At 36.1% G+C, this 115,343-nt stretch carries 105 protein-coding genes and 1 pseudogene (1 of these 106 running past the window's edge); 52 read left to right on the top strand and 54 right to left on the bottom strand.

Going from position 1 to position 115,343, the window contains the following annotated elements:
- Window positions 1–33: the 3' portion of a pyridoxal phosphate-dependent decarboxylase family protein gene (locus tag D778_RS05810; RefSeq protein WP_007648635.1), read on the top strand. 1,404 nt of this gene lie to the left of the window's left edge; only the last 33 of its 1,437 coding nucleotides appear in the window; its start codon lies beyond the left edge, outside the window; its stop codon occupies window positions 31–33.
- Window positions 34–116: 83 nt separating this feature from the next.
- Here the strand turns inward: D778_RS05810 and D778_RS05805 are convergent, their stop codons facing one another.
- From D778_RS05805 to D778_RS05780, 6 genes are all read right to left on the bottom strand, one after another.
- Window positions 117–3,380 carry a cytochrome c biogenesis protein gene (locus D778_RS05805; RefSeq protein WP_007648634.1) on the bottom strand — a complete coding sequence of 1,088 codons (3,264 nt, stop codon included), beginning with the start codon at window positions 3,378–3,380 and terminating at the stop codon, window positions 117–119.
- 162 nt (window positions 3,381–3,542) lie between these two features.
- Window positions 3,543–4,823, bottom strand: coding sequence for a c-type cytochrome (locus D778_RS05800; protein ID WP_007648633.1), 1,281 nt, complete (start codon window positions 4,821–4,823; stop codon window positions 3,543–3,545).
- Window positions 4,824–4,846: 23 nt separating this feature from the next.
- A complete protein-coding gene (locus D778_RS05795) occupies window positions 4,847–5,218 on the bottom strand; it encodes a plastocyanin/azurin family copper-binding protein (protein ID WP_040491599.1) in 372 nt (123 codons plus the stop codon).
- Between the two features lie 7 nt (window positions 5,219–5,225).
- Complete coding sequence (locus tag D778_RS05790; RefSeq protein WP_007648631.1) at window positions 5,226–5,696, bottom strand: DUF4142 domain-containing protein; 471 nt, start codon at window positions 5,694–5,696, stop codon at window positions 5,226–5,228.
- Between the two features lie 135 nt (window positions 5,697–5,831).
- The gene (folE, locus tag D778_RS05785) at window positions 5,832–6,470 is read right to left on the bottom strand and encodes a GTP cyclohydrolase I FolE (RefSeq protein WP_007648630.1); all 639 of its coding nucleotides are present in this window, start codon (window positions 6,468–6,470) and stop codon (window positions 5,832–5,834) included.
- Between the two features lie 10 nt (window positions 6,471–6,480).
- Window positions 6,481–7,146, bottom strand: a complete 666-nt coding sequence (locus D778_RS05780; protein ID WP_007648628.1) for an FAD-binding oxidoreductase — start codon at window positions 7,144–7,146, stop codon at window positions 6,481–6,483.
- A 140-nt stretch (window positions 7,147–7,286) separates the two neighbouring features.
- Here D778_RS05780 and D778_RS05775 point away from each other — a divergent pair, with 140 nt between their 5' ends.
- From D778_RS05775 to D778_RS05720, 12 genes are all read left to right on the top strand, one after another.
- Window positions 7,287–7,958, top strand: coding sequence for an RNA polymerase sigma factor (locus D778_RS05775; RefSeq protein WP_007648627.1), 672 nt, complete (start codon window positions 7,287–7,289; stop codon window positions 7,956–7,958).
- A gap of 310 nt (window positions 7,959–8,268) precedes the next feature.
- The gene (locus D778_RS05770; RefSeq protein ID WP_007648624.1) at window positions 8,269–9,912 is read left to right on the top strand and encodes a tetratricopeptide repeat protein; all 1,644 of its coding nucleotides are present in this window, start codon (window positions 8,269–8,271) and stop codon (window positions 9,910–9,912) included.
- Between the two features lie 105 nt (window positions 9,913–10,017).
- Window positions 10,018–12,351, top strand: a complete 2,334-nt coding sequence (locus D778_RS05765; protein ID WP_007648623.1) for a T9SS type A sorting domain-containing protein — start codon at window positions 10,018–10,020, stop codon at window positions 12,349–12,351.
- Window positions 12,352–12,479: 128 nt separating this feature from the next.
- Entirely contained in the window at window positions 12,480–12,863 is a 384-nt protein-coding gene (locus tag D778_RS05760; RefSeq protein ID WP_007648622.1) for a hypothetical protein, read from the top strand.
- A gap of 91 nt (window positions 12,864–12,954) precedes the next feature.
- Window positions 12,955–13,353, top strand: a complete 399-nt coding sequence (locus D778_RS05755; RefSeq protein ID WP_007648621.1) for an OB-fold protein — start codon at window positions 12,955–12,957, stop codon at window positions 13,351–13,353.
- Window positions 13,332–14,174: a DUF5777 family beta-barrel protein gene (locus D778_RS05750; protein WP_007648620.1), complete on the top strand. Its 843-nt coding sequence runs from the start codon at window positions 13,332–13,334 to the stop codon at window positions 14,172–14,174. The genes D778_RS05755 and D778_RS05750 overlap by 22 nt, the downstream gene beginning before the upstream one ends.
- 6 nt (window positions 14,175–14,180) lie before the next feature.
- Window positions 14,181–14,537 carry a hypothetical protein gene (locus tag D778_RS05745; protein WP_007648619.1) on the top strand — a complete coding sequence of 119 codons (357 nt, stop codon included), beginning with the start codon at window positions 14,181–14,183 and terminating at the stop codon, window positions 14,535–14,537.
- 4 nt (window positions 14,538–14,541) lie between these two features.
- A complete protein-coding gene (locus tag D778_RS05740; protein ID WP_040491635.1) occupies window positions 14,542–15,087 on the top strand; it encodes a YceI family protein in 546 nt (181 codons plus the stop codon).
- Entirely contained in the window at window positions 15,084–15,602 is a 519-nt protein-coding gene (locus D778_RS05735) for an ankyrin repeat domain-containing protein (protein WP_007648617.1), read from the top strand. The genes D778_RS05740 and D778_RS05735 overlap by 4 nt, the downstream gene beginning before the upstream one ends.
- 102 nt (window positions 15,603–15,704) lie before the next feature.
- Complete coding sequence (locus D778_RS05730) at window positions 15,705–16,391, top strand: T9SS type A sorting domain-containing protein (protein WP_162138291.1); 687 nt, start codon at window positions 15,705–15,707, stop codon at window positions 16,389–16,391.
- 201 nt (window positions 16,392–16,592) lie between these two features.
- Window positions 16,593–17,027 carry a DinB family protein gene (locus D778_RS05725; protein WP_051052638.1) on the top strand — a complete coding sequence of 145 codons (435 nt, stop codon included), beginning with the start codon at window positions 16,593–16,595 and terminating at the stop codon, window positions 17,025–17,027.
- Window positions 17,028–17,044: 17 nt separating this feature from the next.
- Complete coding sequence (locus D778_RS05720) at window positions 17,045–17,386, top strand: cupin domain-containing protein (RefSeq protein ID WP_040491592.1); 342 nt, start codon at window positions 17,045–17,047, stop codon at window positions 17,384–17,386.
- 624 nt (window positions 17,387–18,010) lie between these two features.
- On the opposite strand, the gene D778_RS05715 is transcribed toward D778_RS05720, so the two are convergent.
- The 4 genes from D778_RS05715 to D778_RS05700 all read right to left on the bottom strand — a co-directional run bounded on the left by D778_RS05715 (window position 18,011) and on the right by D778_RS05700 (window position 24,269).
- Window positions 18,011–18,991, bottom strand: coding sequence for an SDR family oxidoreductase (locus D778_RS05715; RefSeq protein ID WP_007648614.1), 981 nt, complete (start codon window positions 18,989–18,991; stop codon window positions 18,011–18,013).
- Between the two features lie 372 nt (window positions 18,992–19,363).
- The gene (locus D778_RS05710; RefSeq protein WP_007648612.1) at window positions 19,364–20,653 is read right to left on the bottom strand and encodes a nucleotide sugar dehydrogenase; all 1,290 of its coding nucleotides are present in this window, start codon (window positions 20,651–20,653) and stop codon (window positions 19,364–19,366) included.
- A 343-nt stretch (window positions 20,654–20,996) separates the two neighbouring features.
- On the bottom strand, window positions 20,997–23,471 hold the full coding sequence (locus tag D778_RS05705; RefSeq protein WP_007648610.1) for a polysaccharide biosynthesis tyrosine autokinase: 2,475 nt from the start codon (window positions 23,469–23,471) through the stop codon (window positions 20,997–20,999).
- 3 nt (window positions 23,472–23,474) lie between these two features.
- Window positions 23,475–24,269 carry a polysaccharide biosynthesis/export family protein gene (locus tag D778_RS05700; RefSeq protein WP_040491590.1) on the bottom strand — a complete coding sequence of 265 codons (795 nt, stop codon included), beginning with the start codon at window positions 24,267–24,269 and terminating at the stop codon, window positions 23,475–23,477.
- 105 nt (window positions 24,270–24,374) lie between these two features.
- On the opposite strand from D778_RS05700, the gene D778_RS05695 reads away from it, so the two are divergent.
- The 5 genes from D778_RS05695 to secA all read left to right on the top strand — a co-directional run bounded on the left by D778_RS05695 (window position 24,375) and on the right by secA (window position 32,118).
- Window positions 24,375–26,237: an ABC-F family ATP-binding cassette domain-containing protein gene (locus D778_RS05695; protein WP_007648608.1), complete on the top strand. Its 1,863-nt coding sequence runs from the start codon at window positions 24,375–24,377 to the stop codon at window positions 26,235–26,237.
- A 240-nt stretch (window positions 26,238–26,477) separates the two neighbouring features.
- A complete protein-coding gene (locus tag D778_RS05690; RefSeq protein WP_007648607.1) occupies window positions 26,478–27,242 on the top strand; it encodes an O-methyltransferase in 765 nt (254 codons plus the stop codon).
- A 402-nt stretch (window positions 27,243–27,644) separates the two neighbouring features.
- Entirely contained in the window at window positions 27,645–28,217 is a 573-nt protein-coding gene (locus D778_RS05685) for a cob(I)yrinic acid a,c-diamide adenosyltransferase (protein WP_007648606.1), read from the top strand.
- Window positions 28,218–28,376: 159 nt separating this feature from the next.
- Window positions 28,377–28,598 carry a DUF2795 domain-containing protein gene (locus D778_RS05680; RefSeq protein WP_007648604.1) on the top strand — a complete coding sequence of 74 codons (222 nt, stop codon included), beginning with the start codon at window positions 28,377–28,379 and terminating at the stop codon, window positions 28,596–28,598.
- Between the two features lie 163 nt (window positions 28,599–28,761).
- Window positions 28,762–32,118, top strand: a complete 3,357-nt coding sequence (secA, locus tag D778_RS05675) for a preprotein translocase subunit SecA (RefSeq protein ID WP_007648599.1) — start codon at window positions 28,762–28,764, stop codon at window positions 32,116–32,118.
- Between the two features lie 134 nt (window positions 32,119–32,252).
- On the opposite strand, the gene D778_RS05670 is transcribed toward secA, so the two are convergent.
- From D778_RS05670 to D778_RS05660, 3 genes are read right to left on the bottom strand one after another with little or no spacing between them, the layout of a single operon-like run.
- Window positions 32,253–33,725, bottom strand: coding sequence for a YggN family protein (locus tag D778_RS05670; protein ID WP_007648597.1), 1,473 nt, complete (start codon window positions 33,723–33,725; stop codon window positions 32,253–32,255).
- Window positions 33,726–33,738: 13 nt separating this feature from the next.
- Window positions 33,739–34,332 (bottom strand): hypothetical protein, encoded by a 594-nt coding sequence (locus tag D778_RS05665; RefSeq protein WP_007648595.1) that lies wholly within the window; start codon window positions 34,330–34,332, stop codon window positions 33,739–33,741.
- A complete protein-coding gene (locus tag D778_RS05660; RefSeq protein WP_007648593.1) occupies window positions 34,316–34,867 on the bottom strand; it encodes an RNA polymerase sigma factor in 552 nt (183 codons plus the stop codon). The genes D778_RS05665 and D778_RS05660 overlap by 17 nt, the downstream gene beginning before the upstream one ends.
- A 176-nt stretch (window positions 34,868–35,043) precedes the next feature.
- Here D778_RS05660 and D778_RS05655 point away from each other — a divergent pair, with 176 nt between their 5' ends.
- On the top strand, window positions 35,044–35,598 hold the full coding sequence (locus tag D778_RS05655; RefSeq protein WP_007648583.1) for a DUF2911 domain-containing protein: 555 nt from the start codon (window positions 35,044–35,046) through the stop codon (window positions 35,596–35,598).
- 317 nt (window positions 35,599–35,915) lie between these two features.
- Window positions 35,916–36,992 carry a methylmalonyl Co-A mutase-associated GTPase MeaB gene (gene meaB, locus D778_RS05650; protein WP_007648581.1) on the top strand — a complete coding sequence of 359 codons (1,077 nt, stop codon included), beginning with the start codon at window positions 35,916–35,918 and terminating at the stop codon, window positions 36,990–36,992.
- Window positions 36,993–37,127: 135 nt separating this feature from the next.
- On the opposite strand, the gene D778_RS05645 is transcribed toward meaB, so the two are convergent.
- Complete coding sequence (locus D778_RS05645) at window positions 37,128–38,072, bottom strand: NAD-dependent epimerase/dehydratase family protein (protein ID WP_040491632.1); 945 nt, start codon at window positions 38,070–38,072, stop codon at window positions 37,128–37,130.
- A 157-nt stretch (window positions 38,073–38,229) separates the two neighbouring features.
- Here D778_RS05645 and D778_RS05640 point away from each other — a divergent pair, with 157 nt between their 5' ends.
- From D778_RS05640 to D778_RS05630, 3 genes are read left to right on the top strand one after another with little or no spacing between them, the layout of a single operon-like run.
- Window positions 38,230–38,943 (top strand): glycosyltransferase family 2 protein, encoded by a 714-nt coding sequence (locus D778_RS05640; RefSeq protein ID WP_007648577.1) that lies wholly within the window; start codon window positions 38,230–38,232, stop codon window positions 38,941–38,943.
- Entirely contained in the window at window positions 38,943–39,563 is a 621-nt protein-coding gene (locus tag D778_RS05635) for a lipid-A-disaccharide synthase N-terminal domain-containing protein (RefSeq protein WP_007648571.1), read from the top strand. Before D778_RS05640 ends, D778_RS05635 begins: the two co-directional genes overlap by 1 nt.
- Entirely contained in the window at window positions 39,560–41,197 is a 1,638-nt protein-coding gene (locus D778_RS05630; RefSeq protein WP_007648570.1) for a glycosyltransferase family 39 protein, read from the top strand. The genes D778_RS05635 and D778_RS05630 overlap by 4 nt, the downstream gene beginning before the upstream one ends.
- Window position 41,198: 1 nt before the next feature.
- Here the strand turns inward: D778_RS05630 and D778_RS05625 are convergent, their stop codons facing one another.
- The 3 genes from D778_RS05625 to D778_RS05615 all read right to left on the bottom strand — a co-directional run bounded on the left by D778_RS05625 (window position 41,199) and on the right by D778_RS05615 (window position 43,482).
- Window positions 41,199–41,771, bottom strand: a complete 573-nt coding sequence (locus tag D778_RS05625; protein WP_007648566.1) for a phosphatase PAP2 family protein — start codon at window positions 41,769–41,771, stop codon at window positions 41,199–41,201.
- 84 nt (window positions 41,772–41,855) lie between these two features.
- Window positions 41,856–42,083, bottom strand: coding sequence for a hypothetical protein (locus D778_RS05620; RefSeq protein WP_007648565.1), 228 nt, complete (start codon window positions 42,081–42,083; stop codon window positions 41,856–41,858).
- Between the two features lie 22 nt (window positions 42,084–42,105).
- Complete coding sequence (locus tag D778_RS05615; RefSeq protein WP_007648562.1) at window positions 42,106–43,482, bottom strand: MATE family efflux transporter; 1,377 nt, start codon at window positions 43,480–43,482, stop codon at window positions 42,106–42,108.
- Window positions 43,483–43,602: 120 nt separating this feature from the next.
- Between D778_RS05615 and D778_RS05610 the strand changes: the two genes are divergently transcribed.
- On the top strand, window positions 43,603–44,538 hold the full coding sequence (locus tag D778_RS05610; protein WP_162138289.1) for a TolB-like translocation protein: 936 nt from the start codon (window positions 43,603–43,605) through the stop codon (window positions 44,536–44,538).
- Window positions 44,539–44,552: 14 nt separating this feature from the next.
- Here the strand turns inward: D778_RS05610 and D778_RS05605 are convergent, their stop codons facing one another.
- The 13 genes from D778_RS05605 to bshC form a co-directional block, all read right to left on the bottom strand.
- The gene (locus tag D778_RS05605) at window positions 44,553–45,320 is read right to left on the bottom strand and encodes a toxin-antitoxin system YwqK family antitoxin (RefSeq protein ID WP_007648556.1); all 768 of its coding nucleotides are present in this window, start codon (window positions 45,318–45,320) and stop codon (window positions 44,553–44,555) included.
- Between the two features lie 10 nt (window positions 45,321–45,330).
- Window positions 45,331–46,272: an NAD(P)H-dependent flavin oxidoreductase gene (locus D778_RS05600; protein WP_040491588.1), complete on the bottom strand. Its 942-nt coding sequence runs from the start codon at window positions 46,270–46,272 to the stop codon at window positions 45,331–45,333.
- Between the two features lie 72 nt (window positions 46,273–46,344).
- Window positions 46,345–47,946 carry a S8 family serine peptidase gene (locus D778_RS05595; protein ID WP_007648554.1) on the bottom strand — a complete coding sequence of 534 codons (1,602 nt, stop codon included), beginning with the start codon at window positions 47,944–47,946 and terminating at the stop codon, window positions 46,345–46,347.
- A gap of 24 nt (window positions 47,947–47,970) precedes the next feature.
- Window positions 47,971–49,164, bottom strand: a complete 1,194-nt coding sequence (mnmA, locus tag D778_RS05590; protein WP_007648553.1) for a tRNA 2-thiouridine(34) synthase MnmA — start codon at window positions 49,162–49,164, stop codon at window positions 47,971–47,973.
- Between the two features lie 381 nt (window positions 49,165–49,545).
- Window positions 49,546–50,250 (bottom strand): toxin-antitoxin system YwqK family antitoxin, encoded by a 705-nt coding sequence (locus D778_RS05585; protein WP_007648552.1) that lies wholly within the window; start codon window positions 50,248–50,250, stop codon window positions 49,546–49,548.
- A gap of 94 nt (window positions 50,251–50,344) precedes the next feature.
- Window positions 50,345–52,249, bottom strand: coding sequence for a membrane protein insertase YidC (yidC, locus tag D778_RS05580; RefSeq protein ID WP_007648551.1), 1,905 nt, complete (start codon window positions 52,247–52,249; stop codon window positions 50,345–50,347).
- Between the two features lie 93 nt (window positions 52,250–52,342).
- Window positions 52,343–53,983 (bottom strand): CTP synthase, encoded by a 1,641-nt coding sequence (locus D778_RS05575; protein WP_007648550.1) that lies wholly within the window; start codon window positions 53,981–53,983, stop codon window positions 52,343–52,345.
- Window positions 53,984–54,208: 225 nt separating this feature from the next.
- Window positions 54,209–54,439, bottom strand: coding sequence for a DUF3820 family protein (locus D778_RS05570; RefSeq protein WP_007648549.1), 231 nt, complete (start codon window positions 54,437–54,439; stop codon window positions 54,209–54,211).
- 9 nt (window positions 54,440–54,448) lie between these two features.
- Window positions 54,449–54,997 (bottom strand): DUF922 domain-containing protein, encoded by a 549-nt coding sequence (locus D778_RS05565; protein ID WP_007648548.1) that lies wholly within the window; start codon window positions 54,995–54,997, stop codon window positions 54,449–54,451.
- Window positions 54,998–55,047: 50 nt separating this feature from the next.
- A complete protein-coding gene (locus D778_RS05560; RefSeq protein WP_007648547.1) occupies window positions 55,048–56,964 on the bottom strand; it encodes a LysM peptidoglycan-binding domain-containing protein in 1,917 nt (638 codons plus the stop codon).
- A 164-nt stretch (window positions 56,965–57,128) separates the two neighbouring features.
- Window positions 57,129–58,664 (bottom strand): glutamine-hydrolyzing GMP synthase, encoded by a 1,536-nt coding sequence (guaA, locus tag D778_RS05555; protein ID WP_007648546.1) that lies wholly within the window; start codon window positions 58,662–58,664, stop codon window positions 57,129–57,131.
- Between the two features lie 149 nt (window positions 58,665–58,813).
- Window positions 58,814–60,184: a pyridoxal phosphate-dependent decarboxylase family protein gene (locus D778_RS05550; RefSeq protein WP_007648545.1), complete on the bottom strand. Its 1,371-nt coding sequence runs from the start codon at window positions 60,182–60,184 to the stop codon at window positions 58,814–58,816.
- Between the two features lie 4 nt (window positions 60,185–60,188).
- Complete coding sequence (gene bshC, locus D778_RS05545; protein WP_007648544.1) at window positions 60,189–61,793, bottom strand: bacillithiol biosynthesis cysteine-adding enzyme BshC; 1,605 nt, start codon at window positions 61,791–61,793, stop codon at window positions 60,189–60,191.
- Between the two features lie 211 nt (window positions 61,794–62,004).
- Here bshC and D778_RS05540 point away from each other — a divergent pair, with 211 nt between their 5' ends.
- Together D778_RS05540 and D778_RS05535 are read left to right on the top strand one after the other, a co-directional pair.
- The gene (locus D778_RS05540) at window positions 62,005–62,541 is read left to right on the top strand and encodes a DUF2975 domain-containing protein (protein WP_007648542.1); all 537 of its coding nucleotides are present in this window, start codon (window positions 62,005–62,007) and stop codon (window positions 62,539–62,541) included.
- A 3-nt stretch (window positions 62,542–62,544) separates the two neighbouring features.
- A complete protein-coding gene (locus D778_RS05535) occupies window positions 62,545–62,745 on the top strand; it encodes a helix-turn-helix domain-containing protein (protein ID WP_007648541.1) in 201 nt (66 codons plus the stop codon).
- Window positions 62,746–62,850: 105 nt separating this feature from the next.
- Here the strand turns inward: D778_RS05535 and rimO are convergent, their stop codons facing one another.
- Window positions 62,851–64,161 (bottom strand): 30S ribosomal protein S12 methylthiotransferase RimO, encoded by a 1,311-nt coding sequence (gene rimO, locus D778_RS05530; RefSeq protein WP_007648540.1) that lies wholly within the window; start codon window positions 64,159–64,161, stop codon window positions 62,851–62,853.
- 170 nt (window positions 64,162–64,331) lie between these two features.
- Between rimO and D778_RS05525 the strand changes: the two genes are divergently transcribed.
- On the top strand, window positions 64,332–65,315 hold the full coding sequence (locus D778_RS05525) for a fibronectin type III domain-containing protein (RefSeq protein ID WP_007648539.1): 984 nt from the start codon (window positions 64,332–64,334) through the stop codon (window positions 65,313–65,315).
- Window positions 65,316–65,335: 20 nt separating this feature from the next.
- Here D778_RS05525 and ftsY read toward each other — a convergent pair whose 3' ends face one another.
- From ftsY to D778_RS05490, 8 genes are all read right to left on the bottom strand, one after another.
- Window positions 65,336–66,310, bottom strand: a complete 975-nt coding sequence (gene ftsY / locus D778_RS05520; protein ID WP_007648538.1) for a signal recognition particle-docking protein FtsY — start codon at window positions 66,308–66,310, stop codon at window positions 65,336–65,338.
- 148 nt (window positions 66,311–66,458) lie between these two features.
- Window positions 66,459–66,611 carry a DUF4295 domain-containing protein gene (locus D778_RS14295; protein ID WP_007648531.1) on the bottom strand — a complete coding sequence of 51 codons (153 nt, stop codon included), beginning with the start codon at window positions 66,609–66,611 and terminating at the stop codon, window positions 66,459–66,461.
- Between the two features lie 76 nt (window positions 66,612–66,687).
- Complete coding sequence (gene rpmG / locus D778_RS05515) at window positions 66,688–66,870, bottom strand: 50S ribosomal protein L33 (protein WP_007648529.1); 183 nt, start codon at window positions 66,868–66,870, stop codon at window positions 66,688–66,690.
- 24 nt (window positions 66,871–66,894) lie between these two features.
- Window positions 66,895–67,131, bottom strand: a complete 237-nt coding sequence (gene rpmB / locus D778_RS05510; protein ID WP_040491586.1) for a 50S ribosomal protein L28 — start codon at window positions 67,129–67,131, stop codon at window positions 66,895–66,897.
- Between the two features lie 114 nt (window positions 67,132–67,245).
- On the bottom strand, window positions 67,246–68,493 hold the full coding sequence (locus D778_RS05505) for a competence/damage-inducible protein A (RefSeq protein ID WP_007648524.1): 1,248 nt from the start codon (window positions 68,491–68,493) through the stop codon (window positions 67,246–67,248).
- Window positions 68,493–68,834: a hypothetical protein gene (locus D778_RS05500; protein WP_007648522.1), complete on the bottom strand. Its 342-nt coding sequence runs from the start codon at window positions 68,832–68,834 to the stop codon at window positions 68,493–68,495. The genes D778_RS05505 and D778_RS05500 overlap by 1 nt, the downstream gene beginning before the upstream one ends.
- Window position 68,835: 1 nt before the next feature.
- Window positions 68,836–69,447 carry a fumarylacetoacetate hydrolase family protein gene (locus D778_RS05495; RefSeq protein ID WP_007648520.1) on the bottom strand — a complete coding sequence of 204 codons (612 nt, stop codon included), beginning with the start codon at window positions 69,445–69,447 and terminating at the stop codon, window positions 68,836–68,838.
- A gap of 92 nt (window positions 69,448–69,539) precedes the next feature.
- Window positions 69,540–70,310 (bottom strand): 3'-5' exonuclease, encoded by a 771-nt coding sequence (locus tag D778_RS05490; RefSeq protein ID WP_007648518.1) that lies wholly within the window; start codon window positions 70,308–70,310, stop codon window positions 69,540–69,542.
- 212 nt (window positions 70,311–70,522) lie between these two features.
- Here D778_RS05490 and D778_RS05485 point away from each other — a divergent pair, with 212 nt between their 5' ends.
- Window positions 70,523–71,329: an alpha/beta hydrolase gene (locus D778_RS05485; protein WP_007648516.1), complete on the top strand. Its 807-nt coding sequence runs from the start codon at window positions 70,523–70,525 to the stop codon at window positions 71,327–71,329.
- 122 nt (window positions 71,330–71,451) lie between these two features.
- Here D778_RS05485 and D778_RS05480 read toward each other — a convergent pair whose 3' ends face one another.
- The 3 genes from D778_RS05480 to recR form a co-directional block, all read right to left on the bottom strand.
- Window positions 71,452–72,765, bottom strand: coding sequence for a dihydrolipoamide acetyltransferase family protein (locus tag D778_RS05480; RefSeq protein WP_040491585.1), 1,314 nt, complete (start codon window positions 72,763–72,765; stop codon window positions 71,452–71,454).
- A gap of 80 nt (window positions 72,766–72,845) precedes the next feature.
- The gene (locus D778_RS05475) at window positions 72,846–73,952 is read right to left on the bottom strand and encodes a glycosyltransferase family 2 protein (RefSeq protein ID WP_040491584.1); all 1,107 of its coding nucleotides are present in this window, start codon (window positions 73,950–73,952) and stop codon (window positions 72,846–72,848) included.
- Between the two features lie 10 nt (window positions 73,953–73,962).
- Window positions 73,963–74,580, bottom strand: a complete 618-nt coding sequence (recR, locus tag D778_RS05470) for a recombination mediator RecR (RefSeq protein WP_007648511.1) — start codon at window positions 74,578–74,580, stop codon at window positions 73,963–73,965.
- 134 nt (window positions 74,581–74,714) lie between these two features.
- Here recR and D778_RS05465 point away from each other — a divergent pair, with 134 nt between their 5' ends.
- The gene (locus D778_RS05465; protein ID WP_007648509.1) at window positions 74,715–76,157 is read left to right on the top strand and encodes a sodium:solute symporter; all 1,443 of its coding nucleotides are present in this window, start codon (window positions 74,715–74,717) and stop codon (window positions 76,155–76,157) included.
- On the opposite strand, the gene D778_RS05460 is transcribed toward D778_RS05465, so the two are convergent.
- Both D778_RS05460 and D778_RS05455 read right to left on the bottom strand, forming a co-directional pair.
- On the bottom strand, window positions 76,128–76,490 hold the full coding sequence (locus tag D778_RS05460) for a CoA-binding protein (protein WP_007648508.1): 363 nt from the start codon (window positions 76,488–76,490) through the stop codon (window positions 76,128–76,130). The two genes, D778_RS05465 and D778_RS05460, sit on opposite strands and share 30 nt — an antisense overlap.
- 532 nt (window positions 76,491–77,022) lie before the next feature.
- Entirely contained in the window at window positions 77,023–78,033 is a 1,011-nt protein-coding gene (locus D778_RS05455) for a 3-oxoacyl-ACP synthase III family protein (RefSeq protein ID WP_007648507.1), read from the bottom strand.
- 172 nt (window positions 78,034–78,205) lie between these two features.
- Between D778_RS05455 and D778_RS05450 the strand changes: the two genes are divergently transcribed.
- On the top strand, window positions 78,206–80,638 hold the full coding sequence (locus tag D778_RS05450) for a S9 family peptidase (protein ID WP_007648506.1): 2,433 nt from the start codon (window positions 78,206–78,208) through the stop codon (window positions 80,636–80,638).
- 153 nt (window positions 80,639–80,791) lie between these two features.
- Here D778_RS05450 and D778_RS05445 read toward each other — a convergent pair whose 3' ends face one another.
- Window positions 80,792–82,360 carry a GMC oxidoreductase gene (locus D778_RS05445; protein WP_007648504.1) on the bottom strand — a complete coding sequence of 523 codons (1,569 nt, stop codon included), beginning with the start codon at window positions 82,358–82,360 and terminating at the stop codon, window positions 80,792–80,794.
- A 268-nt stretch (window positions 82,361–82,628) separates the two neighbouring features.
- Here D778_RS05445 and htpG point away from each other — a divergent pair, with 268 nt between their 5' ends.
- Window positions 82,629–84,536 (top strand): molecular chaperone HtpG, encoded by a 1,908-nt coding sequence (gene htpG, locus D778_RS05440; protein ID WP_007648502.1) that lies wholly within the window; start codon window positions 82,629–82,631, stop codon window positions 84,534–84,536.
- A gap of 82 nt (window positions 84,537–84,618) precedes the next feature.
- On the opposite strand, the gene D778_RS05435 is transcribed toward htpG, so the two are convergent.
- The gene (locus D778_RS05435) at window positions 84,619–85,386 is read right to left on the bottom strand and encodes a hypothetical protein (protein WP_040491583.1); all 768 of its coding nucleotides are present in this window, start codon (window positions 85,384–85,386) and stop codon (window positions 84,619–84,621) included.
- A gap of 326 nt (window positions 85,387–85,712) precedes the next feature.
- Here D778_RS05435 and D778_RS05430 point away from each other — a divergent pair, with 326 nt between their 5' ends.
- The 4 genes from D778_RS05430 (at window position 85,713) to D778_RS05415 (ending at window position 90,303) form a co-directional block, all read left to right on the top strand.
- Window positions 85,713–86,954, top strand: coding sequence for a DEAD/DEAH box helicase (locus D778_RS05430; protein WP_007648498.1), 1,242 nt, complete (start codon window positions 85,713–85,715; stop codon window positions 86,952–86,954).
- Window positions 86,955–87,084: 130 nt separating this feature from the next.
- Window positions 87,085–88,059 (top strand): peptidase associated/transthyretin-like domain-containing protein, encoded by a 975-nt coding sequence (locus tag D778_RS05425; protein WP_007648496.1) that lies wholly within the window; start codon window positions 87,085–87,087, stop codon window positions 88,057–88,059.
- Complete coding sequence (locus D778_RS05420) at window positions 88,052–88,405, top strand: DoxX family protein (protein ID WP_040491579.1); 354 nt, start codon at window positions 88,052–88,054, stop codon at window positions 88,403–88,405. The genes D778_RS05425 and D778_RS05420 overlap by 8 nt, the downstream gene beginning before the upstream one ends.
- 62 nt (window positions 88,406–88,467) lie before the next feature.
- Window positions 88,468–90,303 carry a Xaa-Pro dipeptidyl-peptidase gene (locus D778_RS05415; RefSeq protein WP_007648487.1) on the top strand — a complete coding sequence of 612 codons (1,836 nt, stop codon included), beginning with the start codon at window positions 88,468–88,470 and terminating at the stop codon, window positions 90,301–90,303.
- On the opposite strand, the pseudogene D778_RS05410 reads toward D778_RS05415, so the two are convergent.
- A pseudogene (locus D778_RS05410) lies at window positions 90,300–91,034 on the bottom strand (uracil-DNA glycosylase family protein). The gene D778_RS05415 and the pseudogene D778_RS05410 sit on opposite strands and share 4 nt — an antisense overlap.
- Before the next feature lie 91 nt (window positions 91,035–91,125).
- Between D778_RS05410 and D778_RS14290 the strand changes: the two are divergent.
- Window positions 91,126–91,263, top strand: coding sequence for a 30S ribosomal protein THX (locus tag D778_RS14290; protein ID WP_007648484.1), 138 nt, complete (start codon window positions 91,126–91,128; stop codon window positions 91,261–91,263).
- Here D778_RS14290 and D778_RS05405 read toward each other — a convergent pair.
- From D778_RS05405 to D778_RS05385, 5 genes are all read right to left on the bottom strand, one after another.
- Window positions 91,253–91,591 (bottom strand): hypothetical protein, encoded by a 339-nt coding sequence (locus D778_RS05405; protein WP_007648483.1) that lies wholly within the window; start codon window positions 91,589–91,591, stop codon window positions 91,253–91,255. The two genes, D778_RS14290 and D778_RS05405, sit on opposite strands and share 11 nt — an antisense overlap.
- Window positions 91,548–92,306 carry a peroxide stress protein YaaA gene (gene yaaA, locus D778_RS05400; RefSeq protein WP_007648482.1) on the bottom strand — a complete coding sequence of 253 codons (759 nt, stop codon included), beginning with the start codon at window positions 92,304–92,306 and terminating at the stop codon, window positions 91,548–91,550. The genes D778_RS05405 and yaaA overlap by 44 nt, the downstream gene beginning before the upstream one ends.
- 529 nt (window positions 92,307–92,835) lie before the next feature.
- Window positions 92,836–93,705, bottom strand: a complete 870-nt coding sequence (locus D778_RS05395; RefSeq protein ID WP_155949893.1) for a hypothetical protein — start codon at window positions 93,703–93,705, stop codon at window positions 92,836–92,838.
- Between the two features lie 141 nt (window positions 93,706–93,846).
- A complete protein-coding gene (locus tag D778_RS05390; RefSeq protein WP_007648480.1) occupies window positions 93,847–94,881 on the bottom strand; it encodes an RluA family pseudouridine synthase in 1,035 nt (344 codons plus the stop codon).
- 1 nt (window position 94,882) lies between these two features.
- Window positions 94,883–95,446, bottom strand: coding sequence for a PASTA domain-containing protein (locus D778_RS05385; RefSeq protein ID WP_007648478.1), 564 nt, complete (start codon window positions 95,444–95,446; stop codon window positions 94,883–94,885).
- A 104-nt stretch (window positions 95,447–95,550) separates the two neighbouring features.
- Here D778_RS05385 and D778_RS05380 point away from each other — a divergent pair, with 104 nt between their 5' ends.
- Together D778_RS05380 and coaD are read left to right on the top strand one after the other, a co-directional pair.
- Complete coding sequence (locus tag D778_RS05380) at window positions 95,551–96,525, top strand: D-alanine--D-alanine ligase (RefSeq protein ID WP_007648476.1); 975 nt, start codon at window positions 95,551–95,553, stop codon at window positions 96,523–96,525.
- A gap of 142 nt (window positions 96,526–96,667) precedes the next feature.
- Window positions 96,668–97,126: a pantetheine-phosphate adenylyltransferase gene (gene coaD / locus D778_RS05375; RefSeq protein ID WP_007648474.1), complete on the top strand. Its 459-nt coding sequence runs from the start codon at window positions 96,668–96,670 to the stop codon at window positions 97,124–97,126.
- Between the two features lie 110 nt (window positions 97,127–97,236).
- Here the strand turns inward: coaD and D778_RS05370 are convergent, their stop codons facing one another.
- Window positions 97,237–98,859, bottom strand: coding sequence for a SulP family inorganic anion transporter (locus tag D778_RS05370; RefSeq protein ID WP_007648472.1), 1,623 nt, complete (start codon window positions 98,857–98,859; stop codon window positions 97,237–97,239).
- 102 nt (window positions 98,860–98,961) lie between these two features.
- Here D778_RS05370 and D778_RS05365 point away from each other — a divergent pair, with 102 nt between their 5' ends.
- From D778_RS05365 to D778_RS05345, 5 genes are all read left to right on the top strand, one after another.
- A complete protein-coding gene (locus D778_RS05365) occupies window positions 98,962–100,698 on the top strand; it encodes a M14 family metallopeptidase (protein WP_007648470.1) in 1,737 nt (578 codons plus the stop codon).
- Between the two features lie 61 nt (window positions 100,699–100,759).
- Window positions 100,760–102,289, top strand: coding sequence for a bifunctional GNAT family N-acetyltransferase/carbon-nitrogen hydrolase family protein (locus D778_RS05360; RefSeq protein ID WP_007648467.1), 1,530 nt, complete (start codon window positions 100,760–100,762; stop codon window positions 102,287–102,289).
- A gap of 72 nt (window positions 102,290–102,361) precedes the next feature.
- A complete protein-coding gene (locus D778_RS05355; RefSeq protein ID WP_007648464.1) occupies window positions 102,362–103,807 on the top strand; it encodes a RimK family alpha-L-glutamate ligase in 1,446 nt (481 codons plus the stop codon).
- Between the two features lies 1 nt (window position 103,808).
- Window positions 103,809–105,035, top strand: coding sequence for a glutamate-cysteine ligase family protein (locus D778_RS05350; protein ID WP_007648462.1), 1,227 nt, complete (start codon window positions 103,809–103,811; stop codon window positions 105,033–105,035).
- A 22-nt stretch (window positions 105,036–105,057) separates the two neighbouring features.
- Window positions 105,058–105,747, top strand: a complete 690-nt coding sequence (locus tag D778_RS05345) for an N-formylglutamate amidohydrolase (protein ID WP_007648460.1) — start codon at window positions 105,058–105,060, stop codon at window positions 105,745–105,747.
- Here the strand turns inward: D778_RS05345 and D778_RS05340 are convergent.
- A complete protein-coding gene (locus D778_RS05340) occupies window positions 105,728–106,408 on the bottom strand; it encodes a M15 family metallopeptidase (protein ID WP_007648456.1) in 681 nt (226 codons plus the stop codon). The genes D778_RS05345 and D778_RS05340 overlap by 20 nt on opposite strands.
- Window positions 106,409–106,438: 30 nt before the next feature.
- Here D778_RS05340 and D778_RS05335 point away from each other — a divergent pair, with 30 nt between their 5' ends.
- From D778_RS05335 to D778_RS05305, 9 genes are all read left to right on the top strand, one after another.
- Complete coding sequence (locus tag D778_RS05335; protein WP_007648454.1) at window positions 106,439–107,041, top strand: alpha-ketoglutarate-dependent dioxygenase AlkB family protein; 603 nt, start codon at window positions 106,439–106,441, stop codon at window positions 107,039–107,041.
- Between the two features lie 373 nt (window positions 107,042–107,414).
- Window positions 107,415–108,341, top strand: a complete 927-nt coding sequence (locus D778_RS05330; protein ID WP_007648452.1) for an alpha/beta hydrolase family protein — start codon at window positions 107,415–107,417, stop codon at window positions 108,339–108,341.
- A gap of 253 nt (window positions 108,342–108,594) precedes the next feature.
- Window positions 108,595–109,455 carry an SPFH domain-containing protein gene (locus D778_RS05325; RefSeq protein WP_007648451.1) on the top strand — a complete coding sequence of 287 codons (861 nt, stop codon included), beginning with the start codon at window positions 108,595–108,597 and terminating at the stop codon, window positions 109,453–109,455.
- A 10-nt stretch (window positions 109,456–109,465) separates the two neighbouring features.
- A complete protein-coding gene (locus tag D778_RS14490) occupies window positions 109,466–109,624 on the top strand; it encodes a DUF4177 domain-containing protein (RefSeq protein WP_007648450.1) in 159 nt (52 codons plus the stop codon).
- A gap of 4 nt (window positions 109,625–109,628) precedes the next feature.
- Complete coding sequence (locus tag D778_RS05320; RefSeq protein ID WP_007648449.1) at window positions 109,629–110,564, top strand: alpha/beta hydrolase family protein; 936 nt, start codon at window positions 109,629–109,631, stop codon at window positions 110,562–110,564.
- Between the two features lies 1 nt (window position 110,565).
- Window positions 110,566–110,733 carry a type II toxin-antitoxin system antitoxin gene (locus D778_RS14285; RefSeq protein ID WP_007648447.1) on the top strand — a complete coding sequence of 56 codons (168 nt, stop codon included), beginning with the start codon at window positions 110,566–110,568 and terminating at the stop codon, window positions 110,731–110,733.
- A gap of 69 nt (window positions 110,734–110,802) precedes the next feature.
- On the top strand, window positions 110,803–112,113 hold the full coding sequence (locus tag D778_RS05315; RefSeq protein WP_007648445.1) for a DUF819 family protein: 1,311 nt from the start codon (window positions 110,803–110,805) through the stop codon (window positions 112,111–112,113).
- Between the two features lie 52 nt (window positions 112,114–112,165).
- Window positions 112,166–112,861 carry a DUF4369 domain-containing protein gene (locus D778_RS05310; RefSeq protein ID WP_007648443.1) on the top strand — a complete coding sequence of 232 codons (696 nt, stop codon included), beginning with the start codon at window positions 112,166–112,168 and terminating at the stop codon, window positions 112,859–112,861.
- Window positions 112,862–112,953: 92 nt separating this feature from the next.
- Complete coding sequence (locus tag D778_RS05305; protein ID WP_007648436.1) at window positions 112,954–115,263, top strand: transglycosylase domain-containing protein; 2,310 nt, start codon at window positions 112,954–112,956, stop codon at window positions 115,261–115,263.
- Window positions 115,264–115,343: the final 80 nt, after the last annotated feature.

The raw sequence follows: 115,343 nt of genomic DNA, 5'->3' as shown, positions 1-115,343 counted from the left end.
CTTAAAAAAATAAAAACGCATCTAGATGTTTAATGTTAATATTTAGACAACTTCTTTTCTTTAGTTTATTTAAAAAAATAATTTAAAAACCAGAATTATTAATACGGTTCTATGGTTTATAATCTTATCCCAATTTTCTTACTTCTAAAATAAGCTACTACAGATACTATAAACATCGCTACAACTGTAACATATATCCAAATAGGAATTGGTATAGGTTCGCCTGCAGCATATGAATGAAGCCCTATGAGGTAATAATTAACCCCAAAATAAGTAAATATAATAGACCATATAGCCCATAAACTAGCGATATTGAATACCAATTTGCTTTTAAGTTTAGGGACTAATCTTAAGTGCAAAACAACGGCATATAGTATAACTGATATGAAAGCCCAAGTCTCTTTAGGATCCCAACTCCAGTATCGTCCCCAGCTCTCATTTGCCCACATACCACCAAGAAAAGTACCTATTGTTAAGGCAAACACGCCTATGGTCAAGGACATTTCATTGACTATGGTCAATTCCTTAATCGCACATGAAGTTTTTTTTGAGGGTTTTATACTGTATAAAATTAACGAAATGATACTTAAAATAGCCGACAACCCAAAGAATCCATAACTGGAGGTTATGATGCCTACATGCACCATGAGCCAATAGGACTTTAAAACTGGTTCCAAAGGTGTAATTTGTGGGTCTAACATGGATCCACCATGAGCAAATCCCATCATTATCATCGCTACCAAAGCTCCAGCGGCAGGTATAAAAGCATTTCGATTTTTGTAAAGAAGTAATCCCGACAATACGCCAATTCCTGAAATAAAGATGATGGCTTCATAACCATTGCTCCAAGGCGCATGACCTGAAAGATACCATCGAACGGCTAATGCTAATGCTTGAATAGTCAATGCTAATACCATTAAACCTAGTAGTATTTTAGTTGAGAAACGAATAAAATGATGATATTTTGGACTTGAAGAAAGTACTCCTAAAAAGCCAATTATAATCAAAGCCATGCCTAAAAAACTATAAACTATCATGAGCCAAAAGAAGGCGTTTAGATGGTTGTACAATATTTCCAGCTTGATTTTTAAATCTGATGGTATTATGTCTTTACCCCAAGTCTTTTGAAGCTCGCTAATCTCATTAATACTTTTATCGGCATTGGTCCAATTATTGGTTTTTAATCCTTCTTTTACGCCATTAAAATAAGGGGTTAAAAATCTATAAGCTGTTTCATCTATCTCTACAGGACTTTCTTCGGTACTATAAATCCAGCTAACCCATGTTTGTGATGGATCATTCTTTACAGGTATCATGTTAGTGTAATACCCAAAAGCAATATTGCTAAAAATATTAAACCGTTCAGTTAACTCTATAACAGCCTTGTCATAATTTGATTGTTCAGCTTTACGTTTACTAAAGGAATTTTTATTTTGATTTTCAAGTTTAAAAATTCCGGTATTCAAGTCTACTAAATTTGTATATGATGTGTAACCATCTGCATTAGCGCCAGTTTCTTTCATAAGTTGGTCGCCTCCCTTTTTACTAACTTTAATTAAAGGTTCGTTAGCCCAATAACCAGGGTCAATTTGCATAGAGATAAACCATTGTAAAGGTGTTATATTATTATCTCCTTTTTTATAGATGTCCTTTTTATGAATTTTTCGAAGAAGTTCCAAAGTGTATGTATCCATGGGTTTAACCCGCCCTTGAAAATCCTGAACCAAGAGTTGTCCAAACTTTTTGGCATGATCTAGATTAATGATTCTTTTGGAACCAAGCTCATTTGGTTTTGCAAACTGTGTATTAGGGCCAATTTTTTGATGTTGTAATGTCAGCGAGTCTTCAGGCTGAAATATATCGTTTTGAGCATAACTAGTAGCTCCAAGTCCAAAAAACAACATGAACAATAAAATGTAATTTTTGGTGCGCATTTTCTTTAATGAATGATTCAATTTCCAAAAATGTGTGTTCTTCCAAAACAGTGTAAAAAACATTCCTGTAAATAATAGAAAATACCCAAAATATGTCACATTTGTGCCCCATCTATCTGCATTTACCGAGAGAATAGTTCCACTTTCATCAGGGAAATAACTCGCCTGAAAAAAACGATACCCTTTATAATCTACAACATTGTTCATATAAATATGGTGTTGGTTTTCTTTATCAGAATCAATTATGGTTATTTTACTTTCATAAGACGATGGATTATTGGATCCTGGATACCTATCAAGTATAAAATCATCACAGCGTATGCTAAAATCCGTGTATAGTATTTTAGATCCAAAGCCAATGGAAACATGTAAGCCATTGATTTGTGTAGTTTCACTATAACCCGTTACCCCTTTTCCTCCTTTAATAAATAGTGTATCTTTTATATTTCCAGACTCCAGTTCTATCTGGACAACATCTAATAAATTCTTGTCCAAAGGTTCAGTTTTGTCACCTTTGTAATACACCCTTTTTCCTTTGAAAATACTATTTGGTATGATGAAATTAACACCATTAACGCTATAAAGTGCTCTGTGGTTTAGCATAGTGGATTCGTCGGCTTTTATAGTTCCGGATTGTCTAGCTAATAATAAAGAGTCAGTAACAACACCTTTTTGTTGTCCAAGCATCGACATAAATTGTCCTTCAACAGGTAATTCAATGTAGAGATTATTATTTCTTTCAGTGAGTTGAACCGATCCTTCTATAGGATTGTTAAAACTAAAAATCATCCCATTAATGGATTTAGTGCCACCTTCTGAAATGTAATTATTTACTCTACCTGTCTGCCCAATAGTAACTATGTTGAGCATTTTTTTTCCTAACTCTGTTACTTCAACAGAGTCTTTGGCTAATGGTATATAATCCAAACTTTTTAAAGTAATCACCTTATTCTCAAATAGAAAGTTTTGTTTGTAGGTTCTCTTTAAAGGCCATTTGGTGTCCTTTGAATTAAAGTAAGACATCGTATATGGGTGCTTGTTATAATTCAAAGTTTTGTCACCATCAGTAACAGATAGGTTAAAATAAGTTAAATCACTTATTATTTCATTAGTGGTTTGCCCTTCTTTTATTGGCATTTGCCCTTCAAAGCTGCTATACCTTGTGATGGCACCACCAATAAACATAAAAATGAAAGCGAGATGAAAAATAAGAATGGGCCATTTTTCTCTACTTGTTAATCGGTAAGTTTTAATATTTGTTGTAAAAATTAGTATCAACCAAAGCATCAAGATTTCAAACCAAATGGAGTTGTAAATTAATACCTTCGCTGTTGAGGTGTCAAAACTACTTTCTATAAAAGTAGCAACCATCATCGAAATACCATAGACAAGTAAAAGAATGGTCATGGTTCGTGTTGAGAATAAAATCCTTTGAACTTGTTTCATACTACTTTAAATCGTTAACTATTCTTATTTCTGTTTGTTAACTTTTGCTTGTTATTGAAAAAGCATCTCTAAGAGGTTTAATTGCCTTTTGGAATTAAACCTCTGTTGAGATGCCACTAACTATAACAATTAATTAAATACCCTTTATATCTAACCGACCCCTTAGATAGATTTTAGATATTCTGTAAGGTCAGTTTTTTCAGAATTGCTCAAGTTAAGACTGTTTTCTTCATTGTATCTTTCAACCACATCTGCTAATGTTGCAGCAGAACCATCATGGAAATATGGAGCGTGCTGCCATATCCCTTTTAAAGGTGTAACGCGCCATTGTTTGGTTGCCGATCTATTCACATAATCTTTATCCACAGCAACTGATGCACTTTGAGGATGCAATCTACCATCAATCGTATTGTCACTAAAGAGAGGGCCAGAGTGGCAACTTGCGCATTGTGCTTTTCCAGAAAACAACGCTTTACCTCTTGCAGCAGCAGCAACATCAAATGTACCAGATGGTGAAGCAGGTGGGGTTAGTGAAAACTGATACTCTTGTAAAGCTGGAAGTTTATCTGTAACTAAATCATCACCTTCTCTATAGTCTCTTACTAAATTTAGACGCGTATCTTCAAAATACCCATGTCCACGCATTTGAGTTACAGCCACATATCTGTTCCAATATGCAACTGGTCCAGCAGGTTCGTGCTCAACATCACCATCTCCAGTAAAAATTGCTTTTGGTAACCCATATAACCCATAAGCAGGTGGGATAACTACAGGATTGTCTATACCATCTATATTAAATCTTGGGTCATAAAGCCCAGGACCCCATGAAGCGTAAACGTCTTTTGTGGCTTGGTCTAAAGCTGGAGACAATGAGATTATTAAACCTGGATTTAAATCCCTATTTGCCCAACCATCCAAACGATTTCCAATACCTGGCGCAAAAGAATCATCAACTGTAGAATGACATAGAGCACAAGTAATACCCATTCTATCCAAACTTAAACTACCATCTTGATTTTGACTAACTTCTCCTTTTACACCTAAAACGGCATCTAATTGTAATAAAACTAAAGTAGTTTGTGGGTCATTTAAATCTACATCGCCATTTTGAATAGCAGTAACAACTTCTTGCGGTAAAGCTGCAGCATCTACTTTTAGTCCCACACTCAAGGCTGTTGCAGGACTTACAGCAGATTCTATTACTTGGTTCATTTGTAACACATCTGTCCAAAAGGTTTCATTTCCAAATGTGTCATACCGAAAAATGTCTTGTCCTTCTGCAACTAATTGAGGATTTAAAGGCGGCAGATTTAGAGAACCTTCACCTGGTGGCAATCCCGGTGTTGGTGTTGGTACATATCCTATGTCATCCTTATCACAACTCATTACAAATCCCATAAAAAAGAATACCATAACAAGTCTTGCTATTTGTTTTGTTTTCATACTTATTTAATTTTAGTTAATGTTTATTTAATTATTGTTATTACTCCTTTCATGACTTTGTGCAAATCACAATAGTAATTTATATCCTCTGTTATAACCCTGTACCATTTTTCGCCCTGTTTTAAGGGTTTGGAAGTCCATTTTTTATTAGTGGCTTCGGTAACATCATGAGGAACAAAATCCTTATTTATCCAAACTACCGTGTCACCTTTTTTGACATTAAGCTGTGCTGGATGATATTTCATTCGGAATATAGTTACTGTGTGTGTTGTGGCATTAGAATTACTATCAAGTAATCTATCTGGGTTTTTAAAACCAGCCATTAGAATGAAGGTGCAAACCAATACTGCTAATAGTAATAAATACTTTGAAACTGATGATTTATGAGGTTGCATTTCAATTTTAAATTTTAGCTTGAGTCATTTTAGCATGTTCTAGATGGGCCTCAAGTGCTGGCACTACAGCTTCTAATAAACCTTTTAATTCAGTATTATTGGCTTCAGGAATTAGTAAGCCGTTTACTGCATCAATTACAGCTTTGTGATAAGCCACTTCATTGTCTATATAGGTTTTGTCAAAATCATGTTCATCAACTTCCTTCAAGGTTTCTAAAGTCTCTTCAGACTGTTTTAATAAAGATTGGCTCACGGCATTATCTTTAGGATTCACACCTAATTTTTCAACCAAGGCGACAGCTTGTTGAATTACTGCGTTATGGTCTTCTATCATCCTGTTGGCAAAGTCAAGAATATCTTTGTTTTTAGAACGTTTAAGAGCCACTTGTGCATAATCAATATCAATTTGGTTGGCAACCACCGCTACTGAAGCTATTTCCGTATCGATTAATTTTGGTGCTTCCTGTCCAAATGTCATGATTGACGTTGTTAAAAGCAACAGACAAACTAACGTTAAAGTATTTCTTCTTTTTGGTTTCATAATTTCTATATTTTAATATTGTTCAACCTTTTGATGCAAAAAGAGGGGTAGGGTTACAATTTTTTTTAAAAATTAACTGCTTATTGAATTTAGAAATCTGGATTTTTCTTTTTCTTTTAAAAATTTTCCACTGAAAAAATTTGTTTTGGTATAACTTTTTTCGTCTTCAACGCCACGAGAGGCTACACAGAGATGATTGGCTTCAATGTGGATAGCTATATCGTCTGTTTCTAATAATTCCTTTAGCTTTAAGCCAATTTCAACAGTAAGTTTTTCTTGTATTTGAGGTTTACTAGCATAAAATTGAACAATGCGATTTATTTTTGACAAACCAATAACGCGGTCTTTTGGTATATAGGCTACTGCAGCTTTTCCAAAGAAAGGCACAAAGTGATGTTCGCAATATGAATAAACCTTTATGTTATCTACTAAAACCATTTCACGATAACCACTGACGTTCTCAAAAAAGGAAATACTTGGAAAATTCTCCTCATTCAACCCTTTAAAAACTTCATTGATATACATTTTTGCAACACGTTTAGGGGTTTCTTTTAGGCTCGGATCATCAAGTTTTAAACCTAAAGCTTCCATAATCTTTGCAAAATGATACTCAATAGTTTTTAATTTTTCTTGATGCTTTGATATGGTTTCCAAGTTCTTGATTTCATTGTTAGAGAAAATATTGATTTCTTGTTGTTCTTTTCCGTTCATTTTTTAGGGTTTAATAAATTGATTGAATTAATTTTTTGTTTACTCCAAGTTTTAACAAGGCCTTGTTAATACTCTCAAGAAAAGGTTTTGGTCCACATACATAAAAATATTGATGAGTAGAGTCAATGGTGTCAGAAAGAAAATCGTAATCTACCCGTCCAAAAGTATATTTGCTTAAATGATCTCTACTTAATAGATTATAGAAACTATTCCCTAAAATGGTTTCGAGTTCTTGTTTTAAGATAATATCGCGCTCCGTTCTATTGGCATAGATTAATTTATGACCTTCTATTTTATTTTTTTCATTTAAGAGTCGAAGTATTGGTATAAATGGAGTAATACCAGATCCTGCAGCTATAAAAACACCTTCACCTTTATAAGCAAAGGAATCCCAAGCATCTGTAATTAATATGGTGTCGTTTACCTTTAATTTTGATAGTGCAACAGTAATTCCATTGTGTTCTGGGTAAACTTTAATGGTAAATTGTAAGTCTTTATCGTTCTCATAAATACTCGTTATGGTAAAAGGAGCTTTTAAAAATTCCGTATCTTTATGTAATGATATTTCTAATGCTTGCCCAATTTGATAAGTAAAAGACTCTGGTCTTTCAATAGATAACTGAAAAACATTTGGGGTTAACCATGTCTTATTCAGTACAGTAGCTAAATAATTCAAAACTATAGATTATTAATTAAATATGTAATAAGTTATCGACCTTTCATGGTCTTGTTCACTTTAGATGAAAACATTAAAAAAAGGTTACAAAAAATGTAACCTTAAAAAATAATTTGCATCTAATTAGAAATAATACCGTTATGAATACCAGCACTACAACCAAAAAAGAACTTGAAGAAGCGTTAATAATTGAAAAAGTACTCAATGGTGAGACAGAGTTATTCGAAATTCTTATGCGCCGAAATAATGAACTATTGTTTAGAACAATCAGAAGCTATATAGTTTTAGAGTCTGACGTTGAAGATGTTATGCAAGATACTTATATTAAGGCTTTTGAAAAATTATACCAATTTAAAAATGATGCTATGTTTTCTACTTGGTTAATACGAATTGGAATAAACGAAGCTTTGCAAAGGAAAAGAAGGGCTTCTAAAATAAAAACCATTGCCTTGCAACAAGATGAAAATATATTACAAATTGAAGACAAAAACATTATGACCCCTGAACACAAAACTATGTACAAAGAATCTTCTTGTTTTATGGAAAAGGCAATAGACACACTTCCTGAAAAGTATAAAATAGTTTATATGCTTAAAGAGGTTGAAGGGTTGGCAATCTCTGAAATATCGAAATGTTTAGATTTAAGCAATAGCAACGTAAAAGTACGTTTGCATAGAGCTAGAACAATGCTTAAGGATTCAATTTTGAGTTTAACCGATTATACAAATATTTTTGAATTTGGTAATTCTAAATGCGATAGAATTGTCGCAAACGTTATGGAGTATATATATAAATCACAGCCTAAATTTTAAATTGTAATTAACTCTAATCCATGATAATATCTAAATTAAATACTGATTGTTTAATATAAGTATATGATTAATATTTAGTTATACTATTTTGCAGATAAAAAAGATTAATTTTAAAATTCAGGAAAGAAAATCATTGTTATAAATAAAATAAAAGAATTACTATTTGTTATCTAAACGGGAGATATCAAATAATCTTTATTATATCAAAGAATGCATATGTATATTACGTCTCATTCAAACTAATTAATCTCACATTAAAGAACATTAAATTCACAAATATTCTTCGCAAAAATTAAATTGAATTAAAAACATGAAAATATACTTATTTATTGTTTTTTATATTTCAATTTTTAATTTCACCTCTGCCCTCCATGCTCAAAATGAAATTGAATTAGATAGTGTTTTGTTTCAATCTTTAAAATTCCAAAAAGATAGAAGTTACCGCAAATCAATCAAGCTATTAACAAATTTACTTGTAGAATCAAAGGAGCAAAAATTATATAGATATCAATTTTTAGCATTAAATAACCTTGGAGTAAATTATTATTCAATGTTAGATTATGGGGAAGCGCTTAACAATTATTTAGAGGCATATAAAATATCGACAGAACATCTTAATAAAGCCGAAGAAATGACAGTTTTGAATAATTTAGCAATTCTTTACTTTGACCAAGGAGAACTTGCTAAATCCAAAGGCTACTTTTTAAAGGCGTATAAATTGGCTCAACTTAAAGGTGATGATAAAAAAATAGGGATGTACTCAATTAATTTAGCAATTGTAGCTAACATGAATAATGAATTAGATAAAGCAATTAAATATTTAAACACTGCAGATTCTAAACTTAAAAATTATCCATCAATAGCTATTTCTAGTACTATTGCTAGAATTGAAAATCTTTATAAAAGAAATCTCATAAAAGAGGCTAATTCTATGGCTTTAAACACTTTAAGTGATTTGAAAGCTGAAGGAGAAGAAAAATTCAACCTATTACTCTTAATTTCTGATATTTTAGAGTCTGAAGGTAATTTGTTAAGATCAAAGCAGTATTTAGAAAATGCACTTAAGGTTTCTATGACCCCTAAAAATAAATTGCAGGTTTTTCAAAAACTTGTAAAGTTAAATAAGCAACTCAAAGAATACGATAAGGCGTTTGCAGCTTTAGATTCAGTAATAGCAACCAGAGATACTATAAACAATTTAAAAAATAGTGCTCTATTTGAGTCGGCTAGAGTTAGATTTGAAATTGAAAATTACAAAAATGAATTAAGTCAGAATAAAAAATCGCTCCAGCTTACACAATCAAGACTACGTTATTTTATAGGCTGGTCCGTTGTAATTTTATTGCTTATAGCATGGGCGTTGAGAAACAGTATTATAAAAAGTAAACAAAGAAAAATAATTCATAACCAATTTAAAAAGGTGATAACTCTTGAATTAGAAAAAAAAGAAAATGATAAGATTATTCTTGAGAGGCAATTGCAAAACAGAAAGACCATGGCTTTGTTGGAGGAAGAAAGATTAAAGAATGAAATCGAATCTAGAAATAGAAAATTAGCTACAAAAGCCTTGCAAATAGCAAATAGAAATGAACTCATAGATAATATTATAAATGAATTGACAGAACAAAAAGAAGTCTTAAAAAGTAAGCAGGTAACAAGAAAAATTAAAGAGTTAAAAATTTTATTAAAGAGTGATAATGAGTGGAAGGATTTTATGATACATTTCGAGCAGGTAAATAATGGATTTTTAAAAAAATTAAAATTGCAGCATCCTAATCTTAATGTTAATGATGTGCGTTACCTGTGTTACTTATATATGAACTTGTCAAATAAAGAAATAGCAAGTCTCTTTAATGTTACTCAAGAGGCCATTCGAAAAAGAAAAGAACGAGTAAGTGATAAATTAAATTTGCCAAATAGTAAGGGATTATATAATTATTTATCATCTATATAATGGTTGTCACGTTTTTTAGGTTTGATGTCACGATTGTTATTTAAATTCCTTGCCTCTTCCCAATATTTTTTTTGACTATTGTATAGAATTTTAAAAACAATAGTTATGAGAAAAATTTTTACATTAGTATTATTCTGTTTCTTTTCGTTAATGTCATTTGCTCAAATCGAGTATGAAGGTTCTGACAGTTTTGGTAGAATTTTTGATCTTATTTATGATCCTGCTACTCCAAACAAAATTTATGCTATTTCAGAAATAAATCACATTGTGGTTTCAGAAGATAATGGTGAGTCATGGGATATTTTGTATACATTACCAATAGGTATAAATAGCCCTCTACCACCTGATGCATCAATCAGGTATTTAAAACTAATGCCAGATGGTTCAGGGTTAAGCTTTGCAGTATACCAAACTGCTGGTCACGATGGAGCAATAATGGTTTATGACCTATCAAGTCAAAGTATTGCAAAAAATATTCCATTGCCAAACCAGAACTTACAAGGGTTTGTATGGGATTATGATTTTTATAAACAAGATGAAGATGTTTTAATTGTTGATACAAATTATAGAGACCAGTATGGCTTAATCTATGGAATGACATTTTTCACAAATGACGGTGGCGCCAATTGGGATCCAATTTATGACACGACAAATAACAGCAATGTATTTATAAATAAAGTAGCAATTAGTCCAAATAACCCTGATAAATTATTTTTATCAAGAGGTTTTGGAGATCAAGGAATAGATGGAGGGTTATTAGTTTCTGAAGATGGAGGTCAGACATGGGAGGAAAAATTGGAAGGAGTAATCTTGGGGCCTATTGCTTTCGACCCTATAAATAATGACAATATACTATTGGGTACAGGCATGAGTTTTGGTGCCTCTCAAGAAAACCTTTATAAGTCTACAAATGGAGGTAATACTTTTTCGGTGGTAAATATGAATTGGACTGAAGGTATTTTAGATGAAATCACTTATATCAAATACAATCCTTTAAACCCGCTTGAAATTGTATTGCTAGAAGAAAATGAAATAGTAACATCAGTAGATGGGGGTAACACTTGGCAATATAATTTATATTTAAATGATAATCCCGAGAGCTATTATTATGGACAAAAAGTAAGTTTTAACCCATTTGAAGAGGATGAGATGGTTATTACGGGAAATTATGTGCCTCTAATATCTTCTGACAATGGGCAAACCGTTTCTTGGATTAAAACACCATATTTTTCTAGTACAGGAAATATGGATGTTTATAACGATGGTTCTAACATCAATCTTTACTATTCAGCCCAATTTGGATATGTTCATAGAGACGTGACTACGGGAATAGAAACGGCATATGAAATATTGCCACTTAACATGGCTACTAACAGCCTTGGCATAACTCAAATAGCTGATAAAACACAAGTTGACAGAGTGTTTACGTTTAATTCAAGTTTTATAGGTTCAAACTTATATGTTAGTAATGATAATGGAGGTACTAGATCAATGCTAATTTCTTTGTTTGCAAATAAGCTTACAGGATTGGCAGCTTATCCTAATGAAGATGATACTATTTTGGCAGCTTTTGGTGGCTTTAGTGGTGCTGAAACTCTCTTGAAAAAAATTGACTTTTCGGACATGAATAATGTTGAAGAGGTTAACATTAACTTACCGGCTTATGACTTTATCAATGATATTTTAATTTCAGACTCTGGAAAAATAGTTTTAAGTATTGGCGCAGAAATGTACTCTTCAGAAGACAATGGATCAACCTGGGAAAATAACAGCAGTGGTTTGGAAAACTTAATTCTTAACTATGATTTAATCTATGACATAGATAACAACCCACTTAATGTAGATGAATGGGCCATTGCTACAACAAAAGGAATATTTATGTCAACCGATGGAGGTGAACATTGGGAACAAAAAACAACAAGTGTTACTCATAAAATCAACTTTTCTACGGAAGTAAATGGTCATATGGCGGCTTCAACGCATACTTCAACCTCTTCTTTATCATCAGATTTTCAATTATATTATTCAATAAATAGTGGCGGGACATGGGAAACCATTACTAATCAACAGTTATTGCATACACTTGGTAAGTCATCTGCATTTATATTTGATGGAAATTCTTTAAAAGCATATATAGGAAGTTTTGATCTAGGCCTAATGACTTACACTATAGATCTTGAATCCTTAAGTATACCCGATGTTTCAAATAGCCAAAACTTAAAAGTTTTTCCTAATCCAACTAATGATATTCTAAACATCAAACTGAAAGATGGTACAATATCGAATATATCTTTATTTGATATTGGTGGAAGAGAGGTTTTAAGCGCTGATAGGTTAAATAAATTAAGTATGAAACATCTTTCGCCTGGAATGTATGTTTTACGAATAAGAACAAAAAATAAAAATGAAGTCTACATCAAGAAAATTATTCTTGAATAGCTCTAAAATAGTTAGATAGGCTTATGTCATCATTTTTCAATAACCTATTTTTTGAACCTTTTGCTCTTTTTTGTAACCTAACATTAATTTTTGCATCCAAAGGATGTAATAAATTAAAATAGATTAAAATGAAATCGAACAATTTAATAGTTGAGAAATTATTGTACTACACATTTGGTATTGTACCTATTGTAGCCGGTTTAGATAAGTTTGCAAATATTCTAACAGATTGGACACAATACCTATCATCAGGTATAGTTGATATGCTTCCTTTTGAAGCATCAACCTTTATGATTGTAGTAGGGATTATTGAAATAATTGCAGGGGTATTAGTGCTTTTGCGCCCAATTATTGGTTCTTATGTAGTAATGGCGTGGTTAATATTAATTGCTTTAACATTGATCTTTAGTGGTTCATTTTTAGACGTGGCAGTAAGAGATCTAGTAATGGCAATTGCTGCTTTTAGTTTAGCACAATTGTCGAGTTCCAGTTTAATAAAAGCAAAGAATTAAGCTTTTATTATTTCTTCCCTTATTGGTTTATAGCTGTAAAAGGCGTCTTGAAAGACGCCTTTTTAAAAAGCTATTCAACTATCAAGATATTATGAAAGCAAAAACCGTTAGAACAGTCATTTTAATTCTTTTGTTACAATTAACAGGTTTCTGTATTATTTATTACAAACAAATGCTTAAACCTCCAACCCCAATAACATATATAGAGAAAGAATATAGTATAGATGCAAAAGCAATTTACATGGAGTTTCAGAGTGATAACAAAGCTTTTGATGAGAAATATTTAAATAAAATTGTTGGTATAACAGGTATTGTTACGGCCGTAAAAGATTCTTTAATAATACTAAATAACAAGATTGTATGTATCCCCAATTTAAAATTCAGAACCTTAAAAATAAACCAACCTATAAAAATAAAAGGTAGGTACATTGGTTATGACGAACTGTTTGATAATATAAAAATAAATGAATGTATAATAGAATCCTTTTAATAATTGTATTATTTGTGTTTGGGTCCCAAATCAAGGCTCAAGTAAATCTTTTGGACAGTCTTGATATGGCACAAAATGATCGTACCACAAATACTGCTTTTAAAGGTTTGCAAATAGTGAACTTGCAATCTACAAAAATGATAAATAAGGGTGATTTTTACTTCCTTGTATCTCATAGGTTTGGTTCATTAGATGATGGTGTTAATACATTTTTTGGACTAGATAATGCCAACACTAAAATTGGAGCTATTTATGGTGTTAAAAATTGGCTTGCTTTAGGTCTTTCTAGACACACACTCAATAAGGTTTATGAAGGAACTGTAAAATACAGGATAAGTACTCAAAACCAAAAAATGCCTGTAACATTAGTTGGATATCATAGTCTTCAAATTAACAGCCAGATAGATAAAGACACCTACCCCGATCTATCATTTCAAAATCGTCTTACATACGTGTCTGAAATTTTAATATCCCGTGCTTTTTCAAAGAAATTATCTCTAGAATTGGTTGGCGCTTTTATCTATAAAAATCTATACAATCCACAAATTGAAAACCAAAAACAACTTTCTGTCGGAGCTGGTGGTCGTTTTAAGTTATCCAAGCGCCTATCCTTAAATGCAGAGTATTTATATGCAAATAGACCCTCTTTTTACAATAACCCCCTCTCATTAGGATTAGATATTGAAACTGGAGGCCATGTGTTCCAATTATTATTTACCAATTCACAAGCCATGACTGAAAGCGAATACCTTACCAACGCCACAGGTGATTGGACCAAAGGTGAAATATACTTTGGATTTAATTTATATAGAGTTTTTTAAAAAATTATGAAAAAGAAAATGTTTGTCATGATTCTAAGTAGCGTTCTCTTTGGCTGTAGCAACAATACCTATCAGGAATTGGAAGAACAGCTACAGATCGAAGAGTCCGTTACTTATAATAAACAAGTGAAAGTTATAATCCAAACTAATTGTGTAAGCTGTCACTCAATAGGAAATGTAGCAGGTTTTAGACCTTTAACAGATTATTACTTACTAAAAGATGCAATTTTAAATACCAACTTATTGGATCGTATTCAAAAACAGAATGGTGAACCAGGACTGATGCCACAAACCGGAAGAATGGCTCAAAATCAAATTGACATAATCCTTCAATGGATGGCAGATGGCTTATTGGAACAATAAAAACATGAAAACACTCATACTTACATTATTAGGGATAATTTTTATAACGCCTAATACTTTTGCCCAATATTATAAAACCAGAAATGGAAACATACAATTTGAAGCTTCTGTTATGGGTTTCGAAGAAGTGAAGGCCAAAACAAATGCTGCCTCTGCTATATTAAATAGTTCAACCGGTGAATTTGCAACCATTGTGTTTATTAATGCCTTTCAATTTAAAATCGGGTTAATGCAGGAGCATTTCAATGAAAACTATATGGAAAGCGAAAGATTTCCTAAAGCTTCATTTAAAGGAAAATTTAAAAATTTTGATGCAAACAAGGCCTTAAAAACAGATGGTCAATTGGTATTGGATGGAGAGTTAACAATCCATGGGGTAACCAAATCCATACAAATAGAATGTAAACTTGATAACAATGAATCATCCTTGATCCTTAATGGGGAGTTTATGGTGCATCCAGAAGATTTTAATATCCAAATCCCAAAACTGGTACAAAATAAAGTTGCTAAGACTGTTAAAGTATCTTTTAAATATAATTTAAAACCATGAAATTATTGATTTTAATAATGTTTCCATTTGTCGCCATGGGGCAAAGTAATCTTAACTTCGATATTTTTGAAAGTGTGAGAAAGGGTAACTTGATTCAAGTTAAACATATTTTGAATCAAAATCCTAAAATAGCAGACTCATTAAATAAGCACAATCACTCACTACTTATTATAGCTGCATATTATGAGCAACAAGAAATCTTGGAATATATGTTACCTCTTGTCTCTAACATAAATCACAAAAGTGAGAATGGTACAGCATTAGCTGCTGCTGTGGTAAAAAACAATTTCTATATAATAAATACCCTTTTAGAATACAATGCAAACGTAAATTTAACTGATGCTAAAGGAGTTAGCCCTCTTATGTATGCTATCTTATTTAAAAATACCAAAGTCATTAATTTATTATTAAAACATGGTGCAGATAAATCTGCTCTTGACAATACCGGAAAATCCACTTTTGAATATGCCGTTTCAACGGGAGACCAAAACATAATTAATCTTTTAAAAAACTAAATCATGAAAAAACAATTACTTTTATTATTGGTATTGATCCTAATTCAAAATGAATTAAGTGCTCAAGTAAAATCAACGGGAGTTGTTAACCTTCTATCAGGAATGACAGTCAGAATAGATCTGGATGATAATACTAACACAGCCACTCTTACTTTTACGGGTCCAGCAGACAGATGGTTTGCTTTACAGTTTGGCGAATTTAATAATGGGGATGGTATGCAAAATGGAGAAGATGTTGTATACTATAATGGCACATCCTTGGTTGATGCCGTACATAATGGTATTGGCGTCGCTCCTTCTTCCGATTCTAACGATTGGAATCTAATTTCAAATACAGTTTCTTCTGGTACACGTACCCTAGTCGCTACCCGACTGTTTGATACTGGAGACACTAACGATTATATATTTAATTATAGCAATAATTCCATAGATTTTGCTTTTTCAAGAAGTAGCTCAGCTAGTTTTAGCTTAGCGTATCACGGATTCTCCAATAGAGGCTATGCAATTGATAACCAATTTACAACCTTAAGTATTGAAGACTTTGAAATAAAATCCAATGTCGTTTCATTAATTCCAAATCCAGCAATATCAAGTTTTAAAATCCATACTAACTCAGAGCAAAAAATAGTGCAAGCGACAATTTATAATGCTCTTGGTCAAAAAATAAAGTCCATTAAAAAAGATCTATATAACAGCATCAATATCTCTAATTTACCTGCTGGCAATTACTATGTAGAAGTTCTAAACGATTCTAATGAAATTATATTAAAAAAAATCATCATCAATTAAAACATCTTAGTCATAAATAGGTCATCGATCCTCACCTCTGCCTTAGCTATACATCAAATTTAATCCAAAGTAAATGATGTCTTTATTTAGCTTATACGCAAACGAGGTGCTGATCCAATGTATTTTATGGCTCTAAAAACTGCTAACCTACAAATCTAAAAACAATCAAACTAAAAATTATGGATTCAGTCTTTAACATTTTTGGAAACTAATAGGCTGTTATTTCTAAAACTAGTTAACGAATTGTCTTTTAAACAATTAAACACTATTCCTGATGGATATAATAACAACATTATTTGGAATATAGGTCATATAATAACAGTTCAGCAAGCACTAATTTACAAATCATCTGGTTTAGACATATGTCTTTCCGAAGAGGTCTTTAATAATTATAAACCTGGCTCCTTTCCAAATAAAAATATTTCCAAAGAAAACATAATGGATCTTAAACTTAAATTAACATCCATAATACAACTCACTAAAGCAGATTATAACACAAAAATGTTTAGTAATTTTAAGCCTTTTAAAACCAATGTTGGGTTTAACCTGTCAACTATAGATGCAGCTTTTAAATTCAATAATTATCACGAAGCCATGCACTATGGTATAGTAAAATCTCTTGCAAAACTAGTGTGAATAATAAAATTTATAAAATGAAAACAATACAAGACAACTATACAAATTCAAAGGATTTAAAATGGAAACCAAGCAAGCTAGTAGGGTTCTCCAGCAAACAATTAAGCCTTTTAAACAACTGCAGCTTTAAACTGATAAAAATAGAACCTCATGCCATGTATCCCACACATTCACATCCCAATAAAACTGAAACTCTTTTAATAATAAGCGGTACACTGGCAATAACTATTGGAGATATTAGGTACCAAGGTATTACCCATGACTTTTTTGTGTTTCCCTCTGGGTCACGTCATAGTATAATGAATCTAACCAATAAAGAGTGTTTAGTTTACGTAACATCTATTAAAAATGAAAACTAAACTCCTAGGTAAAATTTAAAATAGATTAAAATCTAAATACAATAGTTTAAAACTAAATAGGTTTAACTCTGGATTTTGAGCTTATACAACTATCATAATGCAAACATGGTTCTCAAGTTCTGTCTAAACCAAAGTTGGATCATGACAAAATTCATGAAAAAATCAAACAGTAATCGTACTAAAAAATTGTCATGTATTTAGACTCCTCGCAAAACATAAAATCAACCAAAGGGAAGTTAATAAAAACAAACCCGACACTACCTGCAGCCTAACTTAAATTAAAGAATTTGACTAAACCTCTATTTAAAATTTTATAAAAAAGTACCTAATTATAATCATATTCCTAAACAATATAAATCATCCCAACTGTTTTGAGAAATAGTGAGCTACAACACGCTATAAACAATCCTTAAACAAGGGAGTTATGAACTACATGCTAAAGATCATTCCCAAAAAATCTTAAGAAGAAAGTTGTGTTGTTTTTGTTTGTTAATATGTAGATGAAGCCTAGTTTCATGTGATTTATAAAAAAAAGTAACAACTTGGTTTATTTAGCGCTCCATGAAACAGATTGCCACGCTTCGCTCGCAATGACGCTTTCAGAGAAGGACTAACAATGACAGCTTATTTATTAAAATAATCCCAAGTCAGTTTTAAGCCCTCCCTAACCGAATACTCAGGTTGGTAGCCCAACAACTTCTCAGCCTTAGAAATATCAGCCAAGGAATCCCGAACATCCCCTAGACGCTCCGGACCATGGATGGCATTTAGCCTTGAATCTGCTGCCTCGCTTAAGGCCTGCCACAAATAATTAACAGAAATCCGCTCACCACAAGCCACATTAAACACCTCATTACGGGCCTCTTTGGAGGCAAAAAACCCTTTGATGTTGGCTTGCACGGCATTGGCCACAAAGGTAAAGTCGCGGGTTTGCTCCCCATCCCCATTAATGGTTGGCGACACCCCATCCTTTAAGGCCTGCATAAACAAGGGAATGACGGCTGCATAAGCCCCATGGGGACTTTGCTTGGGTCCAAACACATTAAAATAGCGCAAACCTACCACATCTGTGCCATAGGTTTTACCAAACACATCGGCATAGAGTTCGTTCACGTATTTGGTAACAGCATATGGGGACAAAGGCTTGCCTATCTGAGCTTCTACTTTAGGAAGGCTTTTGCTGTCGCCATAGGTGGAACTGGAAGCAGCATAGACCATTCGTATCACGGTATCGCTTTCCTTTAGGGCGATCATCATGTTTAAAAATCCAGAGATGTTCACGGCATTGGTGGTTGCAGGATCGTTTATGGAACGTGGTACAGACCCCAAAGCGGCCTGATGCGATACATAGTCCATGCCTTTCATCGCTTGTTTACAGGTTTCCAAATCCCGAATGTCTCCTTCCATCAATTCAAAGGCAGGATGGTCCCTGAATTCCGTAAGGTTTTCACGATAGCCGTTGGAAAAATCGTCTAACACCCTTACTTTTTTGGCCTTGTGTTTTAGGAGGTATTCAACTAGGTTGCTTCCAATGAACCCAGCTCCTCCAGTTACTAAAAAGCTAAGAGTTGATAAATCTTGTTTTTGATATGGGTTATGATACATGATACTTAGTTTGTTGAAAGACTAAAAGTAAGTGTTTTAATGAAACACTAAAACTAAAATAGTTTATAGTTCATTTTATTAGTTGAAATTCAAGAACATGACTCTTCTTTTTTTGTGAGCCCCAAAAATACGGTGTCATTGCGAGGAACGACTTTAGGAGTGACGTGGTAACGCCTTGGATTGAAACACCACTTACACCTCCCGATTCACGCACCTCCCGTACGGACAGATCGCGATCTGTCCACCACCACCATCATCACCCGTACGGATAGGTCGTGACCTGTCCACCACCACCATCATCACCCGTACGTACAATTCGTGACCTGTCCACCACCACCATCATCACACATAAGGATAGGTCACGACCTGTCCCTACAACCTCCCATCAACAGTCTCCTTAGGCAGTAAGGACTTGACGTCGAAAATAACACCGATTGGGGATTTTAACTTTTGCAAATCCAACTTCAGGAATTCTTTATGGCACACTGCCAAGACCACTGCATCATAATTCTCACCTAAGTCATTTTTGTGGCACAACAAATCGAAGCCATATTCTTCCTTAACTTCCTCGGAAGAGGCCCATGGGTCAAACACATCTACATTCACGTCATAACTTTCAAATTCCCTAATGATATCAATCACCCTGGAATTACGTATGTCGGGACAGTTCTCTTTAAAGGTAATCCCCAATACCAGCACCTTGGCCCCTTTAATGGTCGCTCCTTTTTTAATCATCATTTTCACCGTTTCGGTAGCCACATAAGACCCCATACTATCGTTCATTTTTCGCCCTGCCAAGATGATTTCTGGATTATACCCAGATTCGATGGCCTTTTGAGCCAGATAATACGGATCTACCCCAATACAATGTCCGCCAACCAGACCTGGGGTAAAATTGATAAAATTCCATTTGGTTCCTGCAGCCTCCAAAACAGCTTTGGTATCGATATCCAAAAGCCTGAAGATTTTGGATAGCTCATTCACAAAAGCGATGTTGATATCCCTTTGTGAGTTTTCTATCACTTTGGCTGCTTCTGCTACCTTGATGGAAGGAGCCATATGGGTACCTGCCGTGATAATGGATTTATAGAGGTCATCCACCACCTTGGCTATTTCTGGGGTGGAACCCGAGGTTACCTTCAATATTTTGGTTACCGTATGTTTTTTATCTCCCGGATTGATACGTTCTGGGGAATAGCCTGCATAAAAATCGGTATTGAATTTCAAACCGGATTGGGCTTCTAAAATAGGCACACAGATGTCTTCTGTAACACCTGGGTAGACCGTGGACTCATAAATAACGATATCGCCTTTTTTTAAAACCTTCCCAATGCTTTCACTGGCTTTTACCAACGGCGTAAAAATAGGCTTGTTTAGGTCGTCTGTAGGCGTTGGCACGGTAATGATGTACACATTGGAATCGGCCAAGGCTTCCAATTGGTTGGTGACATACAGTCCGTTTTGACCCTTGTTTTCTGAAAGCAATACCTGTTTTAAATGCTTGTCCTCCACTTCCAAAGTACGGTCTTTGCCTGCTTGAAGTTCGGCAATACGTTTGGTATTGATGTCGAATCCAACCACTGGATACTTTTTGGCAAATTCCACGGCTAAAGGCAAGCCTACATAACCTAATCCTACAATGGTTATTTTATCGTTATTCATAGTCTTATATTTTGATTAATAGCTTTATTTTTTAATGAATTAATGAGTTAATGAAATAATGATTTAATGAGCTAATAAACACAAATTCTTAATTCATAATTCTTAATTCATAATTCTTAACAAGCGTCTTCGACCCTTCGATATGCTCAGGACAGGCTCAGCTCAGACTAACAATCACTTATCCCTTATCCCTTTTCACTTTTCCCTTTTCACTTTTCACTTATGCCTCTTCTCGATGTGTTAATGAAATAATGATTTAATGAGCTAATAAACACAAATTCTTAATTCATAATTCATAATTCATAATTCTTAATTCATAATTCTTAATTCATAATCCCCAAAATCAAATCCGCTTTAAAAAGGCCTTCACCTTCTTAAAGATGCCCTTATCTCCCGATTCGTGATAGGCATTGCCATACACTCCATAGCCATAACCATAACCATAACCATAGCCATAGCCATAATTATGATTGGTTTTGTGCTTGTAGAAATTCAAAATGAAATGGATGTTCTTGATTTCCCCAGCACGGTATTTGGCATTGATCAATTGCAACATCCCTTTTTTTGTATAATCCAAACGGATCATAAACAGGGAGGTATCGGCATATTTTACCAATTCCAAGGCATCGGTCACCAAACCTAAAGGAGGGGTGTCCAGAATAATGATATCATAGGTCTCCCTTAAAGTTGCAATCAGTTCTTTTAATTTAGGGCTCATCAACAATTCGGAAGGGTTTGGAGGGATAGGCCCTGCAGGGACCACGTCTAAATTATCAATATGGGTTGGGTATTTGACCTCATCAAAAGGTTTTTCACCTATCAAATAGTTTACCATCCCATTATCGTTACTCAAATTAAAATCATCAAATATTTTTGGCTTACGCAAATCCAGTCCCAGTAAGATGGTTTTCTTACCACTTAGGGCATAGACCGTTGCAACATTGATGGAACAAAAGGTTTTCCCTTCCCCGGATACCGAAGAGGTAATCATGATGGTTCTTCCACCCTCCCTTGGAGCCTTATTTAAAAGGAACTGCAAACTGGAACGGATGGAACGAAAGGACTCTGCTACAGCCGACTTGGGCTTTTCGAACACCACTAAGTTGTTGTGGTATCGGTATTTTCCAATCAATCCAATAATAGGGATTTTCGACAAGCGTTCTACCTCATCGGACCCATGAATGGTATGATCCAATAAAAAGATGACAAAGATGAGAAACATAGGGATAAAAAACCCAAGCATCAACCCCATCATATAATTCAAGGATTTGTTGGGGCCTATCAAGCCTCCACCAATGTCTTTGGCTTCATCTATAATACTGATATCAGATACGTTTGCTGCCTTTACTATGGCTGCCTCACTGCGTTTGTCCATATACACATTATAGGCCTCCTGACTGATATCCAATTTACGTTGGATCTTTAAAAACTCCTGCTGGTCTTCTGGCAAGCCACTTAATTTGGCTTCCAGGCTAGCAATGTTACGTTGCAAGGAATTCATTAAGGTTTTAATGGTGCTCTTGGTCGCATCAATGGTCTCCAACAACACATTCTTTTCGGCATTGATGCGTCGGTCTATATCTTTAAAAATTTCAGAATCTTCCCTCATGGAGTACTCCATGCTTTGACGTTCTATGGCCAAAGCCGTGATTTTGGAAACCGAACTCATGATGTTTGCTTCCTCAATCCCAACCGAACTGGGTGCTGCAATACGTGTATAATCGGTTTTGGTACGCAGGTAGGTTTCTAAGGCGTCCAAATAATTCAGCTTGGTGATTTCAACTTCCTTTTGGGATTCCAAGTCTTTTAATTTGTTGGAAATCTCAGTCATTTCCATAGACACATCAAACACCTTATTCTCTTTACGGAAGGTGTTCATTTCCTCGCCATAATCTTTTAAATTGGCATTCACAGCTGCCAAACTACTGTCAATAAACTTAATGGTATTGGTAGCATAAAGGTTTTTGCGTTCCAGCTCAGACTCGCTTAAAATAACTGCCGTGGTATTTAAATAATCCACAATTTTGGCTTTGTTGGTACCTGCCAAAGACAGTACCAAAACAGAGGCTGAAGAATTGCTGTAAGGCTTTACCCCGATGCCTTGTTTGTAGCCATGGACCACATTATCAAAATTACTGAATTGAAGAAAAAATTCCAGCCCCGATTTAATGGTCCGTTCATTTCTTGGTTTTATCACCCCATGTAAAAAAGGCAGATCGATAAGCTCCCCTATTTGATATTGTTTGCTAAAGGGTCCTACAGGCAAGGAAACAGGAACACGTGCTTTGGTGTCATAGATTTGTCCAGACCCTTTTTCGGATTCAAACTCAGTAAAAATTTCAAAGCTATCCCCAGACAAAAATCGCACCCCTATAAAATGTCCCAACACCTGTGGTTTGGTCTTATCCAATTCAAAAACAAAAGGGGCATCCTTGTAAACATCCACCTTACGGTACTTCCCTTCCACAAAATAATTCATATAGGATTTTAAGGAATCCACCACTTTTTCGTTGTGCGTTCGGGTTTGAAGCGTGGTAATGGTTTTGCCCATTTTTCCAGACACCCCTCCCCAGTTGAAGGAAATACTGGTATTGGCCGTAAAAAAGGGATTCTGGTCGTTCTCAACGGAGATTAAGGAATCCAGTTTATAAACGTTTTGTTTTCTAACATTGATAAAATAAGCGATAATTAGGGCTACCCCGATACAGGCCAGCACAAATTTCCACAGGTTTAATACCTTAAATAAATACCCTCTAAAATCGAAGTTGATACTTCCACTCTCTCCTTGGTCTATATCTTCAAATTCGTATTCTGCCATGGCCTAAATTCTATCTATTAACAATAGGGTTGTGGTTACTAAAGACAAGGCTGTAACAATGGTGCCAACGGTTTGCATGGTAGTGGTTCCCGTACCCCAGGATTTTTGCTTTAAGGGCTTGACATAAATAATGTCATTGGGCTGGATGTAATAATAAGGCGATTGCATGACCTTGGCATCCAAAAGGTTGACATGATGGATTTGCTGCCCTTGTGGGTATTGCCTAATTACCAACACATCTTTACGGTTGCCCGTCATTTGAATATCACCTGCATTGGCCAAGGCTTCAAATATATTCACCCTGGCTTGGTACAGGGTTTTGGTACCAGTGCTTCCCACTTCCCCATTTACCGTATAGCGAATGCCCGTAAGCTTCACCGATACAAAAATATTGGCTGTTTCCTTAAACTCCTCTTCCAGTAGCTTTTTCTCCAACATTTGCTCGATTTCTTCTGTGGTATATCCCAACACATTGATTTCCCCCAAAACCGGGATGCGTATGTTTCCATGTAAATCCACCGTAAAACCATCAAAATAGGCTCGTTCATCGCCATCGGCATTTAGGTTTTCTTCGCCAACCGGGTTAAAGATTTGCACATTATCCTGTTCCAAGGCCTTGACACGGATGTTTAATATATCGTTGATCTGAATTCGATAGGGTTTTTGTTTTTCAGTAATCACCTGGGTGCTATCTGTGGCCTGTTCCATATGTTGCAAATACACCAAATCCTTATTTGGAATACAAGACATGATACAAATACACATAAGGATACATCCAAGAACGAAGGGCTGCTTCATGAGGTACTTTATAGTTTATTCACAAATATAACTTTTCAGTAGGAATATCAAAACTAATGTGGTTAATTTTGGTTTTTATACGTTTATTTGCAAAAAATAGCTGTTTTGAACTACTTAACCGTTGAACATATTTCGAAATCTTACGGAGAGTTAACCCTCTTCCAAGACCTTTCTTTTAGCATCCACAAAGACCAAAAAATTGCCTTTGTCGCTAAAAATGGGACTGGAAAAACATCCATCCTAAACATGCTCTCTGGAAAAGACAGTCCGGATTCGGGCAGCATTGTTTACAGGAAAGACATCCAGGTCGCCTTTCTGGCGCAGGACCCGGATTTGAACCCCAACTTAACGGTTGAAGCCGCTATTTTTGACACCAAGAACCCAGTTTTGGATGTGATAAAAGCTTATGAAAAAGCTTTGGAACATCCTGAGGACACCGAAGCATTTCAAAAGGCCTTTGAACAGATGGAAAGTCATCAGGCCTGGGATTTTGAAACCCAATACAAGCAAATCCTGTTTCAATTAAAACTGGAAAACCTAAACCAAAAAGTAAGCACCCTTTCTGGAGGTCAGAAAAAACGTTTGGCTTTGGCCATAGCCCTATTGAAAAAACCGGATTTGTTGATTTTGGATGAGCCTACCAATCACCTGGACCTGGAAATGATTGAGTGGCTGGAGGATTTTTTTGCCAAGGAACAGATGACCTTGTTTATGGTGACGCACGACAGGTATTTTCTGGAACGTGTGTGCAATGAAATTATTGAATTGGACCAAGGGGAACTGTTTACTTATAAAGGAAACTACTCCTACTACCTGGAAAAAAGGGAAGCCCGAATAGAACATGAGGCCGTGGAACTTGGCAAAACCAAACAACTATTTAAAAAAGAACTGGAATGGATGCGCAAGCAACCCAAAGCCAGAACCACCAAGTCCAAATCGCGCATAGACGATTTTCACGACATCAAACACAAAGCCCAGCAACGTCGCAACGACCATGAGGTACAATTGGAATTGAATATGGAACGTTTGGGCAGTAAGATTTTGGAACTGCACAAGGTGTCCAAAGCTTACAAAGACAAAATAATCCTGGATGGCTTTGATTACACTTTTCAACGAGGGGAACGCTTAGGGATTATAGGGAAAAATGGAACGGGTAAATCGACTTTTTTAAATCTGATTACCCAAACACAAGCACCGGATTCGGGTAAAATTGTAGTGGGTGAAACGGTACAGATGGGTTATTATACCCAAGCAGGCATTCAGGTAAAACCAGAACAAAAAGTTATTGATGTCATTAAAGAGTTTGGTGAGTACATCCCTTTAAAAAAAGGCAGACAGATTAGTGCGCAACAACTCTTGGAACGCTTTTTATTTGACAGAAAAAAACAATATGATTTTGTTGAAAAGCTAAGTGGCGGAGAACGTAAACGCTTGTACCTATGTACTGTTTTGATTCAAAACCCCAACTTTTTAATTCTGGATGAGCCCACCAACGACCTGGATATTGTTACCTTAAATGTTTTGGAAAGTTTTTTATTGGATTTTCCCGGCTGTTTGATAGTGGTTTCGCACGACCGGTATTTTATGGATAAGGTTGTGGATCATCTATTTGTGTTTAGAGGTGAAGGGCTCATAGAAGATTTTCCAGGGAATTATAGCGATTTTAGAAGCTATGAAGACAGTCTGCCACAAGAGTCTTCCATCAACGAAACCAAAAAGGACAAAAAAGAATGGAAAAAAGACAGCAACAACAAACTGTCTTACAACGAGCAAAAAGAATATAAAAATATTGAAAGTAAATTAAGCTCACTGGAGTACGACAAGAAAGCCTTGGAAGCCAAATTCCATGACGATAGCCTAAGTCCAGAACAGATACAGGACTTATCCCAAAAACTACAAGAGATCATGGATGAAATTGAAGCCAAGGAGTTACGCTGGTTTGAATTAAGTTCGAAACTGGAGGGGTGAGGGTTGTCGGTTGTCAGTTATAGGTTGTGAGGTGTTAGGTGTTGTGAGTTGTGAGATGTGAGTTGTGAGATGTGAGTTGTGAGATGTGAGATGTGAGTTGTGAGTTGTGAGATGTGAGTTGTGAGTTGTGAGTTGTGAGTTGTGAGTTGTGAGTTGTGAGTTGAGTTTAAAAAATTATGGGATAACTAAAAATCTATAACAAACCTGTCTACCGACAGGCAGGAACATACAACAGAAACCGTGTACCAACAAAAACAATACATAAAATTTCTATTAAAGTCCACCAACCAACATGGGGTCCATTCCCCTTTTGTGTACAATCTGGTTACCAAATGTTTTTATGACAGCAAAACCTATCCCGAATACCAAGAGCTAAAAGCCTACCGAAATCAATTGTTAACCAACAAGCAGGTCTTGAACATCACGGATTTAGGTGCTGGTTCCAAGGTATCCAATCATACTACAAGACCTATCTCCTCTATTGCCAAGCACTCCGGAACCTCGTTTAAAAGAGCCAAATTGCTTTTTAGATTGGTGCGGTATTTACAATGTGAACAACTTTTGGAATTAGGCACGTCCCTAGGTATTGCAACCCAAGCTTTGCATGTAGGACAGCCCAAGGCCAGCCTGACCAGCATTGAAGGCTGCCAAGCTATATCGGACACTGCCAAGACCTATTTAAAAAACACTGAAAACATCAAACTTCTTGTTGGGGATTTTGACACCCAGTTGACGGCTTTAAAACAAACCCATTTTGATTTGGTATTTTTTGATGGCAACCACAGCAAGGAAGCCACTTTAAGGTACTTTAAAACCTTACTGCCCAAAGCCCACAACGATTCGGTGTTTATTTTTGATGATATTTACTGGTCCAAAGACATGACAGAAGCTTGGGAGCATATTAAAAAACACCCTCAGGTGACAGCGACCATCGATACATTTTTTTGGGGCTTGGTGTTTTTTAGAAAAGAACAGGCTAAAGAGGATTTTGTTATAAGGCATTAGGTGTTAGGTGTTAGGTAAATATATTTTTTAAATTTCAAGTTTGAACCTTTTCCTTTAGTTTTACCCCTTATGTACAAAACGTATCACGTTTCACCTTTCACACGTCACTCTTAACCTATAAGCTTTTCTCTTACGCCTTTTCCCTTATATCTTTTTCCCTTATGCTTTTTCTAAATGAGTAAATGAAATAATGAACTAATAAACACAAATTCATAATTCTTAATTCTTAATTCATAATTCTTAATTCTTAATAAGCGTCTTCGACCCTTCGATATGCTCAGGACAGGTTCAGCTCAGACTAACAAACTCTTTGCACTTTTCACGTTTCACTTATGCTTATGCCTTATCACTTTTTAACCTATAACCTTTTGCCTTTTCACTTTTTCATTTTAACTTTATCACATGAAAATTTACACAAAAACAGGAGATAAAGGCACCACGGCCTTATTTGGTGGCACCAGGGTGCCAAAACACCACATACGCATAGAAAGTTATGGTACCGTTGATGAATTGAATGCCCATATAGGCTTGTTAAAAGATCAAGACATGGATGTGCACTACAAAGACTTGTTATCGCATATTCAAGACAGGCTCTTTACGGTTGGTGCCATTTTGGCTACAGACCCAGATAAAGCCCTATTAAAAAGTGGTAAGGAACGTTTAAACATCCCTAAAATATCGGATGCAAACATAGAGCGTCTGGAAACGGAAATGGACCAGATGAATGAGAGTTTACCACCCATGACCAACTTTATCCTTCCGGGAGGGCACCAAACCGTGTCATTCTGTCACATAGCACGCTGTGTGTGCCGTAGGGCCGAACGTTTGGCAACTGCCTTAAACGATTTGGAACCCATAGAACCAAACACACTTAGGTATTTAAACCGTCTATCTGACTTCCTTTTTGTCTTGGCACGAAAGTTGTCTTCTGATTTAAAAGCAGACGAAATTAAATGGATTCCCGAAAAGTATTAATCCGTCTCTTTCACTGTAAACACCTGAAAACACATTGGCTATTTTTCAGTAAAAACAGTGAGAAAACACGTTCTTTTTTTTCATGAGCAATTAATTGCTTTTTTTCTTGTTTATATGAACTAAAAATTTATTTTTGCAAAAAATAAAAACAATTAAAGAATGTATTGGACATTAGAATTAGCATCATATTTAAGCGATGCGCCTTGGCCTGCAACTAAAGATGAATTAATTGATTATTCCATTAGAACAGGAGCACCATTGGAAGTAGTTGAAAATCTTCAGTCTATTGAAGACGAGGGAGACCAATATGAATCAATCCAAGAAATTTGGCCTGATTATCCAACAGACGAAGATTACCTCTGGAATGAGGATGAATACTAATAAGTAACAAATTATTAAAAAGTCTCGTTCAGAGACTTTTTTTGTGCTTAATTTTTCGGGAAACTTAATAACAAACCGTACCTTTGAGGGTTATAAAACCTCTAAAAGTACATAACATATTTTTATCGGTCCATAAACTGATACAACTAAAAATTACATACAAATGACCCTTTTAGATTCCGTACTAAAAATATTTGTCGGCGACAAGTCGAAACAAGATGTCAAGGCCATCATGCCTTTAGTAAATAAAATAAAAACCTTTGAGGCCGCTTTAGAAAGCTTATCCCACGACGCGTTACGTGCCAAGACCACAGCTTTTAAAGAGCAGATTGCTGAAGCCAGGAAACCTTACCACGAGACCATAGAAAAACTTATGGCCGAAGCCGAAGCCACGGAAGACATTGATAAAAGAGAGGACATCTATCAAGAAATAGATGGCATAAAAGATACCATTTATAAGGTAACCGAAGAGGTATTGAACGAGATCTTGCCAGAAGCTTTTGCCGTTGTTAAAGAAACAGCCAAGCGTTTTGTTAACAACTCCGAGATTACGGTAACAGCCAGCACTTACGACAGGGAACTGTCTGGAGAAAAAGATTATGTTAGCTTGGATAACGAGAAGGCCATTTGGTCCAATTCTTGGGATGCTGCCGGAAAACCCATTACTTGGGACATGGTACATTACGATGTGCAACTTATAGGAGGTATAGCCATGCACCAAGGTAAAATTGCCGAGATGCAAACTGGGGAAGGTAAAACCTTAGTGGCCACCTTGCCTATGTATTTAAATGCCCTTGCCGGCAAAGGGGTACACTTGGTAACGGTAAACGATTACCTGGCGAAACGTGATAGCGCATGGATGGCCCCAATTTTTCAGTTCCATGGGTTAACCGTGGATTGTATTGATTACCACCAACCAAACTCAGCTGCGCGTAAAAAAGCCTACCTAGCAGACATTACCTACGGAACTAACAACGAATTTGGTTTTGACTACCTACGTGATAATATGGCCCACTCGCCAAACGACCTGGTACAACGTCCACACCATTTTGCCATCGTGGATGAGGTGGATTCTGTATTGGTAGATGATGCTAGAACCCCATTAATTATTTCCGGACCTGTTCCCAAAGGCGACATCCATGAGTTTGACGCATTAAAACCAAAAGTAGAAGACATTGTTTCGGTACAACGCAAATACTTAACAGGTGTGTTGGCCGAAGCCAAAAAACTAATCGCTGAAGGCGACACCAAAGAAGGAGGTTTTCAGTTGTTGCGTGTGTACAGGGGAATGCCAAAAAACAAAGCACTTATTAAGTTTTTAAGTGAAGAAGGGATCAAGCAATTGCTTCAAAAAACCGAAAACCAATACATGGCCGACAACAACAGGGAGATGCCAAAGGTAGATGCCGAGTTGTATTATGTGATTGAAGAAAAAAACAATCAAATTGAACTTTCCGATAAAGGGATTGAATATCTTTCCGGTAGCGACGATCCACAATTTTTTGTGATGCCGGAAATTGGAACCGAAATAGCTAAAATAGAAGCACAAAACCTATCCAAAGAAGCCGAAGCTGAAGCCAAAGAAGAATTGTTTAGGGATTTTGGGATTAAATCGGAACGTATCCATACCCTTAACCAACTCCTGAAAGCCTATGCCTTATTTGAAAAGGACATTCAATATGTGGTTATGGACAATAAGGTCATGATTGTTGATGAACAAACAGGACGTATCATGGATGGACGTCGTTATAGCGATGGATTGCACCAAGCCATAGAAGCCAAAGAAAACGTAAAAATTGAAGCAGCCACGCAAACCTTTGCTACGGTTACGCTTCAAAATTACTTTAGAATGTATCGTAAACTCTCTGGGATGACAGGTACTGCTGTTACAGAAGCTGGTGAGTTTTGGGAAATATACAAATTGGATGTGGTTGAAATTCCAACCAACAGACCTATTGCCAGAGACGACAGAGAGGATTTGGTTTACAAAACCAAACGTGAAAAATACAATGCAGTTATAGATGAGGTCACCCGACTATCAGAAGCTGGCCGACCAGTATTGATTGGTACCACCTCGGTAGAGATAAGTGAATTGTTAGGCAAGATGCTTAGCATTAGAAAAATACCTCACAACGTCTTAAACGCGAAGCAGCACAAAAAAGAGGCAGAAATTGTTGCCGAAGCCGGGAATTCCGGTCAGGTAACCATTGCTACCAACATGGCTGGTCGTGGTACGGACATTAAATTATCGGAAGCCGTAAAAAAAGCTGGAGGTTTGGCCATTATTGGTACAGAGCGTCACGATTCGCGTCGTGTGGACAGACAGTTACGTGGTCGTGCTGGGCGTCAAGGAGACCCAGGAAGTTCGCAGTTTTATGTGTCTTTGGAAGATAATTTAATGCGCCTTTTTGGTAGTGAACGTATTGCAAAAATGATGGACCGAATGGGCTTGAAAGAAGGTGAAGTGATTCAACATTCCATGATTTCAAAATCCATTGAACGTGCCCAAAAGAAGGTAGAGGAAAACAACTTTGGCGTTCGTAAACGCTTGCTGGAGTATGATGACGTGATGAACTCGCAACGTGAAGTGGTTTACAAACGTCGCCACCACGCCCTCTTTGGGGAACGTTTGCGTGTGGACTTGGCAAATATGATCTACGATACTTCGGAAGGTATTGCCGAAACCAACAAAGCAGCAAACGATTATAAAAACTTTGAGTTTGAACTGATTCGTTATTTCTCCATGAGCTCCCCAATAACAGCAGAAGCTTTTGGAAAACTATCGGTTCAAGACATTGCCTCACAGGTTTATAAAGCAGCCTTTACGCATTACAGGGAAAAAATGACCAGAAATGCCGAATTGGCGTTTCCTGTTATTAAAAATGTGTACGAAAACCAACGTGATAAATTTAAGCGTATTGTGGTACCATTTACCGATGGCGTTAAAACCCTACAAGTGGTAACAGACCTGGAAAAGGCTTATGAAACCGAAGGGAAACAGTTAATCACAGATTTTGAGAAAAACATTACCCTTGCCATTATAGATGATGCTTGGAAAACCCATTTACGTAAAATGGACGAGTTGAAGCAATCGGTTCAATTGGCTGTTCACGAACAGAAAGATCCATTGCTTATTTACAAGTTTGAGGCTTTTGAATTGTTCAAGGGCATGATAGACCAAGTAAACAAAGATGTGATTTCCTTCTTGTTTAAAGGGGAACTTCCTAGTGAGGAAACCAATGCCATTCAAGAAGCCAAACAAACCAGAAAAAAAGAGAATTTACAAACACAGAAAGATGAAATCCCTAATCTGGATGAGCGTTCGGCACAAAACAGAGCTGCTGGAAACACACAACGTCAACCAGAGGTTGTGGAAACCATTGTTCGTGACAAACCTAAAATTGGAAGAAATGATAAGGTAACCATAAAGCATGTGATGAGTGGGGAAAACAAAACCCTTAAATACAAGCAAGCTGAACCTTTAATTTCAAGTGGTGATTGGGTGATGCTAGAAGATTAGTTAGCAAACAACCCTGAAGCCAAAACCACAAACGCCACTTACAGTGTTGCCGGTTAAAAGCTTCTCATTTAAATAGTGTTAAAATATAAAGTCCCAAGGTTCACACTTTGGGATTTTGTTTTTAGAAGCTGTAATTATTGTAGGGTCACCTGACTGTACTTGGCATTTACCACAATGGTTTTATCGCTGGCCAAATTGCCTGTGGAAAAAGATGTATTGATCTCGTCTGAAGTTTTTTTGGGATGTTTTAATCTGGAGTATGTTCCTTTAAATTGAAAATTATAATCAGTTTTTGGCAAGCTTAGCCTTGCTTTGCTATTTTTCAAAACAATATTTAGGTTATTGAAAGCAGCTGAGATATGACCTATAATCAAGTCGCCAAAACTCCCATCAATAATGGCATTGCCTTGTAGTTCGCCTATAGAGATATTGGATGAATTGGAACTCAAAGCCAATCTGTTAACCATACCTAAGTCTGCTTTTTCAACATAATTCAGTTTTAATTCCCCCAAGTTCCAATAGGAAATTGTCACTGGGGAATAAGAAGCATTGATGGAAGTCTCACTTCCATCAATGCCATTTGCCAAGAAACTGGTATGTGACAAATCGGCTTTTAAGTTGTGAATTGCTGAGGCCATAATCAATTCGCCATAACGCACATTCAAATTAAGTTTGGCTTTTTTAGGCATCTTAATTCTTATGGTCTTTTTCACTTTTTGGTCATTCATACCAACATCTGAACCCTGTATGGGTTTTTGACTGTTTGAGCGGATTTTGGCTCGGTTTCTATAAGCCTCTTCCCTAGCCTCCATGGCTTCTTTGCGCTGTTCTTGGGCTTCCATGCGTTGTTCCAGTGCAGCTGCCCTGGCTTCCATGCGTTTTTCAAATTGTTGGCCCCAGGCTTCCATGTCTTTGCCAAATTGCTCTCCAAATTCTTTACCAAATTGTTCTCCCCAAGCTTCCATACGTTTTTGAAAGTTTTTCATTTCCTCGCTGGATTCCACTTGTTTGGCCCAAGCTTCCATACGTTTGGCATATTCCTTACCGTAGGTTTCACCATATTCCTTACTCCATTTTTCCATATAAGCATCGCCTTCCTTTTGATATTTTTCGAAATTGAAATCAGACTTGGTCATGCCTTCGGGCAATTCTGGTAGTTTCGGCATTTTGGGCATTTTGGGCATATTGGCCAAGTCTAAAGATTCCATCAACCCATCCATAATGGGCATATTGGCCAATTCAAATTCCAGATCCTGTAAGGCTCCAAAAGATTGCTCGCTTAAAATTTGATGATTATAGGCCCAAGCTTGGTTATCGGCATCTGAAGTAATCGTTACCGAATGGTTAGACCCTTCAACTTCTATTTTCCAATTGTCCAGATAGGTTTTTAACTCCTCCTTGCTTAGAGAGCTGCTCTCCACAAATGCTTCTATCTCTATAAGATCCTTGTTCCAGGTATCTATTTCTATAGTGGTGTAATTGGTATTTAAGTCTATGGTGACCTGATCGGTCACTTTAATGGATTGGGATATTTTTTCCAGTTTTTGTTGGGCTTTTGTTCCAAGGACCGTTAGAAAAAATAAGCTTGTTATGAGTATGTGTTTCATTTTTAAGATTGTTTTATACGTTTGTTCGTTTTCTGATTGAATCGGTTGTTTTTAAAGTTTCCAGTTGTTCTTTTAAACGGTACATGAGGTTTAAACGAAACTTTAAATTGGTAATCAAGGCATTGACGGTTAGCTCGTTGGGTCCGGAATGGGTTAGCTCTAAAGAGATGCGTTTATACTCTTGGTTTAAAGTCTCCAACTGGGTGAGGTAACCATCTATAAGGTCTTTGTTTTCTGGGGTTAGGGTTACTTTGGACAATTCAAAATTGATATTCGCCAAGTAATAATCTTCCACCTTTTTTAGATCTGGTGAAATATCCCCCAAAGTCCTAGTTGGTATTTCCCCTTTGTTGAATTCTGTATCCGTAGGCGTATCCACCACTTGGATGTTTCCTGGTACTTGAAAGTACTTAAAGGTACCAAAACCCACCCCTAAAACCACAACAATACTAGCGGCTATATACCACCAAGACCATGTTGTTTTAGGAGTCTTGGAAAACTCAGCATCCAATTTCTTGAGAAAACGCGCTTCATGACCTGCTGGCAGGTTTGCCTGTGTTTCATTTTTTTGCTCCTTTTGGAATAACTCCCTAATATCTTGTGCCATTTTTTACCTGTTTTAACCGTTCTTGCAATTGTAATTTCCCTCTATATAGCTGTGTTCTTGAGGCGACTTCCGAGATTTTTAAGATTTCCGAAATTTCTTGATGGTCGTAGCCTTCCATAATGTAAAGCATGACCACATATCTGTATTTTTCAGGTAGCTTAAGGATGGCCTCTTTAATGTCGTCCAAAGTAACAGCATCGTCCACCAACCATTTGTCGTTCTCATCTGTATCCACAACTTTTAGGTGCACCTCTTCCAAAGCGACCATTTGTTGGTTTTTGGATTTTAAAGCATCGATACAGGTGTTGATGACAATACGTTTTAACCAAGCTCCAAAAGTGACCTCAGCTTGATACTGATGAAGTTTGGAAAACGCTTTAATAAAAGCTTCCTGAACCATATCTTCGGCTTCAGCATCCTGTTTCAAAAATCGCTTTGCCACAATATACATGCCCTGGCAGTACTGGTTGTATAATTGCATTTGTGCCTTGCGATCGTTTTGTTTGCATTTTTCAATAATGCTGCTTTGAAACATGCCTTACTTTTGGTTTTTAATTGGTTTGTTCCCTTTAAAGACGACAGAAAAAATGGGTTGTTGCAAAAAAGTGATATTTTTTTGAAGTTATTAAAATATTTGGAAAGAAATTTGCGTTTCATTTTTACTTAATATATCTTTTAAAGTATCTTTATCTCTCAAAAAAATAGCTAGTTATGAATAGATTTTTAAAATGGATCATTGGACTTTTAGTGCTTGTTGCTATTGGTGTTTTTGTGTACTCTGTTTTAAATGATGGCCTGTTGAAAAAACCATTGAGTCCGAAAAAAATTGTCAGTTTTAAGGTAGATGATATTGAATTGAAGGTTTTTTACAATAGACCTTCCAAAAGGAATCGTGAGATTTTTGGAGCGCTGGTACCTTACAATCAGGTTTGGCGAACAGGAGCCAACGAAGCTACAACCTTTGAAACCAACAAACCTTTAAAAGTGGGTAGCGACTCCCTTCCTGCTGGAAAATATACTTTATGGACCATCCCCAACGACTCCACATGGCATGTGATGTTCAATAGAAAAGAATACCCATGGGGCGTAGACATGGAAATGAAACCCATGAGAGAGCCTGAGTTTGATGTGGTGGATGTGGAAGTTCCTGTCCAAAAAATTGATACTACCGTGGAACAATTTACCATTGGCTTTGATAATTCCACTGATAATTTGTCTTTAACCATGGCTTGGGATAACACAAAAGTTGTTGTGCCATTGAAATAAATAGCCTTTGTGTTGTTTAAGATTTAAGGTTCTTAATTCTTTATACTTTGTACTTTGTTCTTGGATCTAGGTTTAAGATTTAAAGTTCAATATCCTATGCTATAAACTCCAATCCCCAACCTGCCTGTACCGGAGGGTACGTTCGGGTGGGTTTCCAATCAATAAACCCTAAGATTCAAGGCGTTGGATTAAGGGTTTAAGTTTGTTTTTACAAGCCTTTAAAAATTTAGTTTTACTTCCGAAAATATAATGATATCTTTATCTTTTAAAAGCATTTCAAATATTGAATCTCAACTTTTGAACAAATAATAGCTCAGGTGGCAAAAGAAAAAAAATCGGCATTGGAAGAAAAAAAAGGCATTCAAGAACCTGAAAGCATTAACAGGTCTTCCATTGCTAGGATAAAATCCAAACGTCACAAACAACCCAGTACCGAAGATCTAATTTCCGGAATATTACAGGGCGATATCACAGCCTTAAGTCGGGCCATTACCCTTATTGAAAGCAAGAACCCATCACATTTTGAAAAAGCGAATGCCCTTATAAAAGGGTGTTTGCCACATGCCAATAAATCTGTGCGCATAGGTATTACAGGAGTTCCTGGGGTAGGCAAAAGCACCTTTATAGAAAGTTTTGGCTTACTGGCTACAAGTCTGGGAAAACAAGTAGCTGTTTTAGCCGTAGACCCAAGCAGCTCGGTAAGCAGAGGCAGTATTTTAGGTGATAAAACCCGAATGGAAGCTTTGGTAAAAGAGCCTAAGGCTTTTATTAGGCCTTCAGCTTCTGGGGAATCGCTTGGGGGTGTTGCCAGAAAAACCCGGGAAACCATTATTTTATGTGAAGCTGCTGGTTTTGACACCATTATAATTGAAACTGTTGGGGTGGGACAAAGTGAGACTGCCGTGCACAGCATGGTAGATTTTTTCCTGTTATTGAAATTAGCAGGAGCCGGAGACGAACTTCAAGGTATAAAACGGGGTATTATGGAAATGGCAGACCTTATAGCCATCAATAAAGCTGATGGGGACAACCTAAAACAAGCCAAAGTGGCCAAGGTGGAATTTAACAGGGCCTTGCACCTGTATCCTAAAAAATCTTCCGGATGGCAACCCAAGGTCATGTTGTGCAGTGCCTTAAAAAATGAAGGCATTCAAGATATCTGGGAACAGATTCAGGATTATGTTTCGCTGACCTACAAAACAGCCTATTTTAATAAAAAGCGAAGTGAACAAAATAAATTTTGGCTCATTCAAACCATTGAGGAGCATTTGAAATCGAATTTTTTCAATGACAAAGAAATTAAGGTAGCCCTAGAAAAACAACTGCAATTGATTGAAGAAAACAAAACAACTCCTTTTGCTGCTGCAGATTACCTTTTAAGGTTCAAGGTTTAAAATTAAAGACTCGAAAAATACCCTTTGTAAGGGAGCGAAACCCTAGAAATCCATGTAATAACCGTTAGAAATTAAAACTGAGGTTATAAGGTTGTAATCGATACCAAAAACCTTAATGACAAAACTATTGAAATTTTATTTTAAAAAATGGGCCTTGTACCATTCCACCTGCTTTTTAACCCCATCCAACAAGGTGGTTTGTGGATTGTAAGCAAGCAGTTTTTTGGCTTTATCTATATTGGCCTTGGTACGTAACTGATCGCCAGCCCTCGCTTCCACATGAGCTATTTTAATAGATTTCCCAATTACGGATTCCACAGCTTCAATCCCTTCTTGTGTGGTATGTTCCACCTCTGTGCCCAAGTTGATAATTTCCCCATCAACTGCATGTTCCTTATCGATAATACTTACTATACCATCTACAATATCCCCAACATAGGTAAAACTTCTCAAATGTGTGGCGGAACCTTTATATAAGGGGAATGCTTGGTCATTGAAAGCACAGGCTATAAGTTTGGTGTACATTTTCTCCGGTCGTTCCCGAGGGCCAATTACCGAATAGAGTCTTAAAGAACAGGCTTTCATTTTCTTTTCCCTTGATTTTTGAAGTACCAACTGCTCTGCTGCCAATTTGGTAACTCCATAATGCGAGGCTGGTTTAGGTGCCATACTTTCAGGAAAGGTGGCTTCCAAACCATATATGGAAGAGGTTCCTATGTTTGCAAACATTTTTAAATTTGGTAGCTGCAAGGCATAATCTATGAGATTTTTGGTAGCCAAGATGTTGTTTGTAAAATAGTCTTCAAAAGTGGATGTTTTGGAAATTCCCGGTTGGGCAGCAAAATGAAAAATATAGGCAACATCCTGAGGCAGCCTTTGCAACAGATCGGCATCCCTTAAATCTTTTTTTATAACAGTTATGCCTTTTTCCAGGAGTGCTTTTTCATTCAATTTCTTTAAGCTTTCACTATAATAAGGCGAAAAATTATCGATTCCCACAACTTGATGTCCCAAACTTTGCAAGCGCTCTGCTGTGTGTGAACCAATAAACCCTACGGCTCCTGTTACTAAAATCTTCATAGATGGTTTGTTAGTTTTATGCTGCTTTAAAAACATAAACCTAGTTATTTAAAATGGTTATTTCAAATGTTTTAAAGCTATTACAAAGAAACATTTTTTTTTTGTAAGATTGGAATTCTTTAAAAAAGAATACATTTGCAGTACCAAGAAACCATTTATGAGTTACGATTTTACCATTATAGTTCCCGTTTATAATGAAGAAGATAATTTAATTCGTGTTGAACAAGCGCTGTTGGATTACACCAAAATTGCAACCAGGAAAACCAAAATCCTTTTTGTTAACGATGGCTCCAAGGATACAAGCCAAGACCTTATTGAAAGCATTTGCAACAGACAAACAGATTTCAATTATATCTGTTTTAAGGAGAACAGGGGTTTAAGTGCTGCCATCAAAGCTGGTTTTGATTATGTCGACACGCCTTTGGTAGGCTATATAGATTCCGATTTACAAACAGCCCCAGAAGATTTTAATTTACTTTTAGAGCACATAGACACTTACGACTTGGTAACTGGAGTGAGGGCCAACAGAAAAGACAGTTTTGTTAAAAACATGTCGTCTACCATTGCCAATGGAATCCGACGTGCCTTCACCCACGATGGCATGGACGATACGGGATGCCCTTTAAAAGTTATTAAAACAGACTATGCCAAACGCATCCCCATGTTTAAGGGGTTGCACCGATTTTTACCAGCCATGATTTTGTTACAGGAAGGAAAAATCATTCAGGTTCCCGTACAGCACTTTCCAAGAATAGCAGGTACTGCCAAGTTTGGCTTATGGAACCGATTGCTTGGCCCTTTAATGGATTGTTTTGCTTATTTGTGGATGAAGAAAAAGTATATTAACTATACTGTAGCTAAAAAAGGATAATGAGCAACTGGATTACATATAGTATTGGGTTTTTGGCTCAAATTTTATTCTCTTCCAGACTTATAGTACAATGGCTCACTTCAGAAAAACAAAAACAGGTAACCACACCTACCCTGTTTTGGTCCTTAAGTCTAATGGCTTCCTTTTTACTGTTTGTTTATGGATATTTAAGAAACGACTTTGCCATCATGTTTGGACAGGCCTTAACCTATTTTATATACATTAGGAATTTACAATTACAGAATCAATGGCAACGTTTGCCTAAAATCCTACAGATATTTTTGTTTTTTGTCCCAATTTTCATTGTTATTTTTTATTATAACAACAATGCCATAGATGTGGAACTATTATTTAAAAACGAAGCCATTCCGTTTTGGTTATTGGCCTTGGGCATTGTGTCTCAAGTTGTTTTTACCCTACGTTTTGTGTATCAGTGGATTTATTCCGAAAGACACAAAGAATCTGCTTTGCCTTTGGGTTTCTGGATTTTAAGTCTGTTTGGTTCTACATTGATTTTAACCTACGCCATTTTTAGGAAAGATCCAGTCCTGTTTGTAGGTCATGTTTTAGGAACCGTTATTTATATTAGAAATCTTGTTTTATTACATAAATCGGCATGATAAAACTTATAAAAAGACATCCTGTTATTAGTATCTGTTTGTTTACAGCCTTTATGTTGTTACCCAATTTAAAGGTATTGGATGTTTCCATCATGGAAGCCAGGAACTTTATCACAGCCAGAGAAATGGTACAAGATGGCAACTGGTTGTTAACCACCATGAACGGCGAACCACGTTACGAAAAACCTCCCTTACCAACCTGGCTTACTGCTGTCTCTGGATTGCTATTTGGTATAAAAAGCACCTTTGCCCTTAGGCTTCCAGCCATTTTGTTTATCATGATTCTTGGAGTGTCCATATTTAAAATTTCAATGTTATTGGTTAAAGATACCACACAGAGCCTGCAACATGCTTTTATTGCCATAACTTCCTTTTATATTATAGCTATTACCATTGAAGCGCCTTGGGATATTTTTACACATGGCTTTATGTGTGTGGCCATCTATCAGTTATTTCTTTTGTTTGAAAAAAATAAATCCTATTGGAAACACAGCTTTCTGGCAGGTTGTTTTATAGGCTTTTCGTTTTTAAGCAAAGGTCCCGTTTCCATGTATGCCTTGATGTTGCCTTTTTTGTTGGCTTATGGTTTTGTATTTAAATACAAGAACGTAAAAGCCAAGGCCTTTTCCTTTTTAAGTGTGATTGTTTTGGCGTTAGTGGTTGGAGGTTGGTGGTATTTGTATGTAAGATATCAAGATCCCGACACCTTTCATGCCATTACAGACAAGGAAACTTCCAATTGGTCCAGTTATAACATCAGACCGTTTTATTATTATTGGAGTTTTTTCACTCAAAGTGGCCTTTGGACCATTCCTGCTTTTATAAGTTTGTTGTATCCTTATTTAAAGACAAGGGTAAACCATTTAAAGGGCTATCAATTTAGTTTGCTTTGGACCCTTTTGGCCGTTCTGCTCCTTTCCCTAATTCCAGAAAAGAAATCGAGATACCTGATGCCTGTTTTAATTCCGTTGGCAATCAATATTGGGTTTTATATAGACTATTTAATCAGACGTTTTAACACGCTCACCGATAAACGTGAAACCTTTCCGGTATATGTTCATTTTGGACTTATAGCTTGTATTGGACTGGCTTTTCCCATTCTTGGCTATGTGTTTTTAAAGGATGCGATAACCAGTCATTTGGTATCCTACATTTTGGCATCAATTGTTTTATTCGGATTGGGGCTAAGCATGTTAGCTTATTTGAGACAAAAAAATATACGTATGGTATTTAGACTTACAATTCTCTTTTTTGCAGGTGTTATACTAACGGTCTTGCCACTTTCCAAAGGGGTGACAAATGAGCAATACCAGTCTATTTCAAATCTTAAAACCGAACTGGAAGCTGAAGGATTGAAATTGTATGCCGAAAATTATGTGTCTCCAGAAATGCTTTGGTATTATGGAGACAAAATTCCTTTTATCTCCTTGTACGATGAGGAAACCAAGATGCCAAAAGAGAGCAGGTTTGGATTGCTTAGCAAAGACCCTTTAAAGGAAAAAACATTAAACCGATTGGAAACCGATTTTGAAATTAAAAAGCTAAGAACCTATAATTTAAACCGTTTCCCTTCAGATTCCAAACCCTATAACGACAGGCTTTTGAACGTGTTTTATATTTTTGAGAGAAAGTAAGTTAGTGAAGCTTGTATTTATGCTTTAAAAACTGACTTAGTTTATAGAACATAAATCCAGAACCTGCTCCAAACACAAAACCACTTAGCACATCCAGAGGGTAATGAACACCTATATAAATCCTGCTATATCCCATTAAAGCAGACCAAAAAAGCATGATAAAAATAAGGTATCGGTATTTATGCCTTAGCAGCAAGCCTACAAAAACAGCAACTGCCATGGAATTGGAGGCATGACCAGAAAAATAGCCATATTTACCACCACAATGTGGTTTTACCAATCGCATGACACTTTGTAAAGCTTCTTCATGACAAGGTCTAGGACGCATGAGCCCATGCTTAAACAAATTGGTGATTTGGTCTGTAAAAGTGACCATAAGAGCTACAACCACCAAGGTTACCAAAAACATTTTTGGTGTATGCTGCCTAAATATTAAAAACAACAACACAGCATAAAAGGGTATCCAATAAAACTTGGTGGTATAAAACATCCAAAAAGCATCCCAAGTGGTACTTCCTAAGTTGTTAAGGTATAAAAAAAGGTCTGTGTCCAGTTGTAAAAGTTGTTCTAACATGTGTTATGGGTACCTATAGTTAAAAATGCTTAAAATATCCCTGATTAGTTTTATTCAAGCCCTTATTTGATTATTGTGTGTTTATTAATCTTCGTAACGGGAAATTTCCCTGTCGTAAAAATCGGTTGCTTGTTGGATTAAACTTTCAGCCTCCATTTCAAGTTCTTTTTGATCGTGCTGATCGAAATCTTCCAACCATTCCACATCATCATTTTCTAAATTGATAATAAATCTAGGAAATTCTGTGTGTATCACAAAAATTGCTGTTGGATAATCGGTGTTGTCGCCTAATAAGAATTTTGGGAAATCCATAGTTGTTGTTAGTTGTTAGTTGTTAGTTGTTATCAAGAATCAATTTTTTAGTAAGATAATTAAATCGAACATATAATAAAATAGCGGCTGTTGTTAATCCTGCCAATAAGCCCAACCAAATCCCAAAACTTCCATAAGCTTCCTCTTTTCCCAAGAAAAAACTAATAGGAAACCCTATGATCCAATAGGAAACAAAGGTCATAATGGTTGGGATTTTTACATCCTGTAAACCTCTTAGAGCACCAAGCATCACGACTTGAATGCTATCACTTATTTGAAAAAAGGCTGCTGCTATCAATAGTTTGGATGCAATGCTTACCACTTCGGTATTGTCTGCCAGGTTTTCCAAATCGTTAAAATCCACATACATTTTAGGTAAATGCTTATGAAACGCAAAAAAGACTATGGCAAAAAAGACAGCAAATATGGTTCCCAATAAAAAAATGGAAAAGGCAATGCGTCTCAGTTCCAGATAATTTTTTAAGCCTTTCTGGTTACCAACCCGAATCATGGAAGTGACACTTAATCCCATAGCCACCATAAAGGTCATGGACGATAGGTTTAAAGCTATTTGATTTGCTGCCTGTGGGTTTTTGCCCAACAAGCCACTTAACCAAATGGCTGCTGTAAAAATGGCCACTTCAAAAAACATTTGCATGGCACTTGGAGCACCCAAGTTCATCAGTTTTTTTAGCATCAATTTGTTTAATGAAAAAAACTTGATGTTGGTAACATAGGCTTTGGATTTTTCTTTTCCTTTTAGCAACCACCAAATATATGCCACCATGACCACTCGTGATGCCAATGTACCATAAGCAGCTCCAACTATGCCCAGTTCTGGAAAACCAAACTTTCCAAAAATCAACACGTAGTTTAAAAACACGTTTACCACATTTGCCAAAATGGTTGCATACATGGGATATCTGGTCATGGACAAACCGTCGCTGAACTGTTTAAAGGCCTGAAACACTATTAATGGAATTAATGAAACGGCCACCAAATTTAAATACGGAATAGCCAGTTCAACCACTTCCAAGGGCTGTTTCATTAAATACATGAGGGGTTTTGCAAAAAACACCAATAGGAACAAGGAAACCCCTAAAACGGTACATAAAAACAGACCGTGTTTGAATGCCGATTTCCCTTTTGAAAAATGTTTGGCTGCATCTGCTTCGGCAACCAAAGGCGTAATGGCCGTAGAGAAACCTATCCCTAAAGACATGGCAATAAACATAAAACTATTACCAAGGGACACAGCAGCCAGTTCGGCAGTTCCCAATTGCCCAACCATCACATTGTCTATAAACTGCACAAAGGTATGTCCCAACATGCCCAACATGACAGGAGCCGACAGTTTCCAGTTGTATTTAAACTCTTTGGTGTAGTTGCTTAAAACCATTTGGCAAAAGTAGCACTTAGCTTTTTGTTAAACTAACCAACTGTTGGTTTTTATAACAGATTAACATCCTGTTAAGAATTTGGTTTTATGGCTTTCAGTATCTTGCTTCAAATTTTATATATGAAATTTATTTACACCATAGGAATTTCGCTTATTTCACTGTTTAGCTTTTCGCAGGAAACCCCAGAATTATTTTTAGCAGAGCTCACCAAACAATTCCCTAACGTTAGGGATTTTACCCTATCGCCTAATGGCAAAGAAATATTGTTTACAGCACAAAGTGTCATGGGCAATTTATCTGCCATTGTTTCTGTTAAAAAAGAAAACAACATTTGGTCGCAACCTGAAATTGCTTCGTTTTCCGGGATGCATTTTGATTTGGAACCATATTTTGCTTCAAATGGATTGACACTCTATTTTGTGTCCAGCAGACCCTTAGACCAAAGTCAAATCCAGCAAAAAGATTTTGATATTTGGTTTGTGGAACGAGCCACTTTAGACGCTGCTTGGTCTGAACCAAAAAATATAGGAAGCCCCATAAATACGGAAGATGGAGAGTTTTACCCTTCCATTGCAAACAATGGGGACTTTTATTTTACACGAGACAATCCAGATTTAAAAACGAAGGATGATATTTATATTAGCGTTTATGAAAACAATAGGTACCAAAAACCCAAGAAACTACCTATGTCCATAAATACCGAAGGGTATGAATACAATGCCTTTATTGCTCCAGATGCCTCCTACATTATTTTTGGAAGTTATAACCGAAAAGACGGTTTTGGAAGTGGGGATCTATACATCAGTTTTCAAACAGAGGACGGATGGACACCTGCTGAAAATTTAGGAGCAAACATCAATTCCAACAAGATGGATTACTGTCCTTTTGTAGATACCAAAACGAATACCTTATACTTTACAAGCAAACGGGACCATACAAAGGTACAACAGGAAAAGGCCTTAACCACTGAAGAATTTATAAGCGAATTGCATAAAGCCGATAATGGCTCCAGTAGGCTGTATCAGGTTTCTATTGATGCCTTATTGAAGCAATAGTTGTACTGCAACGTTTAATCACTTGTTTGAAAACTCGATATAACAGACTTTAAGACCACATAGGCATCCTCTTTTTCCCCATCCAATTCAGCTGGCAACCACTCGCCTTTTGTATTGTTTATCATATCTTCCAATATAATCCTGAAATCTTGGTTTAACAAGGGTTCATTTGCTCTTAGGTCTCCAACAGTCCCATCTTTTTTAACTAATATGGAAATATCTGCATAAATAGCTCCAACAGCATTGGTGTTTTCTTTTTTGGAATTAATATAGGTATTTGTAATATCGATATTCAAATTTGAGATCCCTCCAAGGTATGCTGGTGGACAATCAAGGGTTTTCCAAACTGATATTCCATCAACAAGCACTTCATATTTTGTATCGGTTCCACATGCACTGGAAAATATAAGGGTATCTGTGTCATGGTTATAGCTATGCAGCAATACCCCAAAATAATCGTAATACTTCCAAATCCCTACTTTTTTATTTGCTTTATAAGTCCCTTCGTTTTTTAAGTGATTTGTTCCTGCATACCATGCCTTCCATACACCATTTTTTTCACCATACAGATAAGTGCCGACAACTAGTGGTTGTTTATAAATATAATCCATGACCTTATAAGTACCATGTTTGGTTATTTTATCTGATTTTAAAACTTGGTATGTTGCCGTTCCAAAAGACACTTTTTCCGTAACCTTTTTAACTTTTTCAGGTTTTTGGGCTGTTGCCAATGATATACAGAACGTCAGGCACAACAATATTGGAAGGTGTTTTAATTTCATAAGTAGGATTTTAAAGTGTAGCAACAAACTGTTTCGCTTCCTCAAATTCCTGCATCATGTCTGCCACAATTTGAGCAGCTGGTTTAATGTCATGTATCAAACCAGCAATTTGGCCTATTTCCAATTCGCCATCATCCAAATCGCCTTCAAACATGCCCCGTTTTGCTCTTGCACGACCTAATAAGTCTTTTAATTGTTCAGGTGTTGGAGCTGTTTTATACAATTCCTGAATCTCGTTGTAAAATTTATTTTTCACCAAACGAACAGGTGCCAATTCTTTTAGGGTTAATTGGGTATCGCCTTCTTTAACATCCACAACCACTTGTTTAAAGGCTTGGTGTGCCGAGCTTTCTTCGCTGGCCACAAAACGGCTGCCCACTTGCACGCCATCGGCTCCTAAAACCATGGCTGCCAACATGGCTTTTCCTGTAGCAATTCCTCCAGCTGCAATTAATGGAATTTGCAAGTGCTCCTTTACCATAGGAATTAATGTTAAGGTAGTGGTTTCGTCCCTTCCATTGTGTCCTCCAGCTTCAAAACCTTCGGCAACCACAGCATCCACACCTGCTTCTTGAGCTTTTAATGCAAATTTCACACTACTTACCACATGTACCACAGTGATGCCTTTGTCCTGTAACCAACTGGTCCAGGTTTTAGGGTTTCCTGCCGAGGTAAATACAATCTTAACATTTTCTTCCACAATAATATCCATGATCTCCTGGATGTTTGGATACAGCATAGGCACATTGACCCCAAATGGTTTGTTAGTGGCTTTTTGGCATTTTTGAATGTGTTCCCTTAAAACGTCAGGGTACATGGATCCTGCCCCTATTAAACCTAATGCTCCTGCATTGCTTGCAGCCGAAGCCAAGCGCCAACCGGAATTCCAGATCATGCCGGCTTGAACGATTGGATATGTGGTATTGAAAAGTTGTGTGATTCTGTTTGTCATAAATATATTGTTAAAAGAGCTTTCGACTTTGATCAAGATAATTCTTGAAACTGATTCTATATTGAGATTGTATTATTTTTTGATGATTTTTTTGGTTATTGTCTCTTTTTGAGTATTGATTTTTAATAAATAAACCCCATTAGCTAGGGAGGACATGTTGATTGTTGTAGACTGGAACACCTTTGCTTCCATGACTGCTTTTCCTAAGATGGTATATACAATAACCTGAACATTTGTTTCTGTAGAAGGCATCTTGAGATGCAGTTCATGCCATACAGGGTTTGGATATATTTGAATGTTATGTTGGAGGTTTTCAGCCTCCGGAAGGCTTAAGCCTTGATTTAAGGCTGTGGCCAAATTGGGGATTCCATATCCCAAAGTATAGTCTGGTGTTAGGTATTGTGAGGCCGATTCCCGAACCAACTGCATGATTTCGGCATTGGTTAAATCTGGTAAGGCTTCCCATAAACAGGCTAAAGCTCCAGCCATAATAGGTGCACTGAAAGAGGTGCCATTGGCGGTTCCTATGTTGTTGTTTGACCAAATTACAGCACTGGCTTGGCCTTGAGTCACCACATCTGGTTTTTGGGTAGGTTGAAAGATGCTGCCTTGAGAGCTAAAACCGGCATAATCTCCATTAGCATCCACAGCCCCTATGGTAAAAACTCCAGCTGCATCGGCAGGAGCATTCAATCCATTTGTACCAGCATTTCCTGCAGAATTTACAACCAAGATGCCTTTTTCAAAAGCGATATTGGCCCCTTTGCTAATGTAGGTGGTCAGTCCGTCCAAATCTGCATCGGTATGATTGTAATTGGCATTGTCATAAATTTTATATCCCAAAGAAGAATTGATGATGTCCACTCCCAAACTATCTGCACGTTCGGCTGCTTCTACCCAAAGACTTTCCTCTACGGGATTTTCGTCTGGGGCATTTTCTGTTCTAAACAAATAATACGAAGCATCTGGTGCCGTACCAACATAAGACCCTTCCACATAGCCAGCCATGGTGCTTAAAACCAAGGTTCCGTGGGAACTGGAGGTATTGGCGTAAACATCTGGATTTCTATCAAAAAAATCATAAGCTCCCAAAATACCATTGTTATCCCTTAAGCGCTGGAAAGCTCCCATGGTATTCACATTGGGAAAACCAGCATCAATTACAGCAATGACCATTCCGTTTCCTGTGTGGTTGCTTTGATGCAAAACATCCCCTTGAATCATTGTTATTTGATTGGCAGCTTGACCATAATCAAAACTGGTTCGTGCTGTTTCAAACTCAAATTTATTTTTTGGAATTTCCACTCTTGCATTTAAGCTTTTATTAGCGAAAATAATGTGATCCACATAAGGTAACGCTACCAAATTATTGATATCTGTTTCCGTACCACGAACATGAACAGCGTTGAACCATTTGGATTTAGCCAAAACCGTAATACCCGATTGCTGTTTTAATTGCGAAATATAGTTTTCGTTTACTGGAACATCCCGAGAGTCTATAGAAACTCCATGAGCCATTTTTCTATCTATGGCTTCTTGAGTTAAAATAGAAATAGGATTTGCCAAAGCTTGAGCCACATTCTCTTTATCTGTTAAATACACCCAAGCATCTTCTTGGGAAAAAACACGAAATGGCATGCAGAGCAGTATTAAAAAAAGTAGTCTTGAGGTCATGAGTATCTTATTTACTCATGCAATTTAAGAAATTACTCCAGAACCAACTAATTCATCGTTAAGATACCATGCCACAAATTGTCCTTCGGTTATGGCAGATTGTGGTTCTTGAAACTCTACATACATACCTGAATCTACTTGATGTAAAGTCGCTTTTTGCAAAGGTTGCCTGTATCGAATCCTCGCCATAACATCCATGGTCCCATCTATTTGAAGCTTCAAGTCTTCACGAACCCAGTGCAGCTCGTCGTTTGATACAAAAAGTACCTTTTTAAACAATCCTGGATGTTGCTTGCCCTGACCTGTATAAATTATGTTGTCTTCCACATTGGTGTCAATAACAAAAAGCGGTTCCACAGTCCCTCCAACAGCTAAGCCCTTGCGTTGCCCTTTGGTAAAATAATGTGCACCTTGGTGTTTGCCAACCACTTTACCATCTTGTTTTTTGTAGGATATCTTCTTGGACAGATATTGCAATTCTTCGGTCTTGGATTGAAACTTGGGCAATTCCTGATTGTAAGCTTGAAAATCGTCTGAAACCTCAACAATAAAACCTTCTTTAGGTTTTAATTGTTGCTGAAGAAATTCTGGCAACCGGACTTTCCCAATAAAACAAAGTCCTTGAGAATCTTTCTTTTCGGCAGTAATCAAACCTTGTTGTGCTGCAATCTCCCTAACCTCTGGTTTTTGCAATTCGCCAATAGGAAACAAGGCTTTGGCCAATTGCTCTTGGGATAGCTGGCATAAAAAATACGATTGGTCCTTATTGGCATCTGCTCCAGCCAAGAGTTGGTGTATTTGTTTACCATCTTTTTCAATGGTGTGTTTTCTACAATAGTGTCCCGTTGCCACATAATCTGCTCCAAGATCCAGGGCTATTTTCATAAACACATCGAATTTAATCTCACGATTGCACAGCACATCTGGATTTGGGGTTCGGCCTTTTTCATATTCATGGAACATATAGTCCACAATACGCTCTTTGTACTGCTCGCTTAAATCGACCGTTTGAAAAGGGATTCCCAATTTATCTGCCACCAACATGGCATCGTTACTATCGTCCAACCAAGGACATTCGTTGGAAATAGTTACAGAATCGTCATGCCAGTTTTTCATAAACAGGCCTATAACCTCATATCCTTGCTCTTTAAGCAGGTATGCTGCCACACTGGAATCGACACCTCCAGAAAGTCCAACTATTACACGTTTTTTCTTCATAATTTCAGTTTGCAAAGATAGGTATTTTAGATAAATCTATCTCTTTTTAACGGTTTATTAATTAAAGTACAGCTGCTTAATACTATCGCTTTCAATAGGTTACCCAAAAGCCCTGATTTTTAGTCCCTAAAAGTTTTCAAAATGACAATAATTTTTCCTATTTTTACGGTACTTATGTTTAGGTGAACTCCCTACTTCGATTGATTAATAGCTTACTCAACTTGTGATTTACCTAAAAAGTAAAGCTCCTTATGAAAATAAGGAGCTTTTATATTTTGCCACACCCGAGACTGCCAGTAAAACAGTTACAAACACTCCTTAAAAAAGGTAAAAACAAAGCTTCAAGGCAAAGTTTTTAGGGTTTGCCAGATTAAATAGGTGTTAGTCTTTCTTTAAATAAGGATTTTTGGAATAGCGCGTAAAATCTTTTTCTTCGTTTAATTCACCTTCTTTATAGTATTTCCATATTCCATCTTTTCTATCGTTTTTATATTGACCTTCAATTTCCAATGTTCCATTGGCATTATAAAATTTGGCTTCGCCATGTAACTCCCCTTGGACATAGTGATAGCTTTTCATAAGGTTTCCATTTTCATAAAACCAAGTGGCTTTTCCATGGAGTTTGCCTTCCTTATAAAATCGGTTTTCAGCTATTTGTCCACTTTGGTAATAAACCAAACTCTCTCCATGCAACTGTCCTTGGTTGTTATAATGTTCCAAAGTCATGACTTGGTTGGAGTTGTTGTGATAGTAGGTCCAAGCTCCAATGTATTTTTTTTCTTTCATCAAACCTTTGCTAATAATCATTCCGTTTGATGCATAGAAGGTCACTTCTGCTAGATTGTCGTTCTCATTAAATTGTTTGGTAGCTGTTAATACTGCTTCGTTATTGATGTTTTTGTAAAATTTAAACAACCCTATTTCTTTGCCGTTTTTAAATGCGCCTTCATACCGAAGCACATTGGTATTGTCGAACGTTTTTTTCCAGACACCATGTCTTTTCCCATTTTCATCAAACTGGTTGATGTTTTGAGCCATGATTAAGGTAGGGATAACCACTAGTAAAAGAACCAGAACCTGTTTCATATTAAATATATATATTTTGTTTAATTGCTATTATAACGTTTACTAACTTAAAATGTTATTTAACAAAAAAGCTGCCAAATATGGCAGCTTAAAATTATTTTTTACGTTTTTGTTGCGCTTGTTTTTGCTGCTCTGCCTGTTCCATCATTTGTTCCATTTTTTTCTGGAAACGGTTTTGCTTTTTAGGTTTCTTTTTATTGACCTGAATTTGCGCATGGATTTTATCTTCGTCCAGGATGTAATTCTTGATTACCAACATGATTCCTATACTAATGACGTTGGAAATGAAATAGTACAAACTTAATCCTGATGCGTAATTATTAAAGAAAAACAACATCATTAATGGCGACAGGTAAATCATGAACTTCATCATCTTTGCCATGTCTGGCATGCCTTCCTGTGTTGGCTGTGAGGCCATTTGCTGTCCTGTTGTCATTTTCATGTAAAAGAAAATAGCAATGGCAGCCAAAATAGGAAATAAACTCACATGGTCTCCATAGAAAGGAATTTTAAACGGTAAATATGCCACAGCATCGTAAGAAGATAAGTCGTCTGCCCAAAGGAAACTTTTCTGTCTTAAATCGAACGCTGTTGGGAAGAACATAAACAGGGCATAGAAAACCGGCAACTGAATAAGCCCTGGCAAACAACCACTTAACGGACTTGCCCCAGCTTTGTTTTGAAGCGCCATGGTTTCCTGTTGTGCTTTCATTTTGTTGTCTTTGTATTTTTCCCTTATGGCATCCAATTCTGGTTTTAAGACCTTTAATTTGGCCTGTGACAAAAATTGCTTGTACTGTACAAAAGACATTAACAGCTTTATAAGAATGGTCATGACAATAATGGCAATTCCATAAGGCAAGAAACTACTTAAAAAGCCAAATAATGGAATAAACAAGGCTTTGTTGATCCATCCAAAAATACCCCAACCAAACGGAATGCTTTCATCTAGGTTATCGTCATATTTCTTTAATATCTTACTGTCTGTAGGTCCAAAATAAAATTTTAAAGGTTGGTTTATTTCACCTGCCTGAAAAGTCAGTGGGAACTTGGTGATAAATTGTTTGGTAAAAACAGTATCAACATCTTCGTTGGTCACCAAATCTTCAGAAGCAATATTTACACGTTTTATAGGTTCTTTAGAAACCATAATGGAACTAAAGAAATGCTGTCTGTAAGACAACCATTTAACATCTTCTATAAGCTCCTCATCACTACCTGCTTGAGCCAGTTTGTCTATTTTACCTTCGTCGTATTGATAGGTTAAGCGTGTGTAACGGTTTTCGTAGCTAATGCTTTGATCGTGGCGATAGGCTTTTAAACTCCAGTTTAAATTCACTTCCTGAGAACTGTTGATGACGTTATTCAAGCCTTTGGATTGAATGGTAAAATCTACCATATAATCGTTTGGTTTTAACTCATAACGATACTCCAAGTATTTTTCCGGAGATACTTTCAGTTTCATGGAAACCACAGTGTTCTCTCCATTTTTGGTTACAGTAGGCTGAAAATAGAGGTCTTTGGTATTTAGAATGCGGCTATCGGTTGTACCGAAATTAATATTGAAATCGGTATTTCCATTTCTAACCAGGTAGATAGGAACCGAATCAAAATCGACAAACTTTTTTAGTTTAATTTCAGATAAATAACCTCCTTTATTGCTGAATTTTAGGGCTAGCACATCGTTTTCAACAACAGTTTCGTTGTTGGTAGCCGATGGAAGTGTGGATGAATAAGCAAAAGCTCCCAATTTATTGTTTAGGGCTACCAATTGCAAAGAGTCTGTTAGGGTTGCGGCAGAAAAATCCTCAGCAGTGGTAACAGCTACATTATTTTGTTCAGCAGCTTTTTTCTCAGCTTCCAATTGTTCTTGCTTGGCCTGTTCCTGAGCTGCTTGCTCTTCTTCAGTTGGTTTATTCATGTACATCATGTACACAAGTATCCCAAAAATAAGTACAAATCCGATAATCGAATTTAAGTCAATTTTCTTTTCTTCCATATTTATCTCTTCTTGTTAATTGAAGAAAACCTTGGTGGTTTATTAATATCCCTGTTTTAGGGACGTTTGGATAAGTCAAAAACCAATCCGTTTTTATTTTTGTGCCATACTGGCACTTTTTCCTGTTTTTTTATGTTTTAAAGCTGCTTTGATAAAAGCCACGAACAACGGATGTGGGTTGGCAACCGTACTTTTGTATTCTGGATGGTATTGCACACCTACAAACCATGGATGTTCTGGGATTTCAATAATTTCAACAAGTCCTGTATCTGGATTTAAACCAGTTGCCAACATACCAGCAGCTTCAATTTGCTCTTTGTAACTGTTGTTAAATTCAAAACGGTGTCTGTGACGCTCTAAAATGGTGTTGGCTTTATATACTTTTTGTGCCAATGAATTCATTTTTAAATCGCAAGCCCAAGCACCAAGTCTCATGGTTCCTCCTTTATCGGTTACATTTTTTTGTTCGTCCATTAAGGCAATCACGGGATGTGGTGTTTTGCTGTCCATTTCTGTAGAATTGGCATCTTTTAAATTCAGGACATTTCTAGCAAATTCTATAACAGCCATTTGCATGCCCAAACAAATCCCCAAGAAAGGAATGTTGTTTTCCCTAACAAATTTTACAGCTTCTATTTTTCCTTCAATTCCTCTTTCACCAAAACCTGGAGCAACCAAAACCCCATCTAAATGAGAAAGTTTTACTTTAATATTGTCCTGGTTTAAATATTCGGAATGAATGGGTTCTACATTTACCTTTACTTCGTTTTCTGCTCCAGCATGGATAAAAGCTTCTAAAATAGACTTATAGGAATCCTGAAGTTCTACATATTTCCCTATTAAACCAATGGTAATTTCGGTTGTTGGGTTTTTATGACGTTGCAAAAATTTATTCCAATTGGTTAAATCTGGCGTATAGCTTTCCAAGGCCAGTTTCTTTAAAACCACTTTATCCAAACCTTGTTCCAGCATTAAATTTGGCACATCGTAAATGGTTGAAGCATCTATGGATTGAATAACAGCTTCTTCGCGTACATTACAGAATTTGGCCAATTTACTTCTTAGCTCGTCTGGCAATTCGTGTTCTGTTCTACACACTAGGATATCTGCCATAACACCAGATTCCATCAAGGTTTTTACACTGTGCTGGGTTGGCTTGGTTTTTAATTCTCCAGCTGCCGATAAAAAGGGTACCAAGGTTAAATGGATCACAATGGCATTGTTGTCTCCCAAATCCCATTTTAACTGACGTACAGCTTCCACATAAGGTAAGGATTCAATATCACCAACGGTTCCACCAATTTCAGTGATCACAATATCGTAATCTCCAGATTTGCCAAGTATTTGAACACGTTCCTTAATTTCGTCTGTAATGTGGGGAATGACTTGAACGGTCTTCCCTAAAAACTCTCCACGTCTTTCCTTTTGGATAACGCTTTGGTAAATTCTCCCAGTAGTCACATTGTTTGCCTGACTGGTTGGTACGTTTAAAAAACGTTCGTAATGACCTAAATCCAAGTCGGTTTCTGCTCCATCATCCGTTACATAGCATTCTCCATGCTCGTAAGGATTTAAAGTCCCTGGATCGACATTGATATAAGGGTCCAGTTTTTGGATGGTTGTTCTATAACCTTGTGCTTGAAGTAATTTTGCAAGAGAAGCTGCAATTATGCCTTTTCCTAAGGAAGAAGTCACACCTCCTGTTACAAATATGTATTTTGTAGTCGTTGTCATGTTGCGCTGTTAAACGCAGGCAAATTTACAATTTTAAGTTGAGAAGTTTCAAGTTTATACGGTTATTTGTTTGGAAAATTAATGGTTTACTGTAAGCACCTTGTTTCATGGTACCAACAGCTTAATATTGGGTAATGTTTTTTAAAATAAGCTTTTAAAAACATATAAGCACTCAATACCTAAAACCATTTTTAGATTAAATTTACATTTGGTACAGGTTAGAATTTATTTGGGAAACTGGCGTTTTATATTTCTTATTAACTCTTCCAAGCCATTTAATTTTAATTCATACACTGTTTCCAACATCTGTCCCAATGGTCCTTTAGGAAACCCTTTGTTATGATACCAAACCACATAATATTCTGGTAAATCTATAAGATAACGGTCTTTATATTTTCCAAATGGCATTTTGGTGTGTGCCAATTTAATTAAAAACTCTTTGTCTGGTTGTATCAAAATAAATAGTTAAGATTTAAATCCTGAAAGCTTCAACAATTCTTCCTGCACATGCTGTTCCCAATGGGCCTGAGCTTTTATATCCCTTGAAAAATCCGTTTCCATATCGTATACATTCTGCATCAATTTCAAATCTGTTTGAATTTGATAATGTATCGAATCTAAGGTTTCAACTAGATTTTTTGAAACTTTTAGTTTAGATAATTGCTGTCTAAACCTCCTTGCATGTAATTCCGTAATATCAAAATGCAATTGTTCATGCGACAAAATGTGTGCATTGGCTCTTTCTGATTTTACCCATGATTTTTCAGGGTAAAAACTGGTTTTTACTTCTGTGCTAAACCCAATGATCTCATCGTTTTCTTTTTGAATGGCATAGTGAAAGGTAAGTCCTGAAGCCGTTATGGCAACCACATCTGTGTCTGGATCTGGTTGGTCTTTAAAATCGTTCCATGACAACTTGAATGTTTCCGACCAAGTGATGCCAGGCACATTTTGTGAAAAGACCAAACAATCAACAAGTACAAAAACCACCAAAAATCCTCCTTTATGCCACATTGTTTTCATAATACATTTATATTATTAAGTGGCACCAGGCCTTGAAGTATTTAGTTTACTTCAACAATTTTTAAATCTTGATATTTAACCAAGTAAACCGTATCGTTATAATAACCACCTAAAAATTTCTTTTTATAGGCAAATTTGTTCTCAACATATTCTGTTAATGGAGCTTCCGTGACAGAAAGGTATAAGTCTTCTGAACTTACCAAACGCAATACCACATCCATGGTTATATCAAAACCGCGGACTGCTACTTTGTTAGGCGTAATGCCATAACGCTTTTCGTATGCTTTTACAAAGGAATTATTATCGTCTTCATTGTAAGATTTGGAAATGGTTGGAAAATGAAAGTCCAAATGTGACAAATGGTAATTTGAAACTTCATCGTCTTCAAAAGCTGCATTCATATTGGTGGTAACCAATACAATGTTGCGCTCCTTATTTTTCATGGAGTTCAATTTACTGGTGACATTGGACACAAATCCTGGATTATCAGACTCTAAAAAGACAACATTTTTCCCAGGCTTTAGACTCCCTAAAATATCTTGATCCAAGATATAAAAGGCATCTTCCCCTTTTCTGTTTTTTCTTGAAAATACTTGTGACGCCGACAAAAAGGTGCGTTTCAGGTTATCACTGACTTTGGTATGCTTTGCATCAGACACAATGATCACATGTTGCTTGATACTATCGTTTTTTACAAAATCAACTATTTTATCATAAAGTAACGATTCAGAAGGCCTGGATTGAAACACATTTTCTGTAAGTGTCACGTTTTTGGTGATTGGAGATATTACAGGAACTTGGTACGTTTTTAATTCTGAAGCTACTTTCTCTATGTTGTTTTGCATAAAGGGCCCAATAACGGCATCCACATCACTAAATTCATTGGTGTTTAAAATATGTGACACTTCACTTAATAAATTCTTAGTGTCGTAAACATCCACTTTTAAATTAACTCCCAACTTTTTAAGTGAGTCCAAAGCCATTAATGCTCCCGAATGGAAATCCATTGACATGCTAAGAAATGGATTTGAGGTAAGTTCTTTTTTTGCGTCTTGTATAGAGTCTGCATCCACTTTATTAAGTTGAAATGGCAGCATGATTACAAGATGTTTTGTATTGGAGCTCTTGATACGATCTGTTAGATCTATTTCCTGTTGCTCTGTATTTGTGGTTTCCCCTACTGTTGCATTGTAAGGGATTTTTAAAATCATCCCTTCTTTTAAACCAGATTCTTTAAGGCCTGGATTTAAAATTTCCAATTGCTCTTGCTCCACACCCAATTTCAGTTTCAGTCTGTAAAAGCCTTCTTTTGGCAAGACTTTGTAATATGAATAGGCTTCGTCTATAGGTTTTTCTTCTTTTTGGTTAATGTTTGGCACATGTATTTGGTCTCCAACATTTAAAACCTCTCCCATATCTGGGTTCAATGCTTCCAACTGATCGATGGTAATCCCAAATTTGTAGGCAATACGCCATTTACCCTCTTTTGGTAAAACTGTGTATATTTTTGTTGTGCTTTCCGGTTTTGAAACTGTAAACACTTTTTTGTAAACCGGAATTTTTAAATCATCCCCTTTACGGAGGTTATTGGCATATAAAAATGTGTTGTGTTTTTTTATTTCAGCTTCTTCAACATCATATTCTTTAGCTAGGCTGTATAGGGTTTCTTTTCGCTTTACCTTATGCTGTTTAAACCCAACCAATTCCTTTTCAATAGTGGCTTGAGGCGCTGAATTTGAACTTTTGGAATTGGGAATGATCAAAACTGCGTTTGTTTTGATTCCTTTTTTGGCATCTGGATTCAAACCATAGATATCTTGTGTGTTTACTTGATAGCGTTTGGCAATGCTTTCAATGGTTTCCCCTTGCTTAACTTTATGTGTTTTAAAATTTTGAGCTTGACTGGAAGCACAACCCACAATTAAAACCAAGAATAAGATGTATATTATTTTTTTCATATTATTAATTATACGGTCTAAATGGCGCTAGGCTTTTTAATTATTCAAAAAATAAATTGCAACATAATACCTTAATTTTACAAGCCCACAAGGTTTATAAATCCTTTGGGGCTAAATAATAAAATAGCATTATTCAATAAAATTCCAGATATCCTAGGAATTTATTATTCCCACTCTATGGTTGCAGGTGGTTTTGAACTAATGTCGTATACTACCCTATTAACGCCTTTTACTTTATTTATTATATCGTTTGATGTTTTTTGCAAGAATTCATAAGGCAAATTCACCCAATCTGCTGTCATCCCATCCGTACTTTCAACAGCTCTTAAAGCCACACATTTTTCGTAGGTACGTTCATCTCCCATCACTCCAACACTATTTACCGGTAAAAGTATGGCTCCTGCTTGCCAAACTTGGTCGTACAGGCCCCAAGTTTTCAGTCCATTAATAAAGATGGCATCAACCTCTTGCAATATACGCACTTTTTCGGCAGTGATATCCCCTAAAATCCTAATGGCCAGTCCTGGTCCTGGGAATGGATGACGCCCTAATAAGTTTGCGTCCATACCCATGGAAGCTCCTACACGACGTACTTCGTCCTTAAACAATGCTTTTAGAGGCTCCACAATTTTTAGTTTCATGAAATCTGGCAATCCACCTACATTATGATGGCTTTTAATGGTAGCACTTGGTCCTCCTGTTGCTGAAACACTTTCAATAACATCTGGATAAATAGTTCCTTGAGCCAACCAAGTAACATCTGAAATTTCATGGGCTTCATCATCAAACACTTCAATGAACACGCGACCAATAGCTTTACGCTTTTCTTCTGGGTCGCTTAATCCAGCAAGTGCTTCCAAAAAGCGTGCCGAAGCGTCCACACCTTTTACATTAAGTCCCATGTCCTTATACTGATCCAGAACTTCCAAAAACTCATTTTTACGCAACAAACCGTTATTTACAAAAATGCAATACAGGTTTTTACCTATGGCTTTATGCAACAACATGGCTGCTACGGAAGAATCCACACCTCCTGAAAGTCCAAGAACCACCTTATCGTTACCTATTTTTTGCTGTAGCTCTTCCACTGTCTCTTCAACAAAGGATTGTGGTGTCCAGTCTTGATTTACCTTGGCTATATGCACTAAAAAATTTTCCAATAACTGTTTCCCATCGGTTGAATGGTACACTTCAGGATGAAACTGAATGGCATAAGTTTCTTCTCCTTCAATTTTAAAAGCTGCATTTTGCACATCGTGCGTACTTGCCAATAAAACACCCTTAGTTGGAAGATGTTTGATGGTATCGCTATGGCTCATCCATACCTGACTTCCTTCGTTGATATTTTTAAAGAAGGTTTCATTGGGTTTTATGTAGGATAATTTAGCCCGACCATATTCCCTAGTATCCGAAGGCGCTACTTCACCTCCAGAAAAATGGGCTAAATATTGTGCGCCATAACACACAGCCAAAACCGGTTTTTTACCTCTGATTTTTGATAAATCTGGATGAAGTGCGTTTTCACCTCTCACGGAAAAAGGGCTTCCTGAGAGTATGACAGCCTTGTATTCTTCAAGCTTGTCAGGAATTTTGTTAAATGGGTGAATCTCACAGTAAATATTGAGTTCCCGAACTCTTCGCGCAATTAGTTGTGTGTATTGCGAACCGAAATCTAAAATAAGTATGTTGTTGTGTTGCATGCGCAAAAATAGTAATTGATTTTTGAATAGCTATTTATGATTTATACTTTTTTGCCACGAATTTACGTATGCTTTATGACTTGTATCTTTTCTACGTATTGCCGAACTTGTTTTCAGCATGCCATACATTCAATAATTTAAAACAATGCTTAATTCATGGTTTCCAAAATCAACCGAATATCTTCTTCAGTGGTATCTGGATTGATAAAACAAAAACGTGAAACCGTTTCATAGGTATCTCCATTTTTCCATTTGGTTGGTGTTACCAGGGCAAAGCCTTTTTTATGATTTTCGTAGGTCCAATGGGTATAATCCTCGGGTTTCCATCCTTTTCTCCTATAAAGCACACAGGATAAGCTTGGTTCCCTTACCAATTCCACATGAGGGTTTTCCTCTATCATTTTGCCAGCTATTTGTGCCAACTCAATCCCTCTTTCCACAGATTGTTTGTATCTGTCCGTTCCATGGGTAGCCAAAGAAAACCACAAAGGCAATCCACGTACACGACGAGTTAATTGAATTTGATAATCGGTAGGATTGAAACCATGTGCGCCTTCGTCCTTAAAAATATCCAGATAAGAACCTTGTTGCGAATGTGCATTTTTGGCCAGTTCTGGTTTTTTGTATATAACTGCGCCACAATCGTAAGGTGAAAACATCCATTTATGAGGATCTATGGTGATACTATCTGCACGTTCAATACCGTTAAATAAATGTCTTACGGAATCGGCTGCCAAAGCGCCTCCACCATAAGCTGCATCCACATGGAACCAAATGTTTTCCTTTTCACAAATATCGGCAATACCTTCTAAATCGTCAATGATTCCAGCATTGGTTGTGCCTCCAGTTGCCACAACTGCAAAAAGTCTTTTGCGTTGGTGAAAGTTTAGGTTATCTATGGTTTTTCGCAGATCGGCTCCAGTTAACCGTTCTTCAGAATCTACCAAAAGAATGTCCACATCGGCCACTTTTGCCATGGCTTTAATTGAAGAATGCGCTCCAATGGATGTAATGATCAAGCCTTTCTCCCTTTTATAAGTTTCGTCTTCCCGCCAATGTTCCCTGGCTGTAACAATTGCTGATAAGTTGGCAGCTGTTCCTCCACTGGTAAAAACCCCAAAAGCACCTTCTGGCAAACCTGTTAAGGACACAATCCATTTCATGGCTTCGTTTTCACAAAAAATACCACCAGCACCTTCCATCCAATATGCACCATGAATGCTTGAGGCAGAGGTTACCAAATCGAACATAATGGCTGCACGCGTTGGGGAAGCTGGCACAAAGGCCAAGTTTCTTGGGTGGTCTACAGGCACATTGGCTTTAGACAGGTATTCTTTCCATAAATTGAAAGCATATTCGCCACCAACACCTTTTTCGGTAACGGTTTCGCCAACAAGTTCTTTAAGTTCTTCGTATTTTTTAGGTTTTCCTATAGGATGCTCTGTAGCGGAAATTCTGCCAATGGCATATTTCATAACATCCAAAGTCATTTCTATCAGGTCTATATCGATTTTGTGCATGGATTCACTCTAAGTTTAATATTAAAAATTGCTGTTTTAGAGGTTGCAAATTTAACATTAACTGCTGAATAAATTGGTCTCCATATTCCAAATAAAACTCAGAAAAATTGGCTTGACGTTCTTGAAGGCTGTGATTTGGGAACAATTCGTTTTGAAGTGCCACAACGCGATCTAAAATTTCCTTTAATTGTCGCTTTTGGGCTTTAAGCAATCTTTTTTCCAGATTTTCCAGACCTTTAATTTGTTTTCTCTCCTGAGCTGAAACGGCTCCCAAAAAAGATTTATCGGTTTTTTGGGCTATGGCATACAGTGCTTCAAATTGCTTTTTTAAAAAGGTTTTTTGTTCTGAAAAATCGATGTTGATTTCAGAGTGTTTTCTGGTTACCTTTTCAATTAAGTCGTCCTGCTTTAAAAACAAATCGGCTATCTCAAGATCTAGTTTTTTAAGTTTCTTCTGCTGTTTTGCTGAAATCAATAAGGCCGAATTGCGAAGCAATAACATAGGAAAAGCGACTTGCTGTGCTTCAAAATTGGATTTTAATTGAAGCCAGTAAGCCAATTCCCCTCCTCCTCCAATATAACAGAGGTTTGGAAGGACGACTTCTTGGTACAAAGGCCTTAAAATAACATTTGGGCTAAACCTTTCCGGTGCTTTATTAAGATGTTGTAGAATCTCACTCTCGCTCCAAGTGATGTCTGTGTTCAATACTTTATAAACCTCATCTTCAAAAACAATACGTTCCCTTAGGTTATCTTTTAAATAGAAGAGATTGATTTCACGTGGATTGACCTGTATTTTATAGTTTGGTGTTAAGTTGTTAAGTTGTTTGGAAGTCTCAGATACCTTTTTGAAAGCAGTTTGATTGATTAATTCGTCTTTTAGATAAGGAATAAACAAGCGTTTTAATCCAGCGTCGTTTCCATCAAGTATCACCAAGCCTGTTTCGGTAAAAAATTCGTTTACCAAATATCTGGTAGCTTCGGTTAAATTGGCGTGTTTGGTATAAGCTTCACGAAACCACTTATTTAAACGTTCTGCATTTTTACCACTGTTTAAATAGGAAGAAAACAATTCAGATACTTGCTCCAAGCCTTTTAAATCCAGTTCCCCAACAGCACCAGATGCTTCTCTATTCCAACTTATTTTTTTTTCATTAAGATTGAAAAAATTAATTTCCTCAAAATCATGATCTTCTGTAGCCATCCAATAAATTGGCACAAAATGAAGCTCTGGATAAGTTTCTTTTAGCTCTTTACACAGGTTGATGGTAGCTATAATCTTATAAAAAAAGTACAAAGGTCCCGTAAATAAATTTAGCTGATGACCTGTAGTAATGGTGAAGGTATTTTCATCTTTCAAGGCTTCTATGTTTTGAAGCGTCTGGGATGAGATATTTATATGTTGATACTGATTTTTCAAACTAGATACCAATGCCGTTCTTGATTGCCCTTGTACAGACATCCTTTTTTCCTCGATTTGAGATTTAAAATTCCCCACATTAGGGAACCTGTTATAAAAGGGTTTTAGAGAATCTTTATTATCTAAATAATCACAAATTAAACTTGAAAAATAATTGGTGTCTTTAAAAGGAATACAGTCTGTTGGCATAGTGACGCTTTGCAGTTTTAAAAAAGTAAAGATACGGTTTCTTGTCTTAAAAATAACTTAAAAGTTGCTAGGCCGAACCTTATGGTATCTATGTTTATAATTTAAACGTATGGAGATGACTTCAGGTTAAAATTAAATATTTCAATAAATATTTATTGTTTTTCAATAAATTTTTATTGATATTTGTTGTGTAATTCTAAAACATGTAAAGATGTCCAAAACAAATAACTTTGTATTTATTGGTCTTAAGATTATATCCTGGATCATTTTTGTTGGTCTATGCATAGAAGCAGGAGGCTTGCTTGTTAATTTTTTCTTTAGTCTTTTCAAGCCTGAATTTATTCCCAACCTATATCAAAAATTAGATTTAAGTGAGATCTATGTCCTTAGCAAATGGACTTTTTTTGGGATCTATGGTTTTGTGTTGCTTATTGCAATTCTAAAAGCTTATCTATTTTATTTGGTAATTGTACTGGTTACCAAAATTGATTTATTGAAACCCTTTAACCATTTTGTTTCCAAACAGATTTTACAAATTAGCTATAATACCTTTGCTATTGGTATTTTAAGTTATATAGCCAGACAAACCGCCAAATACCTTCAGCATCATGGCTACCAAATAGATATGCTTAACAAATTTTGGGCAGACAGCCAAGCATTTATTATAATGGCAGCTATAATTTATATCATTGCCATTATTTTCTCCAAAGGGGTTGAACTACAAACCGAAAACGATTTAACTGTATAAACCATGGCCATAACTGTAAATTTAGATGTGATGATGGCCAAGCGAAAAATGTCGCTGAATGAGCTTTCTGAAAAAGTGGGATTGACCTTAGCCAATTTATCCATATTAAAAACCGGAAAAGCCAAAGCCATCAGGTTTAGCACATTGGAAGCTATTTGTGAAGCTTTGGATTGCCAGCCTGGAGATTTGCTGGTGTATGAATAAGCACAAAGTTGGATATTTCGGGGTTAAATAATCCCATTCCAGCAACAAACAGAATCCATTCTATTATACAGATTCTTTGCTTCGCCTTGAAATAGAAGATGAGACTTAGTTAATAACAGCAACCTCTCCATATAGGTCGAAATCGGCTGCATCAGTAATTGTTACAGTTGTAAATTCCCCAGTTTTCAAATAGGTTTTTGAGGCATCTATAAGCACTTCGTTATCTACATCTGGAGAATCGAACTCGGTCCTTCCAACAAAATATTCGCCTTCTTTTCTGTCGATAACCACTTTTAAGGTTTGTCCGATTTTAGCTTGGTTCAATTCCCAGGAAATTTGTGATTGAATTTCCATGATTTGGTTGGCACGATCCTGTTTGATGTCTTCCGGCACATTGTCCTCCAAGTTGTATGCATGGGTATTTTCTTCATGACTGTAGGTAAAGCAGCCCAAACGCTCAAAACGCATATTGGCAACCCATTGTTTTAACTCCTTAAAATGCGCTTCGGTTTCTCCAGGATATCCTACAATTAGTGTGGTACGAATGGTCATTTCTGGAACTGCCTCCCTAAATGCTTTTAAGAGTTTGGTTGTTTTTTCTTTGGTGGTACCACGACGCATGCTTTTAAGAATATCATCAGATATATGCTGCAACGGAATATCCAGATAGTTACAAATTTTTGGTTCACGTTTCATCACCTCCAACACATCCATAGGGAATCCTGTAGGAAAGGCATAATGCAAACGGATCCACTCGATGCCTTCCACTTTCACAAGGTTTTCAAGAAGTTCTGCTAGATTTCGTTTCTTATATAAATCCAGTCCATAATAGGTTAAATCCTGGGCAATAAGAATTAATTCCTTAACGCCTTTGGCTGCCAATTTTTCAGCTTCAATAACCAGTGTTTCTATTGGAGTGGATTTATGTTTGCCACGCATGATAGGAATGGCACAAAAGCTACAAGGTCTGTCGCAACCTTCAGCAATTTTTAAATAAGCATAGTTTTTTGGTGTGGTGGTTAATCGTTCTCCAATAAGTTCATGTTTATAGTCTGCACCCAAGGCTTTTAATAAGCCTGGCAGTTCCGTAGTTCCAAAATACTGATCCACATTAGGGATTTCTTTCTGTAAGTCTGGTTTGTAACGTTCACTTAAACAACCTGTAACAAAAACCTTATCAACCTCGCCATCTTCCTTTTTCTGCATAAAATCCAGAATGGTATTGATACTTTCTTCCTTGGCATTATTGATAAAACCACAGGTATTAATTACCACAATGTTTCCTTCCTCTTCATGTGCAACCTCTTTGCCACTGGCTTTTAGTTGTCCCATTAACACTTCGCTATCGTACACATTTTTACTACAGCCAAGGGTTACCACATTGATTTTATTCTTTTTAAGCGATTTTGTTCTCATAAGCTTTTCCCGAAAATAACGGGTGTTTGAATACTATTTCGTTTTTTTACAGGCTGCAAAGATAAGCTTCTTTTTAGAGTTAATAACACTAAATATTTTTTGAATGACGAAACCTTTAATAAGACATTAAAATTTTATATTAGCTGTCAAAATACCTCACAAAATTTATTATGAAAAAATTTTTCATCCTACTTTCCATAACATTATTTGTATTTAGTTGTTCAAATGATAACTCAGATGATACTAATGATCAAATTACCTGTGCTTCTCCAGCTAATATATCAATCAATTCAATTACAGTCAATTCCGCAACACTAAATTGGACTGCAAATAATGCTGTTTCTTATGAAATTGAATATGGAGTTTCTGGATTTACCCAAGGACAAGGAAATACTATTTCGACTTCTGGATTAGGTTACGAATTAACTGATCTTGCACAAGACACTTCCTATGATGTTTATCTGACAACAAAATGTAGTGACACAAATTTTAGCGATGTCATAGGTCCTGTCATATTTATTACAGAAACAGCATGCCAGAAACCAACTTCCCTAAATGTAGATTCTGTTGATATATGTAGTATTTCTTTAAATTGGGATTCAAATGGAGAATCGGATTTCAAAATTGAATACGGCATAACAGGTTTTAGTTTGGGCACTGGAAGAGTTTTAAATGCAACAGATAATTTTACAACAATTGATACATATCTTGAAGCAGGAACCACCTATGATATATATGTTAAAGCCTATTGTGGTATAGATGGTTTTAGTGCGTCTTCTGATCCCTTGGTTGTAACTACAGCTTCTCAAGATTTAGCTGGATCCTATCATGTTACTGTTACTAGAGATGACGGATTTTCTTATGATCATGGAATTGAAACTATTGTTTTAGTTTCTCCTAATTATTATAAAACAGAAACAACTGGCCTATGGCCTAGAGGTTCATTTTCTCCAGATACAGATCAAGGTTTTAATTTTAGAAACTCTTGTGGTGAGATTGAAGTTCCAGAGCAACAATTATTTCAAGGTGCTTATGCTAATATGATGTATGGTAATTATGCCGAAATCAAACCAAATGGCGATTTAATAATATTATACAACATTGATTTAAACATCGAATATCCCGGTTTCTATGCTGAATACGTAAAACAGTAAATTCAATATATATAACATTTTTATTTAAAAAACGAATCCACAAACTCGTATTTGTTGAATACTTGAAGATCTTCGATGCCTTCCCCTACTCCAATATATTTCACAGGAATTTGAAACTGATCGCTAATACCAATCACGACACCACCTTTGGCTGTGCCATCCAATTTGGTCACGGCAAGTGAGGTAACTTCAGTAGCTGCAGTAAACTGTTTAGCCTGTTCAAAGGCGTTTTGCCCTGTAGAACCATCTAATACCAATAGGACATCATGAGGTGCATCGGGTACTACTTTTTGCATGACACGTTTTACTTTGGTTAGCTCATTCATGAGGTTTACCTTGTTGTGCAAACGTCCAGCCGTATCAATAATTATCACATCTGCCTGTTGTTTAACGCCAGATTGCACAGCATCAAATGCTACAGAAGCTGGATCGCTACCCATGGCTTGTTTTACCATAGGCACATCTACGCGATCTGCCCAAACCTGCAATTGATCTATGGCTGCAGCCCTAAAGGTATCTGCTGCACCTAAAACCACATGCAAACCTTGTTTTTTAAATTGATAAGCCAACTTACCAATGGTGGTTGTTTTTCCTACCCCATTTACTCCAACAACCATTAACACATAAGGTGTTTTACCTCCACCTGCAGAGTCAGGCAATTTGGGAATGGTATACTCGGTATCTTCCCCAGAATTGGTTTCACTTAATAAGCCAGCTATTTCCTCACGTAGGATTTTATTTAGCTCATCGGTTCCCAGATATTTGTCCTGTTGCACACGAGCTTCTATTCTTTCAATAATTTTTAGGGTTGTGTTTACACCAACATCACTGGTTACAAGGATTTCCTCCAGATTATCCAGAACCTCGTCGTCTACTTTGGATTTTCCGGCAACAGCCTTGCTTAACTTATTGAAGAAATTGGTTTTGGATTTCTCCAATCCTTTATCCAGTGTTTCTTTTTTTTCAGAAGAAAATATTTTTTTAAAAAAACTCATGTTATGTCAATTCAATTACGTTTCTTAAAACAAAAGCCTTGCCTTAATTGCTTGGCTGAACAATTGTCATTCTTTAGTGGTGTAAATATAAAATAAAAGCTGCTCTCTAAAATAGAAAGCAGCTTAAAAAATTGTATAACAAGCAGGATTATTGTTTAGATAACCACTCGTTTACTTGTTCAGGTGACATAATTGATTCAACAAACATGTAAGCTCCTGTTTTAGGAGATTTCACCATTTTTATAGCTTTTGTTAATCTTTTAGATCCTGTTTGTAACGATGCAACTGATTTCTTTGCCATGTTTTATGCTTTTTAAAACTTAAAATAAGTTTTCTAATTTATATTATTTGACGTTTTTATTTCTAAAAACCTCTAATTATTTAATTTCTTTGTGAACAGTCATTCTCTTTAAGATAGGATTGAATTTTTTAATTTCCATTCTATCTGGCGTGTTCTTTTTATTCTTGGTAGTAATATATCTAGAAGTTCCTGGTTGTCCAGACTCTTTATGCTCTGTGCATTCTAAAATTACTTGTATTCTGTTACCTTTCTTTGCCATTTTCTTAACTTTTAATTGAGGCTATTATTTATAAAACCCTTTAGATTTAGCTTCTTTAATTGCAGCTGCAATACCAATTTTATTGATTGTTTTTAATGCTGCAGTTGAAACTTTTAAAGTTACCCACTTATCTTCTTCTGGAAGATAAAAACGCTTTTTAATAAGATTTGCATCAAATTTACGCTTTGTTTTGTTCATTGCGTGAGACACGTTGTTTCCAACCATCGCTTTCTTTCCAGTAAGTTCACAAACTCTTGACATTTCTTCTAACTTTAAATATTGTTATTTGTTCCTGTTTTTCAAAAAATCTTTTGAGATGTTTTTAAACAGGCTGCAAATTTAGTAAAACTTTACAATATCAACAAACTAAAATTGTTACTTTTTTAAAATTTCTTTTTGAAGCATTTCAAAAGCTTTGTTTACAGCTTTCCTAATAACTTTGGTTCGATGATTCCCCAAATGGAATTCTTCTGAAAAAACCCTGTCTTTTGTAGCAATAGCTATAAAAACGGTTCCCACTTCAGCTACCGAATCCCCTTTGTCTGGGCCAGCATTTCCTGTTGTTGCTATGGCGTAATCCGATTTAAACAAATCCAAAACCTGTTTGGCCATGGCCTCAGCCACTGGCGCACTCACAACCGAATGTTCCTTAATTAGTGATTCCGGCACTTTTAAAACATCTATTTTGGCTTGTGTGGCATAACTTACCACTGAACCTTTAAAATATTTTGATGCTCCTGGAATTTTAGTAAAGGATTCTGCTATTTTCCCTCCTGTACAACTTTCTGCAGTGGCAACGGTTTTCCCCAAATGTGTAAGCTGGTTACCAAGAATGGCTTCTATGGAATCGTCTGATTCAAAGCCCACAAACACATCCTTTATCTGTGGCAAGAGCAGGTCTATTTGTTCTTGCATGCTGGACTCCACCAAGGCTTTGTCCATGTGCTTTGCAGACAAACGCAGCCTAACCCTTCCCAAGCCTGGCAAATACGCCAGTTTCATAAAAGCAGGTAACTGGTCTTCCCACGTTTCAATTCTTGCAGCCAAGGAACTCTCGCCCAAACCATAGGTTAACAAAGTGGTATGCTTGATATATGGAAACTGATAGGTTTCCCTTAATTTGGGAATGACCTGGTTTTCCATTAGGGCTTTCATTTCAAAAGGAACACCAGGTAGCGAAATAAACACTTTTCCGTTATGTTCTATCCACATGCCTGGGGCACTTCCATTCACGTTCATCAACACTTGTGCTTTTGAGGGCACAAGGGCCTGATCGATATTTACTTGTGCCAATGGTTGTTTGATGTAATGTTCCCAAAGGTATTCTATGTTTTTTAAAACAGCTTTGTTTTGCACCAAGGTATCATTAAAATACGCTGCAATGGTTTTTTTGGTAATATCATCTTTTGTTGGCCCTAAACCTCCAGTGATGATGATGATATCGGCATTCTCTTCAGCTTCTTTTAAAGATTTTAAAATATGGGCTTTATCATCCTGCACAGAAGTGATTTGGTATACCGAAATACCTTTATTGTTCAAAACCTTACTTATATAGGCCGAATTGGTATCTACAATTTGACCAATAAGGATTTCGTCTCCTATGGTAATGATTTCTGCCTGCATTACAGATTAAAGTCTGCTTTTAATTCTTTGGAAGCGTTTTCTATAGCCGTTAATACAATTTCCAGTTTCCCAGAGATATCCATACCTGTTTTTTCAAATTTTCCCCAGTCTTGAACTTCAATTAAATCTTGAAGCACACCCAGTTCAAATAAATCCACAGTGGGTTTCATTTTATGCGCAGCTTGATACGCAGTGTAGTAATCCTTGTTTGAAACGGCTTCTTTTAAACGATCTGCATCTTCGGGAACTTCTTCTAAAAATGCGGCTGCCAATGTAGCAATAAATTCTTCGTCGTTATCTGCCAATTCGCGTACCCTAAATAATTTGTAGTGTTTTTCCATGTTATTTTACTGTTATTGAAAACATTTGTTTGCTTTCTATAAATCCCTCTAATTTATCGTTAGCAGATACACTTCCAACTCCTGCTGGAGTTCCTGTAAAGATAATATCTCCAATCTTTAAAGTAAAATATTTTGAGATATATTCTATCAATTCATCTATTTTCCAGAGCATGTGGCTGGTATTTCCAGCTTGTACCACTTGTCCGTTTTTTTCTAGGGAAAAAGACAGGTTATTTATGTCCATGATTTCTTCTTTAGCCATCCAATTGCCTACAACTGCTGCCCCATCAAAGGCTTTGGCTTTTTCCCATGGCAATCCTTTTTCTTTAAGTTTTGCCTGTAAATCCCTAGCTGTAAAGTCTATTCCCAGCCCTATTTCGTTATAGTATTTGTGGGCAAATTTTTTATCGATATACTTTCCCACTTTACTGATTTTTACCAAAACTTCCACTTCATGATGTACATCGTTGGAAAAATCTGGTATAAAAAAAGGCTGTTTCTTTAATAAAACAGCTGTATCTGGTTTTAAAAACACCACAGGATCTGTTGGTTTTTCGTTATCCAACTCCTTGATATGGTCTGTATAATTTCTTCCAATGCAAATGAGCTTCATATTTCTGTCATTCCTGCGAAGGCAGGAATCTCTTTTTTATTATTAATTTCTTGCTTTATGGTTTCCTGCCTTCGCAGGAATGACAAACTAATCTATTTGTTGTTAAGGTCCCTTAATTTAATTGAAGTGAGCACTTTTTTAGTGTAAAGTGGGAAATCGGCATTCAGTAACCAACCAAAATAACCAGGTTCGGTCTCTAAAATATCCACAACACGTTTGCCTTTGTGTTTTCCAAAAGAGAAACATTCTTCCCCTTCTTTGTTATAGATTAAAAATCCGGCAAAATCTGCAAACTTTTTTCTAGAGCTAAACTCTGCCAAAAACTTGGTATTGTTTTCCAACTCGTCATACTTGGCAACTTGGGCTTTTAAAACTTCATAAGTGGCCAAAGTATCTGCCTCTGCGCTATGGGCATCTTCCAGGTTTTTATCGCAATAAAATTTATAGGCAGCCACTAAGGTTCTTTGTTCCATTTTATGAAAAATAGTTTGCACATCGATAGATTGTCTGTTTTTCATGTCAAAATCGATGTCTGCGCGAAGCATTTCTTCAGCTAAAAGTGGGATATCGAACCTGTTGGAGTTAAAACCACCCAAATCTGAATCTTTTATCAGGTTGTGTATTTCCTTTGCCAGCTCCTTGAAAGTGGGTTTGTCTGCCACATCCTTATCTGAAATTCCATGGACTTTTGTCACTTCTGGAGGAATGGGAATGGTAGGGTTTACCAATCGTGTATAGCGTTCTTCTTTGCCATCTGGATAGACTTTTAAGATGGAAATTTCCACAATTCGGTCGTTGGTAATATTAACTCCCGTGGTTTCCAAATCGAAAAAACAGATGGGTTTTGTAAGATTGAGTTGCATGTGTTTTAAAATTTGTGCAAAGATACTTAGAATAAATAAAAATGGCTACCTATCAACTAAAACTAATTGCCGAAATTTGGCTTTATTGGATAATTAAGCGACCTTCGTTCTTATTAAAACCAGTCAAAGCCAAACATTATTGCAAATAGCGAAACCAAGGCGTAAAAGTTGACCAAGAATAATTACAGAACAAACACTCTTTTAAATAGAAAATGAAAAAAACATTCTCTTTAGCATTACTCTCAATCTTACTCATAAGCTGTAAAAACAAGCCACAGAATAACGATCCCATTCCAGAACACGACAATTTCACAATAGCATCCAGTCAGGTTGATGAAACTAGAGTAATTAATGTTTGGTTACCTCCTACTTATAAAAATGGTAGCGATTCGTTTCCAGTTTTATATATGCCAGATGGTGGCATCAAAGAAGATTTTCCACATATTGCAAATACCCTTGCAAAGCTTATAGAAGAAAAAAACATTCCACCTTATATTCTTGTTGGTATTGAAAACACGGAAAGAGGGAGGGACTTAACCGGTTTTTCAGAAGTTGAAGCAGATGCGCAATACTGTCCACTAACTGATGGTGCCAAGAATTTCCGTGGATTTATAACCGATGAGTTGATGCCCAAAATCAACAACACTTATAGAACTACAAACAAAAAAGGGATTATTGGAGAATCTCTAGCAGGATTATTTGTTATGGAAACCTTTTTGATAGCGCCTGAAGCTTTTAATTTTTATATAGCCATGGATCCATCCCTTTGGTGGAACAATTTCAATTTGGTTAAAGAAGCCAACAACCATTTAGCCGTTTTTCCTTCTGATGAGAAAAAATTATGGTTTGCAGGTTCTGGTGCAGAAGATATTTCCAAACACACACAAAAGCTCGCCAAGATTTTAGAAGCTAAAGCTCCCGAAAATCTGACCTGGAACTACCAAGATGAGCCTAACGAAAAGCACAGTACCATTTTTAGGGCTACCAAAAAAAAAGCAATGGTTTGGGCTTTGAATTAACCTTAAGACAATACTATTATTAAAACAAAAAAGCACCATCCTAAAATGGTGCTTTTCTATATTATATAAGATTCTTAGACAACACTTCGACAAGCTCAGTGTGACAACTTGGAATAACCGTTTTATATCTCTCTATTGGAATCCCAGCCTTCTAAATAGTCTTTAACAGCTTTTACAAATTGGCCTCCAAGAGCACCATTTACAACTCTGTGGTCGTAAGAATGGGATAAGAACATTTTATAACGGATACCAATAAAATCGCCTTCAGGAGTTTCAACAACTGCAGGTACTTTTCTAATGGCTCCAAGGGCCAAAATACCAACTTGTGGTTGGTTGATAATTGGCGTTCCCATAATACTACCAAAGGTTCCAACATTGGTAACTGTATAAGTTCCTCCTTGAATATCGTCTGGTTTTAACTGGTTTAATCTGGCTCTATTGGCTAGATCGTTAACTTTTTTGGTCATTCCTACCAAATTAAGCTGATCGGCATCTTTTATAACCGGAACAATCAGGTTGCCATCTCCCAAAGCGGCAGCCATACCAAGATTAATGTGTTTCTTCTTGATAATGGTGTCTCCCTGAACGGAAATATTCATCATTGGAAAATCGCGTAAGGCTTTTGCTACGGCTTCCATGAAAATTGGGGTAAAGGTTAGGTTTTCGCCTTCACGTTTTGCAAAAGCATCTTTCACTTTCTTTCTCCAGTTCCAAATCTTGGTCACGTCGGCTTCTATAAAGCTTTGCACGTGAGCAGAGGTTTGAACCGATTCTACCATGTGATGCGCAATGATTTTGCCCATTCTGGTCATTTCTATAATTTCGTCGTCACCACTAGCCACAACAGGAGCCGTTTTTTCTGTTTTGGCAGGAGCAGCTTTTGGCGCTTCCGGTGCTTTTGTTGGCTGTGGAGCAGAGCTTCTAGACTCTAAATGTGCTAAAATGTCGTTTTTGGTAACACGACCATCTTTGCCAGTACCTGAAATGGCATCTAATTCCGCTTGGGAGATGCCTTCTTTTTTGGCAATATTTTTAACTAAAGGAGAATAAAACCTTTCTTCCGAAGAACTAATGGCTGTTACGGTTTCTTTGGCTGTTTCAACCGTTTGCGCTACTTGAGCCACAGCTGCTTGATCTGCGACTGCGTCTGGTTTGCTTTCTGCTTTTGGAGCAGCTGTTTCTGCAGAGCCTTGCCCTTCAGTTTCAATAATTGCAATTACTTGACCTACTTGAACCACATCGTCCACATTGAAAAGTTTTTCAACCAAAACACCTTCAACTTCACTAGGCACTTCGCTATCTACTTTATCTGTTGCAATTTCTAAAACTGCTTCGTCTGCTTCAATGGTATCACCAACTTCCTTTAACCAAGAAGTAATGGTTGCTTCTGCAACACTTTCCCCCATTTTTGGGAGTTTTAATTCAAATTTTGCCATATCTGTAATGGAACTGTATTTTTTTAAATTATGACTGCAAAATTAATGAAAAATCATTGAATCTATTACAGTTTCTTTAATTAATTATTTTTTAGCTGAATGACTTCACCACGACTTTTAGAACTATTGCTACCCAATACAACCTGAGAGTTTTTAAGTATAAATTTAAAAGTACTTGGATGTTTTATGTTGTTTTTAGAAACCAATTCTATCGCTTTTTTATATCCTAAATACTCCATATCCAGAATATATTCAACATTGGGAACGTAGTTAGCAAGATGAGCTTGTGTTTCCATGTTTTTAGGCAAAACCTTTTGTAGTTGAGGGTTTTCCTTGTTGGAAATTAAAACATATTCTTTTACACGACTGGTAGACTCTTCGCCTTTTGGATAAAAAATGGACACTACTTTAATACAAATCCAAATTAACAGGTTAAACAACCAATTGGGCTTGTAATGTTTTTCAAAAAACAATTGCATGGCTCCATTAAAACGTTTGGCATAGGCTTTATCCTTTAAGGTGCTTTCGCCTTTAAAATGTATAACTGTGGTGGCAGGATGGTAATAGTTTTGATATCCAGCCTTTAACACTTTATAAGACAGATCTATGTCTTCGCCATACATAAAATAATCTTCATCCAAGCCTCCAACTTCCAGGTATATGTTCTTTTTTACTATCATAAAAGCACCAACCAACATGGCTATTTTCCCTGTTTGGTCTGGACTCAAATGATGGGCATAATACGGTTTTGAATAACCCAATAGCTTTTTAATGGAAACCATTGGGGTTGGGATGTTACGTTTGCTTTCAGGAAGAAATTCACCTTTACCATCTATTAACTTACAGCCTAAAAGACCTAGATTTGGCTTGGTATCGGCAAATTTCAACAATATCTCAAAAGTGTCTTCGGCAACAATGGTGTCTGGGTTTAAGATGCATAGATATTCCCCTTGTGCCTGTTTAATCCCTAAGTTATTCCCTTTAGAAAACCCATCATTGGATTTATTTTCAATAAGCTTCACCTTGGGAAAAAGCTGTTTGACCATCTGGCAGCTATCATCTTGGGAATTATTGTCCACCACAATAATTTCTGCATCCAAATTGGCAATGGCAGCTTCTACGCTTCTTAGACAAAGCTCTAAAAAATAGCGCACATTATAGTTTAATATGATAACGGATAATTTCAACAGTATATAATCAGGATTTTAAGGATGCTTCAAAAGGAATGCGATTGATAATGCTTCGTCCAAGGGTAATTTCGTCTGTATACTCCAATTCGTTTCCAACCGAAATCCCTCGAGCTATGGTTGAAGTTGTTACATGATAATCCTGAATTTGTTTATAAATATAGAAATTGGTGGTATCTCCTTCCATGGTGGAACCCAAGGCAAAAATAAGTTCCTTAACGGTTCCCTGTTTTACTTTTTCCACTAAAGGCTGAATGTTTAAATCGTTCGGCCCTATACCATCCATAGGGGAAATTTTCCCACCCAACACATGGTACAATCCCTTAAAGGAGCTGGTGTTTTCTATGGCCATAACATCGCGAATGTCTTCTACCACACAAATGATTTCGTGGGTTCTGTGAGGATTGGCACAGATTTCGCAAATATCCTGATCGCTAATATTGTTACAACTTTTACAGAATTTTATGTCGGTTCTCATGGCTTTTAATGCTTTGGCCAACTCAAGGGTTTGATCTTCAGGTTGCCTTAACAAATGTAGCATGAGCCGTAACGCTGTTCGCTTACCTATTCCTGGCAACTGCGACATTTCCTGTACTGCTTTTTCCAAAAGTTTAGACGAAAATTCCATAGCTGCGAATTTACTACTTCGTATGAAATTACACTAATTTTATAACATTCTTTTTAATTGCCACTTCTTGCGTTATAAAAATTTGGATTTTGCCAGATAATACGTGTAATTTGAACACCAGAAACCTCTTTCTTATGAATGCTACTCAAATTATATTACTTATTTTATCCTACTTTGGAGTGCTTATTTTAATTTCCTATTTCACTGGAAAGACATCTGGAAATGATGCCTTTTTTAAAGGAAACAAACAATCTCCTTGGTTTGTAGTGGCTTTTGGGATGATTGGCGCCTCGCTTTCTGGAGTGACATTTATCTCTGTACCTGGCTGGATAGAGGCTTCTCAATTTAGTTACATGCAAGTGGTTTTGGGCTATATTGTGGGTTATCTGGTTATAGGAACAGTGTTACTCCCGTTGTATTACAAACTTAACCTTACCTCCATTTACACGTATTTGGAAGAACGATTTGGAAATTATTCCTATAAAACTGGAGCTTCATTTTTCTTGATTTCAAGAGTGGTTGGAGCCAGTTTTAGACTCTTTTTGGTTGCCAATGTATTACAGGTAATCTTGTTTGATGACATAGGTATCGCTTTCTGGCAAACCGTTATAATTACCGTTTTATTGATATGGTTGTACACCTTTAAGTCTGGAATAAAAACCATTGTCTGGACAGATACCTTACAAACTCTTTTTATGCTTATTGCAGTAGGTGTTACCATTTATTTTGTAAGTGGTGAATTGGGCTTGGATAGTGGCAACATTTTAGGTTTTATCTTGGATAGCGACTTGTCTAAAACCTTCTTTTTCGACGATTTTAAATCCAGTAATTACTTTTGGAAGCAATTTATCTCTGGAGCATTTATTGCCATAGTAATGACTGGCCTGGACCAAGATATGATGCAAAAAAACCTGACCTGTAAAACGCTGAAAGATGCCCAGAAAAACATGTTTTGGTTTACCATTGTTTTAACCGTTGTGAATTTCATCTTTTTATGTTTGGGCTTGCTATTAACGGTTTATGCAGCACAAAACGGTATTGATGCCCACAAAGACGATTTGTTCCCTATTTTGGCTAAAAACCATCTGGGCATTGGAGTGTTTGTATTTTTCCTTATAGGATTGATTGCAGCTGCTTACAGTAGTGCCGATAGTGCTTTAACAGCTTTAACAACTTCTTTTAGCATTGATATTTTAGATATTGAAAAGAAACTGGGACCTGAAGCACAAATAGCCAAACGAAAGCAGATCCATGTGCTTTTTTCCATTGTTTTAATTCTTGTGATTGTTTCCTTTAAATACCTTATAAAAGATGAAAGTGTTATTGCAAAACTCTTTGTTTTTGCAGGTTATACCTATGGACCTTTACTTGGACTTTATGCTTTTGGTTTGTTTACAAAATGGCAAGTAAAAGACAAGCTAGTTCCAGTAATCGCTATTCTTTCGCCTGTTCTATCTTATATAATAAGTGTGAACAGTTCAAAATGGTTTGGTTTTGAATTTGGCTTCTTTATTTTAATTTTAAATGGGTTATTAACCTTTTTAGGGTTAATACTGATTCGTAGAAAGCAGCACTAAAGTGCAGGCCACTTCAAAATCAATGTTGTTCATTTTTAAAATATTATAAAACTCTGGGTTTTCGGTACCTGGATTAAAAATCACACGTTTTGGTTTTAGGGATAAAATATAATCGTAATAAGGTACCTGGTTTTTAGGATTTAAATAAAGTGTAACCGTATCTATGTCCTTAAAAGTCATCAAATCTGTGTTTATGTTTACTCCTTGAACAAGCCCTTGTTTTAAACCTATGGCCACGACCTCATGTCCAGCTTGTTTTAAACGATTCATTGCTATGTGAGAATATCTGCTAGGATTTAAGGAAGCTCCAAGAACCAATGTTTTTCTATTCATCTGTTAAAGTCTGTTAAGTGTTGTTAAAAAAAGTAACATATCTCAAATTTAAGCGTCTATTAATTAAACACAAAATATGTTGTCTTAAAATAATACAACAATATATTTGATAGCCTACATAATAGTTGATGGTTAGTGTTAAGTCTGGCTATTAAATGGAGAAAACCCAAAGCTTTTTGCTTTGGGTTTTTGATGTAAAATTGTTAAATGATAGTTAAAAACAGATTCCCATGAAATAAAATGGCCTTTTATACGTCTATAATAATAAGTGATAAGTTTTTAAGTAATCTTACTATAAAAAACTTTTTATGGTTAGTGTTAGTTAAAATTGGTTAGTAGTGAAAAACCCGAAACAAGTTTGTTTCGGGTTTTTTGTTGGATTAAAGCTTAGGCATTAGTCTGTAATAACTTCTTCCGTTTTCCAGATACTGCATAGGCCATTATAATTTGGTTGCTTTCATTAAGTATTAAAAACAAACTTTTAAATATTCCCTTTCTTTGGTTTGGGAATATCTGTCTGTGCTGGAACCTATTACCATTTAATAATAACACTTCCCCAAGTAAAACCACTACCAAAAGCAGCAAGAACCACAGTGTTGCCTTCCTTTATTTTTCCAGCTTCCCAAGCTTCTGTTAAAGCAATAGGAATGGAAGCTGCAGTGGTATTTCCATATTTTTGAATGTTATTAAACACTTGGTCATCTGAGAGTTTAAACTTATTTTGAATAAATTGAGAAATTCTTAAATTGGCTTGATGTGGAATTAACATATCAATATCGCTGACTTCCAAGCTATTTTTTTCCAACCCTTCATGAATCACTTCACTAAAACGCACTACGGCATTTTTAAATACAAACTGTCCGTTCATATAAGGAAAATAACTCTCGTCTTCCGGGTTGTTTTCAGCTAAAATATCTGTTACCCAACGTGTTCCCATGCCAGGAGCTTTTACCACCAATTCTTCGGCATATTCTCCTTGCGAATGTAAATGCGTGGACAAAATACCTTTGGTATGGCTTTCTTCCCTTGTTAAAACAGCTGCTCCTGCACCATCTCCAAAAATAACCGAAACGCCTCTGCCTCTATCGGTTTTATCCAAGCCATGGGAATGCAATTCACTACCAATCACCAACACATTTTTATACATGCCTGTTTTAATGAAATTATCTGCTACAGACAAGGCGTACACAAAGCCAGAGCATTGGTTTCGCACATCCAGTGCGCCAACCGTTTTGATGTCCAGTTCTTTTTGGACAAAAACACCAGGTCCAGGAAAATAATAATCCGGACTTAAGGTTGCGAAAATAATAAAGTCAATATCATCTTTATCTATACCTGAACGTTCTATAGCTATTTTGGCAGCTTTTACTCCCATTACAGAGGTGGTATCTCCAGAGCCTGGCTTTACCCAACGTCTTTCCTGGATACCAGTACGTTCTTGAATCCATGCATCACTAGTGTCCATCATTTTGGACAAGTCATCATTAGTCACCACATTATCAGGAACATACTTTCCTAAACCAATAATTTTTGAATTATACATAAATAAGCAATTTAGTCGTTTAATCAGGTTTGCAATTTAATCATTAAAAGTAGTATTCGCATAATAATTGATTTTAAATATGACATTCTTAAAAAACCGTCATTTTTAACACGTTTTTAATAATTACATACCGAAGTTTTAGTAGCTTTAAAAACCAAAAACATACATCAATATGAAAACATCTTTATTTTATTTGTTTTTGTTTGTGACTACCTTAAGTTTCGGACAAGAAAACCTTAGCTATCAAAAACCACCACAAAGCATTTTAGAATTGGCCGAAGCGCCTCTAGCTCCAAGCATTCAAATAGACAGTAAAGGAAAAAACATTGTTTTTCTGTACAGGAGCAATTTTAAAAGCATTGAGGAACTTTCTGAAACCGAGATGCGTTTAGGAGGTTTGCGTATCAATCCTGTGACCAATATAGGCAGCAGAACCAGATACTTTATAAATTTAAAAGTAAGGGTTGGCCAAGATGGCAACATACAAGACGTTAATGGTTTGCCTGAAAACGGTCGTTTTGCAAACTTTTCTTGGTCGCCAAATCAAGAGTATATGGCCTTTACCAATACGGTAACTTCAGGGGTTGAGCTTTGGGTATTGGACATTGAAAATGCCAAAGCCAAAAAACTAAGCCAGGCCAATTTAAATGCCAATATGGGAAGGCCTTTTACTTGGTATAAAGACAGCAATTCGCTTTTAGTGACCACGCTTCCAGAAAATAGAAAGGATTTAATAGATACAACAGAAGCCATTCCTACAGGCCCAACAGTTTCTGTAAGTGAAGCTGGTGTAGAAGCACAGAACAGAACCTATCAGGATTTGCTTAAAAACAAAAATGATGAATACAATTTTGAACTTTTAACCCAAGCAGAACTCCACAAAATAAACATGGATGGCTCTTCTAGTCTTTGGAAAAAAAGCGACATGTATCGCGATGTATCTTTTTCACCAGACGGCAATTATGTAATGGTCACTACCATTAACAGACCTTTTTCTTATTTGGTCCCTTATTACAGGTTTCCTTCAACTACCACTATTTACAAAGCCAATGGCGACTTTGTAAACACCTTCTTAGAAGTTCCTTTAATTGAAGATTTGCCAAAAGGGTTTATGGCAGAGCGTACAGGAAAAAGAGATGTAAACTGGCGAAACGACAAACCAGCAACCTTAGTTTGGACGGAAGCCCTGGATGGTGGAGACCCAGAGAACGAAGTCCCTTTTAGAGATGAAGTATTTATGCAGGACGCGCCCTTTACAGGTAAAATAACATCACTTTTAAAAACCAAAGACCGTTTTAGATATATTCAATGGGGAAATGACAATACGGCTTTAGCACATGATTATTGGTGGAACACCAGAAACACCAGAACCTATCTCTTTAATCCATCCAACAACAAACAAGAACCAAAAATAGTTTTCGATAGGAATTATCAAGATGTTTACAACAATCCTGGGAATTTTGTAAGTACCAAAAATGAGTTTGATGAGTATGTTTTGGAACTGGATAACAATAACGCATATCTTATAGGTGATGGTTATAGCGACGCTGGAAAATTTCCTTTTATAGATGAGATTAATCTGGAAACCCTACAAACCAACAGACTGTATCATTCAAAATTAACAGATCAAGTTGAAGACATTACCATGGCCTTAAATGCCAAACAAGGTGAGTATGTGGTTAGGATTGAATCAAAAAACCAATTTCCAAACTATTATATAAGAAACATAAAAAAACGCATAGGCTTACAACCATTAACCCAGTTCGAAAATCCGTTCAAAAGCATTCAAGATGTTCAAAAAGAAGTGATAAAATACAATCGTGCAGATGGTCTGGAATTAACCGGAACACTTTATTTGCCTACAGATTATGAAGCAGGCAAAAAGTATCCCATGATTATGTGGGCTTATCCTCAAGAATTTAAGGACAAAAGCAGTGCTGGACAAAACACCAAAAGTTCCAATGAGTTTACCTATCCTTGGTATGGTTCTCCCATATATTGGGTAACCAGAGGTTATGTGGTTTTGGACGATGCTTCTTTTCCCATAGTTGGTGAAGGAGACGAAGAACCTAACGACACCTTCATAGAGCAATTGGTTGCCAATGCAAAAGCTGCCATTGACGCTGTAGATGCTTTGGGATATATAGACAGGCATAAAGTAGCCGTTGGTGGTCATAGTTATGGTGCATTTATGACAGCCAATTTATTATCCCACTCCAACCTGTTTGCTGCAGGAATTGCCAGAAGTGGCGCTTATAACAGAACCTTAACCCCTTTTGGTTTTCAAAGTGAGGAGCGCAATTATTGGGAAGCGCCAGAAATTTATTACAACATGTCGCCTTTTATGCATGCAGACACCATGAAAACCCCTTTACTTTTAATTCATGGCGAAGCCGATAACAACTCTGGAACCTATCCGTTGCAAAGTGAACGTTATTTTAATGCTTTAAAAGGATTGGGAGCCCCTGTAAGATTGGTAATGCTGCCTAAAGAAAGTCATGGTTATGCTGCCAAAGAATCCATCCTGCACATGCTATGGGAACAAGATAAATGGCTGGAAGACCATGTAAAGAACAATACTGAAACTAAAAGTGGAACCAATTAAAAGAAACTGATTAAGCAACCTAAAAAAACCACCAAATTGGTGGTTTTTTTCTTATTGTCAACCCGACTTATTTATTTGAATAAATACCATGTTTTTTTAAGATTCTTCCCTATGCCCTTATTAACAATAAAATCTTAATTGCATGCTTTTCACCTATGCTTTTTTGGGTTCTATTTTGCTCATGGCATGCTCTGTAATGGCCGTAATGGACAATGACGGATTCACTCCTGGATTGGCAGAAATCATGGAGCCATCACAAACCAACATATTTTGGTAACCAAATACTTTATTATGTTTATCAATTACTCCCTTTGAAGTATCTTTTGCCATCACTGCACCTCCTAAAATATGCGCTGTAGTTGGTGTTCCCAACATAGCATCCGTAAAATTGGCATATGGAATACCCTTCACTTTTTCTGCTACTTGTTTTCCCAAAGCCATAGCTTCTGGAATAAAAGCGCTTGGTTTGGTTCCAGATTCCTTAACCGTTTTCATTTTGGTTAATTTGCCCAATTTAATTTGTAACGTGCTATCCAAGGTTTGCATAAACAATAGAATGGTAGTACGTTGTGCATATTTTTTGGAGAAGATGGTTTTAAAAAATCGGGTAGGTTGTTTAAAAAACAAACCGATAATGCCTAGCAACCTAAATAGAGCAAATTTTTTATAGATGGTTGGCATGGTTAAAGCCTTAGAAAAACTGGAACCTTCTCCATATCTTACAGGTTCCAAATGGCTATTTTTATCTGTATGCAGAATGGAACCAATGGCAATCCCTTTAGAATAATCTTTCGGATTTTTATCTGTAGAAGTTACCAATAACAAAGACTCATTATTGGTTCGGATGTTTTTCCCTACAACGTCAGATAACTTTGGCAAAGAGGTTTTTTTCAATTTTAAAAGCAATGGAACCGTTCCCATAACGCCTCCTGAAAAAATTACTCCTTTGCTTGTAACGCTTGCTCTACTTTTTTTTCCCATGCTTGACTTAAAATCAATTCTATAACCATTGGAACCATCATCCTTTCCTAACACAGAAACATTAAACACTTCCTTTTCTGCAAGAATTTTGGCTCCAAGCTGTTGTGCCAAATACAAATAGTTTTTATCCAAGGTGTTTTTGGCATTATATCTACAGCCTGTCATACAGGCTCCACAAAACACACAACCAGTCCTGTCTGGTCCTTTACCTTTAAAATAAGGGTCAGGTACAGTTTTACCAGCTTCCCCAAAATACACAGCTACTTTGGTGGCTTCAAAATGAGTTTCTTTTCCAATGTCTTTTGCCAAATCTTTTATCAGTTCATCCGAAGCATACAATTTTGGGTTGGTATTGGCCCCCAACATCTCGTAGGCCTTCGTGTAAAAAGGCTTTAGTTGGCATTCCCAATCATTTAAATGTGCCCAACTTCCAGTATTAAAGAATTCCTTTTTGGGAATTGGCAAGGTATTCGCATAGGTTAAAGAGCCTCCACCAACACCCACTCCAGACAGTACAGTGACATGATTTAAAAAGGTCATTTTAAAAAAACCATATAGGCTAACTCTTGGTTCCCAAAGCCATTTTTTTAGGTTCCAGTTGGTTTTAGGGAAATCCTTGCCCTTAAACCATTTTCCTTTTTCAATAATCAGGACTTTATAGCCTTTTTCAGAAAGCCTTAAAGCACTCACCGAGCCTCCAAAGCCACTACCAATAATTACATAATCGTAATCCAATTGCACAGTATTTCAGTTATTAGTATAAAATTTAAAGATAGCACTTAGAATAATATTTATTTTCAAAATATTTAAAAATTCAAAAAACTTGTTTTTTTATATCAAAAATCGTCAACCTCCAATTATAAATCATTGTGTCAGTTTGTCACTTATTCAGGCTTGGCATTTTTGTTGTTTTATAGATTGCATCAAAAACAAATATATTATTAACAGGATTCCCTTCTTTCCTGAAACGGGTTCAGCACATGCAAGGGAATGATAAATACCATAAATTATGACAAAAGGAAATATTAATGTTTCGGTAGAAAATATCTTTCCATTAATTAAAAAATTCCTGTATAGCGATCACGAAATCTTTTTACGTGAGTTAATTAGTAACGCTACAGATGCTACTTTAAAACTGAAACATTTAACAAGTATTGGAGAAGCTAAAGTAGAGTATGGTCAACCAAAAATTGAAGTAAAGATTGATAAAAAAGGCAAAAAATTGCACATTATCGATCAGGGAATTGGTATGACTGCTGAAGAAGTTGAAAAATACATTAACCAAATTGCATTTTCTGGTGCTGAAGAGTTTTTGGACAAATACAAGGATTCCGGAAAAGATGCTGGCATTATAGGACATTTTGGACTTGGATTCTATTCTGCTTTTATGGTTGCAGACAAAGTAGAGATCATTACCAAATCTTACAAAGACGAACCTGCTGCCCACTGGACTTGTGATGGGTCTCCTGAATTTTCTTTGGAGCCTTCCAAAAAAACAGAGCGAGGCACGGAAATCATTCTTCATATAGCTGAAGATTCAACCGAATTTTTAGAAGAAGCACGCATTCGTGAATTGCTTACCAAGTATAACAAGTTTATGCCTATTCCCATTAAATTTGGAACCAAGGAAATAAACGATCCGGATTTTACCCCTAAAACCACGAAAGACAAAGATGGCAAGGAAACTACAGAGCCACACAAAAAAATAACCGTTGATAACATCATCAACAACCCAAATCCTGCTTGGACCAAACAACCAACAGACCTAAAAGACGAAGATTATAAAAGTTTCTACAGGGAATTGTACCCTATGCAGTTCGAGGAGCCTTTATTCCACATTCATTTAAATGTAGATTACCCGTTCAATCTTACAGGGATTTTATATTTCCCAAAGATGACCAACGATTTAAACCTTCAAAAAGATAAAATACAACTTTATCAAAACCAGGTTTTTGTAACAGATAATGTAGAAGGCATCGTGCCAGAATTTTTAACCATGTTACGTGGTGTCATCGATTCGCCGGATATTCCATTAAACGTATCGCGTTCTTATTTGCAGGCTGATGGTGCTGTAAAAAAGATTTCATCTTACATTACCAGAAAGGTTGCAGATAAATTAAAATCGTTGTTTAACGAAAACCGTAAAGATTTTGAAGCCAAGTGGAACGATATTAAAATCGTGATTGAATATGGGATGCTTTCAGAAGATAAATTCTTTGAAAAAGCTGATGCCTTTGCGCTGTATCCAACAGTAGATGGTACGTATTATACCTATGAAGAGCTCTTCAACAAAATAAAAGCAAATCAAACAGACAAAGACGATAAATTAGTGATTTTGTATGCTTCCAATGAAGATGCCCAACACAGTTATATTGAAGCTGCCAAAGCCAAAGGTTACGAAGTCTTGTTATTGGATTCCCCAATTGTGAGTCATTTAATGCAAAAACTGGAATCCACAAAAGAAAACATTACTTTTTCCCGAGTAGATGCAGACCATATTGACAACTTGATCAAGAAAGAAGATACCAAGATTTCCAAATTAACCGATGAACAGAAAACTGAACTGGAAACCCTTTTAAAAGAAGTGATTCCTGCAGAAAAATTCTCGGTTCAACTAGAGACCATGGACAGCGAGGCCACTCCTTTTATGATTACCCAACCAGAATTTATGCGCAGAATGAAAGAAATGCAACAAACTGGTGGTGGTATGTTTGGAATGGGCAACATGCCAGACATGTACAACTTGGTTGTAAACACAAACTCTGAATTGGTTGGTGAAATATTGGCCACCAAAACCAAAAAGAAACAAGAACGTTTAATAAACCAAAGTTTGGATTTGGCCAGATTGTCTCAAGGACTTTTAAAAGGTCAAGAACTTACTAATTTCATTAAGCGTAGCTACGAGATGATCAAGTAAACTTGATTGTTATATAAAACTAAAAACCCACCTTTTAAACTTTAAAGGTGGGTTTTTTTATCAGTGATGTGTGATTGGTTGTTTAATCGCCACTTAGGTTTTTATTGTATATCCAAATTTCATCAAACGTATCTTCAATAAGATGGTCTCTTGCTTCCAGAAAATCCTGGAAACTGTTTTTTTCATAAATTTTTTCGAATGCTTCTTTAAAATTTGGTCCCTCTTTATCAAACTCAGTCCAACTTTTATTAAAGCTAACAGATGCCACATGTCTACCCAGGTTTCCTTGTATAAACTCGTTGTAATACAATCCCCAAGGGTTATCGCCTGGCATGGATTTTATTGTGCTGCTCACTTTCTTAAAAAAATCTTTCATTAAATATTGACCATCATTTTTAAGCTCCATGATTCTTACAAATAAAATTGGATACTTAACACTTTCTCCAGCAAGCATAGCTGTATTGGATAGGTCATCGTCTTGCGTCCAATATTCAACAGTGTGAATTTTTTTAATATAAGGCATCACATTGTCCCTCCAATCTATATCATGTGCTCCTTCAGGTCTGGAATCGTTGTGTTTAAACATCATGGGACCCATTTGCCAGATTAAACTTCCTGCATTTGGCCCAGAGGAAATATTATAAACAACAGCCTTATGTGGCCCGTTTTTATGATACATTTCGTTGTGCTTTCTCATGTTTTCTTCAAAGACTTTTAGATTTGTATAATCTGGAGTCAGCAAAACTGTTTCCCACATGGAATAATTTTTCGATTCTTGAGCTTCAGCTTGATATGAAACCCCTAAAACCATGACTAGCATCCCTATAGATGCAATACATTTTTTTAACATAATTTAATAATTTAATTGATTAATAGCATTACTTGCAACCCTTGCAAATAGATAAGTAAATAACTTTAACTGATAATGATATAATAAAAAGGTTGTTACAAACCCATTTAAGATAAAGATCGGTGTTTGGAGATGTTTAAAGATAGACGATTACAAGTCGGATTATCAAGCGCTTAGGGACGAAACAAGGGTTTCATTGTCCGAAGACTACTTTTAACTTATCTAAGCTAAAAAATGGTGCAAACATATTATTACAGCAATTAAAAGATATCTTTCACAAAATGAATCCTTTAAATTTCAACTATCTTTGTTGAAAATATTCATCTATGTCGTTTAAAGACTTACAACTTATAAATCCACTTTTAAAAGCCATTGAAGAGCAAGGTTATACCATTCCCACGCTCGTGCAGCAGAAAACCATTCCGTTGGTTCTGGCAAAAAAAGATGTGATTACCTCTGCACAAACCGGAACCGGAAAAACGGCTGCGTTTGCATTACCCATATTACAATTGTTATTTGAAAAACAAGATGCTCCCAAAGGAGGCAAAAAAATTAAAGCGCTCATAGTAAGTCCTACAAGAGAATTGGCTTTACAAATTGGGAATAATTTTAAGGCATATGGTAGGCATACCAATTTAAGGGCAACTGTTATTTTTGGTGGTACGTCCATAGAACCCCAAATCGATGTCCTAACCAAAGGGGTTGATATTTTAGTGGCAACGCCTGGAAGACTGATTGATTTACACAAACAAGAGATGGTCGATTTAAGCCACGTTGAAATTTTGGTACTGGATGAAGCAGACCTCATGCTGGATATGGGATTTATTGATGATGTAAAACATATTGAAAGCTTATGCCCTAAACAAAAGCAAATTTTATTGTTTTCGGCAACCATGCCTTTTAAAGTAGAGCAATTGGCAAACACCATCTTAACACAACCAGAACGCATAGAAGTGGCACAAACCTCTTCTGCAGCAAAAACAGTGGGACAAATATTGTATTATGTACCAAAACGCAATAAAATAGAACTGTGTTTGCATTTGTTAAGAAACGAAATTAAAGGAAGTATCCTTATTTTTAGACGTACTAAATTTGGAGTAGACAAATTAGAACAAACCCTTATTAAAAATGGATATCAGGTGGAAACACTACATGGAGACAAATCGCAAACCGATAGACAAACGGCTTTGAAAAAATTTAAAAGTGGCATGGTAAACATCTTAATTGTTACAGATGTGGCTGCCAGAGGGATAGACATCAATGAATTGGATGCCGTTATTAATTTCGATTTGCCAAACATACCTGAAACTTATGTCCATAGAATTGGAAGAACAGGACGTGCTGGAAACTCTGGTATGTCTTACTCGTTTTGCAGTGCAGACGAAAAAAACTATGTTCAAACCATTCAGCAATTGATACAGGTCCAAATTCCGGTTGAAGAACAGCATCCTTATCCATTGGACCCAAAAGCCAAAGCCATTGTTCATAAACCCAAACAATCTGGAAGTAAACATAAAAAGGGCAGAAAAAGCCAAGCTTCAAAAAAGAAAAAGAAACGCTGGTACTAATTTTGATCTAAAAAGCAGACCAGAGAGTCATGTCTTTGACATTTTTTCACTTAAAATCCTGTTAATATCAATGAACAGGATTTTTTTTAACTATCTTTAAATTTCATTTTCAAATTTGTCCATAAAGCTTATGTTTAAGCAAAGTATCTTATTATTCTTTTGTTCAATTACCAGTTTTGCGCAAACCATTATTATCGATTCACAAACCAAGCATCCTGTGTCTTATGCAACCATTTCTTTCGGGAACGGACAAGGGGTTTTTGCAGACGATGAAGGCATGTTTGTTTTTACAAAGAAAATATATCCAGACATTGATTCCCTTTTTATTTCCGCATTAGGATTTAAAGATTTACATATATCTTCGGAAACAGTATCAGACACACTACAACTCCAACCATTTATAGATGAATTGGACGAGGTTGTGGTTCGTGCCAAAATAGACAGAAAATATAAGGAAGAAACCATTAAACCTTATCTGGATGACGATTATTATGCCTGTTGGCTTCCAACCATTGAATCTGAAATTGCCGTATATTTTAAAAATCCAGATACCAAGCTCAAAAAATTAACAGAAATACAATTTCCCATTGCCTTGGAATCTGTGGACTGGGAAAAGAGACATAAAGCAAATGCTGAAAAAAAACCTTTTTCCACATTGTTCAAAGTGAAAGTGTACCTCAATAACAATGGATTTCCAGGCAAACCCTTAAGCTACGAGAACATGGTATTTAGAGTCACTGAAAAAGATGGAGATGCTTATGCCATGGATGTCTCTGCTTACGATATTTATATTCCGGATTCCGGTTTTTTTGTTTCCTTACAGGTATTGGGTTATACAGATGATTCTGGAAAACTTTTGCCAAATAAAAAATATAAGGAAATAAAATCTAGAGGTCAGACCGTAAAAATTCCAACCAATTTTAGACCACTTTTACCTTTTACCAACGAAATACCTGAAAACAACACCTATATTAAACGGGTGTTCGTTAACCATAATCAATGGATTCAATTTAAAAAAGAAAACATTAACGATTCCAGTTTGTTAAAAGCAGGATTGAACAATTATGGCATCGGAATCTCCTACAAAGCGTTTAAAGATGAGTAATCCTTGGCACCTATACCTTATGGCTTTTTTATATATCTCAGCTGGTATCATGCATTTTATAAGGCCTAAAATGTATATGAGAATCATGCCAAAGTACCTACCCAACCATAAGTTTTTGGTTTTATTAAGTGGTATTTCAGAAATAGTTTTGGGAATTGCTTTATGTTTCAATAGCAGCAGAGCCTTTGCTATTTATGGCATAATAGCCATGTTAGCAGTGTTTTTATTGGTTCATGTCTACATGCTTTCAAGTGAAAAAGCAGGAGCAGGCATCCCACAATGGATTTTAATTTTAAGAATCCCTCTCCAGTTTGCGCTTATGGCTTGGGCTTGGTTATATCTCTAACTTGCTTTTACAATTAAAAAAAACGACCTTAGTAAACATCAAATAAATACATTTTTTAGAACATGAAAACATCATTAAAATTAGCACTCAATGTCCTGTTTTTAGTAACCTTCTCTTTTTCTTTTTCACAAGAAAAAGCGACTCCGGTTTTTGAAAATGGTGAAGCTCAAATTGTTCCAGCATTCAGTAAACCTGAAAGCTGGATTAGACACGATTTATGGGTTGAAACAGAATTCGATACAGATGGCGACGGCAAATTGGACCGAATGCATGTATCTGTTACCAGACCACCACAAACAGATACAGAAAATTTAAAACTTCCTGTTATTTATGTGTCAAGTCCTTATTTTGCTGGTGTAGCACAAAATGAAGAAGGTTTATTTTGGGATGTAAAGCACGAATTGGGAGAAGCTGCCAAAGAACGAGTGCATCCTGAGGTAAAGCGTATGGGACAAAGACCTGTAATTTCTAACTCGCATATTTTAAAATGGGTACCAAGAGGTTACATCGTGGTACATTCATCGTCACCCGGAACAGGTCTTTCAGATGGTTCGCCAACTGTTGGTGGCGACAACGAATCCCTTGCTCCCAAAGCTGTAATAGAATGGTTAACCGGCAAAGCGAAAGGTTATACCGAACGTGAAGGTAACGAAGAGGTTACAGCCTATTGGTCTACTGGAAAAGTTGGCATGACAGGTACATCTTATAATGGTACTATTCCGTTAGCTGCTGCAACCACTGGAGTTGAAGGTTTGGAAGCCATTATACCTATTGCGCCAAATACATCCTATTATCATTATTATAGATCCAATGGTTTGGTAAGATCTCCAGGAGGTTATTTAGGGGAAGATATCGACGTGCTTTACGATTTTATCCATAGTGGCGATGAATCTAAACGCGCTTATGGCAATCGCGTTATTAGAGATACCGAAATGAAAAATGGCATGGACAGACTAACGGGTGATTACAACGATTTCTGGGCCGGACGAGATTATTTAAACGATATGGAACCTATGAAAGCTGCATTATTGATGTCTCATGGTTTTAACGATTGGAATGTGATGCCAGAACACAGTTATAGAATTTATGAACAGGCAAAAAAACAGGACATTCCTGCTCAAATATATTATCATCAAAATGGTCATGGTGGACCTCCTCCAATCAGCATGATGAACAGATGGTTTACCCATTATTTACACGGTATTGACAATGGTGTGGAAAACGATGCCAAGGCTTGGATTGTTAGGGAAAATGATGCTCCAGATAGCCCAACTTCCTATAAGGACTATCCAAATCCAGATGCTTCGGAAGTGACTTTATTTCTTGAAAATGGAGGCTTAAAAACAGGCTCCTTAACCATTGAGAAGCCTAAAAATCAAGGAAAAGAAACCTTGGTGGACGATTATCAATTTTCGGGAGACGATTTGGCACAAGCTGAAAGTTCAAACAATCGTTTGTTGTACGTAACCCAAACGCTTTCTAAAGATGTGCACCTTTCTGGTTTAGCAAACGCAACCATTACTTTGGCCAGTAGCAAACCTGCAGCCAACTTATCGGTTTGGTTGGTGTCTTTACCTTGGAATACGGATAAAAACGCTAAAATTACTGATAATATTATTACTCGAGGTTGGGCAGATCCACAGAACCACAAATCTTTTACCGAAAGTGAGCCTTTGGTGCCAGGGAAATTTTATACCATATCATTCGATTTACAACCAGACGATCAAATTATCCCTAAAGGGCAGCAGATTGCTTTAATGATTTTTTCCAGTGACAATCAATATACCTTATTGCCAAATCCTGGAACGGAGTTGACTATAGACTTAGAAAAAACGTCACTTCGTTTACCTGTAGTTGGTGGAGAAAAAGCCTTAAAAAGTGCTATGGAAACCCCTTAAAAAAACTCACGATATTGCATGATTCTAAAATCCAGGGTATTGAACTCTGGGTTTTTTTGTTTAAGCTGTTTGTACAAAGGCATGCTTCCAACAGCTCTGTTGGCTGCTCCCGAAGGTGCTGTTAAGGAAACGGTTTTAATGATTCTTTTGTCATTTTTAAAAGAGCTTTGCGATTGAGGAATCTCATCATTCCAATTACTTGTCATGGATGCTTCACTGCGTTCAGAATGACATAACTCAAATTGATGGATTCTAGGGACTTCATTGGAAACCAGTTCCTATTTCAGATTGTATTCCTTTAAATGTTTTCTGAAAAAATATTCTGGGCCATTTTTACTGTTTCCACCTGTAAACAACAAGGTGTCCACATTTGGAAACTCCTTTAAGTAGCCAACCAAATCCCTTAACACAATATTTTGCATGCCTAAATCCGAAGCATCTATTTTTTCGCGTTCGGCACTTTCAACCATATCGCAAATACCTATTCCTCTATCCAATAAAAATTGCTTGCGTTGGTATATGGCTTCTTTGGTGTTTTCATATTTTAAACCCAACTCAAATATGGTGTCTAAAATTTTCCATAACTGACCATCAGTGCTTCCGTAGCAAAAATCGACATCTGCTGGTTTTAAATCTCCAATGGTGAATCTAGGAGGTGGTAACGTGCCAACAATTAATTTGGTAGCATGTTTGGGGATAAAGGGTTTGTATGGATGCTGATGCTTGAACATGAAATGCTTGATTTATATGCTTATTTTTTGTATGTTATATTAAATAAAAAAGTTTAATTAAAAAAGAATCTCATTTTGATGAGAACATATTATGGGAAAAGGAGACAAAAAAACCAAGAGAGGTAAAATTCATCGAGGCACTTTTGGTGTAAGACGACCACGAATAAAAAAACGTCCTCGATTGGAAGATCAGTTAAACGTTAATAAGAAGGTTAGCCCTAAACCTTGATATAAGTAGCCAGTTTCTTGCCAATGGCATAGGCACCTACTATGGACAGAACAACTATTAGAATGTTGGAGAAAATATAGACTGTATAAAGCAAAACATTTTCTTTAGAGTTGATGCAAAATGTGTCTGTGATACAGGTTTCAAGTGTTTCTTCGTAAATTTGAAGCAACAAAAAACTCAACACAAACAAAACCAACAGGGCAACCAAAATATATTGAAACGTTTTGTTTTTAGGTTTTTTACCAGTAGGTTTAAAAGCGTTTCGCTGGTCTTCGGTACGTTTGTTATCTTGTAAAGACCAAACGGTTTTCTTTGGAGAGTTGTTCATGAAATCTGTAATTTTCAAGGTTAAAACCTTTAATATCTTCTAAAGTTTTGGCATTGGTATCTATAATATAACGTGCCATTAAACCTCTTGCCAATTTTGCAAAAATACCAATGGTTTTATAGTCGCCATTTTTAAGTTCCTTAAAATCGATTTCTATTACTGGGACTTTCAGGGTTTTGGAATCAATGGCTTTAAAATATTCGTTACTGGCTAGGTTTAGAAACAGTTCGTTGTCTTCCAATTCCTCATTTAGGGCTTTGGTGACTTTCTTTTTCCAGAATTCATAGAGGTTTTTATTTTTTCCAATGGAAAGCTTGGTTCCCATTTCCAATCGGTAAGGCTGTATCAAATCCAAAGGTTTTAAAACGCCGTATAAGCCAGAAAGGATCCTTACGGTATCCTGTAATTTATCAATGTTTTTTGTATCTAAAGTATACACATCCAAGCCTCTGTACACATCGCCATTAAAAGCATAAACGGCTGGTCTGGCATTGTCTTTTGTAAAAGGTAATTGCCACTCTTGATTGCGCTGGTAATTTAATTGCGCTAAATCGTCTGAAATGCTCATGAGTTTAGACAAACTCTTAGCTGATTTTTTTTTAAGTAATTTATTGATGCGTTCAGAATCTGACAGAAACTGTCCTTCAGATGTTTTTGTAGTTGGCAATTTAGATTCAAAATCGAGTGATTTTGCTGGTGATAATACAAGCTTCATATGTCTTCAAATTTGCTATTCAAAGTTACGGATAAAACCATAAAATAACGAATTCAAAATGTTATAATGAAGCTAAAAATATATGGTTTTGTTGTTTCCTTAATTTATTCAAGCACCAAATCTACATCACCAGAGACTAATCCTATACAACAACAACCCATTCTAACTTTATAACTACTACTAATAACTTCCATATCATTAATGAACCCTTTAAATAAAAGATCTTTTTCTTGGTGTAATTCTAGATTACCTATTTTCAATGGATCCTTACCTGATTGCTGATATTGTTCAAATATGGCTGGTGGAATTGACGGTGTTAGAACATCTCCTGTTGCAATGTCAATGACCTCATAAGAATCTAAAGGAACTGGATCCTGGTTTCCATCAATTATTAAAATGATAGGGATATAAATATCAGGTGAACAAGTAACACCTTCACATTCATCGACAATACTGTCATCATCACTTTTACATGAAATTTGTAGCAGCGTGAAGCATGATATGGTTTGGGTTTTATTACATATAGAAATTAAAATAGATCATAAATCCATTCGCCATTTTCATCATAGGTTAAATTCCAAGTTTGATTAACAATTTCTTGGGTTGGACCTAAAGTTGGTGTGGCATAATAATTATCATTTGGATAATCGTACCTATTGGAAGTTTTTCTATATTCAGTAAAATTATTTTTAGATAAAGACCTATTGAAAGTTTCCTCAAACATTTGAAGTTTTCTAAATGGGTTTTCAGCAGTATCGTAACCACTGAAATATTGAGTTTCTTTCTTTGAAAATATCGTATAAGACACTGAACTTTGTTTGCTCGAATAAATGCTTACAATACTATCTAAATTATCATTGGTATAATACAGATTTGATTCTTCAAAATAACGAACAGACCAATTTCCAATAGTTGATACTCTATTTGAGGTTTTAATATATGATACTAATTTCCCATTGCTATACGTGTAGTTTGTGGTGTCTCTTCCAGGATAGTCAGACTCATTGTATTTCATCTTTCGTATCATTCTATTATAAGCGTCTAATTCAATAATTGTTTCATTTTCTGGAATATAATTCTCTACAGATGGAGTTCCTTTTTTTTCAAGATGTACTTTATTATTAATATAAACTAAATCTGTATAAAGTGAATCGTGTAAATAACCTCCACCTCCACTATTAGGACTCAAATGAAACATATCTCCATTCCTTTTTATAATTCTGTTAGAATTATCATACTCGAAAGAAATAATATTACTATAATTAAAAAATGTAGATAAAGAGCCGTTATATTGCGCATAAAATCCGTGATAACTTTCAATATAAAAGTTATCTACAGGTTGTTCAATAACTTGTTCGCCTGAGTCATCATCATGACTACAACTGAAATTTGCTATCAAAGAAATTAATATACCGAAGAAAAAGAATTTGTTTTTTATCATCTTGTAGGTTTAATCATTGCAATATATATATAACCAACTTTTCTAAAAAATTTTAAACTTTTTATATGTTTAATTATTGTTGAATTATATAAAAACTTACTACATCTCCTGATGCTTCACATAATGCCTCCATTTTTCGATACATTGCTGCATATCTTGAGGGATTTCAGAATCAAACCTCATAAATTTTCCGGTTTTAGGATGTGTAAAACCTAGGGTTTTTGCGTGAAGTGCTTGTCTTGGTAAAACTTTAAAACAATTTTCAACAAACTGCTTGTATTTGGTAAAGGTGGTTCCTTTTAATATTTTTTCGCCTCCATAACGTTCATCGTTAAACAAAGTATGTCCAAGATGTTTCATGTGTACACGTATTTGGTGTGTACGCCCAGTTTCCAGTTTACAAGACACTAAGGTTACATATCCTAAACGCTCCAACACTTTATAATGTGTGACTGCTGGTTTGCCTTTGTCTTCATCGTCGCCATAAAATACCGTGTTTTGCAACCTGTTTTTTGGGTGGCGTCCAATATTGCCTTCTATGGTGCCTTCATCTTCTTCCATGTTTCCCCAAACAATAGCCACATATTCCCGTTCGCTGGTTTTATCAAAAAACTGTTTGGCCAAATGTGTCATGGTCTCTTCGTTTTTGGCAATAACCAAAAGGCCACTGGTATCTTTATCGATTCTGTGCACCAATCCTGGACGATTACTGGAATTGTTGGGCAGATTATCAAAATGGTAAATCAAAGCATTTATTAAAGTTCCAGAATAATTGCCATGCCCTGGATGCACCACCATGCCTGCTTCTTTGTTTACTACCAGCAAGTCGTTATCTTCATAAACAATGTTTAAAGAAATGTTCTCAGGAGTCAATAAATTCTCGTAAGGAGGATGCTCGAAAAGCACACGAATTACATCAAAAGGTTTTACCTTATAATTGGATTTTACTGGAACATCATTTACGTAAATGCTTCCATTTTTAGCTGCTGCTTGAATTTTATTACGTGTGGCATTTTCAATAAAATTCATTAAATATTTATCTATTCTTAGAGGTTGCTGTCCTTTTTCTGCAGTAAAGGTGTAATGTTCGTATAAATCGTCATCACTGTCTTGCTCTGGTGTAAAATCTGTCATGTTATTCTGAAGTTGGTCTGGTACCATTACCTAAGACCAAGTCTATTTTAGAGGTTTTTGGAAGCATATCTCCTGGCTTGATTTTTTCACCTTCAAAGCTCATATCCAAAACCATATCCTTGGCAATATTATCCACATAAGTAAGTTTCCCTATTTCAAAGCCTAAAGCTTCTAAGGTAGGTTTAGCCTGCCTAAACGTACGTTCCTTTAAGTCTGGTACCAATACTTTTCTGTAGCCAGAAGGGTTTAGGGTTAGATAAATTTTTCTGTTCTCTTTTACTTTTTCGCCAGCAATAGGATCTTGATCTATTACCGAAAACTTAGGGTAATCTGGGTTGTAATTGGAAGAATCCAAAATTTCCATAACCAGGTTGTTTTCATTCAATTCCAATTCTGCCACTTCTATGGATTTTCCCTTTAATTCTGGAACGGTCTCAAATTCACCATGATTGGTAGTTACTTTTAACCATTGTAACATAATAAAAGTCAAAACAAAAACAGCTACAACAGCTAAGATAAGTTGTTTTAAAAAGGTTTTACTTTTTAGAAAGTTTAAGAGGCTCATTTAAATTTATTTGTGCAACAAAGATATAAAAACAGAACTGTTTTTTCTTTTGCTTTTAATGTGATATTTTAGCTTAACGGTTTTTTCCATCGTTTCTTGTTTATATGAAAAAAAATATTGCCATCATTATGGGAGGTTTCTCTAGCGAATATGAAATCTCATTAAAAAGTGGAAACGTAGTTTACCAAACACTTAACAACGAAAAGTATGCAGCTTTTAGAATTCATGTTTTTGAAGACAAATGGGTTTATGTTGATGATGCAGACCAAGAATTTCCTGTAGACAAAAACGATTTCTCAATTACCATTAACCAAAAAAAAATAACATTCGATTGTGTGTTTAATGCCATTCATGGATCTCCTGGCGAAGATGGCTTTATGCAAGCCTACTTCAAGCTATTGAACATCCCTCAAACCAGTTGCAACATGTATCAAGCTGCACTTACTTTCAACAAACGGGACTGTTTAAGTGTATTAAAGCCTTATGGAATAAAAACAGCCGAAAGTTTTTACGTGAATCTAGGCGATGAGATAGATGCCAATGCCATAGTTAAAAAAGTTGGTTTACCGTGTTTTGTTAAAGCCAATAAGGCAGGAAGCAGTTTTGGAATCACCAAAGTTTATAAACTTGAAGATATGCATCAGGCCATTGACGTGGCTTTTAAAGAAGATGATGAAATTATAATAGAATCTTTTTTAGATGGCACAGAAGTCTCTGTTGGCGTTATTAAATACAAAGGTGAAACCACTGTATTGCCTATAACGGAAATTGTAAGCGACAACGATTTCTTTGATTATAAAGCCAAGTATTTAGGCGAATCGCAAGAAATAACTCCAGCAAGAATCAGTGATGACATGGCTGAAAAAGTAAGCAAAACAGCCAAGCAGGTTTATGATATTTTAAAAATGACCGGTTTTAGCAGAAGCGAATATATTTTTAAAGATGGGGAACCACATTTACTGGAAGTAAACACAGTTCCTGGTTTGACCAAAGCCAGTATTTTACCTCAACAAGCTGCTGCTGCAGGAATTAGCTTAACAGATTTGTTTGAGAATGCCATTGAAGAAGCCCTTAAATAGGAAACAAATAGGCCATCGCTGTTTTCAGTAAATAAATAGTATATTTGGTAAAGAGATTCCCTTCCTGAATCATAAAGTGGAATTTTGAATCTATTGAACATAGAATTAATTAAAAAAGATTTCTGCAATCGCAAGAAGTATTATGAAACGAGCATTATTTCCTGGATCTTTTGATCCATTAACCTTAGGCCATTTTGACATTATTAGCAGAGGTGTTCATTTGTTTGATGAAGTTGTAGTGGCCATAGGCATCAATGCCGACAAAAACTACATGTTCACCTTAGAAGAACGAAAACAATTTATAGAAGCAGCTTTTAAAGATGAGCCCAAAGTAAAAGTGGTAACCTATAAAGGCATGACCATAGATTTTTGTAAGGAAATTGGTGCCGAATTCATTCTACGTGGCCTCAGGAATCCAGCCGATTTTGAATTTGAAAAAGCCATTGCACATACCAACAGAAAGCTTTCAAAAATAGAAACCGTTTTCTTGCTTACAGCAGCAAAAACATCTTATATCAGCTCCAGCATAGTTCGCGATGTTATAAGGAATAAAGGTGACTACACGGTTTTAGTGCCAGACAGCGTTAAGGTGAAGCAATAAGATGACATTCAACGTCTCAAAGACACGCTTTAAATCCAAACCAATGTAAAAAAACCTCAGTTCAAATTTGGAAAAATTGCCAACTGAAGATTAAAACCAACAGCTGAAAACTAAAGTTTATAATCTGAGAGCGGCTTCGGAAAATCTTCAGGGTTTGCTGCCAAATGGTATCTTGGGTCGTCTATGGCTTCTACAATTACCTCTCTGAATTTTGGTGAAGCTTTATACATCAAGGCCTTGCAATCCTCACTTAAATGCTTGAGCTTAATGGTTTTTCCTTCGGCTTCATATTTTGCTACAATATTAAAAATGGCTTCCAATGCAGAATGATCGCTAACTCGAGATTCCACAAAATCTATTTCAACTTTATCTGGATCGTTTTTGGCATCAAACTTATCATTAAAAGCTTTAATGGAGCCAAAGAACAAAGGCCCCCAAATTTCATAGACTTTGGTTCCATCGTCCTTAAAGCGTTTTCTGGCACGAATGCGCTTGGCATTTTCCCAAGAAAACACCAAAGCACTTACAATAACACCTGCAATTACAGCTATGGCCAAATCGAACACCACTGTTAAACCAGACACTAAAATAAGTACAAACAAATCTGTTTTTGGAATCTTGTTCATGATCCTAAAACTAGACCAAGCGAAGGTGCCAATAACAACCATAAACATTACCCCAACCAATGCAGCTATGGGTACTTGTTCTATAAGTCCGGATGCAAATAAAATAAAGCCCAACAAAGCCAAAGCAGCCACAATTCCAGAAAGTCTGGTTCTTCCACCTCCTTTTATATTGATTATGGATTGCCCAATCATGGCACAACCTCCCATACCACCAAACAATCCAGTAACAATGTTTGCGCCACCTTGGGCCAAACATTCCCTATTGGTATTCCCTCTGGTTTCGGTCAATTCATCAATTAAATTTAATGTCATTAAAGATTCTATCAATCCTATGGCAGCAAGAATTAAAGCATAAGGCCCAATAAACTTAAGGGTTTCCCATGTAAAAGGCACTTTATTGAAAATATCAGTTTGGAAACTAGGCAAACCACCTTTTAATCCTTCTCCTCCTCCATCACGAATAAAACTTCCGACGGTTGCCACATCCAGATTTCCAAAAATCACTATGGCAGAAACCACCAAAATAGCAATTAAGGCTTCTGGTAATTTTTTGGTTACTTTAGGTAGTCCAAACATGATTCCCATTGTTAAAGCCACAAGTCCTATCATGGTCCATAGCTTTGGCCCATGCATCCATACTTCTTTTCCATCTTCATAGGTCATAAACATGCCCAATTGCGAGAGAAAAATTACAATTGCCAAACCGTTTACAAAACCCATCATCACTGGATGAGGAATAAGCCTTACAAACTTACCAAGCTTAAATACACCTGCCAACATCTGTATGATTCCCATTAAAACAACTGTTGCAAACAGATAGTACAGTCCCAGCTGTTCCCCTTCTGCTCCCAAGGCATTTCCTTCGGCAACCAGGCTTACCATAACAACTGCCAAAGCTCCCGTGGCTCCACTGATCATTCCTGGTCTTCCCCCAAAAATAGAGGTAATTAAGCCTATCATAAAAGCAGCATACAAACCAACCAATGGGTCTACTCCAGCAACGAAGGCAAAGGCTACTGCCTCTGGAACCAAGGCCAATGCAACAGTTAATCCAGATAAGATATCGTTTTTGGCATTTGCAGTTCGTTTTCTTATAAACTCAGTCATGTTCTAGTGTTTTTTTTGGAGGTGCAAAAATAGACTTAATATGGTTAAACACAAGGTTATATTATTATAAATTGTTTAGTTTTATACTTTAAATCTTTCCATATGAAAAAAAACCTTGTTTTAGTATTTACTTGTTTGTCTATCAATTTTTTATCATCCCAAAGTCCTAAAGAGTTTTTAACGGTTTTTGAAAAAAGTGAAGGAAAAGAAACAGGAACTTATTCAGAGGTTATTCGTTTTTATAAAAATTTGAGTGCTACTTATCCTGAAATATCCATGCAGGAAATGGGCTTAACCGATTCAGGTTTGCCATTACATATGGTTGTATTCAATACGGATACCTACTTCGATTTTTCAGAAATAAAGAAAAGCAAACGAATTTTACTCATCAATAATGGCATCCATCCAGGTGAAAGTGATGGTATTGATGCTACCATGATGCTGTTTCGGGATTTGGCGCAGGGAACCATCAAGATGCCAAAACATACGGTTTTGGTAACCATTCCCATTTACAATATTGGTGGTAGCTTGAACAGGAATTCTGGAACACGAGCCAACCAAAATGGACCTAAAGCATATGGTTTTAGAGGCAATGCACGAAACTACGATTTGAATCGGGATTTTATAAAATGCGACACAGACAACGCTAAAAGTTTCGCCCAAATATTCCATTTGGTACAACCCGATGTTTTTATAGACAATCATGTTAGCAATGGCGCAGATTACCAATATACCTTAACGCATTTGTTCACGCAGCACAATAAATTGGGTGGTACCTTAGGTGAATACCTAAATCAGGAAATGATGCCTTTATTGGAAAAAAAACTTGCTGATAAAGAATGGGACATCACACCTTATGTCAATGTGTTCAATCAAGTTCCTGAGGTAGGTTTTTCTCAGTTTATGGATTACCCAAGATATTCTACAGGTTATACGGCTTTATGGAACGTGCTGGGAATGATGGTTGAAACGCATATGCTAAAACCTTATAAACAACGTGTAGAAGGTACATATGAATTGATGATTAGCATGCTTGAAATTATTGAAGAAAACCATGAAAAAATAACCTTATTGAGAGAAAGTTCCTTTTATAATTTTAAAGAAGGAACTGCGTATCCTTTAGATTGGCAAATTGACACTACAAGGATTTCAACCCTAAAATTTAAAGGCTTTGAAGGGAAAATGATTACAAGCGAAATTACAGGATCTCAACGCTTAAAATACGATAGAGACAAGCCATTTACCAAAGATGTCAAATATCAGAATTATTTTAAACCAAGCATTCAAGTTACAGTTCCCAAAGCTTATCTTGTGCCTCAAGGCTGGCATGACGTTGTTGAATTATTAAAATTGAATCAGGTACAAATGAAACGTTTTGAAAAAGACACAACCCTTACTGTAACATCCTATAAAATTGCTGGATTTGAAACCAGAAAAAACGCTTATGAAGGTCATTACCCTCATTACAATACAACCATAAATGCTTCAGTGGAAAACATCACTTTTAGAAAAGGAGATTATTACATTGCTACCAACCAACCTGCTAAACGCTATTTGCTGGAAACTTTAGAGCCACAAGCTCCTGACTCTTTTTTTAACTGGAATTTTTTCGATGCCATTTTACAACAAAAAGAAGGATTTTCACCTTATGTTTTTGAAGATACGGCCAAGGTTATGCTGGACAACAATGATCAATTGAGAACTGAATTTCAAAAGAAAAAAGAAAATGATAAAGATTTTTCTGCAAATTGGTACATGCAACTAAACTGGCTCTATCAACAATCAATTCATGCTGAAAAAACATATATGCAATATCCTATTTATAGGATTAATGAATAAGATAGACTTTAATTTTTCAGTTATATTTTCATTTAAATTTACATAAAATTAAACTATAAAAATGAAACCTCAAGACATAGAAAACATAGAATTACAGTATTTAACCTTGGACGATTATCAAGAACTGAAAGGAGCCATGCAAGAAGCTTACAAGTCCATGCCAAACTTATACTGGAGAGAACACCAAATTAAAACTCTGATAGACAAATTCCCAGAAGGGCAAGTAGTTATAAAAATCAATAATCAAATTGCTGGGTGTGCCCTTTCCATTATAGTGGATTACGACAGTATTGATGACATACACACCTATGAAGACATAACGGGCAATTACACCTTTAATACGCATGATACCGATAAAGGAGATGCACTATATGGAATAGATGTTTTTATAAAACCAGAATTTCGTGGCTTGCGCTTAGGAAGAAGGCTATACGATTACAGAAAAGAGCTTTGTGAAAAATTAAATTTAAGAGGTATTGCATTTGGTGGTAGGATTCCAAATTTTCATAAGTATTCTAAAGAGATGAGTCCTAAAGAATATATAGATAAAGTGAGGCGAAAAGAAATTCACGATCCTGTTTTAAACTTTCAAATTTCCAATGATTTTCATCCTGTCCGAATTTTAAAAGGGTATCTAGAAGGCGATAATGCTTCTGGAGAATACGCAGTTTTATTGGAATGGGATAACATTTATTACGAAAAACCTTCAAAAAAAGCGGCTACCAAGAAAAAAATTGTTCGCTTAGGTTTAATTCAATGGCAAATGCGTTTATACAAAGATTTGGAAGAATTAATGCAGCAAGCTGAATATTTTATTGATGCTGTGTCTGGATATCGTTCAGATTTTGCTTTATTCCCTGAGTTTTTTAATGCTCCTTTAATGGCAGAAAACAATCATTTATCAGAGTCTGAAGCCATTCGTGAACTGGCAAAGCACACAGAATCCATCGTTCAAAAATTTTCAGAGTTTGCCATTACCTATAACATCAATATCATTACAGGAAGTATGCCAGAGGTTAAAGACGATTTGCTGTATAATGCTGGGTACTTATGCAAAAGGGATGGTTCCATAGAACGTTATGAAAAATTACACGTCACACCTGATGAGGCTAAGGTTTGGGGACTGCAAGGAGGCACACAACTAAAAGCTTTTGATACCGATTGTGGGAAAATTGGTATTTTGATTTGTTATGATTCTGAATTTCCGGAACTAAGCAGGATCTTGGCAGATGAGGGTATGGACATCTTATTTGTGCCTTTTTTAACAGATACACAAAATGGTTATTCAAGGGTTCGCCACTGTGCACAAGCTAGAGCCATAGAAAATGAATGTTATGTGGCCATTGCCGGAAGTGTAGGTAATTTACCTAAGGTCCACAACATGGATATTCAATTTGCACAATCCATGGTGTTTACACCTTGTGATTTTTCGTTTCCTGCAAACGGAATCAAGGCTGAAGCCACAACCAATACCGAAATGATTTTAATTGCAGATGTGGACATTGATTTGCTTCGAGAACTCAACCAATTTGGTAGCGTTAGAAACTTGAAGGACAGACGAAAAGACCTTTTTGAACTACGCAAAAAATAATTTCAGTTCTTGTAAATGGTATCGATAAATAATCTAATTTTGTTAAAAATATATATCGCGATTTCGCTTTAAATGAATAAATACATTGTTGTCAATCAACCTGAAAAATGGCATTTTTCGATTGAGAATATTACCGTAATTTCTTCGCAAGAATATCTTACAGACCCCAAGTTTTCATTATTAAAAAATGCTCGTATTTTTAATCTTTGCAAAGACTATTCGTATCAATCCAAAGGTTATTATGTGTCTCTATTGGCTGAAGCTAGAGGACATTTACCCATTCCTACCGTAAAAAACATAGTGGATTTAAAAGCTTTGAAACTGGTACGTATCGTATCTGATGAGTTTGATGATGTGATTCAACAAAGTTTAAAAAACATCAAATCCCAAGAATTTACCCTTAGTATTTATTTTGGTCAAAATGTGGCCCAAAAATACAAGGAGCTCAGCACTTTGTTTTACAGGCATTTTCAAGTGCCTTTTTTAAGGGTGAAATTCAATCACACCACCAAATGGAACATCCAAAACATTAGAGCCATTTCAGAATCTGAAATCCCTTTGGAGCATATGGAAAGTGTTCATGTTTTTGCCAATCAGTATTTTTCAAAAAAACGTTACGACACCCCAAAATTAACCACCTCTGATTTTGACTTGGCCATTTTGGTTAACCCTAACGATCCTGCACCACCAAGCAATGCAAAAGCCCTTAAAAAATTTGTGGACATAGCTGAAAAAATGAATATTTACGCAGAGATAATAGAACCTAAAGATCTTTCAAGGCTATCGTCTTTCGATGCTCTATTTATTAGGCAAAGCACAGAGGTCAATAACGAAGCATATGCGTTTGCCAGAAAAGCGCAGCAAGATGGTATAGCCATTATAGATTATCCAGATGCCATTTTAAAATGCTGCAACAAGGTATATATGGCCGAAGCCTTAAACAATGCCAATATTGCCACCCCAAAAACGGTTATCGTACATAAAGAAAACAGAAACGAGGTCTTGGAACAAGTTGGCCTGCCCTGTGTTTTAAAAGCACCAGACTCTACTTTTTCCTTTGGTGTAAAAAAGGCTAAAACAGAAGAAGAATACAAGCATTTGGTGTCTAACATGCTTAAAGAATCAGATCTTATTATAGCTCAGGAATTTTGTCCCTCGGATTACGATTGGAGAATTGGTATTATAGACAACGCACCTTTTTTTGCATGCAAATATTATATGGCCAAAGGACATTGGCAGATTTATAATTGGGATGCCAAGAAAAAAGACGATCAAGATGGCAATGCCGACTGTTTACCCATTGAAAAAGTGCCAAGAAATGTGCTGGACATGGCTCTAAAATCGGCTAAACTTATGGGAAAAGGACTTTATGGTATAGATATAAAAGTAGTGAACAACAAACCAATGGTTATAGAAATAAACGATAATCCAAACATCGATTTTGGTGTGGAGGATGCTTATTATGGAGATGATGTGTATATTAAAATACTTACAGCTTTAAAAAACAGATTGGATTAACATGAGTAAAAAATATCATTTGTTCGAAGTATATGGCATAGAGTTGGAATACATGCTGGTTTATAACAACACGTTTATAGCTGCTCCAATTGTTGATGAACTTTTAAGTGCAAAAGCTGGAGAACAGGCATCTGATGTTGAAAATGGAGCAATTGCATGGAGCAATGAATTGGTAGCTCATGTGGTGGAATTAAAAACCAATGGACCAAGTGACAATTTAGATGCTTTGTCGGATTTATTTCACAAAAATGTCCTGGAAATCAATGCCATTTTAAAACCCTTACAAGCCCATTTGCTGCCAACTGCCGCACATCCTCTATTAAACCCATTAAGAGACACAGAGCTCTGGAAACACAGCTACAGTGAAGTTTACGAATTGTACAATAGAATTTTCAATTGTAAAGGGCATGGCTGGAGCAATGTACAGAGTACACATATAAATTTACCCTTTTACGACGATAAGGAGTTTGAAAAACTCCATGCTGCCATTCGGGTTATATTACCGCTTATTCCAGGTTTATGTGCCAGTTCACCCATACTTGAAGGCAAAAACACTGGGTTTAAAGATGCACGCTTGGAATATTACAAAACCAACCAAAAGGAAATCCCAGAACTAACCGGATTGGTTATCCCAGAACGTGTGTTTACAAAAGTGGATTATTACGCTACCATTTTTGAGCCTATTAAAAAAGCCATTAAACCACATGACACCAATAACATTCTAGATCATCATTTTTTAAATTCCCGTGGTGCCATAGCGCGTTTTGACAGAAATGCCATAGAAATAAGATTGGTAGACATACAGGAAAGCCCAAAAGCAGACATGGCCATCTGTGTCTTGATTATTGAAGTGCTTAAATTGCTTGTAAACAAAAAGCTGGCTCCAATACAACAACAAAAAAAATGGCTAAAACAGGAGCTTTTTAATGTGTTGAACCCCATAATTAAAGATGCTGAAAACTATCACATTTCCAACTTGGATTATTTGAACTTATTTTTAATCCATGAAACTGTATCGGTAAAAAACCTTTGGAAACATTTATACGGTTTGGCAAAATATCAGATTCATGAAACGCATCATGAAAGCATTGAAACCATATTAAATGAAGGTACTTTGGCCACCAGGATTTTAAAAGCTGTAGGAACAGATTTTACTGAAGCAAAAATTAAAAACGTTTATTCAAGATTAGCGGATTGCCTACAAAAAAACACAGTTTTTTTGCCATGAAAAAATCAAGCAACCCAAATACATGAAACTGGTAATTACCTGTGAACATGGTGGGAATTTTGTCCCAAAAAAGTACCAGCCTCTATTTAAAAAGCAAGAAACTGTTTTGCAAACACATAGAGGTTTTGATCCTGGAACCTTGGATTTGTTTCAATACTTAAAACCTCTTTCCCATTTTTCAATATTCAGTGATACCAGTCGCTTGTTAATTGAACTTAACAGATCCTTACATCATAAAGATTTATTTTCGGAATTTTCAAAAACTCTTCCAGAAGCAGAAAAAAAACAATTAATAGATGATTACTATTTGGTTTATAGAAATAACGTTGAAAATAGGATAAGAACGTATCTAAAAACCAATGAAACGATCTTGCACTTATCGATACATTCTTTTACGCCAATATTGAATTCCGTAGAAAGACATGGAGATATAGGTTTACTGTATGATTCCAAAAGATCTTTGGAAAAACAATTCTGTAAAATCTTTAAATCGCATATTGTGGCAGAAAACCCTAAATATTTAGTCAGGTTTAATTACCCTTATCTAGGTAAAGCAGATGGTTTCACAACCTACTTAAGAAAGCAATTTCCTATAAATTATTTGGGAATTGAGCTTGAAATCAATCAAAGATTTTCCAAAAACAACCAGATGGATTCGCAATTGAAAGCAGATATATTTAGTGCTTTGCTAATTACTTTACAGGAAAATTAAAATAGGTTTTAGGATAGGGCTCGTTACGTAAAGTAAAATGCCACCATTCTTTGGAATAATTCCTGAAACCATGTTTTAACATAACCTTTTGCAATAACTGTCTATTGGATTTTTGGGAATCCGAAATACCTTGATAATCGACCCAAGATGCTTCACCAAAAAAGTCGTATGGGCTTCCCATATCCAATTCTTCATAAGTCTCAGCATTCACTATGGTTACATCCAAAGTACTGCCTCTACTGTGTCCAGATTTCGAGGCTATATACCCTTCTCGAAACAAGTGCTTCTTTTTTACATCTGGATAAAACTGTTGCTTGTTTAAAGTATCGTTCCATTGTTTGGCCCAAACCATAAAATGGTTTACTGCCTGTTGTGGTCTATAACCATCAAAAACCTTTAAACACAAATTTTGTTTTAAAAGCTCTTCCTGAACTTGCTTTAAGGCTAAGGCAGTAGGTTTGGTAACAATTAATTTATTGGCATGATAACCTTGAATGGTGTCTCCAACAAAATTATTTGTTGAAAAATAACGCAATTCCACTTTTAAATCAGGTATCACATCTGTTGCATAAACAAATCCTTCAGGTATTGTTTGTTTTTTTTGGTTTGTTAAAAACAAACAAAGTACAAAAGAAGCTAGTATGACTATTTTTATTTTCATAGGGTTATGGCTAATTTAGAAAAAAATTAAATGATGGATTTGTTTTCTCAAGAAAAAACCATGTTAAATTTACCACAAGCTAAGTTGGTTTATGTACCGGAGTTTTACCATAATCCGGAGGCAGACAGTATTTTTAAAGTCTTATTGCAACATGTTCCATGGCAGCAAGACCATATAAGCCTTTTTGGAAAAACCTATAAGCAACCAAGGTTAACAGCCTTGTATGCAGAGAATGACAAGACCTACACTTATTCCGGCATCACCATGAAACCTCATCCTTTCAATAAACTGTTATTACAGATAAAAAACGAGGTAGAGATAATTTCCAAACACAAATTTAACTCTGTACTGATCAATTTATATAGAGATGGTAACGATAGCAACGGTTGGCATGCAGATAATGAAAAGGAACTGGGCAACAATCCCGTAATTGCCTCCCTAAGTTTTGGAGCCAAACGTATGTTTAAATTTAAGCACCGAACATTGAACACAGAAAATTACAAACTGGAATTGGAACACGGCAGTTTATTGATTATGAAAGGTGAGATGCAACATTATTGGCTGCACCAAGTTCCAAAAACCAAAAAACCCATTGGAAAAAGAATCAACCTCACCTTTAGGTATATCGAATAAAAAAACCGAGGTCCCTCAACCTCGGTTTAGTTTAATTTGCATCTTTATTATGTAGTTAGATTTAGGGTCTCTAGTATCAACAACATAATGCAAATATTAATTAATTAATCCATTGAACTAAAAAGTAATATTTTAGTACACTTCAAATGTAAAATTTAATTTGAATATTGACGTTTAAAAGCTATTATTTTCGATGAAATGCATCTTTTTTTAACATTTAAGGGTGAAATAACATAAATTTCCGACAAAATACACTATTTTAAAGTTCAAAATTGGATACATTTTAAAACATTAAAACATAATTTTAAGCTAATTTTACGTTTATATATGGAATCGATTTTTTTAAGATTTTAATTTTAAAACCATCATAGTTATGAAACTCAAGTGTCTTTTAATGTTTTTTGTTGGTCTAAGCAATTTGATAATATCCCAAGAAAACAATTTTAATACAGAAGATGTTTCCGTAAATAGCTTCATAGATGGCACCTTACTTACACCCAATGACATCAACAATCCACCATTGGCCATTATAATTGGGGATTCTGGTCCAACCGACCGAAATGGAAACCAAAATTTTCAAAAAAACAATATTCTAAAAAAATTGGCAGAAGGTTTAACAAACCAAGGCATAGCCACATTTAGATATGACAAACGCATCGTAAAACAGATTAGAAAAGGAAGGGTTGATAAAAACATTGGTTTCAATGATTTTGTTTCTGATGCAATTTCAATCGTCAATCATTTCAAAGAAAAAAACACCTTTAAAGAGCTATATATAATAGGTCATGGCCAAGGAAGCTTGGTTGGGATGCTTGCATCCAAAGAAAATGTATCCGGATTTGTTTCCATTGCAGGTTCAGCAAAACCTATAGACCAAGTGATCCTGGAACAAATAAAACTAACCGTTCCTGGACTGGAAGACGCATCCAAAGTGGCTTTTGAAAAATTAAAAGCTGGAGAAACCACTGCCAACTATCCTCCTGCATTGGAATCCATATTCAGCAAAGAAAACCAAGCCTTTATGAGCAGTTGGATGCAGTATAACCCTCAAGAGCACATTGCAGTGTTACAAATCCCTGTTTTGATAATAAATGGCACCAAAGATTTACAGGTTCCTGTAGCTGAAGCCCAACTATTAAAAAACAACGCACAAAATGGCAAATTGTTATTAATTGAAAACATGAACCATGTCATGTTTCCCATACTAGGGGACGATCTTGAAAACTCCAAATCCTATAACGAGTCTTTTAGAAAGTTAAGTCCAGAGCTCATTCCAGCCATTACAGATTTTATTAACTAAATTCTCTTTTCTACAAGTATAAAAAAGAAAAGCATCCTAAAAAGGACACTTTTCTTAACTAACCAACCAAAAATATGAAATACTACCTTTTTATAAAGTAACCACACTCTTTAAAAAGTTTTTAGTGTAGTATCAATTTACATGACATATTTCAATCATCGTGCCAAACTTAATTTTGAAGGCAAATAATTTTTACATATCTTTATGATATCATTTTAATATCATAATAAATTAACCAACTAAATATCATCTCATGAAAGAAGAAAAAATTATTGTTCCTGCCAATGGCTATTTAATGCTATTTGTGTTTTTAGTATTATTTATTGGTGGTATAGCAGCTGTAGTTGCCTATAAAAATCCATGGTTTGTCTTATCCATTGCAACTGCCTTGTTTATTGCCTTAGGGTTTATCATGGTACAACCCAACAACTCCAGGGTTTTATTACTTTTTGGAAAATATGTGGGCAGCATTAAAAAAAATGGGTTTTATTGGACAAACCCGTTTTATACCAAAAAGAAAATTTCTTTACGTGCCAGTAATTTTGATAGTGAACGTTTAAAAGTGAATGACAAGTTAGGCAATCCAGTAATGATAAGCACCATTTTAGTGTGGAGAGTACAAAACACCTATAAAGCAGCCTTTGATGTGGACAATTACGAAAATTTTGTGCGTGTGCAAACAGATGCTGCAGTTAGAAAACTAGCAAGCATGTATCCTTATGACAATTTTGCCGATGAAGGCCTTGCCGAAGACATTACCTTAAGATCCAGTGTTAATGAAGTGAGCGAAGCTTTGGAAAAAGAAATAGACGAACGTCTATCCATTGCAGGAATAGAAGTCCTGGAAGCCAGAATTGGCTATTTGGCTTATGCGCAGGAAATTGCCAATGCCATGCTAAAACGCCAACAAGCTACTGCCATAGTTGCAGCAAGACATAAAATTGTTGAAGGTGCAGTCAGTATGGTGGAAATGGCTCTTGAAGAATTAAGCAAAAAACAAATTGTTGATTTAGACGAAGAACGCAAAGCAGCCATGGTTAGCAATCTAATGGTTATATTATGTGGTGATAAAGATGCATCACCTATTGTAAATGCAGGTACTTTAAATCATTAAACTTAAAATTATGAAAGAATATAAAGTCATTTCCTGGAAAATGGGCTTAAGCAAAAACAACGAGCGCTTGGAAGAAACATTAAATCAACACGCCATGTCTGGTTGGAAAGTGGTACATATATCCGAAAATTCTGCGAGAATAGTCTTGGAACGTGATAAAAACAGGTAAACACATGAAACAGTTTTTATTCTTTACCATCTTATTGTATGCTGTTTTCTCATTTTCTCAAGAACCTATGGTTTCAGAAGACATTTTGTTGAGGAACGATAGCATCCAGCTTCCTGGCACCTTAACATATAACAACACGTTAAAAAGTCAGCCCTTGGCTATTTTTATTCATGGTTCTGGGAATGTGGATAGAAACGGCAATCAAGCTGGAGCAAATATCAAAGCCAACTATATCAAACAATTAGCCGATAGCCTTAATGCCAAGGGGATTGCCTTTTACAGATACGATAAAAGAAGTGCCACCAAAGAAAACATCAAATTTATAATGGACGATATGGATTTTTATGGGTTTGTGGAAGATGCCAACCTGGCCATTTCCAAATTTAAAGACGACAACCGATTTAGCAGTATCACACTCATTGGGCACAGTCAAGGATCCTTGGTTGCTATGTTGGCTGCACAAAAACATGTTGATAAATATATTTCGTTGGCTGGCGTTAGTGAAGATATGGGAACCTTCATTATTAACAGCTACAAACTTTACAGTGAAGAAATGGGACAAATGGCGCAAGAACATATTAATGAGCTTAAAGAAACTGGAACCATAGAAAACGTAAATCCTACACTGGCACATTTGTTCAGCAAACCCAATCAACCATTTTTCATCTCGTGGATGGCCTATAACCCTTCCGAAGAAATAAAAAAACTTGATATCCCAATATTGATTATAAACGGCACAAAAGACCTTCAGGTAAAAGTGCAGGAAGCCAATAAATTGCATGAAGTCAAACCAGAATCTGAAATTGTGATCATAGAAAACATGAACCACATTTTAAAAAACATAGAAAACGACCAGGATAATATGAAAACTTATTTTTCACCAGATTATCCCTTGTCTGAAGCACTTATAAACACGATTGAAGCTTTTATAAAAAAATAACATGTCGAAAAAGAAAGCCTTTGCATTAAGAATCAATGAAGAGATGCTGAAAGCTATTGAAAAATGGGCTTCAGACGAGTTCAGGAGCACTAATGGACAAATTGAGTGGATACTCATGCAGCAGCTCAAAGAACACAATAGAGAACCAAAAAAAACAGAAAAAAAGTGACTTTAAAAAAGTTGCTTTTTTTATACCCATTTATTTTGGTATTTTGCAGCATCTTAAAAAATACAGAACATGCAACAAGCTCCAATTTTTACAGACGATACGATTGTTTTTGGACTCCTAATGCTTACGTTAGGTTTTATTTTTTATACAGAATCCATTAAAACAGGGTTTTGGCCAAAATTCTATAAAATTGTTCCTGGCCTCTTTATGGCATATATGTTACCAGCCGTTTTAACCACTCTTGGACTTATTGCCCCAGAATGGGAAACAACTTCAGATTCTGGCGAAGTGGCAAAGCACAGCACCAGCTTATATTATGTTTCCAGTAGGTATTTATTACCTGCAGCATTGGTGTTAATGACCTTGAGCATCGATTTAAAAGCTGTATTTAATTTGGGCTGGAAAGCCTTGGTTATGTTCCTTACAGGAACTGTAGGGATTGTAATTGGAGGACCCATTGCCATTTTATTGATTTCTATGGTTTCTCCAGAAACTGTTGGTGGTGTTGGGCCTGATGCCGTTTGGAGAGGTCTCTCTACCCTAGCAGGAAGCTGGATTGGTGGTGGAGCCAACCAAACAGCAATGCTTGAAATTTTTGAATACAACCAATCCGAATATGGTAAAATGGTATTTGTGGATATCGTGGTTGCCAATATATGGATGGCCATAATTTTAATAGGAATTGGAAGATCTAAAGCTATTGATAGATGGTTAAGAGCAGATAATTCTGCCATAGAAGCTTTAAAGGAAAAAGTAACCACCTTTGCCAAAAGCGTCAAACGAAATCCCTCTTTAACAGACATCATGATTATTGTTGCCATTGCTTTTGGAACTGTTAGCATCTCTCATATGTGTGCCAATTTCTTAGCACCTTATTTTGAAAGGGTGGTCAACAATATAGAGTCTAAAACCCTTAGAAACACCTTTACCTTTTTAGATTCCCAGTTCTTTTGGATGATTAGTATCGCAACACTTGTTGCCATATTACTGTCCTTTACAAAAGCCAAAAATTACGAAGGTGCAGGAGCCAGTAAATTTGGAAGTGTTTTTATCTACATCCTTGTGGCTTCCATAGGTATGAAAATAGATTTAATGTCCATTTTTGATAATCCTGGATTGATTGCTGTAGGCTTGGTATGGATGAGCATACATGCCATGTTATTGATACTGATTGCCAAGCTTATTAGAGCTCCTTATTTTTTCTTAGCTGTTGGAAGCCAGGCAAACGTTGGTGGCGCAGCCTCTGCTCCTATTGTCGCTTCGGCATTTCATCCATCTTTAGCCACTGTTGGTGTGCTTCTGGCTGTGTTTGGTTATGCCATAGGAACCATTGCTGCCATAGGCTGTACTATTTTAATGAAATTCGCTGCAGGAGGTTAGTATATCTTTAATTTTTATATGATATTTGCGCTCCAAAATTCTTAATAGTAATATGAAAAAGTTAGCCCTTGTTTTTGTTCTTGTGTCTTTAATTTCTTGTGGAAAAGATCCTGACTTAATTGTTAAAGGTCATGTAAAAGGTTTAAAAAAAGGAACAGTATACCTTGAAAAGGAAAAAGACTCTTCCATCATTATTGTAGATTCTGTTTCATTAAATGGGGTTTCGGAGTTTGAATTACAAAGCGATCTGGAATCTCCAGAAGCTTTTTATTTACGTTTGGACAAAAACAACAGCAAAGAAAACAATACGCGAATTGTATTTTTTGCTGATAAAGGTGTTACAGAAATCAACACCACTCTAAAAAACTTTGTGACAGATGCTAAAATAACAGGTTCTACCCAACAAAAGCTTTACGAAGATTTTTTAAAGGTGATTACCAGATACAATGAGAAAAACCTAGATCTCATCAAGGAAAATTTTGATGCCAAAAAAGCAAACGACTCTGCTAAAATTGAAGCCAGCACAAAAGCTATGAACAATTTAACCAAAAGCAGATATTTGTATGTGGTAAATTTTGCCGTAAACAATAAGGATAGCGAGGTAGCTCCTTATCTGGCTTTAACAGAAGTTTACGATGCGCAAATAAAATGGCTGGACACCATAAACAATGCCCTAACGCCAAAAGTTAAAGCTTCTAAATACGGTAAAGCTTTAGATGGGTATTTAGCCATAAGAAAAGCTGAATAAAAGAGTACCAATAGCAAATTTTCATATTTAATACATTCATTTTATACGCTTCTTTTTAATATGTCGTTTCTTTGTAAATAGAAATTGACACCATGTTTTCTAAAAACCAGAAATTAAAAACTTGGGCAAAACGGATTGCCTATGGCTTTTTTATAACTTTTGCAGTACTACTATGCTTTTATGGCAGTATTTATTTTGGCTTTTGGGGAGAAATTCCTTCAGCCAAAAAATTGGCAAACCTTAAGCAAAGCCAAGCCACACAGGTTCTGGACACCAACAACGACCTGATAGGAAAGTTTTACATTTACGACAGACAGTCCATAAGCTATAACGATTTCCCACAACATTTAATCGATGCGCTAATAGCAACCGAGGACACACGTTTTTATGAACATAATGGTATAGACAATACCAGTTTATTAAGGGTGTTTTTTAAAACCATATTGCTTTCCGATAAATCTTCGGGAGGTGGAAGCACCATTACCTTACAATTGGCCAAAAACCTATATGGACGAAAAGATTACGGTTTTTTAAGTATTGTGGTCAATAAACTTAGGGAAAGTATTGTTGCCAGACGTATCGAGGACATTTACTCCAAAAAGGAAATTCTTACTTTGTATTTTAATACAGTTCCGTTTCCAGACAATACCTATGGCATTGAAAGTGCTTCACAAAAATTTTTCAACACAAAAACGCGCCTTTTAAACCTCTCTCAAGCAGCAACCCTTGTTGGAACCTTAAAAGCCAATAATGGCTATAATCCTAGATTGTACCCAGAAAGTTCGCAACAACGTAGGGATTTGGTGATTCAATTAATGAAAAATCAAAACTTAATAACAGAGCAGGAAGCAAAAGCCGTAATCAATAAAGATATTGAACTGGATTATCAATATTATGCACCAAACCAAGGTTTGGCTCCTTATTTTAGAGCAGAAATCAAAAAGCAGTTGGATGCCATTCTTCAAGAAAAAAAATATAAAAATCCAGATGGGGAAGCTTACAACATCTATCATGATGGTTTAAAAGTCTATACCACTTTGGATAATAATTTGCAACGCTATGCAGAAGAGGCCATGCAAGAACACATGGCAAGCTTACAACGTCAATTTGAAAAAGCTTATGGACAAAATGCGCCTTGGTTAAAAAACAAACCTGCTTTTTTGGCAGCCAAAAAACGTTTGAAAACATATAGAAAGCTAAAACAGCAAAACTTATCAGACAAAGCCATTGAGGATTCCTTGAACAAAAAGCATAAAACCGAATTGTTCTCTTGGGATGAGCCCACTGTTGAAAACCTTTCAACACTGGATAGTTTGGAATATTATTCAAAATTCCTAAATGCAGGAATGCTTTCTTTAGAACCTACAACAGGTGCCATAAAAGCTTATGTAGGGGGAATTGATTACAGATATTTTCAATACGACCATGTCTCACAAAGTAAAAGACAGGTTGGCTCTACGTTTAAACCTATAGTTTACACAGCTGCTCTAGAAAATGGCATGGAACCTTGCTCCTATTTTTCAATTAAAGAGGTAACTTATACAGATGTTAATAATTGGACTCCAAAAAATGCTTCGGAAGTAGAAAACAAAGACTTAAATTACTCTTTAGCATATGCATTAAGTCGCTCTGTAAATACTATTTCGGTGAAAGTATTACAAGAAACGGGAATAGACAAGGTGATGGAACAAGCGCATGCCATGGGCATTAAAAGTGATATAGAAAAAGTACCAGCCATAGCTTTGGGAACATCAAACTTAAGTCTCATGGAACTGGCAACTGCTTATACCACTTATGTAAACCAAAGCAAGCCGTCAAAACCTGTTTTTATTACTAAAATTGAAGATAAGAATGGACATGTGATAGCAACATATGAAGATTTAAATCCTGAAACACCAAAAACAGAAGCGTTTAGCGAAGATACCAGACAGGTAATGTTGGAGTTTTTAAAAGAAACGGTAAACAATGGTACTGCAAGCAGGTTGCGTTCAACTTACAATTTCTCCAATGATATTGCTGGAAAAACAGGAACGACCCAAGACAATAAAGATGGCTGGTTTGTAGGTATTATGCCTAAACTGGTTACTGTTGTTTGGGTTGGCAACGACAATCAGCAGATAGGTTTTAGCAATACAAGTATTGGTCAAGGAGCCAATTCTGCTTTACCTATGTTTGCCAAGTTTTTACAAAAACTGAATTCGGACCCCAACTATCAAAACATAAGTCAGGCCAGATTTGTAAAGCCTTCGGAAAAAGTATTAAAAGCTATTGATTGTGAACTTACAAAAGAAGAAAGCTTCTTTAAACAATTGTTTGGCAATAAAAAAAGTGAAAAACCCTTTAAAAAGAAAAAGAAAAAGGGGTTTTTCTCATGGTTAAAAAAAGATAAAGACTCGATTTAAAACAAAAAAGTCCAGCATACTTACTGAACTTCTTTAGAGCCGATGGAGGGACTTCCTTCGACTGTGCTCAGGATAAACTT

The organism is Xanthomarina gelatinilytica (assembly GCF_000348685.1).
GTDB classification, from domain to species: Bacteria; Bacteroidota; Bacteroidia; order Flavobacteriales; family Flavobacteriaceae; genus Xanthomarina; species Xanthomarina gelatinilytica.
The sequence above is the reverse complement of the archived record's forward strand: the minus strand, read 5'-3'. Positions and strand labels throughout refer to the sequence as shown.

Excerpts from the sequence above, each read along its gene's own strand:
- D778_RS05560 (WP_007648547.1), bottom strand. The coding sequence starts at position 56,964 with ATGAAAAAAATAATATACATCTTATTCTTGGTTTTAATTGTGGGTTGT.
- D778_RS05330 (WP_007648452.1), top strand. The coding sequence starts at position 107,415 with ATGAAACTCAAGTGTCTTTTAATGTTTTTTGTTGGTCTAAGCAATTTG.
- D778_RS05345 (WP_007648460.1), top strand. The coding sequence starts at position 105,058 with ATGAAACTGGTAATTACCTGTGAACATGGTGGGAATTTTGTCCCAAAA.
- D778_RS05350 (WP_007648462.1), top strand. The coding sequence starts at position 103,809 with ATGAGTAAAAAATATCATTTGTTCGAAGTATATGGCATAGAGTTGGAA.
- D778_RS05390 (WP_007648480.1), bottom strand. The coding sequence starts at position 94,881 with ATGACAGATTTTACACCAGAGCAAGACAGTGATGACGATTTATACGAA.
- D778_RS05790 (WP_007648631.1), bottom strand. The coding sequence starts at position 5,696 with ATGACATTTGGACAGGAAGCACCAAAATTAATCGATACGGAAATAGCT.
- D778_RS05405 (WP_007648483.1), bottom strand. The coding sequence starts at position 91,591 with ATGAACAACTCTCCAAAGAAAACCGTTTGGTCTTTACAAGATAACAAA.
- D778_RS05305 (WP_007648436.1), top strand. The coding sequence starts at position 112,954 with ATGTTTTCTAAAAACCAGAAATTAAAAACTTGGGCAAAACGGATTGCC.
- D778_RS05625 (WP_007648566.1), bottom strand. The coding sequence starts at position 41,771 with ATGTTAGAACAACTTTTACAACTGGACACAGACCTTTTTTTATACCTT.
- rpmG (WP_007648529.1), bottom strand. The coding sequence starts at position 66,870 with ATGGCAAAGAAAGGTAACAGAATACAAGTAATTTTAGAATGCACAGAG.
- D778_RS05455 (WP_007648507.1), bottom strand. The coding sequence starts at position 78,033 with ATGTATAATTCAAAAATTATTGGTTTAGGAAAGTATGTTCCTGATAAT.
- D778_RS05740 (WP_040491635.1), top strand. The coding sequence starts at position 14,542 with ATGAAAACACTCATACTTACATTATTAGGGATAATTTTTATAACGCCT.
- D778_RS05540 (WP_007648542.1), top strand. The coding sequence starts at position 62,005 with ATGTCCAAAACAAATAACTTTGTATTTATTGGTCTTAAGATTATATCC.
- D778_RS05640 (WP_007648577.1), top strand. The coding sequence starts at position 38,230 with ATGAGTTACGATTTTACCATTATAGTTCCCGTTTATAATGAAGAAGAT.
- guaA (WP_007648546.1), bottom strand. The coding sequence starts at position 58,664 with ATGCAACACAACAACATACTTATTTTAGATTTCGGTTCGCAATACACA.
- D778_RS05575 (WP_007648550.1), bottom strand. The coding sequence starts at position 53,983 with ATGACAACGACTACAAAATACATATTTGTAACAGGAGGTGTGACTTCT.
- coaD (WP_007648474.1), top strand. The coding sequence starts at position 96,668 with ATGAAACGAGCATTATTTCCTGGATCTTTTGATCCATTAACCTTAGGC.
- D778_RS05495 (WP_007648520.1), bottom strand. The coding sequence starts at position 69,447 with ATGAAGCTCATTTGCATTGGAAGAAATTATACAGACCATATCAAGGAG.
- D778_RS05595 (WP_007648554.1), bottom strand. The coding sequence starts at position 47,946 with ATGACCTCAAGACTACTTTTTTTAATACTGCTCTGCATGCCATTTCGT.
- D778_RS05435 (WP_040491583.1), bottom strand. The coding sequence starts at position 85,386 with ATGTTAAAAAAATGTATTGCATCTATAGGGATGCTAGTCATGGTTTTA.
- yidC (WP_007648551.1), bottom strand. The coding sequence starts at position 52,249 with ATGGAAGAAAAGAAAATTGACTTAAATTCGATTATCGGATTTGTACTT.
- D778_RS05710 (WP_007648612.1), bottom strand. The coding sequence starts at position 20,653 with ATGAATAACGATAAAATAACCATTGTAGGATTAGGTTATGTAGGCTTG.
- D778_RS05320 (WP_007648449.1), top strand. The coding sequence starts at position 109,629 with ATGAAACAGTTTTTATTCTTTACCATCTTATTGTATGCTGTTTTCTCA.
- D778_RS05360 (WP_007648467.1), top strand. The coding sequence starts at position 100,760 with ATGAAACCTCAAGACATAGAAAACATAGAATTACAGTATTTAACCTTG.
- D778_RS05380 (WP_007648476.1), top strand. The coding sequence starts at position 95,551 with ATGAAAAAAAATATTGCCATCATTATGGGAGGTTTCTCTAGCGAATAT.
- D778_RS05450 (WP_007648506.1), top strand. The coding sequence starts at position 78,206 with ATGAAAACATCTTTATTTTATTTGTTTTTGTTTGTGACTACCTTAAGT.
- D778_RS05655 (WP_007648583.1), top strand. The coding sequence starts at position 35,044 with ATGAATAGATTTTTAAAATGGATCATTGGACTTTTAGTGCTTGTTGCT.
- D778_RS05765 (WP_007648623.1), top strand. The coding sequence starts at position 10,018 with ATGAGAAAAATTTTTACATTAGTATTATTCTGTTTCTTTTCGTTAATG.
- D778_RS05630 (WP_007648570.1), top strand. The coding sequence starts at position 39,560 with ATGATAAAACTTATAAAAAGACATCCTGTTATTAGTATCTGTTTGTTT.
- D778_RS14295 (WP_007648531.1), bottom strand. The coding sequence starts at position 66,611 with ATGGCAAAGAAATCAGTTGCATCGTTACAAACAGGATCTAAAAGATTA.
- yaaA (WP_007648482.1), bottom strand. The coding sequence starts at position 92,306 with ATGAAGCTTGTATTATCACCAGCAAAATCACTCGATTTTGAATCTAAA.
- D778_RS05385 (WP_007648478.1), bottom strand. The coding sequence starts at position 95,446 with ATGAGCCTCTTAAACTTTCTAAAAAGTAAAACCTTTTTAAAACAACTT.
- D778_RS05720 (WP_040491592.1), top strand. The coding sequence starts at position 17,045 with ATGAAAACAATACAAGACAACTATACAAATTCAAAGGATTTAAAATGG.
- D778_RS05635 (WP_007648571.1), top strand. The coding sequence starts at position 38,943 with ATGAGCAACTGGATTACATATAGTATTGGGTTTTTGGCTCAAATTTTA.
- D778_RS05620 (WP_007648565.1), bottom strand. The coding sequence starts at position 42,083 with ATGGATTTCCCAAAATTCTTATTAGGCGACAACACCGATTATCCAACA.
- D778_RS05665 (WP_007648595.1), bottom strand. The coding sequence starts at position 34,332 with ATGGCACAAGATATTAGGGAGTTATTCCAAAAGGAGCAAAAAAATGAA.
- D778_RS05315 (WP_007648445.1), top strand. The coding sequence starts at position 110,803 with ATGCAACAAGCTCCAATTTTTACAGACGATACGATTGTTTTTGGACTC.
- D778_RS05680 (WP_007648604.1), top strand. The coding sequence starts at position 28,377 with ATGTATTGGACATTAGAATTAGCATCATATTTAAGCGATGCGCCTTGG.
- D778_RS05800 (WP_007648633.1), bottom strand. The coding sequence starts at position 4,823 with ATGAAAACAAAACAAATAGCAAGACTTGTTATGGTATTCTTTTTTATG.
- bshC (WP_007648544.1), bottom strand. The coding sequence starts at position 61,793 with ATGCCAACAGACTGTATTCCTTTTAAAGACACCAATTATTTTTCAAGT.
- D778_RS05605 (WP_007648556.1), bottom strand. The coding sequence starts at position 45,320 with ATGAAATTAAAACACCTTCCAATATTGTTGTGCCTGACGTTCTGTATA.
- D778_RS05550 (WP_007648545.1), bottom strand. The coding sequence starts at position 60,184 with ATGCACAAAATCGATATAGACCTGATAGAAATGACTTTGGATGTTATG.
- D778_RS05500 (WP_007648522.1), bottom strand. The coding sequence starts at position 68,834 with ATGGAAAAACACTACAAATTATTTAGGGTACGCGAATTGGCAGATAAC.
- folE (WP_007648630.1), bottom strand. The coding sequence starts at position 6,470 with ATGAACGGAAAAGAACAACAAGAAATCAATATTTTCTCTAACAATGAA.
- D778_RS05535 (WP_007648541.1), top strand. The coding sequence starts at position 62,545 with ATGGCCATAACTGTAAATTTAGATGTGATGATGGCCAAGCGAAAAATG.
- D778_RS05805 (WP_007648634.1), bottom strand. The coding sequence starts at position 3,380 with ATGAAACAAGTTCAAAGGATTTTATTCTCAACACGAACCATGACCATT.
- D778_RS05505 (WP_007648524.1), bottom strand. The coding sequence starts at position 68,493 with ATGCAGGCAGAAATCATTACCATAGGAGACGAAATCCTTATTGGTCAA.
- recR (WP_007648511.1), bottom strand. The coding sequence starts at position 74,580 with ATGGAATTTTCGTCTAAACTTTTGGAAAAAGCAGTACAGGAAATGTCG.
- D778_RS05615 (WP_007648562.1), bottom strand. The coding sequence starts at position 43,482 with ATGGTTTTAAGCAACTACACCAAAGAGTTTAAATACAACTGGAAACTG.
- D778_RS05600 (WP_040491588.1), bottom strand. The coding sequence starts at position 46,272 with ATGACAAACAGAATCACACAACTTTTCAATACCACATATCCAATCGTT.
- D778_RS05750 (WP_007648620.1), top strand. The coding sequence starts at position 13,332 with ATGTATAATAGAATCCTTTTAATAATTGTATTATTTGTGTTTGGGTCC.
- D778_RS05370 (WP_007648472.1), bottom strand. The coding sequence starts at position 98,859 with ATGACTGAGTTTATAAGAAAACGAACTGCAAATGCCAAAAACGATATC.
- D778_RS05310 (WP_007648443.1), top strand. The coding sequence starts at position 112,166 with ATGAAAAAGTTAGCCCTTGTTTTTGTTCTTGTGTCTTTAATTTCTTGT.
- mnmA (WP_007648553.1), bottom strand. The coding sequence starts at position 49,164 with ATGAAGAAAAAACGTGTAATAGTTGGACTTTCTGGAGGTGTCGATTCC.
- D778_RS05660 (WP_007648593.1), bottom strand. The coding sequence starts at position 34,867 with ATGTTTCAAAGCAGCATTATTGAAAAATGCAAACAAAACGATCGCAAG.
- D778_RS05735 (WP_007648617.1), top strand. The coding sequence starts at position 15,084 with ATGAAATTATTGATTTTAATAATGTTTCCATTTGTCGCCATGGGGCAA.
- D778_RS14285 (WP_007648447.1), top strand. The coding sequence starts at position 110,566 with ATGTCGAAAAAGAAAGCCTTTGCATTAAGAATCAATGAAGAGATGCTG.
- D778_RS14290 (WP_007648484.1), top strand. The coding sequence starts at position 91,126 with ATGGGAAAAGGAGACAAAAAAACCAAGAGAGGTAAAATTCATCGAGGC.
- D778_RS05340 (WP_007648456.1), bottom strand. The coding sequence starts at position 106,408 with ATGAAAATAAAAATAGTCATACTAGCTTCTTTTGTACTTTGTTTGTTT.
- D778_RS05705 (WP_007648610.1), bottom strand. The coding sequence starts at position 23,471 with ATGGCAGAATACGAATTTGAAGATATAGACCAAGGAGAGAGTGGAAGT.
- D778_RS05365 (WP_007648470.1), top strand. The coding sequence starts at position 98,962 with ATGAAAAAAAACCTTGTTTTAGTATTTACTTGTTTGTCTATCAATTTT.
- D778_RS05645 (WP_040491632.1), bottom strand. The coding sequence starts at position 38,072 with ATGAAGATTTTAGTAACAGGAGCCGTAGGGTTTATTGGTTCACACACA.
- D778_RS05715 (WP_007648614.1), bottom strand. The coding sequence starts at position 18,991 with ATGTATCATAACCCATATCAAAAACAAGATTTATCAACTCTTAGCTTT.
- D778_RS05565 (WP_007648548.1), bottom strand. The coding sequence starts at position 54,997 with ATGTGGCATAAAGGAGGATTTTTGGTGGTTTTTGTACTTGTTGATTGT.
- D778_RS05585 (WP_007648552.1), bottom strand. The coding sequence starts at position 50,250 with ATGAAACAGGTTCTGGTTCTTTTACTAGTGGTTATCCCTACCTTAATC.
- D778_RS05770 (WP_007648624.1), top strand. The coding sequence starts at position 8,269 with ATGAAAATATACTTATTTATTGTTTTTTATATTTCAATTTTTAATTTC.
- D778_RS05685 (WP_007648606.1), top strand. The coding sequence starts at position 27,645 with ATGAAAATTTACACAAAAACAGGAGATAAAGGCACCACGGCCTTATTT.
- D778_RS05730 (WP_162138291.1), top strand. The coding sequence starts at position 15,705 with ATGACAGTCAGAATAGATCTGGATGATAATACTAACACAGCCACTCTT.
- D778_RS05775 (WP_007648627.1), top strand. The coding sequence starts at position 7,287 with ATGAATACCAGCACTACAACCAAAAAAGAACTTGAAGAAGCGTTAATA.
- D778_RS05460 (WP_007648508.1), bottom strand. The coding sequence starts at position 76,490 with ATGAATAGAAAAACATTGGTTCTTGGAGCTTCCTTAAATCCTAGCAGA.
- D778_RS05335 (WP_007648454.1), top strand. The coding sequence starts at position 106,439 with ATGATGGATTTGTTTTCTCAAGAAAAAACCATGTTAAATTTACCACAA.
- D778_RS05355 (WP_007648464.1), top strand. The coding sequence starts at position 102,362 with ATGAATAAATACATTGTTGTCAATCAACCTGAAAAATGGCATTTTTCG.
- D778_RS05465 (WP_007648509.1), top strand. The coding sequence starts at position 74,715 with ATGAATGCTACTCAAATTATATTACTTATTTTATCCTACTTTGGAGTG.
- D778_RS05430 (WP_007648498.1), top strand. The coding sequence starts at position 85,713 with ATGTCGTTTAAAGACTTACAACTTATAAATCCACTTTTAAAAGCCATT.
- D778_RS05490 (WP_007648518.1), bottom strand. The coding sequence starts at position 70,310 with ATGCAACTCAATCTTACAAAACCCATCTGTTTTTTCGATTTGGAAACC.
- D778_RS05425 (WP_007648496.1), top strand. The coding sequence starts at position 87,085 with ATGTTTAAGCAAAGTATCTTATTATTCTTTTGTTCAATTACCAGTTTT.
- D778_RS05480 (WP_040491585.1), bottom strand. The coding sequence starts at position 72,765 with ATGGCAAAATTTGAATTAAAACTCCCAAAAATGGGGGAAAGTGTTGCA.
- htpG (WP_007648502.1), top strand. The coding sequence starts at position 82,629 with ATGACAAAAGGAAATATTAATGTTTCGGTAGAAAATATCTTTCCATTA.
- D778_RS05325 (WP_007648451.1), top strand. The coding sequence starts at position 108,595 with ATGAAAGAAGAAAAAATTATTGTTCCTGCCAATGGCTATTTAATGCTA.
- rimO (WP_007648540.1), bottom strand. The coding sequence starts at position 64,161 with ATGAGAACAAAATCGCTTAAAAAGAATAAAATCAATGTGGTAACCCTT.
- secA (WP_007648599.1), top strand. The coding sequence starts at position 28,762 with ATGACCCTTTTAGATTCCGTACTAAAAATATTTGTCGGCGACAAGTCG.
- D778_RS05745 (WP_007648619.1), top strand. The coding sequence starts at position 14,181 with ATGAAAAAGAAAATGTTTGTCATGATTCTAAGTAGCGTTCTCTTTGGC.
- D778_RS05795 (WP_040491599.1), bottom strand. The coding sequence starts at position 5,218 with ATGCAACCTCATAAATCATCAGTTTCAAAGTATTTATTACTATTAGCA.
- D778_RS05700 (WP_040491590.1), bottom strand. The coding sequence starts at position 24,269 with ATGAAGCAGCCCTTCGTTCTTGGATGTATCCTTATGTGTATTTGTATC.
- D778_RS05670 (WP_007648597.1), bottom strand. The coding sequence starts at position 33,725 with ATGAAACACATACTCATAACAAGCTTATTTTTTCTAACGGTCCTTGGA.
- D778_RS05525 (WP_007648539.1), top strand. The coding sequence starts at position 64,332 with ATGAAAAAATTTTTCATCCTACTTTCCATAACATTATTTGTATTTAGT.
- D778_RS05755 (WP_007648621.1), top strand. The coding sequence starts at position 12,955 with ATGAAAGCAAAAACCGTTAGAACAGTCATTTTAATTCTTTTGTTACAA.
- D778_RS05760 (WP_007648622.1), top strand. The coding sequence starts at position 12,480 with ATGAAATCGAACAATTTAATAGTTGAGAAATTATTGTACTACACATTT.
- rpmB (WP_040491586.1), bottom strand. The coding sequence starts at position 67,131 with ATGTCAAGAGTTTGTGAACTTACTGGAAAGAAAGCGATGGTTGGAAAC.
- D778_RS05420 (WP_040491579.1), top strand. The coding sequence starts at position 88,052 with ATGAGTAATCCTTGGCACCTATACCTTATGGCTTTTTTATATATCTCA.
- D778_RS05415 (WP_007648487.1), top strand. The coding sequence starts at position 88,468 with ATGAAAACATCATTAAAATTAGCACTCAATGTCCTGTTTTTAGTAACC.
- D778_RS05610 (WP_162138289.1), top strand. The coding sequence starts at position 43,603 with ATGAAATTTATTTACACCATAGGAATTTCGCTTATTTCACTGTTTAGC.
- D778_RS05485 (WP_007648516.1), top strand. The coding sequence starts at position 70,523 with ATGAAAAAAACATTCTCTTTAGCATTACTCTCAATCTTACTCATAAGC.
- D778_RS14490 (WP_007648450.1), top strand. The coding sequence starts at position 109,466 with ATGAAAGAATATAAAGTCATTTCCTGGAAAATGGGCTTAAGCAAAAAC.
- ftsY (WP_007648538.1), bottom strand. The coding sequence starts at position 66,310 with ATGAGTTTTTTTAAAAAAATATTTTCTTCTGAAAAAAAAGAAACACTG.